Source organism: Mesorhizobium sp. M0938, from assembly GCF_040319125.1.
Lineage (GTDB): Bacteria > Pseudomonadota > Alphaproteobacteria > Rhizobiales > Rhizobiaceae > Mesorhizobium > Mesorhizobium robiniae.
This window is the reverse complement of sequence record NZ_JAMYNS010000011.1, coordinates 55,686-167,007: the sequence shown is the minus strand read 5'-3', so window position 1 is coordinate 167,007 and position 111,322 is coordinate 55,686. Positions and strand designations below refer to the sequence as shown.

Here is a 111,322-nt window from a genome sequence, read left to right as displayed (position 1 = left end):
GCGGCTATCATTTGATGTTTATCGGCCTCAAGCGTCAGCCCAAACAGGGCGAGGCGTTTTCCGCTGCGCTGACCTTCGAAAAGGCTGGCACCGTCACCGTCGAGTTCGCCGTCGAGAGCATGGGCCAAATGGGCCGCATGGACGACCATGCCAATTGATCCGGCCAAAATCTTAACATCCGAAATCAGAAGCACCATCATGGACGTCAGAGGGACCATCATGAACAAGTATATTTTGTCGGCCTGCGCGCTTCTCGCTCCCGGGACGGGCACGGCTTTCGCTCATGTCACGCTCGAAACGCAGGAGGCGGCGGTCGGTTCGACCTACAAAGCGATCCTGCGTGTGCCGCATGGCTGCGAGGGCAAAGCGACGACCGCCGTGCGCGTGCAAATCCCGGAAGGGGTGATTTCGGTAAAGCCGATGCCGAAGCCCGGCTGGACGCTGCAGGTCAAGAAGGGCAAATACGAGAAGTCCTACCAGCTCTATGGCGAGACGGTGACGTCAGGCGTTAGGGAAGTCGACTGGAGCGGCGGCAGCCTGCCGGACGAATTCTACGACGAATTCGTCTTCCGCGGGACACTGGCGGCGGAACTGCCGGCCGGCCAGACGCTCCACTTCCCGGTGGTGCAGGAATGCGATGGCGTTGCCGAACGCTGGATCGAGATGCCGGCGGCCGGCCAGGATGAGGATGCGCTGGAATATCCCGCGCCTGGCCTCAAGCTGCTGCCGAAGAAATGATCTCTCTTGCGGCGCGCTCCGTTCGAAAGAGCGCGCCGCGTTTTCGTGACAACGATATGACCGTAGTATCTTTTCGGTGGGCGATCTGCAGGTTCGGCAAGCGCGCCAATTGGCCTGCCATTGGCTTTCTGGCCGCGATCATGCTCGCCGTCATTGCCGTGCCAAGTCAGGCCTTTGCCCATGCGGCGCTGGTCACAACCGATCCGGTCGACGGCACGGTGCTGGGACAAGGCCCGACGCAATTTTCGCTGACTTTCAGCGAGCCGGTCTCCCCACTGGTGCTCACTCTGGTGCGGCCTGATGGCACGCCGCTCCCGCTGACAGCGTTCCGCCTTAATGACCAGACGGTCGAGATCGACAATCCGCGAACGCTCGGATCCGGCACGCACGTGCTGAGCTGGCGGGTGATTTCCGCCGACGGCCATCCGGTCGGCGGCTCGGTGCTGTTTTCCATCGGCGCGCCGAGTGCTGCGCCGGCCACCTCCGACGCCGTCGACCGGGGCCTGAGGTCGGCGATCTGGATCGGCAAGGTCTTTCTCTATATCGGTCTCTTTCTCGGCGTCGGCGGCGCCTTTGCCATCGCCTGGCTGGCAAAAGGCGGGCGTTCCGGCCAGCGCTTCGTCATCGCCGCAATCTTTGGCGGCCTTGTCGCGGCGCCGGTGTCGCTCGGCTTGCAGGGACTGGACGCGCTCGGTGCGCCGCTCGTCCGGCTGGCGCAGCCCGGCGTCTGGCAGACCGGGCTCGGCACAAGCTTCGGCCGGACGGTGCTGGTCGCGCTGGTGGCGCTCGGGCTTGGCCTGCTGTCGCTGGTCGGGCCGCGCGGCGGTGCAAGACTGTTTGCCCTTGCCGGCTTGGCCGGTGTCGGTTCCGCCCTTGCCGCCAGCGGGCACGCAAGTGCCGCCGAACCGCAATGGCTGACACGGCCGATGGTGTTCCTGCACGGTGCCGGTATTGCCTTCTGGGCCGGGGCGCTGGCGCCGCTCGGCCTCGCCATGTGGCGGAAGCCGGTCGAGGCCACGCCTTTCCTGCGCCGGTTTTCCCAGGCGATCCTGCCTGTCGTGGCCGTGCTCGCGACGACCGGCATCGTGCTGGCCATCATCCAGGTGCAGGCACCCGCAGCTTTGCTCGACACCGCCTATGGCCGGCTGCTGCTGATCAAGCTGGGGCTGCTGTTCTTCCTGTTCACGCTGGCTGCGACCAACCGTTGGAAGCTGACCGCTCCGGCCGAAGCGGGAGAGACGGAAGTACAGAGGAGGCTGGTCCGCTCGATCGGCATTGAAATGCTGATCGTTCTGGCGATTTTCGGCGTTGCCGCAGGCTGGCGCTTCACGCCGCCGCCGCGCGCCCTGGCGATCGCAGCAGCGCAACCGGCATCGATCCATATCCACACGCCGAAGGCGATGGCCGACCTCAGCATCACGCCCGGCCATGTTGGGCCGGTTGCGGCGTCTATCGCCATCATGACCGGCGATTTCGGGCCGCTCGACGCCAAGCAAGTGACGTTGGTGCTGTCAAAACCCGATGCCGGCATCGAGCCGATCAAACGCGCGGCAACAAAGCGCGACGATGGTACCTGGCGTGTCGACGATCTCGTCGTCCCGGTCCCCGGCCGGTGGACGGCGCGGCTCGATATTCTCATCTCGGATTTCGAGATCGTGAAGATCGAGGCGCCGATCGATATCAGGCGATGAGGACCAGCCGGCAGTCCCGCGCAACACATTTCGGCGAGGCGGTTGACGCGGCCTTGAAGGCCCGTCATTCATTTTCGACAAGAATGGCATCCCAAGAAGAACGGGCGTCGCCACAAATCGCGGCCTCAACAAAAGATCCGAAAGCAGGGAAGAAACGATGGAAAAAGCCGAAATCGGCCTGATCGGCCTTGGCACGATGGGTTCCAACCTGGCGCTCAACATCGCCGAGAAGGGGCACCGCATAGCGGTCTTCAACCGCACCGCCGCCCGCACGGACGCCTTTGTCGAGAATGCCGGCGCGCTGAAGGACATGGTCGTGCCCTGCTACAGCCTGGAGGAACTCGCCGCTGCCATCCGGCCGCCGCGGCCGATCATCATCATGGTGCTGGCCGGCAAGCCGGTCGATGAGCAGATCGCGGCGCTGCGCGGCGTGCTGTCGGCCAACGACATCGTCATCGATGCCGGCAACGCCAATTTCCGCGACACGATGCGGCGCTTTTCCGAGCTTGCCGATTCGGGTCTCACCTTCATCGGCATGGGCGTGTCCGGCGGCGAGGAGGGCGCGCGCCATGGACCGTCGATCATGGTCGGCGGCACGGAAGAGTCCTGGAAACGTGTCGAGAAGGTACTGACCGCCATTTCGGCCAAGTTCACGGATGAGCCCTGCGCGGCATGGCTTGGCACCGATGGCGCCGGGCATTTCGTCAAGACCATCCATAACGGCATCGAATACGCCGACATGCAGATGATCGCCGAGATCTACGGCATCTTGCGTGACGGCTTAGGCATGGGGCCGAAGGAGATCGCACAAGTCTTCGCCGACTGGAACAAGGGCAGGCTCAGCTCGTACCTGATCGAGATCACCGCCAAGGTGCTGGCCGCCGACGACCCCAAGTCCGGCAAGCCGATGGTCGACATCATCCTCGACCGCGCCGGCCAGAAAGGCACCGGCAAATGGTCGGTCATCGAGGCGCAGCAGCTCGGCATTCCGGCGACGGCGATCGAGGCGGCGGTGGCGGCGCGCGTGCTGTCATCGATCAAGGACGAGCGTCTGGCCGCCGAAAAGGCTTACGGCAATGGCGGCGTGACCAAGATTGCCGGAGACAAGGACGCGCTTCTCGACGACCTTGAGCTGGCGCTGTTCGCCGGCAAGATCGCCGCCTACGCGCAGGGCTTCGCGGTGATGGCAGGCGCATCGAAGGAATTCGATTGGAACCTGCCGATGCCGACCATCGCCAAGATCTGGCGGGCCGGCTGCATCATCCGCTCGCAAATGCTGGACACGATGGCCGAGGCCTTCGGCAAGGGCGGGGCGGTCACCAATCTGCTGACGGCACCGGCCTTCATCACGATGATGCAGGAGGCGCATCCGTCGCTTCGACGCATCGTGGCAAGGGCATCGGAGGCTGGATCGCCGGTGCCGGCGCTGTCGTCCGCTCTGGCCTATTTCGACAGCTACCGCCAGGGTCGCGGCACCTCGAACCTGATCCAGGCACAACGCGACTTCTTCGGCGCGCACGGCTTCGAACGCATCGACGGGCCGGGTGCATTCCATGGCCCGTGGGGGAGCGGAGCGGCGGGTTAGCGCCGCGACTTGGACCTAGAGTCCCAGCGACCAACTGGGTGTAGGGTCGCGCCAGGAACCTGCTATGCCGGAAGAGACGATTGACGGTCTCATCGGTATCGGCGGAGCCGCGAATCTGTGGTAAGCCGCCGCTCAACCAACCAAAGGACGACACCTGTGAGCGAACCGACCGTGGCCCAGGCAACCGAAAATATCTATGCCTCGCTGCGGGCGGACAATGCCGACATCGACGCACATATCGCGACGCTTAAGGCGGCGCTGATACGAGAAGGGATAAAACAGGCGGTGTTCGATCCGACCAAGTTGGCGCAGAACAACCGCTCGGGGCGCAAGTTGATGCAGGCCTATTTTCGGCAGCGCGGCGTGAGCGTGAGGTTTTCGGATTAGTAGAGCCGTGCGCGGGTGATCTCAAGCGTGCCGTTTCTCGGGCCGGTCCGGCGGTTCGCCATCCGGACCTCGGGACTGCGCACAATCCCGGTCATTCCGCTGGCCCCTGCCGTCCTCCAGAAGCGGACATCGCTAGTGACCAGGAGGACGCTTCAGTTTTTCGATAACCGCTGAGCCGACAGCAACCGGTATCGCTCCCACTCCATCCGGGTTACGATGCGTGGCTGAGAACGGGCGCGGGCGCCTCGTCGAACCACCTACGTCAGGAGGGCAGCATGAAATCGCCGACGGTGAGAGTTATGGCCGCAGCCGATGAAGATTCAGCGGTCGAGATAATCGTGCTGGCGTTTGCAGCGGACCCCATGGCTCGATGGATCTGGCCGCATGCACACGCGTACCTTGCAGCCATGCCGCGAATGGCCCGCGCGTTCGGGCGCAGGGCATTCTCTAACGGAAGCGCCTTTTGCACCGACGGCTACGCCGGGACGGCGCTGTGGCTGCCGCCCGGCGTGCATTCCGACGAGGAAGAGCTTGGCGCCGTGCTCGAGAGCACGGTTGAATCCTCTCTCGCCCCTGAGACCGCGGCCATATTCGAGCAGATGGCCACGTACCACCCGACCGAACCGCATTGGTACCTGCCCCTGATCGGCGTCGACCCGGCGCATCAAGGCGAAGGTCACGGCGATGCCTTGATGGCGTACGCGCTCGCGCAGTGCGATCGCGATCACGCGCCGGCCTATTTGGAATCCTCGAACCCGCGCAACATTCCATTCTACCAGCGGCACGGCTTCGAACCGCTCGGCGCGATCCAGGTCGGTTCGTCGCCGACGCTCGTCCCGATGCTGCGGCGCCCTCGTTGAGCGTCAGCTTGATCAGATAGTTTGACCCTGTGGACGCTCAGGGCGGCCACGGAGCTGTCTAGCACGCCGTCGAAGCCGCGCACCTGGCCCTTCTCGCCGGTGGGAAAGCGGATCGCGGTGATGGAGCGGGATGCCCAGTTCAATTTGAACGTATCCCGCTCTAGTCGGGACGGCGATAGGCCAGAACATCGGTTGGCACGCTCAGGCTTTGCAGGGAACCAGGTCCCGCGCCGCCGATCCAACCCAGCACGGAGCGAGCGAGCTCGGCGCCGGCCAGCCGGAAGTCCTCATTGACGACCAGCAATTCTCTGCGGAACAGGTGCAGCAGGTCGGACGACTGCTTGGACACCACGTCGACATCGCGGCCGAGCTTGAGGCCGGCGTCCTCGATGCCGGCGACGATGGCCAGTGTCGCTGCGGCGGCGCTGCTGACGAAGCCATCCGGCCTGACGTCGCGGCGCATCAGCTGTGCGGTCCTCATCCTGATCTGCTCGATCGAATGGTCGATCGAAACGGTGTTGAACGGGATCTCGCTGGCGCCGACTTCGCTCAGTGCATCGGTAAAGCCGTTCAGCGCATGGCGGTGATAGGTCAGCTCGACTGGCGGTGCCAGGAGGGCCAGCCTGCGGCGGCCGATGCCGGCCAGGTGGCGCACAGCTTCGGTCGCAAACGCGTAGTTGTCGAAATCATGATAGGGGTGGATCAGCCCCATGTCGGTGCGGCCGTGCGTGGCAAAGGGGATGCCGCGCTCCAGCATGTAACGGGCCCTGGGGTCATTGGGCTGGGTGCGTGAAATGATGACGCCGTCGGCGGAGCCGGTCTCCACCAGATAACGTATCGGGTCCAAGGGATCCTGCGAGCGTGAATAGGGTGTGACGATCAGGTGATAGGGCGTGTCGGCGATGACTTCCGAGACGCCGTAGATGATATCCGAGACAAAGCTCATGATCTCGTGCTCGGTGTTGAGCACGAGGCTGATGACGTTGGTCTTGCCGGTCCGCAGGCGGACGCCAGCACGGTTGGGGCGGTAGCCGATCTGCCTGGCGACGAGTTGGACGCGCCGCCTGGTCTCGGCGCCGATTTCGGGCGCGTCCTTCAGCGCTCGCGACACGGTGGTGACGCCCAGCCCGGTCATGAAGGCAAGCGTCTTCAGCGTCGGCCGGCCCTGTCCCGACGCCTCGTCGTCCTTTTCCGTTCGATGTCTGTCCATTCGTCCCGCCCGTCAGGCGCATAGCAGTTGCCGTGCAGACCGGCAATCGGCGGATTGTGGCTCGCCCGCGACTCTCCGCCTGACGGACACCTATACATTGAAACGTTACAGATTGTCACTTGCCATCGCGCAACGGTTTGGGGCAGGTGCTCTGCGCGAGCGACATTCCATTCGAGGCAAAGTCGTTGGCCGTCGGCAAGAGCTTGCCGGCGGCACAGAATTTGGCCGAATTCGTGCGTTTCAGCAACATTTTTGCAGTGCAATCTGTCTTGTTGCGGCGCAATGGCGGAGAATCGGCTGCGGATTTGTTCGCGGCTCGAAAAAATCGCGAACCGCTCCTAATCAGGGGTTGCACGCCCAGCGCAATTGCCGTATCGAAAATCTGTAACGTTTCAGATTCTGGGAGGAGCCGAAATGCGATACCAATTCTTGACCGCTGTGTCGGCGGCGGCAACCGCGCTGCCATTCGCCGGTCCGGCGGCAGCGACGGATCTGGAAGTCACCCATTGGTGGACTTCGGGCGGCGAGGCGGCAGCGGTCGCCGAACTCGCCAAGGCGTTCGACGCGACAGGCAATCATTGGATCGACGGCGCTATCGCCGGCTCCGGCGGCACGGCGCGGCCGATCATGATCAGCCGCATCACTGGCGGCGACCCGATGGGCGCGACCCAGTTCAACCACGGCCGGCAAGCGGAAGAATTGGTGCAGGCCGGTCTGATGCGCGACTTGACCGACCTCGCCACCAGGGACAAGTGGACGGAAATCGTACAGCCCAAGAGCCTGCTCGACGGCTGCACCCTCGACGGCAAGATCTATTGCGTGCCGGTCAACATTCACTCCTGGCAGTGGCTGTGGCTGTCGAACGCGGCCTTCGAAAAGGCCGGTGTGCCAGTGCCGAAGAATTGGAACGAGTATGTCGCAGCCGCCCCTGCGCTGGAAAAAGCAGGCATCATACCGCTCGCGGTCGGCGGGCAGCCCTGGCAATCCTCCGGGACCTTCGACGTGCTGCTTACGGCGGTCGGCGGCACGGATACTTTCTTGAAGGTCTATCGCGACAAGGACGCGGAATTCGCTGCCGGGCCCGAGGTCGCCAAGGTGTTCAAGGCCGCCGACGATGCCCGCAAGATGGCGAAGAACACCAATGTGCAGGACTGGAACCAGGCCACAAATCTCGTCATCTCTGGCAAGGCCGGCGGCCAGATCATGGGCGACTGGGCGCAGGGCGAATTCCAGGTTGCCGGCCAGACCGCCGGCAAGGACTATACGTGTCTTCCCGGCCTTGGCCTGAACGAGGTCATCGCCACCGGCGGTGACGCCTTCTACTTCCCGCTGCTGCAAGACGCTGAAAAGTCCAAGGCGCAGGAAGCGCTGGCCGAAACGCTGCTCGATCCCAAGACGCAGGTCGCCTTCAACCTCAAGAAGGGGTCGCTGCCGGTGCGCGGCGATGTCGACCTCCAGGCGGCGAACGACTGCATGAGGAAAGGGCTCGACATCCTGGCCAAGGGCAGCGTCATGCCCTGGACCGACCAGCTGCTGACGCAGGACACTCAAAAGCAGAAGGAGGACCTTTTCTCCGAGTTCTTCGCCAAGCCTGACATGACCGTGGAAGAGGCGCAAAAGCGCTTCGCCGACATCGTCGCCTCAGCGGATTGACGATCGACGAACCGCTCGCTCCCGGCCCGCGACCGCGGGGCCGGGAGCTCCGGGTCAAAGCCCTAACCCTTCGGCCCTGACCCTTCGGCCTTACCCGATCCAGCCCGGCTGTGCAGATGAGCAAGAGCGAACGCCCCAACCAACTCTTCCGCAATCTTAACGCCAAGGTTGCCTCTATTCCGATGGTCCTCACCGCACTGGTGATCTTCGTCGGCGGCAGCGCGTGGACGGTGCTCTATTCCTTCACCAATTCGAAGCTCCTGCCGCGGCTGAACTTCGTCGGGCTCGACCAGTATTATCGGCTTTGGTCGACGCCGCGCTGGTTGGTCTCCATTGAGAACCTCCTGATTTACGGCGTGCTGTCGCTGGTGTTCTCTCTCGTCATCGGCTTCATACTGGCGGCGCTGCTCGACCAGAAGATCCGCTTCGAGGACACGTTCCGCACGATCTTCCTCTACCCCTTCGCGCTCTCCTTCATCGTCACTGGTCTCGTCTGGCAGTGGCTGCTCAACCCGGAGTTCGGAATCCAGGGGGTGGTGCGCGGCCTCGGCTGGGAAAGCTTCAACTTCGATCCGCTCTATAATTCCGACATCGTCATCTACGGCATATTGATCGCCGCGCTCTGGCAAGGCACCGGGCTCATCATGTGCCTGATGCTGGCGGGGCTGCGCGGCATCGACGAGGATATCTGGAAGGCCGCGCGGGTGGATGGGATACCCACCCTGAAGACCTATCTCTTCATCATCATCCCGATGATGCGGCCGGTCTTCATCACCGCGCTTGTCATCATCGCTGCCGGTATCGTCAAGGTCTATGACCTGGTCGTCGCCCAGACGAGTGGCGGTCCCGGCATCGCCTCCGAAGTGCCGGCCAAATATGTCTATGACTACATGTTCTTCGCCCAGAACCTCGGTCAGGGCTTCGCCGCCTCGACGATGATGCTGCTGTCGGTGGCGGTCGTCATCGTGCCGTGGGCCTATCTCGAATTTGGAGGCAAGAAGCGTGGCTGATCATGCCGTTTCCCTGCCTGCCGGTATGGGCTCCATCGGGCTTGAGGCATCCGGGCCGCGAGGACCGAAGCCGCGGCATGTGTTCTCGCGCCGCAACATCTTCCTCTATGGCACGCTCATCGTGGTGGCACTGTACTATGTGCTGCCGCTCTATGTGATGGTGGTGACGTCGCTCAAGGGCATGCCGGAGATACGCCTCGGCAACATCTTCTCACCGCCGCTCGAGATTACCTTTGAGCCATGGGTGAAGGCCTGGTCCAGCGCCTGCACCGGTCTCAACTGCGACGGGCTCTCGCGCGGCTTCTGGAATTCGGTGCGCATCACCATTCCGTCCGTCATCCTGTCGATCGCGATCGCTTCCGTGAACGGCTACGCGCTGGCCAACTGGCGCTTCAAGGGGGCCGACACCTTCTTCGTGATCCTGATCGTCGGCGCCTTCATCCCCTATCAGGTGATGATCTATCCGATCGTCATCATCCTGCGCGAAATCGGCCTCTACGGCAGCCTAAGCGGCCTGGTGATCGTCCATTCCATCTTCGGCATGCCGATCCTGACATTGTTGTTTCGCAATTATTTTTCTTCGATGCCGGAGGAGCTGTTCCGGGCGGCGCGCGTCGACGGCGCCGGCTTCTGGGGCATTTATTTCCGTATCATGCTGCCGATGTCGCTGCCGATCTTCGTCGTCGCCATCATCCTGCAGGTGACCGGCATCTGGAACGACTTTCTGTTCGGCGTCGTCTACACCCGTCCCGACACCTATCCGATGACGGTGCAGCTCAACAACATCGTCAACTCGGTGCAAGGCGTGAAGGAATATAACGTCAATATGGCCGCCACCATCCTGACCGGCCTGGTACCGCTCGTCGTCTACTTCATTTCCGGCAAGCTCTTCGTGCGTGGCATCGCCGCCGGCGCGGTGAAAGGATGATGATGACAAGAATGGAAAATCCCATTGGTTCAATCCAGAATCCCAGTGTCTCGATCCAGGACCTGTCGCTGAATTTCGGCGCGATTTCGGTGCTGGAGACGCTCAACATCGATGTCGCCGAGGGCGAGTTCATCGTGCTGCTGGGGCCGTCCGGCTGCGGCAAGTCGACCTTGCTCAACTGCATCGCCGGGCTGCTCGACGTTTCGGACGGCCGCATCTTCATCAAGGGCAAGAACGTCACCTGGGAGGAACCCAAGGACCGTGGCATCGGCATGGTGTTCCAGTCCTATGCGCTCTATCCGCAGATGACGGTGGAGAAGAACCTGTCCTTCGGGCTGCGCGTCGCCGGCATCGCCAAGGACGAGATCGCCAAGCGCATCGCACGGGCCGCCGAAATCCTGCAGATCGAGCCGCTGCTGCAACGCAAGCCGTCGGCGCTGTCCGGCGGCCAGCGCCAACGTGTGGCCATCGGGCGGGCGCTGGTGCGCGACGTCGACGTCTTTCTGTTCGATGAGCCGCTTTCCAATCTCGACGCCAAGCTGCGCGCGGAGCTGCGTGTCGAAATCAAGCTGCTGCACAGCAAGCTGCAGAACACCATGATCTATGTCACCCACGACCAGATCGAGGCGATGACGCTGGCCGACCGCATCGCGGTGATGAAGGGCGGCGTGATCCAGCAGCTCGACGCACCGCAGACCATCTACAATCGCCCGGTCAACCGTTTCGTCGCCGGCTTCCTCGGCTCGCCGGCGATGAATTTCCTCGACGGCCGGCTGGAGAAGGACGATGGCAATTGGCACTTCGCCGCCGACGATGTGCGGATCCCGCTTGCCACCTATGCTTTCGAAAAGGAGCCCGTGCCGGGGGCTGCCGTGTTCGGTATCCGGCCCGAGCATGTCGCGTTCAACAGCGGCTCCGGATGGCCGTTCACAGCCACGGCAAATGTCGTGGTCGTCGAGCCCATGGGTTCCGACACGCTGGTCTGGCTGAAGCTCGCAAATCAGAATTTCACGGTGCGGGTGACATCCGAGCGCACGCCAACCAACGCCGACACCGTGAGCATCGGTTTTGATCCGATGCGCGCTTCGCTGTTCGACGCCGCAACCGGTAACCGCCTGTAACGCCCCAGACCTCGTTCCCAAGAACTTCACCTCAAGCACATCCATCCCCAGAGAACGGACAGAGACGATGAATTGGTCATTCCAACTTTACAGCGCCCGCAATTTCCAACCTTGGGACGGGGTGCTGAAGATGCTGGGCGAGCTCGGCTATTCGCAAGTCGAAGGGTTCGGCGGCGTCTATGACGACCCCAAGGCGTTTCGTACCGAACTCGACAAGAACGGCCTCACCATGCCGACCGGCCATTTCTCGATCGATGCGCTCGAGAAGGATTTCGACGGTGTGCGCAAAATCGCCGACGCGCTCGGCATCACACTGCTGATCTGCCCCTATCTGGTCGCCGAGAGCAGGCCGACCGACACGGCCGGTTGGCGCAATTTCGGCGCCCGCCTGGCCAAGGTCGGCGAGACGGCTGAGAAAGCCGGCTACGGCTTTGCCTGGCACAATCATGATTTCGAGTTCAAGAAGCTTGCCGACGGTTCGGTGCCGCAGGACCATATCCTGGCGGCGGCGCCCGATATCGGTTGGGAGATGGACGTGGCCTGGTTGGTGCGTGGCGGCGACGATCCGCTACCCTGGATCGAGAAGTATGGCAAACGCATCGCCGCCATCCATGTCAAGGACATTGCCAAGCCCGGCGAGGGTCTCGACGAGGACGGCTGGTCGGATGTCGGCTACGGCACGATCGACTGGGCTGGCCTAATCAAGGCGCTACGCGCCAAGAGCGCCGCCAAATACTACGTCATGGAACAGGACAATCCCAACGACGCCGAGCGCTTCGCCCGCCGCTCGATCGCAGCCGCCAAGACCTATTAGGAGCAAACCAGCATGGCAAAAAAACTTGGGGTCGGCGTCATCGGCTGCGGCAACATCTCGAAGGCGTATTTCTCGTTTGCGCCGCTGTTTCGCGGCATCGAGATGCGCGCATGCGCAGATATCAACATGGATGCGGCCAAGGCGCGGGCGAAGGAGTTCAAGCTGCGCGCCGAGACGGTCGAAGGGCTGCTCAAGGCCGGCGATATCGACATCATCGTCAACCTCACCGTTCCGGCGGTGCACTACGAAGTGTCGAAACAGATCCTCGATGCCGGCAAGCACGTCTATTCTGAAAAGCCGTTCGTGCTGTCGGTCAAGGAAGGGCTCGACCTGAAGAAGCTGGCGGAGAGAGACGGACTGCGCATCGGCTCGGCGCCCGACACTTTCCTCGGTGGCGCGCACCAGCTTGTCCGCAACCTGATCGATACCGGCAAGCTCGGCAAGATCACCAGCGGTACATGCCACGTGATGAGCCATGGGATGGAGCATTGGCACCCCAATCCGGACTTCTTCTTCCAGCCTGGCGCTGGGCCGGTGCTCGACATCGGACCCTATTACATCACCAATTTGATCCAGCTGATCGGGCCGGTGAAGCAGGTGGCAGCCTTCGCTTCGATCCCGACGACGGAACGCACGATCTCGTCCAAGCCTCGCGCGGGCGAAAAAATCCTGGTCGCCACGCCGACGACGATTCACGGCGTGATGGAGTTCGAGAATGGCGCCGTGGTGACGCTCAATACGAGCTGGGACGTGTGGAGCCACGGCCATGCGCCGATGGAGCTCTACGGCGAGTTGGGCACGGTGTTCTTGCCGGATCCGAATTTCTTCGGGGGCGACGTTCGCATCACCGACGCCGCCAAGCCGGTCAAGAAGCTGCCGAAATGGAAGCATCCGTTCGGCGTGCCTAACCAGATGCATTCGCACGGCATGATGGCCAACTACCGCACCGCCGGTCTCGCCGACATGGCGCTGGCGATTGCGGAAGGCCGGCCGCACCGTTGCTCGATGGAACTGGCGCTACATGCCGTCGATGTGATGACCGGCATGCTGCGATCGGGCGCGAGCGGAAAGTTCGTCGCCATGCAGACCACCTGCGAACGGCCTGCGGCACTGGGCATCAAGGAGGCGAAAGAGCTGTTGGCCAAGAAGAAATAGGGCGGGCGCTTCAGTGATTGCGACACGTCTAGTTTACCGTCGACCCCTCTCCCCATAGAAACGGGGAGAGGCTAAGGGTGAGAGGCAGAGCCGACTCCCCCTTTTTTCGCGGTGGGAACTGCCGGGCTCGCTTTTAATTTGAGGATCTCCCATGCCCTATGTGCCCGCCGAAAACCGCTACGAGAAAATGATCTACAATCGCTGCGGGCGATCCGGCCTGAAATTGCCGGCGATCTCGCTCGGGCTCTGGCACAATTTCGGTGACGACACGCCGCACCGGACCAAGCAGGCGATCGCGCGCAAGGCTTTCGATCTCGGCATCACGCATTTCGACCTCGCCAACAATTACGGTCCACCGCCCGGCTCGGCGGAGACGGCTTTCGGCGAAATCCTGCGGACCGATTTCTCAGGTTATCGCGACGAGCTGATTATCTCGACCAAGGCCGGCTATGAGATGTGGGCCGGGCCCTATGGCGAATGGGGCGGGCGCAAATATGTGCTGGCCAGCCTCGACCAGAGCCTGAAGCGGATGGGGCTCGACTATGTCGATATCTTCTATTCGCATCGCTTCGATCCCGATACTCCGCTGGAAGAAACGATGGGCGCACTCGATCGCGCGGTGCGCTCGGGCAAGGCGCTTTATGCCGGCATCTCCTCCTACAATTCGCAGCGCTCGCGCGAGGCCGCCGACATATTGAAGCAGCTCGGCACGCCATGCGTCATCCACCAGCCGAGCTATTCGATGCTCAATCGCTGGGTCGAGGACGACGGTCTGCTCGATACGCTGGAGGGGCTCGGCGTCGGCTCGATCGTGTTCACGCCGCTGGCGCAAGGCATGTTGACTGACAAATATCTCGGCGGCATCCCTGAGGGCAGCCGCGCCAGCCAAGGCAAGTCGCTGAAGGCGGCCTTCATCAACGACAAGACCATCGCCAACATCAAGGCGCTGAATGCCATAGCCGGCCGCCGCGGGCAGACGCTGGCGCAGATGGCGCTGGCCTGGGTGCTGCGCAAGGGCCGGGTGACCTCGGCGCTGATCGGCGCCAGCCGGCCGGAACAGGTCGAGGATTGCGTCGGCGCGCTGAAGGCGCTCGACTTCAGCGATGCCGAGCTTGCCGAAATCGACACCTATGCGCGCGAAGCCGACATCAATCTGTGGGCCGCCTCCGCAGAGCGCAAGGGTCCGCCACGGAAGTGACTGGAAACGCATAGCCGAACAGGTGCGGCGGGAACTGCTCTCGCCGTTTCCATGTACTCGGCCGCCAATAACTGGTCGAAATTTGAGTCTGCTCGAAGTTTGGCAGGCTCTGCGCCGTGCCAGCACCGAAACAGTAGCAAAAATGCCCGATCGTCGCTATCTGGAGAGGACTGGAGCCGATTGCATGCCGAAATGACGTGCGAGCGGCGCAAAACGGGGTTGGAACAGAATCATGGCGGCAAGGGATGTGCTGACGAAAAATCAGTTGTGCGTGCTCGAGAAACTCGAGGCCGCCAGCGGTCCGCTCAGCGCCTATACATTGCTCGACCAGCTTCGCGAGCGAGGCTTCCGCGCGCCGCTGCAGGTCTATCGCGCGCTCGACACGCTGGTGAAGTCCGGTTTCGTGCACAGGCTCGAAAGCCTCAATTCCTTTGTCGCCTGCGCCGAGCCGCACGACCACAGCCATTCGATGACCGCCTTTGCCATCTGCGACACATGCGGCCAGGTGACGGAGTTTTCCGACCACGATGTCGGACATCGGCTCGACGAATGGGTGCGCTCGACCGGCTTTGCCGCCAAGAAGGCGGTGATCGAGTTCCGCGGCACCTGTGCGAAATGCCTGGCCGAGGCGGCTTAGCCCAAAGGCACTAGCGCGCCGTCGACCAGGCGAACCAGAGCGCGACAAGCGCCAGCAAGGCGGAAAGCAGGCGCCGGCTAATCCGTTCCCGCCGGGGATCGTTGAGGAATGGTTCCAGTGTTCCCGCCAGCACGACGATCATTCCATGTATGGCTGTTGCGATTACCACATAGACCACCGTGAGCAGGGTGGTCTGGGCAAGTACAGGGCGCCCGGCCTCGACGAAAGTCGGCAGCACGGCGACGTAGAAGATTGCCGCCTTCGGGTTGAGGAGATTGGTAACAAGCCCGCGCATGAAGTATTTGCCGCCTGGGTCGCCACTACTCGAAACCACGTCGGTTCCAGCGGTCCAGCCCTCCCAGGCAAGGTAGAGGAGGAACAGCGTGCCAGCCCAGCGAAGTCCCTCGTAGAGCAGGGAAGACGCCTGGATCAGTTCGGCGACACCAAAGGATGCGATGCCACCGATGACGGCGAGCCCAATGCAATGCCCGCCACGGTGGCAAAGCCTGCACGGCGGCCGTCATTGGCCGAAACCAACGCCAGATAAGTCATGTTCGGACCTGGTGTCAGTTCAATCAGCAGGGCTGCAAGCGCAAAAGAGAGGAATGTGGCCGTTGAGAGCGGCAACATTTCGCTCACCTCAATGCGCCTCTTCCCAATTGTTGGCGGCGCGGGCGTCGACATGTAGCGGCACCGACATCGACACCGCCGGCATCGCGGCGTTCTCCATCACGTGGCGCACGACGGGGATCGTCGCCTCGACCTCCGCTTCCACCGTCTCGAAGACCAGTTCGTCATGCACCTGCAGCAACATGCGGGCGGAAAGCTTCGCCTTTTCCAGCGCGTCGTCCATGCGGATCATTGCGCGGCGGATGATGTCGGCCGCGGTGCCCTGCAGCCGGGCATTGATCGAGGCGCGCTCGTTGAAGGCGCGGACCGAAGGATTGGAAGAGCGTATCTCCGGATAATGGATGCGGCGGCCGAAGATGGTTTCGACGAAGCCGTGCTCGCGGGCATAGGCCTTGGTTGCGTCGATATAGTCACGAATGCCAGGGAAGCGCTCGAAATATTTCTTGATGTAGGCGCCCGCCTCTTCGCGCGGGATCGACAGCTGGTTGGCGAGGCCAAAGGCGGAAATACCGTAGATGATGCCAAAATTGATCGCCTTGGCGCGGCGGCGTATCTCCGAGGGCATGCCCTCGACCGGCACGTTGAACATCTCCGACGCGGTGATGGCGTGGATGTCGGCGCCGTCGGCAAACGCCTGCTTGAGCTGCGGGATCTCGGCGACATGGGCGAGCACGCGCAGCTCGATCTGGCTGTAGTCGGCGGAAACCAGCTTGTTGCCCTTGTCGGCGATGAAAGCCGTCCTGATCTTTCGCCCCTCGATGGTGCGGACCGGAATGTTCTGCAAATTGGGATCGGAGGACGACAGCCGGCCCGTCGTCGTCGCGGCAAGGGCATAGGAAGTGTGAACGCGTTTCGTATCGGGATGGACGAAACCGGGCAGCGCGTCGGTATAGGTCGATTTCAATTTGGTCAGCTGGCGCCAGTCGACGATCTTGCGCGGCAGCTCGTGGCCTTCGGCGGCGAGGTCTTCGAGGAGCTGCGCCGAGGTCGACCACTGGCCGGTCTTGGTCTTGGAGCCGCCGGGCAGGCCCATCCTGCCGAACAGGATGTCGCCGAGCTGTTTTGGCGAGCCGATATTGATGCGCTCGCCGACGAGTTGGTAGATTTCATCCTCCAGCCGCGCGGCGCCTTGTGACAGTTCGCCGGAGAGCCGCGACAGGATCTGCCGGTCGACGGAGATACCGCGCTGCTCCATCTTTGCCAGCACCGGCACCAGCGGCCGTTCCAGCCGCTCGTAGACCGAGACGAGGCCCTTGGCGGCAAGCCGTGGCTTTAGCACTCGCCAGAGCCTGAGCGTCACATCGGCGTGCTCCGCGGCATAGGCCGTTGCCTTGTCGATATCGACCTGGTCGAAGCCGACGAAGCTCCTGCCCGAGCCGGCCAGTTCCTTGAGCGGAATGGTCGAGTGGCCGAGCCACTTTTCCGACAGGGCCGCCATGCCGTGGCCGCCAGAGGTGCCTGCGTCGAGCACGTAGGAAATCAGCATGGTGTCGTCGAAGGGGGCGACGTCGATGCCGTGGCGGCTCATCACGACGAGGTCGTATTTCAGCTCCTGCACGATCTTGAGAACCGACCTGTCCTCCAGCAACGGCTTCAGAATGCCAAGCGCCTCACGGATCGGGATCTGGTTTTCGACCACTCCGCCGCCGAGCAGGTCGCCGTTGCCGCTTTTGTGGGCGAGCGGAACATAGGCGGCGCGGCCGGGGGCGGTGGCCATGGAGAGGCCGATCAGTTCGGCCTGCATAGGGTCGGTTGAGGTGGTCTCGGTGTCGAAGGCGACGACGCCGGTCTCCATCGCCTCTGCCACCCACGCCCTCAGCGCTGCTGTGTCGCGGATGGTGACGTAGGCGCTGGTGTCGATCTTCCTGGCGGTGGCGTCCTCGAAGCGAAGCGCTGAGAGAAGAGAAGGGGTGTCGCCTTCCTTGGGTTCCAGCTTGATGGTGGCCGGCACCGCTTCCCCGGCTTCGTCTGTCACTGCGCCCGCCGCGCTTTTGGCGGCTGCCGGCATTCCAAACCCGACATCGGGGCCATGCGCGGTGTCGGCGCGCTCGATAATGACGGGAACGGCCTTGACGTCAGCCGCTTCCGTTCCGGTCGCTTCCGCCACGCGGCGGGTCAGCGTGGAGAATTCCATGGTCTTGAGGAAGCCGATCAGCTTTGGTCCGTCGGGCGGGTGCAACACGAAATCGTCGAGCCCGCCGATCCCCGGCACGTCGTTCTTCAGCGTCACCAGGTCACGCGAGATGCGCGCCTTGTCGGCATTGGCGATGATCGATTCGCGGCGCTTGTCCTGCTTGATCTCGCCGGCGCGCGCCAACAGCCCGTCGAGGTCGCCGAACTGCTCGAGCAATTGCGCCGCCGTCTTCGGCCCGATGCCGGGCACGCCCGGCACATTGTCGACCGAATCGCCGGTCAGCGCCTGCAGGTCGATCATCTTCTCGGGCGGCACACCCCATTTCTCGATGACTTCGGGAACGCCGATCTGACGGTCCTTCATCGGGTCGTACATGTCGACCGTTGCGCCGACCAGCTGCATCAGGTCCTTGTCGGAAGAGATGATGGTGGTATCGGCGCCGGCCTCGCAGGCAAGCCGGCAATAGGTGGCGATCAGGTCGTCGGCCTCGAAGCCCTCCATCTCGATGCAGGGCAGGTTGAAGGCCCTGGTCGCCTGGCGGATCAGGCCGAACTGCGGGATCAAATCTTCCGGCGGCGCCGAGCGGTTGGCCTTGTATTCGGGGTAGAGATCGTTGCGGAAGGTTTTCGACGAATAATCGAAGATCACAGCGAAATGCGTCGGCACCACGCCGACATCGGTGTTGCGGGCGTCCTGCGTCAGCTTCCACACCATGTTGCAGAAGCCGAGCACGGCACTTGTCGGCAGCCCGTCGGATTTGCGGGTCAGTGGCGGTAGTGCGTGATAGGCACGGAAGATGTAGCCGGAGCCGTCGACAAGGAAGAGATGATCGCCTTTTTTCATGGGACGAAGGGATAGCGCGGCGCGGCGTCGTGGTCCATGCCAAAGGCGGCCTCAACCACCGGTTCCCGCAACATCCCTGACAAGTCGATCCGATCACGGGCATGTTACAAAACTGTAATCTTCGTGCCCTTGAATCGCCACGTTCGGAGACACAGATAAACGCCATCGGCATTTTTTCGCCGACGTCCGGAGCAAGGCCCGTCCCCCGCCTATCCCGGACACTTGCGGCAGCCTATCCCCCTCTCCGGGCTGCCGCATCGTTTCGAGTAAAGGCCGCCGTGGTTCCCCCTCCACCACGGCGGCATTTTTTTGCCTTTCGACGCGCGTGGTCCAACGACCGCCGGCTTTTCGTTTCTGCCTCGCAGCTTTAGGGTTGCCGCTCAGAATCGAAAGGCCTGATAAAAATGTCCTCAGTTTCCCCCGTCCTCGACCGCCTCGACAAAAACCTCGACGAGAGCCTGGAGCGCCTGTTCGGCCTGCTTAGGATCAAGTCGATATCCACCGATCCAGCCTACGCCGCAGACTGCCGTAAAGCGGCGGAATGGCTGGTGGCGGAGCTCAAGCTGATCGGTTTCGACGCCAGCGTGCGTGACACGCCGGGCCATCCGATGGTGGTGGCGCATCATGACGGACCGGCGGGTGCACCGCATGTTTTGTTCTATGGCCATTACGACGTGCAGCCGGTCGATCCGATCGAGCTCTGGGACAGCGACCCGTTCGCGCCTTCGGTGAAGGAGATCGAGCCCGGCCATCAGGTGATCACGGGACGCGGTTCGGCAGACGACAAAGGGCAGCTGATGACCTTCGTCGAGGCTTGCCGCGCCTGGAAGCAGGTGCATGGCGGGTTGCCGTGCCGCATCACGATCCTGTTCGAAGGCGAGGAGGAGTCCGGCTCGCCATCGCTGAAGCCGTTCCTCGAGGCAAACGCCGCCGAACTCAAGGCCGACTTCGCGCTTGTCTGCGACACCGGCATGTGGGACCGCGATACGCCGTCGATCTGCGTCGCGCTGCGTGGGCTGGTCGGCGAGGAGATCACGGTGAAAGCCGCCGACCGCGACCTGCATTCCGGTCTCTATGGCGGTGCTGCCGCCAATCCGATCCGCATCCTGGCCAGGATCCTGGCCGACATTCACGACGAGAACGGCCGTGTCACCATTCCGGGGTTCTACGACGGTGTCGAGGAGACGCCTTCGCAGATCCTGAAGTCGTGGGAGACGCTCGGCGAGACCGCCGAGACATTCCTTGGACCTGTCGGCCTGTCGATCCCATCCGGTGAAAAGGGCCGCTCGGTGCTCGAACTCACCTGGGCGCGGCCGACGGCCGAGTTCAACGGCATTACCGGCGGCTATACCGGCAAGGGGTTCAAGACAGTGATCGCGGCGGAAGCCTCGGCAAAAGTGTCCTTCCGCCTCGTCCACAAGCAGGATCCGGAAAAGATCCGCGCCGCTTTCCAGGCCTTCGTCCGGGAGCGCGTCCCGGCCGACTGCTCAGTCGATTTCCACCCGCATGGCGGCTCGCCGGCGATCCAGCTTTCCTATGACTCGCCGTTTCTCGCCAAGGCCAAGGACGCGCTGTCCGACGAATGGCCGAAGCCGGCGGTGACGACGGGAAGCGGCGGCTCGATCCCGGTGGTCGGCGATTTCCAGACCTATCTCGGCATCGAATCCCTGCTCGTTGGTTTCGGGCTCGACGATGATCGCATCCATTCGCCGAACGAGAAATACGAGATGAGTTCGTTCCACAAGGGGCAACGCTCCTGGGCACGCATTCTCGATGCGCTGACACGCTGACAGGGCAAGAATTCAACTTTCTGTTGATTTTTCATCGGATCGCGGCGAGGACGGGCTAGCGCGACGTGCGTCCAGTCGGACGCACAAAGTACGCATAGGTCGCGACCGGAGAAGACGATGAGCGAAATCCGCTTCCATAAGAACGACCTGCCGGGGCTCTTGCACTACGACGTCGGGGCGGTCGCCATCGACACGGAGACGCTGGGGCTCAATCCGCATCGCGACCGGCTTTGCGTGGTGCAGATCTCGCCGGGCGACGGTTCCGCCGACGTCATCCAGATCGCGCCCGGCCAGAAGAAGGCGCCAAACCTCGTCAGCCTGCTCAGGAACCGCAGCATAATCAAGCTCTTCCATTTCGGCCGTTTCGATCTCGCCGTGCTCTACAATGCCTTCGGCGTCATGCCGGAGCCGGTGTTCTGCACCAAGATCGCCTCGCGGCTTACCCGAACCTACACCGACCGGCACGGGCTGAAGGACATCTGCTTTGAGCTTCTCGGCGTCAACCTGTCGAAGGCGCAACAATCGTCGGACTGGGCGGCGGAGACGCTGTCGCCCGAACAGCTCGAATATGCGGCCTCCGACGTGCTCTATCTGCACCAGCTGCGCGACGTTCTGACGGCGCGGCTGGCGCGCGACAAACGGACCAAGGAGGCCGAGGCCTGCTTCCGCTTCCTGCCGACGCGTGCGAAACTCGACCTGATGGGTTGGGATGAGGCAGACATCTTTGCCCACAGCTAAGGGTGGAACCAGATGTCCGCCGCGACGTTCTGTCGGTCCATGGAGGGGATGAAATATGGCTGCCCGGGAACCAATCGAAACCGCGCCCAAGGACGGCTCCAAGGTCACCGTCTACTGGAAGGACAGCGACGGGGTGATGAACGAATCCATCGCGCAGTACCGGTCGCTCGACCGGCTGAAAGCGGCCGGCGGCGACTGGGACGAAAACGACACCGGCTGGTGGGCCTATACGGACGGTCATACGCAAAGGAAGATCGAGCCGATCAGCTGGCGGCCTGCATCGGGAGATGACGACGACGAATGACGTGGGTATGTTGCCGGGCGGCTGAAGCGATTTGTCCCAGCGCGGCATATTTTGTTCTTGCTTTGTGCCGGCAGCTATGCTACTAATTTGTCTATGGTGCTTTTTCGCGCCAACGACCCGCCCGCCGAGGCGGGTTTTTTCATTTCCAGATTTGTCACAGTTGGCTCCCGATTGCAGCTGTTCCACAATGTTACCATCGTTACCGCCTGCAAAATCTAATAGTGTCTCAGTTCGAAGTTAGGTCGCCGCGCTTGCCGCGCGTTTGTAGCCCACAATGGAGTGCATCGGCCTTCTAAGCCGTTGGCGCGGGTTCCAGCCCTGCCGAGACCTACCTCCGCTTCACGAGCATTGTGTATTGATCATTTGGGGGTAGGATTCCGCGCCCAGCGACGGACGTGCCGGGTACGGTTGGCGCCTCGCCCGGAAAGCCGCGGCTGTTTTCCACCACTTACAGCCTGGTGTGGTCAAAAAAACGCGAACACGGTTAATCACGGTTAATCAATGACTAGCAGACCCGCTGCCACGCCCTCGGCGAGCCGAAATGGTGCCGACGCGTTGCATCGGCCGTGGTAGACAACAGTTAAGTGCTGCGCTATGCACGTCTACGCTGATGGGGAAGATTTCGTGAGTTTTGAGCCGCTGAACGGTAGTCATGCTATTGCCGAAGTGGTTTTTGGCCTGATGTTGCGACGCCCATTCAATCGATCGGAAATCGAAGCTCTCGCAAACTCACATGATCGCTGGCGCGATATGCTACCGCGCTTGAGCAGACAATCCACGGTCCAGTTTCTCATGGGTGCGGGAGGTCAACTGCCACCTCCTGAGATGCTGCCTACAGGGGCGGGCGGCGTATTGTTCGATCGGGTGAAGCCAGATGGCGAGCTTGCCTGGCGACTTTCAGCACAGGAGCAATCGCTGAATGTCAATTGCCTCGAATATTCGCGTTGGGCAGAGATATGGCCACAGGTCAGAGCGTTCTTGAAAGATGCTTCCGAAGTTGCCGCTATATCGACAAACCCGGTCACGAACGTGGTGCTACAATACGTCGACCTCTTCGAATGGAGAGATCGGAGCAAATCGGTACGTGTCAATCAGTTGCTGGACCCTGATAATCCGGATTTGCCGAGCACCGCAGGGCAGCATGGCGAATTGTGGCATGTCCATCAGGGTTGGTTCCGAAAGGAAAATCTCCCTGTGCCGGGACAGATTCTCGAAAGGATCCATATTGACGGGGTGCTCTCCCAAGCCAAGATGCTGCCGACTGTGAAGATCGACATATATTTGAGGCTCGACCTTGAAAGTCCGATAAAAACTAGTGACCTATTCAAAGGGAATGCTGATACGCTATTTTCGTATCTACATGATACCCATAAGAGCATCCTGGCGAAGTTCCTGACCAAGGCGGCCGCCGAAAGGATCGGATTGAAAAATGCAAGCACTTAGTCAGACCTCATTTGAGCCCTCTCTTAGCGTGACGGAAAGCACGTCCGCTTACGTCACCACTGCAAGGCCACCCGCATATCCAGGGTGGACAGGGGGAAGTCGGCAGGCTGCGTTGTTGGGCATCACTGTCGCTGCCACCCTTCTCGTCTTGAATTTCGGCGATGCGCCAACGATGGCGAAGGACATGTCGGCCACCGGGCAGATTCAAGAAGGATCTGCGGTAGCGCCCTCTTTGGTCGATCTGAGAAGCGCATCTCTTAATGAGATGCTCGAGTATCGGGACTTAGAGAACGGGTGGGATGGCGTTGGGAGTGCCATGCCAGATTCGCATGCGATCAACGACGCCGTTGATTTTTTGATTGCGCTTCCCGCTGAGATTCTTCCACCCGATCCGACCGCTTCAGCCGATGGCTCCGTAGGCTGGTTCTGGAATCAAGCGGACGCATCGATTTCGATCAAGTTCACGGGAGGCGGCAAGTTCGCCTACTACGCCAAATCCAAGTCAAAGGCCCTTGAGGCTCGGGGCCTGGGAGTTTTCGATGGGAAGTCGATCCCCGACGATCTGCTTCAGATAATGTTCTTGGCCTAGAGGAATATGGCAGCAGTCGATTCTGGTTTTTGCTCTTGCGAGCAAGTGGCCGTGGGCGATCTTGGCCCAGTGGTATCAACCGAGCGTGTCGGCCGTATTGTGGTCAGTCCAAGGCATTTCAAGAAGGACGGTGGCTTGAAGCCTGGCGTCTTTCCGACATCGCATATACAGGCGTCCGGACTATCGCTTTTTCGGGTCGATCACATGACGACCGCTGAGATCGAGACACAGTCCGCCGCAATAGCGGGCAACCAGAAGCCAGCCGGAGCGCTGCTTTGCAAAGCTGAACGCGTTCGGACGATATCTGAAGCAGATACCGATTTGCGTTCCTTGTGTCTTGTAGATGATCCAGTTAAAAACGACGCAACTCTCCCCGATAACCCGGCTCACGCCGTTGCACTAAGGACGCAATATCGGGACTCGAACGATGATCCTGAAACACTTCGCATTCAGCTAGAGTTGATTGCAATGTTTGGCGGCCTCGTCGCGCTGCAAGACATAGTCGAGCAGGATAAGGAGCAGCTTGTGGTATGACAGGCTAGCGCAAACCCGACCCAAGGATGGTACCGGTCGCTCGACCGGCTGAAAGCGGCCGGCGGCAACTGGGACGAGAACGACACCGGCTGGTGGGCCTATACGGACGGTCATACGCAAAGGAAGATCGAGCCGATCAGCTGGCGGCCTGCATCGGGGGATGACGACGACGAATGACGCCGCTGGCGGGAGCGGCTGCTTTCCAATAGTTTGGACCCGTTGCAATCGGAGGTCGATTCGGAGTTTTCCCCTCCGCGACCGTTCGCTCAGGAGGGAACTGCAATGGGTGTTGAGAGCCTGCTCGTCTTCATCATCATCGGCGCCATCGCCGGCTGGCTCGCCGGCCTGATCGTCAAGGGTTTCGGCCTCGGCCTGGTCGGCAATATCGTCGTCGGCATCGTCGGTGCCTTGATTGCCGGCTGGCTCTTTCCAAGGCTGGGGTTCGCCATAGGCGGCGGTATATTTGCCTCCATCATCCACGCTACGATCGGTGCGGTCATCCTGCTCGTGCTGATCAAGCTGGTGAAGCAGGCCTGATCCTTTCAAGCACATCAAGGGCGCGCCATGAAACAGAACACGCTCTATCTCGTCATCGGCGCGCTCGTCGTCGTGGTCATCGCGCTCGGCATCTATGCCTATCGCGAGCAAACCAGGCCGAAGGGCGTGGAGCTCAAGATCGACGACAACGGTATTTCGATCCAGGAAAACTGAGCGCGCCGGGTTCTGCCGCGCAAAATGTGCCGATGACCTATCCCCATCGGGCCGAAAATCGACGCCAAGGCAGGGCCGCCATCCTTCGATGCATCCGAGCGGTGACGTGCCGTGAGGCATTGAATTAACTTTGAACCATTTAACCCGCCCTTAAATCGCCGCATCTACTCTCCACCCCGGACGCCATGGAGCGACGTGCATCCGTTCGGACGCACAGAGTGCGCTCTAAGACTTTGAAGCTTCGCATCGCGCTTTCCGAAAATCGATTCCGATTTCGGGCTGATGCGATAGGCATCGGGACAGACAGCACAGCGCATGGCGAACCGCAGAGACAGCCGCATCGAGCCCAGCTTCGAGGGACCGCCACGGGCGACATCCTCGGCCGGTTTTTCGGTGAGCGAGGAGGATCGCGTCGTGCCGAGCAACCGCAAGACCTCTGCAAAGCGCCAATCGGCCAAGACGAAATCGTCGCGGCGCGGACGCGGCAAGAGCCGGCGCGGTGTGTTCGGCGTGCTCGGCCGGTTGTTCTACTGGTGCTTCGTGCTGGCCATCTGGGGCGGGATCGCGACTGCCGGCATCGTCGTCTATTACGGCGCGAAAATGCCGGCGGCCACCACTTGGGCGATTCCCGACCGCGCGCCCAATATCAGGATCGTCTCCGTCGACGGAAACCTGCTTGCCAATCGCGGCATGAGCGGCGGCGAAGCCGTCGGCCTGCATGAAATGTCGACCTATATTCCCGAGGCCGTCATCGCCATCGAAGATCGCCGCTTCTATTCGCATTTGGGCATCGATCCGATCGGCCTGACCAGGGCCATGGTGGCCAATATTCTCGGCGGGCGTTTTTCGCAAGGCGGCTCGACGCTGACCCAGCAATTGGCGAAAAACCTGTTCTTGACACCCGATCGCACGCTGGAACGCAAGGTGCAGGAAGTGCTATTGGCGCTGTGGCTCGAGCACAAGCATACCAAGGATCAGATCCTTGAAATGTACCTCAACCGGGTCTATTTCGGCTCCGGAGCCTATGGTGTCGAAGCGGCCTCGCGCCGCTATTTCGGCAAGAGCGCGCGTGATGTCACGCTGCCTGAGGCCGCACTCCTCGCCGGCCTGTTGAAGGCGCCGTCGCGGCTGTCTCCGGCGCGTGACCCGAAAGCGGCCGAGCAGCGCTCTCAGCTCGTTCTCGCCGCCATGCGCGATGAAGGCAAGATCAGCGCCAAGGAACTGACCACGGCGATGAGCGCGCCGGCGGCGCGGGTGGCATCCTACTGGACGGGCTCGGAAAATTATGTCGCCGATACAATCATGGAAGAACTGCCCGAACTGATCGGCGACGTGCGCGGCGACATCATCGTCGACACCACTGTCGATCTCACGCTGCAGAAGCTCGCTGAACAATCGATCCGCCGGCTGATCGACGGCAGCGGCAAGAAGCTCAATGCCAGCCAGGGTGTGTTGGTGTCGATCGACAATTCAGGTGCGGTACGTGCCATGGTCGGCGGCTATGATTATTCGACCAGCCAGTTCGATCGCGCCTCGGAGGCGCGCCGCCAGCCGGGCTCGGCGTTCAAGCCCTTTGTTTACATGGCGGCGCTGGAGGCCGGCCGTACGCCCGACAGCGTGCGCAACGACGCGCCAATCAAAATAGGCAAATGGACGCCAACCAATTACGGCGGCAAGTATTTCGGCAAGGTGACGCTGGCGACGGCGCTGGCGAAGTCGCTGAACTCAGTGGCCGCCCAGCTGACCATGGAAGTCGGACCTGATGCGGTCGTCGAGGCGGCGCATCGGATGGGCATCGGGTCCGACCTCACGGCCAACACCTCGATCGCGCTTGGCACCTCTGAAGTGACGCCGCTGGAACTGACGTCGGCCTACGTCCCCTTCGCCAATGGCGGCTACCGGCCGGAAGTCCACTTTATTCGCCGCGTGACGACAGCCGGCGGCAAGGTGCTCTACGACAACAATGGTGGCGGCGCCCCGCGCGTCGTCAAGCCCGAGATCGTCGGTATGATGAACTCGATGATGACCGGCACGGTCGAAATCGGCACCGCCAGGAAGGCGGCCTTTGCCTGGCCGGCCGCCGGCAAGACCGGCACCAGCCAGAATTCGCGCGATGCCTGGTTCATCGGCTATACAGCCAATCTCACCACCGGCGTCTGGTTCGGCAATGACGATGGCAGTCCGATGAAGAAGGTCACCGGCGGCGCGCTGCCGGCGCAGGCCTGGCATGAGTTCATGGTCGCCGCGCATGAAGGCGTGCCGGTGCGGCCGCTGCCTGGAACATGGAGGTCGACGCCTGCGGATACGATCGTGCAGGATGAAATACCGCCCAACACGGCGCAACCAGTACCGTCCGCTTCGGTTGGCCAATCCGCGCCGTCCGCCAAAAAAGCCTCATCGCCTCGCGCTGTGCATCCGGCCGAAACGGTCGATGGCGGCGGCTTCGGCATGCCGGGCGGTGACAGCGCCACCGCATCGATCAAGCGCCCGGTGCCGCCCGGCGATGTCGGCGGCCCGGTCAAGAAGCGGCAGACCTCGATCCTCGACATCCTTACCGGCGGCTGAGCCCCTATTTTGGCCGCGGCTTGGCGCTGCCCAACTGCTTGGTGTCAAAGGTCAGCTTGTCGCGACGGATCTTGCCGTCGCTGGTGCTGAGATGTTTGGCGCAGGACAAGGCGCCAGAGGAATCGGTGAGCAGATCGTACATTAGCAGCGCCTGGCTGTCGTCACCGAACGCGGCAATCAGGCGAACGCCGCTCACATCCTGCGAAAGCTTGGTGAGGCCCTTCAAATAGGGGTCCTTGCCGGTCGATTGCTGCATGGGGCCATCGAACACAACATCATCGGCAACATACGTCGCGGCTTTTTCGAGGTCATGGCTGGTCCAAGCTTTGGTGAAAGCGATGGCGATGTCGAGTGGGGCTTGCTGTGTCATGATCTTTTCCCTGACCGAAACTTCTCACTTGCATCCGCAGCCACCCAACAATGAGCCACCTGTCGGGTTCCGCTTCGTGGCGACATATGCTGACATTCCGCCCCTCGTCATCGCTGCCGCGTTCCGCTACATCTCCCCTTTGGAGATCGCGAATGGCAGAAGCCGACACCAGAAAAACGATCGTGCTGACCGGCGCCAGCCGCGGCATCGGTCATGCTACGGTCAAGCGCTTTTCGCGCGAAGGCTGGCGCGTCATCACCTGCTCGCGCCAGGCTTTTGCCGAGGATTGCCCGTGGCCGGCCGGTCCGGAGGACCATATCAAGGTCGATCTTGCCGACCAGGAGGATGTCGGCATCGCGATCTCGGAAATCCGCCATCGGCTGGAGGCTCATGGCGGCCAGCTTCATGCGCTGGTCAACAATGCCGGCATCTCGCCGAAGCTCAAGGACGGCAACAGCCGCATGAATTCGATCGACACGCCGATGCATGTCTGGCGCGACGTGTTCCAGGTCAATTTCTTCGCGCCGATCATGCTGGCGCGAGGATTGTTTAGGGAATTGGCGTCCGCCAAGGGGTCGATCGTCAACGTCACCTCGATCGCCGGTACACGCGTGCATCCCTTCGCCGGCACCGCCTATGCGACGTCGAAGGCAGCACTCGGCTCGCTGACGCGCGAAATGGCGCATGACTTCGGCCCGCACGGCATCCGCGTCAATGCGATCGCACCTGGCGAGATCGACACGGCGATCCTGTCGCCGGGCACGGAAAAGATCGTCGAGACGATCCCGCTGCGGCGGCTGGGCACCACGGCCGAAGTCGCCGATATCATCTTCTTCCTGTGCTCGCAGCAGGCCTCCTATGTGACGGGCTCCGAAATCCACATCAATGGCGGCCAGCACGTGTGAGATTTCAGGCTCATCCGGTCATGGTGAGAACAGCCTTGCCGCTGATGCTGCGCCGTCGCAACGCCTCCAGGGCTTGGGCGATCTCTGTCCACTGGACGGTCAAGGCCACGCGGGTTTCCAGCCGGCCAGCCGAGACCAGAGCGAGTAGCGAGGCGATGTCCGCGCCTATGCTCGGACCAGAGGCGTAGTACGCGAAAGTCTGAAGCCTCGCGCCCTCGTGACCCGGAACGAACTGGCGGAATCCAAACGGCGTGAGTTCACCGGTGCTCGAGCCGAAGATGACAATGGTCCCGCCGGGTGCGACACGCTCGATCGCGTGTGCGAGGCTTTCACCACCGACGGACTCGGTGATCAGCGAAAAAGGCCCCTCAGCCAACTCGATCGACTCGACGACTTGCTCGGCACCTAGGTGGCGCAGATCCTCGCCGTGCCGGGAGGCGGCGACTGCGGTCACGCGCCCGCCCTGCTGGCGGGCAATCTGGATCTGGAAACGGCCGACCGCGCCGCTTGCGCCGGTGATCAGGATCCGCTGGCCGGCCAGGTCGCCGCCATGGCGCAAAGTCCTTAGCGCCGTCGTGGCCGCCACCGGAAGCGCGGCTGCCGAAATGAAGCTGATGTCATCCGGCAGGATGGCTAGACGCTCGGTTGGAATGGCGACGCGTTCGGCCCAGCCAGCCTGATCGACCAAAGCCGCAACCCGGGTGCCCATGGCTGGCCCGGAGCCATCGGCTGCCGCCCGTTCGACGACCCCAACGACGTCCTGCCCCGGTATCCAGCCATTCGGGCGTATGCTGAGCAAGCGCAGTTCGCCGCGGTTCAACGAGGTTGCACGGACCGAGATTAGCGCCTCGTTCGCCAAAGGCTGAGGTTCCCCGAACTCGGCGAGCTTCAGTCCGGTGGCGCTGTCGGGAGACGTGACCAGGGCGAGCATGGGATCGTACCTTCCTACTGGTCCGTGGACGGCGGTTTTCCCCCTGGCAGCACCGCGTGCCGGGCTCGCTTTGGGGGCGCAAACAGGAACTTATCGACTTCCCCATTCAAAGAATTTAGCTATCATGGCATTTAATCGCTAAAAGTGGTCAATCATGAGACAGCCTCTTCGCTGGCCCTGGCCGGATTTCGATGTGGATGATGTGGTCGCGCCGGCGATTGCGGTGCGCGTCGACGTCACCGAAACCAGAGCGGAGGTGCCCGCCCACCGGCATCGCAAAGGCCAACTCGTATTCGCGCTCGGAGGCGGCGTCACATGCCACGTCCCAAGCGGCTTATGGATGGTACCGCCTCATTGCGGGGTCTGGATTCCCGGCGACATGGAGCACAGCAATATTGCTACGGCCAATGCCCGGATTTTCTTCGTATATGTCGAGCCGGGAGCCGCCGATCTGCCGCACCGGTGCTGCACCCTTTCGATCTCGCCGTTGCTACGCGAACTGATCATCGAGCTGCCCGATGGCGTGGGGGATGACGAGGCGAGGGACGGACTTTTGATCAGGACGCTGCTAACCGAACTGCCGCGCATGCCTGTCCAGCGGCTACACCTGCCGATTTCATCCGAGCCACGCTTGAGGCGGATCGCCGAAGCGCTGGCGCAAGACCCTGCCGACCGCAGCACATTGGCACAATGGGCCAACCGCGTTGCGCTCAGCGAGAGCAGTCTCGCCCGCCTCGTCGTGAAGGAGACAGGGCTGAGCTTCGGGCGCTGGCGCCAGCAATTGCACTTGATCGTCGCAATTCGAGAACTGGCCTCCGGTGCCAGCGTACAGCAGGTCTCGGGTGATCTCGGCTATGGTTCCGTCACCGCCTTCATCACCATGTTCAAGAAGGCGCTTGGGAAGCCGCCGGCAAAATACCTCGACAGCATCACTCAAAACGGTGGCTCTGCATTCATGACGTGATCAACTCGCCCGCGGGCGGACGGTTCAGATCGACTGTGCATCTTTCGCCGGCCATCGGCCAGACCAGCACGTGCAGGATCGGCTCAGGCAGCGGACGGTTCAGCCGCTTCTGGCTTGTGACCAAGCACCTCTTCCACGATCCCACGGGCGATCTCGCGCTCCCCCATGATCACGGTGTCGGCTCCAAGCCCTTTGAGATGCTCGACCTCGGCATCGGAATGGGCGCGGGCGATGACGTTGATTTTCGGGTTGGCGGCGCGGGCGCGCAGCACGATCTGTCCCGCCTCGAAGGCGTTGGGGACGGCGAGAATCAGGCGGCTCGCGCCCTCGGGATTGGCAGCGGCGAACACCTCGCTATTCGCGGCGTTGCCGGACACGGTTTCGATGCCGTCGTCCCTGAGCTTTGCCAGCGTCTTGTCGGCATCCTCGATGACGAGAAAGGGCAGGGCGGCCTGCTTCAATGACGCGCCGACGAGGCTGCCGACACGGCCATAGCCGACCAGGATGGAATGGCCGGTAAGCGCTGTCCTGGGCGGCGGGCCGTCCTCCGTCTCAGGTGCCGCAACCGAAGCCAACTGGCCTGGCTCCGTCGCGGGGCCGATCGGCTTTGCCTCGTCGAGCGGCGCCGTCTTGGCGGCGCGCCTTTCCAGCCACGGTTTCATCCAGTCGATGGCGAGGAACATCAGCGGGTTGAGGACGATCGACAGGATAGCACCGGCGAGGATGAGGTCGCGTCCCTGTTCGGGCAGAAGCTTCAGCCCAACGCCGAGTTCGGCCAGGATGAACGAGAATTCGCCGATCTGGGCAAGGCTTGCCGAAATCATCAACGCGGTCGCGATCGGATAGCCGAAGGCGACGACGATAACGAAGGCCGCCAGCGATTTGCCGATGACGATGATCGCCAGTGTCGCCAGGACCGGCCAGCCATTGCTGATCACGCTGAACGGGTCGAACAGCATGCCGACCGAAACGAAGAACAGCACGGAAAAGGCGTCACGCAGCGGCAGCGATTCCTCGGCCGCCCGATGGCTGAGTTCGGACTCGCTCATGATCATGCCGGCGAAGAAAGCGCCCAGTGCCAGCGAGACGCCGAACAGCTTGGCCGCGCCGAAGGCGACGCCGAGCGCGATGGCCAGCACCGCCAGCCGGAACAATTCACGCGATCCGGTGTGGGCGACGTAGTGCAGGATCCATGGGATGACCCGGCGGCCGACAACCAGCATGACGACGACAAAGGCTGCAACCTTGGCCAGCGTGATGCCGACGACGCCCCAAACGCCGTAGTCCGCCGGCAGCGACAGCAGGCCGCTGCTATGGACCTCCACCTGCTCCTGGCCGCCCAGCACACCGGCCAGCGCCGGCAGCAATACCAGCGCCAGCACCATGGCCAGATCCTCGACGATCAGCCAGCCGACGGCGATGCGGCCGCGCTCGGTCTCGATCAGCCGCCGTTCCTGCAAGGCGCGCAACAGCACCACGGTCGAGGCGACGGAAAGCGCCAGGCCGAACACCAGCCCCGCGCCCATCGACCAGCCGAGCACCCAGGCAAGCGCGACGCCGAGCGCAGTCGCAAAGCCGATCTGCACGATCGCGCCGGGCACGGCGATGGCGCGGACCGACAACAGATCCTTCAGCGAGAAATGCAGGCCGACGCCGAACATCAGCAGGATCACGCCGATTTCGGCCAGTTCGTTGGCGAGGCCGGCATCGGCGACGAAGCCCGGCGTGTTCGGCCCGACCAGAACGCCGGCGATAAGGTAACCGACCAGCGGCGGGATGCGGAAGCGATTGGCAATTGCGCCGAAGACGAAAGCAAGCCCCAGACCGGCGACGATGGTGGCGATAAGGGGCGTGTCATGCGGCATGGTCTATGGAGCGCCTTTCAAAAATCACGATGTCGGATATGCGCCGCCAAAAAAGCTGCCGCTTTAGCAATATGGGGGCTCGCGTGGCCGCGAGGCAACCCGCAATGCGATGAAAATCGAGACAAAGATGGCTGGGGCGAGCCGCCTCGGGGGCTGCCAATGGTTGCTGCAAAAAATTGCCTTGGGTGCCCGATGACCGCGATCAGGCCGCCTGCAGCAGGTTTTCGATGTCGACGATGGTGTGGTTGGTCAGCGTTTTCGAAATTTCCGCGGTGATTTTCTCGGCGACTTCCTTGTGCAGTTTTCGGCGCATCTCGCCCAGCACCTGCGGCGGTGCGATCAGCACCATCTCCTTGAAGGCGCCGCGGTGCGCGAGCTTGTACAGCCGCTCGGCAATTTCATCGGCGAAACGCTCCTTGCCGAGGCGGTGCCAGTCAGTATCCTCGACTGCGCTGCGGTGGACGGAAGGACCGTCGCTGTAGCGGCCGGGGCGGTCCGAACCTTGCTCTCGCGTCGCCGGATTTGTCTGTTCCATCTCCTGCACGACCTGAAGATCGGGATATTGGGTGTCGCCACGGTTCTCGAGGAACAGCGCCTTCTCGCCGTCGGCCACCAAAACCCACAGTCCGCGTTTCAGCTTGAGATTGTTCACGGAGCGCTCCTTTTTTCTGATTTTCATGATCTTCCGGGCCCATCTCTGGAGCCGTCGCCGCAGCTGAACAGCCAGGCTCGGATTCCCAGGGCAAACGCGCGCCGAGCCAGGAATGTTCCGGTGGTCAGCGCATCGCGGCTTTAATCTACTAGATTAGTAGAATTTAGAAAAAAGTGTTTTGTGATATACTTCACTTGCGGCTAGAACAGCCGCAGATCAGGGCTCGCAGCAGCGGCTTGGATCTCCTCCATTCGTAGGTGTGGAATTTTTTTCTCCTGCCTCTGGTGCTTGAGGAAAAGCGATTGCTTCGCACGAAGCGATGCGCGAGTGCGTTCCTTCTGCTTTTTCGCGCCTGCGCGTAGAACTGACAGCGTATTCAGGATTCCGCTCGCCATGCCGCAAGCCACCCCCAAGCTCAACGCCTTCCCTGTCTTCATGCGGGTCGAGGGCGAAGCCGTGGCCATCGTCGGAGGCGGCGAGGAGGCTCTGGCCAAGGCGCGGCTGATCGGCCAGTCGAGCGCGGTGCTGCGCGTCATTACCGATGCCGCCGAGCCCGAGTTGCTGGCCTTCATCGCCGCGACCGGCGCCATCCATATCGCTGCTGCCTACGATGCCGCGCATCTCGAAGGCGCGGTGATGGTGTTTGCCGCCAGCGGCAATGAGGCGCTCGACCGCCGCGTTGCCGAGGATGCGCGCCGGCTGGGCATTCCGGTCAATGCCGTCGACCGGCCGGAGCTGTGCGATTTCTTCACACCGGCGCTGGTCAACCGCGCGCCGGTCGCCATTGCCATCGGCACGGAAGGGGCCGGCCCAGTGCTTGCCCAGATGCTGCGCAGCCGTATCGACCGCATGCTGTCGCCGTCGTTCGGGCCGCTTGCTTCGCTTGCCGCCTCGTTGCGCGGCACCGCCGAGAGATTGCTGCCGAAAGGCAATGCCCGTCGGCGCTTCTGGAGCGACTTTTTCGGCGGCGCACCGGCCCGCGCCATGGCGGCCGGACAGCTGTCGCAGGCGCATGATGCCGCCGTCGACCTGTTGCTTTCGAATGCGCCGTCGTCGGGCCACATCGCCCTGGTGGGTGCCGGTCCGGGCGCCGAGGACCTGCTGACCCTGCGCGCTCACCGGCTGCTGATGGAAGCCGATGTCATCGTCCATGACGCGCTGGTGCCGGAGGCGATCGTCGCCATGGGTCGCCGCGACGCGGAGCGCCTGCCGGTGGGCAAACGCAAGGGCTGCCACACCAAGAGCCAGGCCGATATCAACGCGCTGCTGATCGAACTCGGCCGCGACGGCAAGCGCGTCGTGCGGCTGAAGTCCGGTGATCCGCTGGTGTTCGGCCGGGCGGGCGAGGAAATGGCAGCACTGCGCGATGCCGGCATTGCCTATGAGGTGGTTCCGGGCGTCACCGCGGCTTTCGCCGCCGCCGCCGATTTCGAGTTGCCACTGACGCTGCGCGGCGTGTCGTCGTCGATGGTGTTCACCACCGGCCACGATCTCAAGGGAAATTCGCTGCCCGACTGGGCAAAGCTCGCCATTTCCGGCGCCACGGTCGCCGTCTATATGGGCCGCTCGGTTGCGGCCGAAGTTGCCGGCCGGCTGATCGAGGCGGGCTTGTCGCCGGATACGGCGGTCGCCGTGGTCGAGAATGCCAGCCTTGCCAACCGCCGCCGTTTCCACGGCACGCTCGCCGACCTGCCGTCGCTGGAAGCGCGCGCCGACCTTACCGGGCCGGTCATGACGATCATCGGCGATGCCGTCGCCGGCGCCAACTTTGAACGTTCCGAGCCGCTCGCGGCACACAGGCATGAAGGCGCGGCCCAAACGGCAGCCGAAGGAGCTGGACGATGAAAGTTCTGACCGCAAACCGCCTCGCCGATGGTGAAGCCGTCTGGTACGCCAATGGCGGCTGGGCCGAGACCATCGACAATGCCGACGTCGCCCATGACAAGGCGGCTGAAGACCGGCTGGAGGCTATCGGCGCCGCGGCCTATGCCAACAATGAAGTGGTCGACGTCAATCTGATCGATGTGACCGTCACCGATGGCGTGGTCGAGCCCGTCCGGCTGCGTGAAAAGATCCGCGCCGCCGGACCCACCAACCGCAACGATCTGGGCAAGCAGGCCCGCCCGGAAGCCGCCCGCGCGGCGTAAACGACCACATTGATGAACGGGCGGACGCGCCCGGAAAGACCAGACATGTACCGCTACGATGAGTTCGATCACGATTTCGTCCAGGCCCGCGTCGCCGAGTTCAGCGATCAGGTCGCGCGGCGGCTTGCCGGCGAGATCACCGAGGATCAGTTCCGGCCGCTGAGGCTGATGAACGGCGTCTACCTGCAATTGCACGCCTATATGCTGCGCATCGCGGTGCCCTACGGCACGCTGAACAGCAAGCAGCTGCGCATGCTCGGCCATATCGCCCGCAAATACGACAAGGGCTATGGCCACTTCACGACGCGCCAGAACATCCAGTTCAACTGGCCGGCGCTGTCGGACATTCCGGCGATCTTGGCCGATTTGGCGAGCGTCGAGATGCACGCAATCCAGACCAGTGGTAACTGCATTCGCAACGTCACCGCCGACCATTTCGCCGGTGCCGCCGCCGACGAAGTCGCCGATCCGCGCCCCTATGCGGAAATCCTGCGCCAGTGGTCGTCGGTTCATCCGGAGTTCTCGTTCCTGCCGAGGAAATTCAAGATCGCGGTGACCGGCGCCGAGCGCGACCGCGCCGCCATCCAGACGCATGACATCGGCCTGCATTTGAAGAAGAACGCTGCCGGCGAACTCGGTTTCGCCGTCTATGTCGGCGGCGGTCAGGGCCGTACGCCGATGATCGCCAAGAAGATCCGCGACTTCCTGCCCGAGGCCGACCTTCTGTCCTACTGCACGGCGATCCTGCGCGTTTACAACCTCTACGGCCGCCGCGACAACAAATATAAGGCGCGCATCAAGATCCTCGTCCACGAGACCGGCGTCGAGGAGATCACCCGCCAGGTCGAGGCCGAATGGCAGGAGTTGAAGGATGCGGATCTGAAGCTGCCGGAAGCCGACATCCGCGCCATCGATGCCTATTTCGCGCCGCCGGCGCTGGCCGACCGGCCGGAGGGCGACGAGGCGGTCAAGCTCGCCCGTCTCGATTCCAAGAGCTTCTCGGAATGGCTCGACCAGAACGTGGTCACTCACCGCCATCCCGATTATGCCGCCGTGACGATTTCGCTCAAGGGCATCGGCGAAGCGCCGGGCGACGCCTCCGACAGCCAGATGGAAGCGGTCGCCGACCTTGCCGAAAAATATGCTTTCGACGAGCTGCGCGTCAGCCACGAGCAGAACCTGATCCTGCCGCATGTCGCGCGCGCCGACCTCAAGGCGGTCTATGACGCTCTGGTCGACATCGGGCTGGCGACGGCCAATTCCAACCTGATATCAGACATCATCTCCTGCCCAGGCCTTGATTATTGCGCGCTGGCCACAGCGCGCTCCATTCCGGTGGCACAGGAAATCTCTCAGCGCTTCGCCTCGCTCGAGCGGCAGCGTGAGATCGGCGAGTTGAAGCTGAAGATCTCCGGCTGCATCAATGCCTGCGGCCATCACCATGTCGGGCATATCGGCATTCTCGGCGTCGAGAAGAAGGGTGCCGAACTCTATCAGGTCACGCTCGGCGGCTCGGCCGACGAGAACACCTCTGTCGGCGAGATCATCGGCCGCGGCTTCTCGTCGGCAGAGATCACCGACGCCATCGAGCAGATCGTCGAGACCTATCTTGGCCTCCGGCTCGACAGAAACGAAAAATTCATCGACGCCTACCGCCGAGTCGGTCCCGCGCCGTTCAAGGAGGCGCTCTATGCTGGCGAAGCCAAGGCCGCTTGATCGTATCGTCGACGTCGAGGCCGGCATCGCCGCCGAAGCGGCGGGGCTCGATGCGCTCTATGGTCATCTGAAGCCGCTGGAGATCATCGAGCGGTCGGCCCGGGAATTCTTTCACGGTGAAATCGCCGCGGTTTCGTCCTTTGGCGCGGATTCTGCCGTGCTGCTGCACATGATCGCCAAGATCGACCGGACGCTGCCGGTCATCTTCCTCGACACCGGCAAGCACTTCGAGGAGACGCTCGGCTATCGCGATGCGCTCGTTGCCGATTTCGGGCTGACCGATATAAGGGTGATCACGCCCGAAGAAGCGGCGCTCGAACGGATCGATCCGACCGGCAATCTGAACGAGACCGATACCGACGCCTGCTGCGACGTTCGCAAGGTCGAGCCGCTGGCGCGCGGCGTCGAGCCGTTCCGCGCCTGGTTCACCGGCCGCAAGCGGTTTCAGGCGACGACGCGGGCAGCGCTTCCGGTGTTCGAGGCGGTCGGCTCGCGCATCCGCATCAATCCGCTGGCGCATTGGACGACCGCCGACCAGGCCAACTATATGCGGGCGCATGCGCTGCGTGAAAATCCGCTGATCGCTTATGGCTATCTGTCGATAGGCTGCTTCCCGTGCACGCAGCCGGTGCAGCCGGGCGAGGACGCGCGCAGCGGCCGCTGGGCGGGGCACGCCAAGACCGAGTGCGGCATCCATCTGTCGGGGCTGGAGAAGTCGCTGACCGACGCTTCGCTTTAGGGTATGTTGATATTCAGCCGGCCTGGGAGCGGCAGGTTTCCTGCGCTTCCAGTGCTGACGTACTTTATGTCGGCTCGGCGGACCCGAATCTCGACACACCCCAGAATTCTTCTGGGCTATAGGAATTTTTGATGACTGAACCGACACCGGAGACCCGCCTCTGGACCCCGCAAGGCTTCCGCGAAGACGAGTGGACCCATGCTGAGAGTGCCGATGCACTGTCCGGCAATGGCCGTTTCATCCTGCCGCTGCAGGCGTTCCTCGACCTCGGCCCGGCGGTGCGCCGGTCGGCTAAGGAACGCCTCGGCGTGCTGCTGCAGCCCGGCGACCAACTCGAAAAAATCGCAGACCTGCTCGACCAGATATCATTGGTGGCGTTGGCTTTCCCGGCTTTCAGTGATGGCCGTTCCTTCTCCAAGGGAGAATTGCTGCGCAGCCGCTACCATTTCGAAGGCGCGGTCCGCGCCACCGGGCAGGTTCTGGTCGACCAGCTACCGCATATGCTGCGCCTCGGCTTCGATGAGTTCGAGGTGTCGCATCCGGTGCTTTTGAAACGGCTCGAGGCAGGCCGTACCGGCGGCCTGCCGCTGTACTATCAGCCGACCGAGAAGCCTGAGGCCAAAGGTCCCAAATATTCCTGGCGGCGCGTGCGCGCCGACTGATCGCCTGCGCCGCGCCACGGCGAGTGGTGCTGATGCACGGCAAATCGCCGAAAGGCGCCGAGAAGATCGCCTCACTCTGGGCAACGAACCGCAACGTGCCGCAGATCGGCTTTGCGCCCGACTGGACGAAGAACGGCTGTTCCGCACCCTTCAAGCGTAACGACGCGATGCTGGAAATCATGCCCAAGGGCGTGATGCACTTCCCCGACACAGGCATCAACGACAACCTCGCCGACAAGGCGAAGAAGCTCGGCATCCCGGTCTGGAAATTCGGCGGTGCTTAAGCGACGCTTGCATCTTCGGCGTCTCATACCGGCGGACTGGGAACCTAATGCAGGGAACTGACATTCAGCCCTATTGGTCGCGAACGACGTAGAGACTGTGCGCGACGAAACATATCCCCAATCGTTTTGCCGAAGTCAGAGATCAGGACCGAATGCTGTTAATGTCTGGCCTGGCTCAGTTTGGCGGATAATTGGCGTTGAAATCTTACATAGCGGTCGAAACCGGCCGGATCGAGGCGCCCATGGGGCTCGTAGCCGTCTGCGGGTTTTTGAAATACGGGCTTTACACTATCGCGCATCATTTGGCCGTCTGATCGCAATCAAGGAAAGGGTTACGACAATGAGCAACAAGCACTTTTTGCGTGGCATGGCGACGGTGAACTTCTGGGCCGACGACGTGGCCGCGGCGCGCGACTGGTACGCGGAGCTGTACGGCGTCGAAGCGTACTTCCAGCGGCCCGATGCGGAAAACCCCGCCTATGTCGAGTTCCGAATCGGCGACGACGAGGACGAGTTCGGCATCATCGAACGCCGCTACGCACCAGCAGCGATGCAGCCCGGTCCGGGCGGCGCCATACTGCTGTGGCACGTCGACCACATCGAGGCGGCGTTCGCTCGGCTCAAGGCCATGGGCGCCACGGAGTACGATCCGATCACCAAGCGCGAGAGCAACTTCGTCACCGCCTCGGTGGTCGATCCGTTCGGCAACGTATTGGGTATCATGTACAATCCGCACTACGTCGAGATGCTCGAGTCACGGACAGCGTAGGCAGACGAGGCCGCGTTCGCATGGGAGATTTGCCCCTAGGTGCAACGGGATACCAGATTATCGATCGCATTGCGGCTTGGCCGGAAGGAGGGCGGTAGGCTGAAAGTATTCAACGCAGACAAGGCCGGTGCGGCCGGAGTCATGCTCGCGACGCTTGTTGGCGTGGCCGCGATGAGTCAGGTGTTTCGTACTATCGCCGCGATCGTCGCCCCCGGACTGCAACGTGAATTCGGGCTCTCGACCGAAGAACTCGGCATCTACGCCGGCGCCTTCCATCTGTCCTTTGCCCTCGCCCAGATTCCGATGGGCCTAGCGCTCGACCTTTACGGCGTGAGAAAGACCGTTGGTTCGGCTTTCCTCCTTGCAGTAGCGGGAGCGCTCCTGTCGTTCATTGCAACAGGCTTCCCGGTTTTGATGCTGGGGCAGTTGCTCATTGGCATCGGCTGCGCACCAGCCTTTGTCGGATCGCTGTTCTTTGTAAGCAAACATTTTTCTGAAAAGAGTTTTGCCCGAGTATCGGGCTTGGTTCTCAGCTTCAGCGGCCTTGGGTTACTGGCCACTGGCACGCCGCTGGCATGGGTAGTCGAACATTGGGGCTGGCGCAGCGCTTTTGTGGTGACGGGCGTCGTTGCGGCGGCAAACTTGGTCTGCATCCTCGTCCTCGTTCGGGATGATCACGGCAAGAACTCAGGCGACATCGCAGGCGCAATTCGAGAGACGCTTGCGATCCTGAAAGAACGGCAGACCAAGGGCATCGTTGCGCTCGCGCTCGTTGGCTACTCGTCCTACATCGCGCTGAGGGGCCTGTGGGCGACACCCTTGTTCATAGAGCGACACGGCTTCACACTGACGGACGTCGGGAATGTGCTTCTCGCCTCGTCGGTCGCGACCTTGGTTGGCCCACCGCTATTCGGTCTGGTGCGGGCGAAAGGACGCTCACGGCGATACCTGATCTGCGCGAGCATGGCCGCTTCCGCCGGGATCTTCCTTATCCTTGCAATCTCCGCCAACTGGATCGTCGATGCTACGATGTGCGTTGCGCTTGGGGCGCTCACCGGCTTCACGATCTTGCAGTTCGCAGACACTAAGAGTGCATATGAACCTCAGGTCGTCGGCCGGGCATTCGGAATTCTGAACACAGCTGTATTCCTCGGCGTTGCCATCATGCAGGGCGCAACTGGATGGGTGGCGTCCACCGCGAGCACGTTTAGCGTCAATCAATTCGCTGCTGTCTTCGCGTTCATCGCCGCGGCGTGCCTGCTGGCCATGGTCGCCTTCTTCATGCTTCCCTGGCCAGAATGGGAGGTCGGCAGCAAAACTGATGTTTAGGTATCAACGCCTTGCTAAGTGGATGGTAAGCCAATCCTGATAGTGTTGAACGGGAGCCGGGCGTGCTTAGCGCCATCGCAGAATCTGATGGAGTGTCCGCACTCGGGAAACCGCCAGTTGTTGCGCATGGACCGATATGAGGGCGCCACCTGCCATTGCTAGTGGCCGTGGCGCGATCAGATATCGCCCGTCATCTCTTGATTGCGAGATACCCGACCGCTTCATAGCGCTGATCCTTGGTCAGACTGATCGCCTGACGCCATCAACCCGTAAAGGGTCGGCTATGCGAGCATGCCGCCGCTTCGGCTGCGCCTGCGCGGTGATTGCAGCGTTCAGTCCGACACTTCGGGCGACTGTCAGCGGGGGATGGTCCTCCGCTCGGAACAGGAGCCGGATCGATGTCCCTCAACGACGCACACGCCTTCGCCTTCAGCCTCGCCACCACCCTCATGGCCGCCATCATCATCTTCCAGGCTGGAGACGGCACGCTCTCGGTGACGCTCGCCAGCGAATACGACGGTGACATGGCGGCGATCGTCCAAGAGATCGACCCCTTCGCCCCATAACCGGGGCCCTGATGCGCGACGAACGCAAGGCGGCTTAAGCCAAGCCTTGGAAAACCGCCGCACTTAGGTGCGGCGGTGCGTTTTACGCAGTCATCCGCGCTTCGCGAAATGACACCAGCTTGCTGCGGCTCTCGTCCCACAATGCGAGCTTGACGCAGCGCAGGCTGTCGAGAAGCGTGACACGGCCGATTTCGCGCAGTTCCGGATAGTCCCTCAGGACCTCCTGCAGCCGGTAGCACGGCACCTTGGCGGAGAGGTGATGCACGTGATGGACGCCGATATTGCCGGTGAACCAGTTCAGCACCGGCGGCAGGTCGTAATAGGACGAGCCGTGCAGGGCCGCATGCTGGAACTCCCACTCGGAGTCCTTTGCCCACTCGGTCTCTTCGAACTGGTGCTGGACGTAGAACAGCCAGATGCCGGCGGAACCGGCGAGGACGACGATGGGTAAATGGACAACCAGGAACGCTTCGAGGCCGACGGACCAGATGAGGCCGGCGGCGACGACCGCGATGGCCACGTTGGTGGCCATCGACGACACCCAGGGCGTGAGTCCACCTCGCATCATGCCGACCGGCAGTCTCTGCTCAAAGATGAAAAGCCAAATCGGGCCGAGGCCGAACATGACGAGCGGATGACGGTAGAGACGATAGGCAAGGCGGCCACGCCAGGACATTTGCCGATATTCGGCAACAGTCAACGTCCTGATGTCGCCCGTGCCGCGCTCATCGAGATTGCCGGCGCTGGCGTGATGGGTTGCGTGGGCACGCCGCCAGCAATCGTAGGGGGTCAAGGTCAGGATGCCCAGCCCGCGGCCTATCCAGTCGTCGGCCGTGCGGTTGGCGAAGAAGGAGCCGTGGCCGCAATCATGCTGGATCATGAAGATCCGCACCAGAAAGCCGGCGGCCGGAAGGATGAGGATCAGCCCCCACCAATGGCCATGGGCATAGGCAGCCGAGGACAGCGCCCACAGCGTGGCAAAGGGGATGAGGGTGATGGCAAGTTCGACGGCGCTGCGCCGCCTGTCGGGTGTTTTGTAGCGCGCCAGGATCTTCAACCAGGCACGTTTGCTGTTCGCCACAGCTTCGGGGGAAATCATGTTCATCAGGAAGCATAGACGGACCGCTCCGTCGCCGCAAGGCAATGATCACGCCAAGTTACTGCGCGTAATTGTCGCGCGACGCGCTAGCCGCAAAGTGGAAAGTCATGCTTGGGTTCCGGTGGCACGCAACGACAGGCGAGTGTGTTGGTCTACCGCCTGCGGCCACGGGCGGCTATGCTGCTTTCGATGCCTTCGAGGCGATCGAGCAATTCCTTGAAACGATCGGGAATGTCGTTCTGCGTCCGGAACGCCGGCAGCGCGCGCAGAAAGCGCTTCGTTGCCTCGGCGCCGAACTGGCGCCTGATGCCGGCCGCGAGCCTTTCACGTCTTTCGTCATTGTTGCGGGCGGCGCCATTTTTGTTACGGTCGCCGTTGTTGCGGGTTGTCATTTCAAAATCCTGTGTCGGCTTCGAAACTCTTCCGGCAGACGAATGGTTCCCCCATCGCAGCATCTTGGCAAGCAAAGCCGGCGATTAAAGTAAAATTTGAATTAATATCGAAAGGTCTTCATGATGCGCCGTCAAAGCGCGAGTCCTCCTCCTCCGTATCGCTTGCCCCTTGATTTTTGGCCGCCAAACCTCGATATCGGGCACAAAATCCACACCATTCGAAATGACGGGAAATGGCGATGAGCGACCAGGCAAAAGACGAACGCGCGCCCGATGAAGCCGAAACGACCGAAGCCGCCACCGAACACACGGAAGGCAGCGTCGACGGCGACTATGAGGCGCTTGTGCGGCTGCTGAAGGAAAACGACGAGTTGAAGGACCGCGCGCTCCGCGTCGCAGCCGAAATGGAGAATCTGCGCCGTCGTACCGCCCGCGACGTGCACGATGCGCGTGCCTATGCGGTTGCCAATTTCGCCCGTGACATGCTGTCGGTATCGGACAATCTGCGCCGCGCGCTGGATGCGATCCCGGCTGAAGCCAAGGCGTCGGGCGATGCCGGTTTCAAGGCGCTGATCGAGGGCGTCGAGCTCACCGAGCGCGCCATGCTATCGGCGCTGGAGCGGCACGGAGTGAAAAAGCTCGAACCGGAAGGCGAGAAATTCGACCCGAATTTCCACCAAGCGATGTTCGAGGTGCCCAATCCGGAAGTACCGGCCAACACGGTGGTCCAGGTCGTGCAGCCGGGCTATTCGATCGGCGAGCGGGTGCTGCGGCCGGCTATGGTCGGCGTTGCCAAAGGCGGCCCCAAGCTTACGGCGAGCGAAGCTCCGGTCGAGCCAGGGCCGGTGAATGAGCAAGCTGAGAAGGATGCGTGAATTGGTGAATGGTGAATGGTTAGTAGTGAGTAGTTGGCAAAAGTAGTGTCCAGCAGCAAACGGCTTCGTGCTACCGGCCATTCACTATTCACCATTCACGCGGCGAAACGCTGGGCTTCCCCGCCATAGTAGTTGACGTAACGGGCACCGATCTCCTTGACCGGCATCACGACGAACACATCGACGGTGGAGAATTCGCGGTCGATGACGCAGCCGTCGCCGATGCGCGCTCCGACGCGCAGATAGCCCTTGACCAGCGGCGGCATCGCCGCGATCGCGGCCTTGGCATTGACCGCCTCGATCGGCATCAAATCCATGGAACAGTAGCGCCCGGCGACCGCGCGCACATCCCAGGCCGAGTTCGTTCGGCAGTGATGGGCGAGATAGGTCAGCGCCTCGGCGTGCGCCGCTGGCACGGTGCCCGGGAACGAGGCGCACCCGGTCATCACGCCGATGCCGTAATGGTTGATATAGGCCCAAATCCCTTGCCAGAGCGCCTCGATGGTGCGCTTCGAGCGGTATTCCGGCAGGACGCAGGAGCGGCCGAGCTCGAGGAAACGCTGGCCGGGATGGCGGGCGATGAGCTTGGTCAGCTCGAATTCGCCCTCGGAATAGAAGCCACCGGCGGCGGTTGCGATTTCCTGCCGGAGCAGGCGGTAAGTGCCGACAATGCGGCGGTGCTCGGGACCGGACAGAGATGTGTCGAAGACGAGCAAATGATCACAAAGCGGATCGAAATGGTCGGCGTCGCGGCGGTCCTGCACCTGGAACAGGTTCTTCCTGGCGCCAAGCTCGTCATAGAAAACCCGGTAGCGCACTTCCTGCGCGGCGGCGACCTCGGCCTCGTTGCGGGCGAGCCGCACTTCGAGGTTGCCGATGCGGCCGAGCGCTTCGCCTTTTATGACGGCATCGACGTTCCGCCCAACGAGCAATGCGCTGCTGGCGTTCGGCCGAGTGTCACATTCCGGCATAACTGTATGCACGAGTGATTCTCCTTCGAGCCATCCCTCTTGGCACGGGGATACGGTGTAGGTGCAACAGGATTGTGACAGTACCGTGATACGGCGTTGCCGGCAATACTTCGTCGGCTGGGTAATCCTTCAACCGGCTATGTTACGCCGGGAAAGCTTAGAAGGGCAGCCCACCGGATCACGCAGCAACCTGGCCTTCGACCGCATGGACAAGCGCGTCGGGATCGAGCGGCTTGGTGACGAAGCCGCTGGCGCCATGGGCAAGCACGGCATGGCGGGTCTTTTCCTGACTGTCCGCCGACAGCACCATGATGGGAACCGGCGGCACGGCGGTTTCCTCCTCGTGCCGGCGGATGGCGGCGATAGCGTCCAGCCCGTCCATCACAGGCATGTGCAGGTCCATCAGCACCACGTCGAAGCGGTGCTTGTGGCCGCTGCCGGTGACGGCCTCGACGGCGGCCTTGCCGTTGGCGACCACCTTCACGCGATGCCCGGCCTTCAGCAGCGTGGCACGGGCCAGCATGGCGTTGATGTCGTTGTCCTCGGCGATCAGCACGGACAGGCCCTGCTGGCGGCTGCCAATGGCACGGACGGATGGCGCGTCGCGCTTTTCCGGCTGTGGCTGGGCGAGGGTGGGTACGCTACTGCTCAAAAGCACGCGCAGCAACGTCTCGCCACGCACCGGCCTTGCCAGGAAGGTGGTATAGCCGCTGGCGCGGAATTCGCCCAGCATCCCGCGGTCGGTCGGTGCGATCAGCGTGATCGCTTCGCAGTCGGCAAAGCCGCTCTGGCGAAGGCGCTTGAGCAGCCTGCCGTCGCTCTCTTCCATGGCCGCGTCGATCAGAAGCACGTCACAGCCTTGGGCGAAGGGTTCTGCCTGGGCGGCGGTCGCGGCCAGATCGACCATGCCGCCATTGGCGCGGATGGTGCGGGCGATGGCGTCGGCCTCGATGGCGTTTTTCGACAGGATCACGGCGCGCCGGCCCGACAGGGCATTCCGGCGGTTCTGCGGTGCTTCGGTGGCCGATGTTGCAGGGATTTCGAAGACGAATTCGGAACCGTGGCCGAGCCGGCTCGACACCGAAATCGTGCCGCCCATGGCGATCACCAGACGTTTGGAGATGGCAAGACCAAGACCAGCGCCGCCATGCGCGCGGGTCGACGAGCCATCGACCTGTTCGAATTCCTCGAAAATGCGTTCCAGGTCGTCCTCGCTCAGGCCGGGGCCGGTGTCGGCGACACCGAAGCATATGCGGTCGGTGGTTTCGGTGCGGGCGCGAGCGACGTTCAGCAAAACGCCGCCGCTGTCGGTGAACTTGATGGCGTTGCCGATCAGGTTGAGCAGAACCTGCCTGACCCTTCCCGGATCGGCTGATATCATCTGCGGCACGTCGGGCTCGACATGGCAGCCAATGCCGATGTTTTTGGCGAAGGCGCGCGCCGCCAAGAGCTCGATGATGTTGTCGGCGATCTCGCGCACCGACATTGGCTGCGGTTCGGGATCGAAGCGGCCGGCCTCGATCTTGGAATAGTCGAGCAGATCCTCGATCAGCGCCAGCAGCGCGCTGGCCGATGTCGACACGGCGCCGACATAGGTCCGTTGTTCAGGCGAGAGGTTGGTGTCCGCCAGCAGTCTGGCCATGCCCATGATGCCGTTCATCGGCGTGCGGATCTCGTGACTGACGGTGGCGAGGAAGCGCGATTTGGCCTGGCTTGCGTATTCGGCTCGCTCACGGGCGGTGATCAGCGACGATTCGGCGTGCTTGCGGGCGGTGATGTCGCGGGCGATGGCGCGATGCGAGGCGGCGCCGCTCTCCTTGTCACGCACGGACAGTTCGATCCATGAGAACCAGCGCGGCCCGTTCGGCGTGCTAATGGCGACATCGGTTGAGCTCAGGCATTCATGGTCGGAGAATGCGGCATCCGGAACGATGCCAACGTCGATGCCGAGTTCGGCCAGGGTCCTGCCGGCAAGATCGCGCTGGTCGCTGCCGACAAGATCGGCAAAAACCTTGTTGGCATAGACGATGTGGCCGTCACGATCGCGGTGGACGATGAGATCGCCAAGGGCGTCGATCAGCCCGCGAAAGCGCTCCTCGCTCTCCTGCATCTCCCACATGCGGTCGGCCAGGGTCTCGACCTCGGCGTGGCTGCGAGCTGCGGTCTCGCCAAGGAGGGCAACCGCGCGGCGCTCCGTGCGCCTGGCATTCAAATGCACGACAAGGCCGGCCATGCCAGTCGCCAAAAGGCCGACGGTGATGAAGATCGGCGCTCCGGTCAGATGCGACAGGCCTGCCAGCACGACGATGGCGACGAGCGTCAGGAACGGCAGGCCATCACGATTGGCGGCGGGCAGTTCGGGCGCCAGTGGCGGCGCTGCGATATGCTGGCGCCTTGGCGCCTCGGGGCGAATCCCGTCAACGCTTTCAGCGCTCTCCGTTTGCCTGATGCCGGATTCCGTGACCATGCGGATTCCTTGGCAGACAGAGATTATGGAAAATTGCGGCAGTTCGTTCGAATTTTAGCAGTCGCGCGGTTTTGATGTCCTTTCGTGCAAAAACTGCAGACAACAGAACTCACATGTCCACCACCACGCGGCCACGGATCTTGCCGTCGACGATGTCGTGCGCGGCGTCGATGATGCCGTCAAAGCCAATGGTCGTGGACAGGCTGGCGAGCTTCTGGAGGTCCAGGTCCGTGCCGATGCGGCGCCACGCCTCCATGCGGACCGCTTTTGGCGCCATCACCGAATCGATGCCGAGCAGACAAACGCCGCGCAGGATGAACGGGGCGACGCTCGCCGGCAGATCCATGCCGCCGGCCAGGCCGCAGGCGGCGACGGCGCCGCCATAGGAGGTCATCGAAAGGACGTTGGCCAGCGTGTGACTGCCGACCGCATCGACGCCGCCGGCCCAGCGTTCCTTGGCAAGCGGCTTTGCCGGCTGCGCAAGCTCGTCGCGCGAAATCACTTCCGCCGCACCGAGGTCGATCAGATAGGGGCTTTCAGCGCTGCGGCCGGTCGAGGCGATGACGTGATAGCCGAGGCTGGACAGGATCGAGACCGCGACCGAGCCGACCCCGCCGGCCGCGCCCGTCACCACCACCGGGCCGCGATCGGGCACGATGCCGTGCCGTTCCAAAGCCATGACGCAAAGCATGGCGGTGTAGCCGGCGGTGCCGATCGCCATGGCATCATGCGGGCTCATCCCCTGGGGCAGCGGCACCAGCCAGTCGCCCTTGATACGGGCGCGCTCGGCATAGGCGCCAAAATGCGTCTCGCCGACGCCCCAGCCGTTCAATATGACCTTGTCCCCCTTGCGCCAGTCGACATGGGAAGACGAGATGACGGTGCCGGCGAAATCGATGCCCGGCACCAGCGGCCAGCGGCGGATCACCGGGGCCTTGCCTGATATGGCGAGGCCGTCCTTGTAGTTCACCGTCGTTGCCTCGACGGCGACGGTGACATCGCCTTCCATCAGGTCGGCTTCGGTGAGGTCGGTCATGGCGACCGACTGTTTCTTCTCGGCGTCGCGCGAAACGAGGATGGCTTTGAAGGTTTCCGGCATGTCTTCTCCTCGGGCTTTTCGAATGGGCACTGTATGGCGGCGGAAGGCCAGGTCAATCGCCGGAGGGCTCGGGCTCCCGCCGCCAACCGATGAGTTCGTCGAAGACGACCAGCACCGCGCCGATCGCGATGAAGGCGTCGGCGAGGTTGAAGATGGCGAAGGACCATACCGGGGTGTGGAACAGGATGTAGTCGATCACGTGACCATAGGTAGCGCGATCGAACAGATTGCCGAGCGCGCCGCCGACGATCAGCGCAAAGCCGATGCGGGTCAGCACGTGGCCGGGCGGAGTGCGGGCCGCGAGATAGAGCACGAAAGCGACGACGAAAGTGGCGATGACCACCAGGCCGGTGTCGCCGAAGGACGAAAACATCGAGAAGGCAATGCCGGTATTGTAGGTGCGATACAATGCCAGGAACGGCACAAGATCGACCTTTTCCTGAAAGGCGAGGCCGGTCTCGACCAGGTATTTGACCCACTGGTCGAGCGCTACCGCGGCGGCGACCAGCAGGACGTAGGGGAACCATGATTTTGCCGTTTGGGATTTCACCATTTGGGATGTCACGGTTTGGCGTCCTCCGGGGCAAGTTTCAGCGCGCTGCGCCGGATCTCAAACAGCATAATGCCGGTGGCCACCGCGAGATTAAGCGAATCGGCCCGCCCGGCTTGTGGAATCCGCAGTAACCTGTCGCAGCTTTCGGCAAGGCTGTCTGGCAGGCCCTGCTGTTCGTTGCCCATCATCAGCAGCACCGGGCCTTTGGAAAAGTCGACCGAACGGTAGTCGACCGCGCCCTTCAGGTGCGTGCCGGCGACGAGACCGGGAAAGCTTTTTCGCCAGGCAAGAAAGGTTTCCGGCGTCGCCTTGGCGACCGGCACGGCGAAGATCGAGCCCATGGTGGCGCGCACGGTCTCGACGGAAAAAGGATCGGTGGTGTCGCCGACCAGGATGACGCCCTTGGCGCCGACGGCATCGACGGTGCGGATGACGGTTCCGAGATTGCCGGGGTCGCGCACACGATCGAGCGCCACCCAGACGTCGCCGTCGTGAGCGCGGATGTCTTTCAGCGGCAGGATCTTCTGTGAGAAGACGCCGACCACCATTTGCGGGTTGTCGCGGCGGGTGATGGCGACGAGCACTTTCTCCGAAACTTCGAGCACGGTGCCGCCGGCGGCGACGGTGCGCGCCGCGACTTTTTCGACCGCCGCATTGCCGCGCCCAGCCTTGGCAAAGACCAGCGTCCGGATCGACCAGCCGAGGTCGAGCGCGTCGATGACCAGCTTCAGCCCCTCGGCCATGAAGGCGTTCTGCTGGTCGCGGAATTTCTTCAGCGCCAGTGCCTTGATGTCCTTGATCAACGGATTGGCGAGACTAGTGACTTCCTTCACTTGCCCTGGGGCGCCTGCGTGCCGCTCACTCATTCAGGCCACCCAGCGCGAGAACAGCGACGTGGACAACGCCCGGCCAGCGGATTTCTCGCGGATGATCAGTTCGCCGGATTCGACCGTGCCGCCCTTGCCTGCGAAGGTGTCGCGCATCAAGGCATGGATGGCGAAGAAGGAAGCGCGGATCGAATAGGCCGTCAGCACAACAGCAAGCGGCTTCGGCGTCAGGATCGAGCGGCAGAGGTCGGTCAGATCAGGCAGGTCCTCGAACAATTGCCAGACCTCGCCCTTTGGGCCGCGGCCATAGGCCGGCGGATCGAACAGGATAATGTCGTAGCGGCTGCCGCGGCGCTCCTCGCGCTCGGCGAATTTCATGGCGTCGTCGACGATCCAGCGGATCGGCTTGCTGCCGAGCCCTGCCATCTCCTGGTTCTCCCTGGCCCAGCCGATCGCCTTCTTGGACGCATCGACATGGGTCACCTCGGCGCCGGCACGGGCGGCCACCAGCGATGCAAGGCCGGTATAGCCGAACAGATTCAGCACCTTGACCGGCCGCTTCGCTGCCGAGATCAGCCCGGCCATGTGGTCCCAGTGCGAGGCCTGCTCGGGGAAGACGCCGACATGGCGAAACGAGGTGAAGCGGCCGAGATAATCGATGCCCTCATGCTTCATCGGCCAGGTCTCGCCGAGCGGCGTCCTCGGGAAACGCCAGCGGCCGATGCCTTCCTCGTCGGTATCGCCGGTGAAAATGGCGTCGGCGCGATCCCAATCTTTGGCCGGCAACGCCTTTTGCCAGATCGCCTGGCCTTCGGGCCGAACGATGCGATAGGGCCCGTACTGCTCGAGCTTTTGCCCGGCGCCGCTGTCGAGCAGCGCGTAGTCGGCGTTGGGCGACACTTCGAGAATTACCGGAAGACGTTCGGCGGGCAGGGCGCCGTCGCGGCGGGAAAGAACGCGCGGCACGGCCTTAGGCTCCGATGCTGTGCCGGTTGCGCGCGGTTCCGCTCCGCCCTTTGCGAACTGATGCGGGCGGCTGTCGCGGCGTTTGTCGCGAAAAGGTTTCAAAGAGGAGCGTCTCCGGGGCGACTTGGCCCGCTTCTGCCACAGCACATTCACCGGCGCAACAAACGCGGTCGCTGGCGATTCCGAACGGTCAGCCGCGCTTGATGCAAAGCAGGGCGACAACCAGCAATACAAAACCAACGGCCTTGAAGCCGGCGACGATCATATGGCCGGTTTCCCAGCGCAGCCGGATCGCCTCGAAATTTTCCGGGATCGGTCCCGGCACCCAGGTGGCCAAAACATCGTTCGCAGGCTTGACCAGAGCTGACCACATCGCAAGAGCCGCCGCAAAGAGCACGGCAGCGGCCAATGCGAACCAGAACGCCGGGCGGTCATTGCGCAGCATCCATGCAAGGAGCCCCGGACAACCGATCGCTGCCACATCAAGCGGCGCGCCAATGACGGCAAACAGCTGGAATTGGGCGTTGAAGACGGTCGCCTCGCGCCAAAGAGAAGGCGGCCACTTCAGCCGAGGAACCGATTCCAGGACATGGGCGAAGGATGGTCCAAGGCTGAGCGCGGCGACGACGGCGGCCAGGATCGACCAGAACAGCAGGAACCCGCGTATCTCCATAACGTCCGAACAACGGCGTGATGCGGGAGATGTTCCCGTCCGGATGGTAGTAGGGGAGTAGGGGAGTAAGGCAGTAAGGCAGTAGTAAGTGAATAGTGAAACCATGACTAGCACGAAGCCGTACAGGGTTGGTATGGCTCCCTACTGCCCTACTGCCCTACTGCCCTACTGCCCTACTGCCCTACTGCCCTACTGCCCTACTGCTGAAGCGCCTTGTACACTGCAATGCCGGCGGCGAGGTCTTCGAGGGCCGCACCGACCGACTTGAATAGGGTAATCTCACCGGGGCTCTGCCGACCTTTCTTCTCATCGCGCGCCAATTCATGCAGGTCGGCGACGATGGCTTGAGCCTTCAGCACGCCCGAAGCCAGCGGCTGGACGATGTCGCCCGCCTCCTTGGTGGCGCCTGCCCGGGTATCGACATAGACGCGGGCGCGCGCAATCGCATCGTCGTCGCTTTCGCGCATATCAGGCGTGAAGCCGCCGACCAGATCGACATGGGTTCCCGGCTTCAACAGCGCGCCCTTGATCAGCGGCGTGGTCGTGATTGTCGCCGACGAAACGATGTCGGCCAAGCCGAGTTCGGCGTCGAGATCGCTCGCGGCGGTGGCGGCAAAACCCTCGGCGCGCAATTTCGCCGCAACCTTTTCGGCATTGGCCGGCGTGCGGTTCCAGATGCGGATCGTGGTGATCGGCCGCACCGCCGAATGCGCCTTGGCGAGGAATGGCGACAGCGCGCCGGCGCCGACCACCAGCAGCCGTGAAGCGTCCTCGCGGGCCAGATAGGAGGTGGCCAGCGCAGAGGCGCAGGCCGTACGCCACTGCGTCAGCCGCTGGCCGTCGATCATGGCCTCGGGCTCGCCGGTGGCGCCATCGAGCAGGAGGTAGAGCCCCATCACCGCGGGTTTGCCTGCGGCGTTGTTGTCGGGCGACACCGTGACGACCTTGACGCCGATATGGCCGCCCGCCGACGTGCCGGCCGCATTGAAGTCGGTCCAGGCCGGCATCAACAGCAGGGTCGACGCCGCGCCATCGGGCCGTTCGACCGTGTGGTGATGTCTGACCGGTTGTACCGCACCATCGCGAAAGGCCGCGCGCAGCGTCTCGACCAGTCCGGGAAAGGTCAGTGCGTGATCAACCTCGGCGGCCGAAATGGTCAGCATGAGAAGCTCCGCGGCGGGAAAGCGCTGTCAGCGTTCAGCTCGTCGGCTTCGGCAAGGCCGGGCCTTGTGGCGCAGCCGGTGCGCGGCTGACCGCCTGGCGCAGGTTCTCGGCCTCGACGCCGCGCTGGCGCGCCAGCTTGCGATAGCGGCCCTGCTTGACCCAGGTCGCCAGGCTGCCGACGACCATGCCGATGGCGAGAGCCAGGAACAGGAAGATGAAAAGCGGCAGCGTCATCGTCAGTGCCGGATTGCCGGGATTGAACGGGTCCAGGGTGAAGGCGACCGGATCGCGGTTGGCGACGGCCAACGCAATCAGGATGACAGCCAGCGGCACGAAGACCACGATGAGCATGAAGCGATTGAACATGGAATTTCCTGTCGAAGGCGGCTCTACCGAAGGCCGGGCTCTGCCGAAAGGCCGGCACGGCGGATGAGCCTGCGCGGCACTTATTTGCCGCCGTTCAGCCTTTCACGCAATTCCTTGCCGGTCTTGAAGAACGGCACCCATTTCTCCTCGACCTCGACGGATTCGCCGGTGCGCGGATTGCGACCGGTGCGGGCGGGGCGGTTTTTCACCGAGAAAGCACCGAAACCGCGCAGCTCGACCCGGTTGCCTTCGGCAAGCGCGTCGGTGATCTCGTCAAAAATCGCGCCGACAATGTTTTCGACGTCGCGCAGGAAAAGGTGCGGGTTGCGTGTGGCGATGATCTGCACAAGTTCGGATTTGATCATGAGAAGGCTCCCCGTGAAAACAGTGCGGTCAAATTATGAGGATGATTTTATTTGCTTTTTCACTCGTCTCAAGGGTGCCAGACGGAAACGAGACCGTCAAGAAACAAGCGGTTGGCGCCAAGTTCGTGAATAATGTCGCCGCCATAGTCGGGAAGGCCGAGCGCACTGCCGATGGTTCGCGCCATCGCCTTCGAGAACAGGAAGCCGCCGCCGTCCGTATCCTTCCACTCCACCACCTTGAGCTTGGCGTCGACGCCCTTGGTTGCAAGCCAGTCGATCGCTTCGGTTTCGCCGCCGACCGCGTCGATCAATTTGTTGGCAACAGCCTGCCGGCCGGTGAAGATCGATCCGTCGGCCAGCGCCAGTGCCTCCGGCTTGGTCATGTTGCGGCGTTCGGCGACGATGCCGACGAACCAGTCGTAGCTGTCCAGGATGAGCTTGCGGACCATGGTGCGTTCGTCGTCATTGGTCGGCTTGAAAGGCGATGGCGAGGCTTTCAACGGCGAGGATTTCACTTCCTCGAGCTTGATGCCGAGCTTGTCCATAAGGCCGCTGACGTCAGGATACTGGATCAGGACGCCGATCGAACCGACGATCGAGGATTGGCGCGCGACGATATGATCGGCCGCGGTGGCGATCATATAGCCCGCCGATGCGGCCAGTGTGCCGACCTGGGCCACCACCGGCTTTTCGGCGGCCAGCTTGCGCACCTCCTCATAGATCGATTCGCCTCCGACGGTGGTGCCGCCCGGCGAATCGATCGACAGGATCACAGCTTTCACCCTTGACGATTGACGGATGGCATCCAGCCGTTTGATCAGGTCCTCGTCTTCGGTGATAGTGCCCTCGATCTTGACCTTGGCGATATGGTCGACCGCCGCGCCGGTGAATTCGCCACCGTAAATCCAGGTCGAAAGGGCGATCAGCCCAGCCGCTGCGACAACGAGCGCTGCGACGCGCCAGAATGTCAGCTTGCGGCGCAAGCGGCGGCGGTCGATCAGGTCGTCGGCTCTCAGTGCCATGGTCAGCCTCATAGTCGGTGGGAGCAGATGCTTTTAAAGCAACCATCCGCGTCCGGCTACCGATTCCTGACGAGCATGCGACCGAGACAGAGTTTCCTGAGTCCCGAGCCGGCCTTTCAAGGAGGCATCAAGACCAGTCCACAGGCTCTAACGCTGTCCGCTTGTATCTGATATGACATGCAAGTTGTGCCGGGCTCATTCGTTTGTGCAACAGCAACCGTCACACTTTTGCGGTTTTCCTCCGCTTGTGCTTGCTTGAGGGTGCCGGCATCCCACCTATAGGGTGCTTGGCGGCAGGGGTTAAAAAGAAAGCAGTTATGTTAGCGCGACCGATCGAACCGACCAACACCGAGACGGAGTTGGCCCCCCCGGACGTAGGCCCGGCGCGGGTCGACGCCTTCGGCATTGCCCAGCGCCATTCGCGCCGCGTGCGTATCTTGAAGCTGGCGGTGCCGCTGGTCGCTGCCGCGATCGCGGTCGCCTTCCCGGTTTATTCGTATCTCGCGGCGCCTGTCTCGATCCAAATCCAGGCAGACGGCAGCGCCTTCTCTGATGGCAAGCTGGTGATGGCCAACCCCAAGCTCAACGGGTTCACCAAGCAGAAACTGCCGTATTCCATGACCGCCTTGCGCGCCATACAGGACGTGAGCAAGCAAGGCATCATCGACCTGGAGGGCATCGACGCCAAGCTGCCGCTCTCGGCCGACAATGTGGCGGCCGTCAATGCCTCGCACGGCACCTACAATCGCGATGGCAACACGATGAGCTTGACCAGCGATGTCACCATAACCACCACCGATGGCTTGGAGGCAAAATTCAAATCGGTCTTTCTCGACATGGGCGAAGGCACTATGAAGACGAATGACCCGGTCGACGTCAGCCGCGCCGGGTCGCGGATCACCGCGGATTCGATGTCGATCCAGGACAACGGCAAGATCGTGGTTTTCGAGAACAAAGTGCGTGTCAACATCGATCCCGCCAGTTTGAAGGCGGCAGAGGCAATAGGCGGAGCATCCAATGCGGTTCAGTAGTTCGACACGGCTCGTGACCGCGGCTTCGGCGTTGCCGGCCCTTGGACTGGCCTTGGGGATGGCTCTGGGGCTGGGCTTGGGAATGCCGCCGGCTCTGGCGCAGTCCAAGGCCACCAGCCAGCTGTCGGGCCTCAAACTGTCCGGCGACAAGCCGATCCAGATCGAAAGCGACAAGCTCGAGGTCCGCCAGGCGGACAGCGTCGCGGTGTTCACAGGCAATGTGAGCGTCGTCCAGGGCCCGACCGTGCTCAAGGCCGGCAAGATGACCGTTTATTACGCCAAGGATGCCGGCGCTGCCGCAAAGGGCGTGGAGGCCGCCGGTGCCGCGATGACCGGCTCGGCCAACATCGACCGCCTGGAAGTCGACAACAAGGTCTACATCAAATCGGACGACCAGGTCGCCACGGGCGACCGCGGCACTTTCGATATGAAGACGGAGGTGCTGGTACTTTCGGGCGGCAAGGTCGTGCTTTCGCAAGGCGACAATGTGCTGGTCGGCTGCAAGCTGACCGTGCAGATGAAGAGCGGCCTGGCCCAGGTCGATGCCTGCGGGGGCCGCGTCATGATGTCGATCACGCCGCCGAAGTCGGGAGCAGCGAATCCCTGATGGTCGAGGTAACATCGCTGATGGCGCGTCTTTCAGGGCGCGCCGACAGCAAACTTGCGGCACCGGCCACGGTCACCGCCGATACGGCGAAGTTCAAGGGGACCTTGATCGCGAAGGGCCTGACCAAGAGCTACAAGGGCCGCAAAGTCGTCAGCGGCGTGACGATCGGCGTGCGCGCTGGCGAGGCGGTCGGGCTGCTCGGTCCCAACGGCGCCGGCAAGACGACCTGCTTCTACATGGTTACCGGCCTGGTGCCGGTCGACGAAGGCACAATCGAAATCGATGGCTTCGATGTCACCTCGATGCCCATGTATCGCCGCGCCCGCCTCGGCGTCGGCTACCTTCCGCAGGAAGCATCCATCTTTCGCGGCCTAACCGTCGAGCAAAACATCCGGGCCGTGCTCGAAGTGGTCGAAAAGAGCCGCAAGGAGCGCGAACGCAGTCTCGACGAACTGCTCGAGGAGTTTCACATCAGCCATCTGCGCAAGGCTCCATCAATGTCGCTTTCTGGCGGCGAGCGGCGGCGCCTGGAAATCGCGCGCGCATTGGCGACCCGCCCCGCCTACATGCTGCTCGACGAACCTTTCGCCGGCATCGATCCGATCGCCGTCGCCGATATCCAGCAACTCGTGCGCCATCTGACGGCGCGGGGCATCGGCGTGCTCATCACCGATCACAATGTGCGTGAGACGCTTGGCCTGATCGACCGCGCCTACATCATCCATGCCGGCCAGGTGCTGACCCATGGCCGGGCCGACGAAGTGGTCGCAAACCCTGATGTGCGGCGGCTTTATCTCGGTGAGGGCTTTACGCTCTGAGCGTGAATATTTCTATCTGAACGGGTTTTTGACGCGAGACAGGCTCTTTTCTCCGATTTCTCATCCGAATAACGCGCCGACAGGCGAGTTTTGATCGCCATCGCCTTGACAAGCAAAAGCCGGGCCAGTTTCTATGCCCAACTCCTTCCGGGCAATCCGGATGCGTAGACAGGGCGTTTAAACCGAACCATGGCGTTGGCGGCAAAACTACAGCTACGACAATCCCAGTCGCTGGTGATGACGCCGCAGCTGATGCAGTCGATACGGCTGCTGCAGTTCACCCATATCGAGCTGGAACGTTTTATCGACGACGAGATCGAGCGCAATCCTCTGCTTGAGCGCGCCGAGCCGCAGGACGATGCCGTCAGCGACCAGACGCAGAAGATCGACGCTGCGCCGGAAATAGCCCCCGGCGGCGATTGGTTCGAGACGGAAACGGCGTGGAGCGCCGAGGCGATCTCGGAAAAGCTCGATACTTCGCTGGAAAACCTGTTCCCCGACGACCCGGGTACCAGCGAGCGGCTCGGTCCCGACCTGACGGCCCAATGGAAGTCGGCCTCCGGCAATGGTTCGGCGTCCTCCTCCGACGGCTTCGACGTCGCAGATATGGCGGCCGCCGCGGTCACGCTGCGCGAGCATGTCGGCGAACAGGTCGCGCTTGCCTTCGCCGACCCGGCAGCACGCTTGATCGCCAGCGAACTGGCCGACGGCCTCGACGAGGCCGGCTACATGCGCGCCGACATAGCCGATATCGCCGCCCGTCTCGGCACCGACAGGATGGCGGTGACGAATGCGCTCGCGGTCTGCCAGACATTCGAGCCCGCCGGCATCTTTGCGCGCGATCTCGCCGAATGCCTGTCGCTGCAGCTTGCCGTCCGCGACCGGCTCGATCCGGCGATGAAGGCCTTGATCGCCAACCTCGAACTCCTGGCGCGGCGCGATTTCCAGACCCTGAAACGGATTTGTGGGGTGGACGAGGAGGATCTGCTCGACATGCTGGCCGAGATCCGTGCGCTCGATCCACGCCCGGGGATGGCGTTTTCGGGCGGCGCCAGCGACGCGATCGTCGCCGATGTCGAAGTGCGGGCAGCCAATGACGGGAGCTGGGTGGTCGAACTCAACTCCGAAACGCTGCCGCGCGTGCTGGTCGACCATATCTATTTTGCCCAGGTTTCACCGCATGCGAAGAACCAGACGGAAAAGGATTTTCTGGCGGAGTGCCTGCAAAACGCCAACTGGCTGACGCGCAGCCTCGACCAGCGGGCGAAGACCATTCTTAAGGTCGCCTCGGAGATCGTGCGCCAGCAGGACGCTTTCCTCGTCCACGGCGTGCGACAGCTGAAGCCGCTCAATCTGCGCACGGTGGCCGATGCGATCGGCATGCACGAATCGACCGTCAGCCGGGTCACCGCCAACAAATACATGCTGACGCCGCGCGGCGTGTTCGAACTGCGCTATTTCTTCACAGCCTCGATCGCGTCGTCGGGTGGCGGCGACGCGCATTCGTCGGAGGCGGTGCGCGACCGCATCAAGCAGTTGATCGACGAGGAGAAACCTGTCGACGTGCTTTCCGACGACGCCATTGTGGATATGTTGCGGGAAAGTGGCGTTGACATCGCCAGGCGCACGGTCGCCAAGTATCGGGAGGGCATGAATATTCCCTCGTCGGTGCAGCGGCGGCGTGAAAAACGCGCTTTGGCCAGCGCCGGGCGTTGATCTCAGGCGGAATTTCCACAGCTTTCGCGCTTCATTGACAAGCCGCGATGAAGTGGCTAGAAGCCCGCCCGCATGAGACGGGCTACTGCCCGCATGCGGATGGTCCGTCACGACGTTGGCCACGGGACGGTCAAGAAGGCGGCTTGTGATCAACCGGAAAGTTCGGATTTAAAATCGGCGCAAGTGACGCCGCAAAGCTTGTGCGCACAGACCACGGGTATAAACTCGGGACAGTTTGAAGCCTGAGCAAGGAAGGTCAGTTTTCAGATGACACTGCGCATATCAGGAAAACACATGGATATCGGCGATGCGTTCCGTACGCGCATCAACGACCGTGTCGGAGAAGTGATCGGCAAATATTTCGATCGGGGCTTTTCAGGGCAAATCGTCGTCGTCAAATCGGGGTCGCGCTACACGGCCGATTGCATGATCAGGCTGGATTCCGGCGCTTCGCTGCAGGCGACCGGCGAAGCCCAGGATCCGACGCTTGCTTTCGAGGCCGCGGCGGATCGCTTTGAAACCCGCCTTCGGCGCTACAAGCGTCGGCTGAAGTCGCACAATTCAGGCAACGCCAATGGCGAACCAACCGACATCGCTTATACGGTGATGGCGCCGCTTGCCGACGACGATGAGGACATACCGGAGAATTTTGCGCCGGCCATCGTCGCCGAATCAACCATGACGCTGCGGACCATGTCGGTGGCATCAGCCGTGATCGAACTCGATGCCAAGGACAGCCCGGTCCTCGTCTTCCGCAATGCCGGAAACGAGCATCTCAACATCGTCTATCGCCGGCCGGACGGAAATATCGGCTGGATCGATCCGTCTACGACCAAGGTCGCGCAGGGATGACGACCCAGGTCGCACAGAGATGACGGCCAAGGCCGCACTGGGATAAGGAACCAGCCGCACGCGTGAGCGAGGGCTGGCGACGGCAGGCGAACAAGGGATTTCAAGTATGGATCTGAGCGATCTTATCAACGTTCCGGCGATCTTGCCGGCGTTGAAGGCGAACTCCAAGAAGCAACTGCTGCAAATGCTGTCCGAAAGGGCGGCGGCGATTTCCGGCATTCCGGAACGGGAGGTGTTCGACACCATCTTGCAGCGTGAACGGCTGGGCTCGACCGGTGTCGGTAACGGCATCGCCATTCCGCATGGCAAGCTGGCGGGGGTGAAGCGGATCGCCGGCGTTTTCGCCCGGCTGGAGACGCCGGTCGATTTCGAGGCGCTGGACGACCAGCCGGTCGACCTTGTGTTCCTCCTTTTGGCGCCCGAAGGCGCCGGCGCCGACCATCTCAAGGCACTGTCGCGCATCGCGCGGGTGCTGCGCGACGCCGACACGGTGGCCAAGATCAGAGGCACCCGCGACGCCGCAGCGATCCACGCGCTTTTATCGGACACGCAGGCCTCGCACGCGGCCTGAGCTTTTTTGATCAGATCCGTTCAAGGGCCGCCGCGAGCGGCCCTGTCCGTTTCTAACCAGATCACTGTGCCGTAATTAGTGGATGGCGACCGGTGTAAGATCGTTTTCCAGGGCACCTGCCAGCGCCCGGTCACGGGCGTCAGAAAGCAGGATCGGCTGGCCATTGGCGGCAAACAGGGCCCAAAGTTCCAGGCCGGGCGCGATTTCGCCGAGGCCCGGGAAACGGCCGCGCAGATCGTCGCTCGACACTTTCCTGAGATAGGCAACCGAGCCTTCGCCGAGATGGGCGAATTCGCCGCTGGTCATGATGAGATTTTCGTCAGTTCTGGTCATTTCAAGCCTCCTTGGCGCGAGGACGCCGCTCAAGGCCGCCCCGCATGAGAGCCATTAGAGCGCCGTAAGTCCAATTGGACGCACAAAGGACGCTCTAACTCTTTAAGTCTGCTGCATCGTGCTTTCGGAAAATCGGCTCCGATTTTCCGGCCGATGCAGTGGTGAAGATCAGTCTTTCACCGATATGTTTATTTTCCGTACCAGCCGTTCGGACTCGGGCCGATCGAGATCGATCGACAAAAGGCCGTTCTTCAGCTCCGCCGCGATCACCCGCATGCCGTCGGCCAGCACGAAACAGCGCTGGAACTGGCGCGCGGCGATGCCGCGATGAAGAAATTCGCGCTCGGTGTCGTCGTTCTGACGGCCGCGCACGACCAACTGGTTCTCCTCCGTGGTCACATCGAGATCGCTTTCGGCGAAACCGGCGACGGCTAGCGTGATGCGCAGCCTTTCGGCCTTGCCGTCGGCGCCGCTGAGGCGCTCGATGTTGTAGGGAGGGTAACTGTCACCCGACTTCGCCAGACGCTCCAGGGTCTTTTCCATCGCGTCGAAGCCCAGGAGAAGCGGGCTGGAAAAGGGCGTCATTCGGCTCATGTTACACTGTCCTCTCAAGAGCGACATAAAGTGGAAAAACCCGGATGGCATTTTTCCCGATGGTCTTGATATGGTCCGCCGCGCGGTCAAGTTCAAGCCGTCAAAAGCCCCGCCCAAAAAGACTACCCAAACAAGGAATTGAAATGCCCCAATCCCGCAAGATCATCATCGACACGGATCCCGGCCAGGATGATGCCGTCGCCATATTGCTGGCGCTTGGCAGCGCCGAGCTGGAAATCGTCGGCATGACCGCCGTCGCCGGCAACGTGCCGCTGAGGCTGACCGAAAAGAATGCACGCAAGATCTGCGAACTGGCCGGCAGGCCAGACATCAAGGTCTATGCCGGCGCCATCCGGCCGCTGGCGCGTGAACTGGTTACCGCCGAGGAAGTGCATGGCGAGACCGGCCTCAACGGACCGCAATTGCCCGAACCAACAATGAAACTGCAGGACCAGTACGCGGTCGATTTCATCGTCGAGACGCTGATGAAGGAAGAGCGCGGCACGATCACGCTCTGCGCGCTCGGACCGCTCACCAACATTGCGCTGGCGCTGATCCGCGAGCCGAAGATCGCGCCGCGCATCAAGGAAATCGTGCTGATGGGCGGCGGCTTCTTCGAAGGCGGCAATGTCACGCCGACCGCCGAATTCAACATCTATGTCGACCCGCATGCTGCCAATGTCGTGTTCAAATCAGGCATTCCGATCGTCATGATGCCGCTCGACGTTACCCACAAGGCGCTGACCACGGCCAAGCGCACCCAAGCCTTCCGCAAGCTCGGCACCAGGGTCGCCACGGCCACGGCGGAGATGCTGGAGTTCTTCGAGCGCTTCGACGAGGAGAAATACGGCACCGATGGCGGACCGCTGCACGACCCCTGCGTCATCGCTTATCTGTTGAAGCCGGAGCTGTTCAGCGGCCGCAACTGCAACGTCACCGTGGAAACCGCCTCGGAGCTCACCATGGGCATGACCGTGATCGACTGGTGGGGCGTGACCAAGCGGCCGAAGAACGCCATGGTGATGCGCGACATCGACCATGATGCGTTTTTCGCGCTCTTGCTGGAAAGGCTGGGGCGGCTGTGAAAGCTCCCTTCTACCCCGTTCACAGGGAGAATGTCCCGGCAGGGGGATGAGGGCAGCGCACCCGTCGGTATTTTTGCTTGCAACCTTGGAGCGGCCCTCACCCGGTCGCTGCGTGACCACCCTCTCCCCCGTAAACGGGGGCGAGGGAAGGGCTCACTTCGCCTTTGAAAACGCCAGCCACAACCCGCCGCCGACCAGGAAACTGCCGCTGATCCGCGACAGCAGCTTGACGCGGCTGGCCGAGAGCAGGCGCCCGGCGCGGCCGGCGGCGAGCGCGTAGGTCGAATCCGACACGGCGGCGAAGATCATGGCGGTGAGACCCATGACGCCGATCTGCAGCGCGTAATTGCCTTCAGGGGCGATGAACTGCGGAAAGAAGGCGCCGAAAAACACCAGCGTCTTGGGATTGCTGACCGCTACCAGCAGGCCCTGCAGAAAAAAACCGCCGCGCGGTGTTTTCGCCGACCCGTCGGCATTCAGCTTGCCCTTGGAGCGGAACATCTGCACGCCCATCCAGATCAGATAGGCAGCGCCGATCAGTCTGACCCATTCGAACCAATGGCCCATTCCCGCGATCAGCGAAGTCAATCCGATGCCGACAATGGCGATCATGATCGCCAGCCCGGCCTGCGTGCCGGCGACGTTGGCGAGGCCGGCGCGGGAGCCATGGCGGATGCTGTTGGCGATGATCAGCGTGACCGTCGGTCCAGGCACCAGGATGATGACGATGCAGGCAACGACATAGGTAGCGTAGAGTTCCAGCGACATGGTTTTCCTCGACAGTAGGCGGCTTGCGACGCGGCCGACCGTGATCAATGCATGACAGCAACGCCGGTGCAAGCCGGCAGCCTATGTCGTTGGCAGCCTTGATCTGGATTTAGGCTCCGGCCTGCCACGGCAGTGTCGTCTCATAAGCCGCCGCCGCTTTCAGCACGGTCATGTCGCCGCGCGGCTGCCCGATCAATTGCATGCCCATCGGCCTGCCTCTGTTATCGAAGCCCGCCGGGACATTGACCGCCGGGCAGCCGCCCAGCGTGGCGAACGCTGAAACCTGCATCCAGCGGTGATAGCTGTCCATGGCACGCCCGGCTACTTGCGTCGGCCAGTGGGTGGAGACCTCGAACGGGAAGACCTGCGCGGTCGGCAGCGCGACGAGATCGAAACGGTCGAAGAGCGACAGCAGCAGTCGATGCCAGGACGAGCGCCTCACCGTGGCGACGTGGATCTGCGGCGCCGTGAGGCGCAGCGCATGTTCCACCTCCCACACGGCTTCCGGCTTCAGAAGTCTGCGTTTCAAGGGATCGTCGTAATGCGCCTTGAGCGCACAACCGCTGCTCGCCTGGCGCAGCGTCACAAAGGCCTGCCACAGCGCTTCGAAGTCGAAATCCGGCACCAGCGCTTCGGCCTGAAAGGATATGTCAGCGAATCGGCCGAGAGCGGCCTCGCAAAGATCAAGAATGCCGGGTTCCACCGGCAGATGGCCACCGAGATCGCCGAGCCAGGCAATGCGCCCGCCAGTCGCCGGGGTTTGCAGCCCTTGCAGAAACGAACCATGCTTGTGATGCGACAGCGGCGCGCGGGGATCGTAGCCGGCTTGCTCGTCGAGCAGCAACGCCATGTCGCGCACGCTGCGGCCCATCGGTCCTTCGACGCCCATTTGTGCGTGAAAGACGTCAAGCTCGGGGCCGGCCGGGACGAGTCCCTGCGACGGACGAAAGCCATAGACATTGTTGTAGGCGGCCGGGTTGCGCAGCGAGCCGCCAAAATCGCTGCCATCGGCGACAGGAAGCATGTGGAGCGCCAGTGCGACGGCAGCGCCGCCGCTCGATCCGCCGGCGGTCAAGGCCGGGTCGAACGCGTTGAGCGTCGGGCCGAACACGGTGTTGTAGGTGTTGGAGCCAAGCCCGAATTCGGGAACGTTGGTCTTGCCGATGATAATGGCGCCGGCCTTCCGGACGCGTTCGACGAAAAAATCATCCTCTTGGGGAACGAAATCGGCGAAGATTGGCGAGCCGAAGCTGGTCCTGAGGCCCTTGGTCTGCGCGAGATCCTTGATGGCGATCGGCAGGCCGAACAGGAGGCCGGCGTCCCCCGCATGCGCCAGATGCGCGTCTGCCTGGTCAGCCTCGTGCAAGATGTCGGCACGGCCGCGCAGCGAGACGATAGCGTTGACCAGCGGGTTCACTGCGTCGATCCGGTCGAGGAATGCCGTCACCACCTCGCGTACGGAAAGCTGACGGCGCCGGATCGCGCCGGCAAGGTCCACGGCGGACAGGCGGCAGATGTCACCGGCAGGCGGCACGGCGTGTTTCGTGGCAGGACGCATGGGCTCTACCTAGCTGGCGGATTTTTGTAGCGCCGCGTCGACTTCTCTGGCCAGCGGGATCGCCGGCTGGGCACCGGGCTTCAGGCAGGCGAGCGAGCCGGCAGCGGCGGCGCGGGCGAGCGCCTGATCGAGCGGCAGGCCGGATGACAGTCCGGCGGCGAAATACCCGCAAAACGTGTCGCCGGCGCCGACCGTGTCGACAGGGGTGATCTTCAGCGCCGGAACCATCAGAAGATCGGCTGGCGTGGCAGCCAGGACGCCGTCACCGCCGAGCGTGACGACGATTGTGCGGCCGGTCTTGCCGGCGTAGTCGCGCATTCGTGCCGGGCGATCGCGACCGCTCAGCGACAGCGCCTCGCCATAGAGGTCGAATTCCGTTTCGTTGGCGACGACATGGTCGGCCTTGCCGAGGAAAGCGGCCGCCTCTGCGCGGAACGGTGCCGTGTTGAGCACGGTGATCGCGCCTGCCGCCCCTGCCGCGTCCAGTGCGGCATCGACGGTCTGCAGCGGGATCTCCTGCTGCAAGAGCACGACATCGCCCTTTTTCATGAAAGCCTTGGAAAGGTCGCCCGTCACAACCGAATCATTGGCACCCGGCACCACGGCAATGACGTTCTCGCCGTCGTCGGCGACCATGATCAATGCCGTGCCGGTCGAGGCGAAGGTTTCACCGACACCGGACAGGTCGATCTTGCCGTCCCGCAGCAGCGCCAGCGCTTCGGTGGCGAAGTTGTCCTTGCCGACCGCGCCGACCATGCGCACCTTGGCGCCGGCGCGCGCGGCAGCCAGCGCCTGGTTGGCGCCCTTGCCGCCGGGAGCGGTGGTAAAGCCGGAGCCGCGCACCGTCTCGCCCGGTGCGGGCAAGCGGTCGACATTGGCGATAAGGTCGAGATTGATCGAGCCGACAACGATAATCAAGGAAGGCCTCCTGCTGATGGGCGGGAAGCTAGCCCGGAAGGCGGTTGCTTGCCAGAGCGAACGGTCATTTCGCGGATTAACGAAAAACACCGGCGAAAGCGTCTCGCCGGTGTCGCAAGGTCCATTGGGTATCAGCGCACGCTGTGAACTATTTCAAGGCGCGACCTGTCCCGCTTCCCAGCCAAGGATGGCGCGTTTGCGAGTCAGGCCCCAATGGTAACCGGTGAGCGCGCCGGACTTGCCGAGAGCCCGGTGACACGGCACCACGAACGACATCGGATTGGCGCCGACTGCGGCACCCACCGCCCGGCTGGCGCTCGGTGCGCCGATGCGGGCGGCGATCGAGGAATAGGTGCAGGCTTTGCCCATCGGGATGCGCAGCAGGGCTTCCCAGACGCGGACCTGGAAATCGGTGCCGATCATGACGACGCGCAACGGCTGGTCGGCGCGCCACAACGCCGGATCGAAGATTCGTGCGGCATAAGGCGCCGTCGCGGCCATGTCCTCGACATAGTCTGCGTTCGGCCAGCGGCTGGACATGTCGGCGAAGGCCGCACGCTCGCCGCCGGCATCGCTGAAGGCGAGGCCGGCAAGGCCACGATCAGTGACCATGATCAGGGCGATGCCGAAAGGCGAGATGTGATAGCCGTAGCGGATCGTCAGTCCGGCGCCGCGCGTCTTGTAGTCGCCCGGCGACATCGCTTCATGGGTGACGAAGAGGTCATGCAACCGGCCAGGGCCTGACATGCCGACCTCGAAAGAAGCCTCGAGCAGCGGCATGCCGGAATCGAGCAGTTTGCGCGCGTGGTCGAGCGTGACGGCCTGCAAGAAGGCCTTGGGCGACAGGCCGGCCCAGCGGGTGAACAGCTTCTGCAGCCCGGTCGGCGTCTCGCCAACCTCCTCGGCCAGTATTTCGAGCGACGGCTGGTCACGGTAGTCAAGGCTGATCTTCTCGATCGCGCGCCGAACAACTTCGTAGTCACCGCCTTCGGGCGTGATGTCTTTCTTCAGAATAGCGGTCTGTGCGTTCATGGGACTGTCTCCTTGACCTGGAATATCGTCCTTCGCGGCGCCGATCACCACCCGAAACCTGCCTTCTGACGGTATGTACCCAGATAGAATTAGCTTCGACGAAGGAGGGTGGCGAAAGGTGCATCCCACCAAGGAGGAGGCGGTGCCGCTGATCACCGTCCATCGCAAGGCACCGGAGAGCCGGTTGCCTCAATCGCTGCTGAAAGATCATTTCGCGGACGAGGCGGTTCGCTCACATCTAGCGCGCCTTCGCAGTCGCCAGTGCCCTTGAAAAAGCGGTGGCAAAGCTCTCGCGGTCGTCTGGATTAAGGAAGCCGCCGATCGGCACATTCTGGCCTTGCGCTTCAACCGCCATCCTGGTGATGCCGATCTCGGCGTGGCGGGCGACCGAAAAACGCGCCCAGAACGGGTTGAAGCGATGCGCTTCCAATTTACCTGACGGCGCCGTCTTGCGGATGTCGAGACTGGTGCGCGAGACCGACACCTCCTCGCGGGCGCGGGCGGCACGATAGTTGGCGCGAAAGGCGATGTAGACGGCGATGACGTCGAGACCGAGGAAGCCGAACACCGGCCAGGCGCCACGCGACAGGAAAAACGCTCCGGTCACCAACGAGCCGAACAGCAGAGCGCCCATCAGGATGGCAAAGCCGGTCTTGCCCAGCGACCGATGTGGCGTCAGCAACGCCTCGAAGAATGGCTCGTCAGCCTGAAATGAGGCGTTTGTATCGCTCATGGCGGGATATTATAGGAAGGGGATGGCGAACCCCAAGTCCAAAAATTCCTCCACACCCAAAAACGACCTCCCCCGCGGCCGACGCGACGGCTCAACTGCCAAGCCGCGTGCCCGGCCGGTGCGGTCGCTCTACAGCCCGGCCGAGGTGCACGAGATTTTCCGACGGTTTTCCGTTCAGCGGCCCGAGCCGAAGGGCGAACTCGAACATATCAACGCCTTCACGCTGCTGGTGGCAGTGGTGCTTTCGGCACAGGCGACCGATGTCGGCGTCAACAAGGCGACCCGGGCGCTGTTCAAGGTGGCCGACACGCCGCAAAAGATGCTGGCGCTCGGCGAGGCCAAGGTCGGCGACTATATCCGTACCATCGGGCTTTGGCGCAACAAGGCCAAGAACGTCATCGCGCTGTCGGAAGCGCTGATCCGCGATCATGGCGGCGAAGTGCCTGATGACCGCGATCAACTGGTCAAGCTGCCGGGCGTCGGACGCAAGACCGCCAATGTCGTGCTCAACATGGCCTTCGGCCAGCATACGATGGCGGTCGACACACACATTTTCCGCATCGGCAACCGGCTCGGGCTGGCGCCCGGCAAGACGCCGGAACAGGTCGAGCAGGGGCTGTTGAGGATCATTCCGGACGAATATATGCGCCACGCCCATCACTGGCTGATCCTGCATGGGCGCTATGTCTGCAAGGCGCGCAAGCCGGATTGTCCGCTCTGCGTCATCGCCGATATCTGCAAGGCTGACGAAAAGACGAATGATGTGCCGGCGCCGCTGGTCGAGATTGCGCCGCTCGAACCGGTAGGCGAAATTCAGTAGCCGTAACCGCGCGCCATCGCCGCCGCGAAGACCGGGATCAGCAGGAAGATCGACGCCTCGGCGCGAACATAAGTTCGAACCGACGCGAGTTGCGCGGCCGGCACCTGAAAACCGGGGCTGGCCGAGGCCTGGCTGCTCCAGGAGCCGAAGCGGACGGTCGGGATGATCGACAGCAGGCCGACCATGACGAAGGCTGCCATCTTTGCCCAGAACACCCAGTTGTAGACGTAGAATTCCCAGCCCTTCAGGCCGTAGATGACGCGGGCGATACCGATGATGACGATCAACATGGCGATGATGCCGTAATGGCGGTCGATGCCGACAAGCCGCCGGAGCGTCGCGGCGGGCAGATCGCCGCGGATCAGGACAAATTCGGCGCCGATGATGCCTGCCAGTGAAAACACCAGCAGATGATGAAAGATGGCAAGCAGAAGGTCGGTGGTATCCATGCCCTTTTCCCTCCGTTGGACGGCACAGCGGACGCTGAATCAGCTGCTGGTGAAAAGTAGCATCGCTGGACAGGATTCACATTGGGCTGGAAGATGATCTGCACAGGCTTTGGCTCTTGTCTGGTGCAGACAATTTGGATCTCTGTCGCATATCGCTGTCCCCAAAACCACCGAGCACTGGGCACACAGGCAACCGCAACCGAGGCATGACACATGGGTAATCCGCAGGCGCTCGTCGCTCCCGTCATCGAAACGCCGCGCACCGTGCTGCGGCCGCATCGGCTCGATGATTTCGACGCCTATGGCGCCATGTGGGCCGATCCGGCCGTCACCCGCTTCATCGGCGGCAAGCCGCGGACGCGAGAGGAAAGCTGGATGCGCTTCTTGCGCCATTCGGGCTTGTGGTCGCTGCTAGGCTACGGCTTCTGGGCGATCGAGGATAAGGCATCCGGCCGCTTCATCGGCGAGGCCGGCTTTCACGACCTGAAGCGCGATATGGTGCCGTCAATCGAAGGCGTTCCGGAAGCTGGTTGGGCACTCATCCCGGCTGCCCACGGAATGGGTTTCGCCAGCGAGGTCGTCGGAAGGGTTCTCGCCTGGGGCGACGAAGCATTCGGGCGCGCAAGGACCGTCTGCATCATCGATCCGGAAAACACCGGTTCGCGGAACGTCGCGGCAAAATGTGGTTACAAGGAAGTGCTGCGAACCACTTACCACGACACCGCCACGATCCTGCTGGAACGGCTGCCTTGAGGGTGCTTCCTGTCATCCCGTCGTTCTGGCTGCCGTTCTGGTCAGGCCGAATCGAGGTTTTCTGAACCTTCCGTTTCGGTACCGGCTTTACGAGCCGTCTGTTCGAGCATCGAGGCGTCTTGGCCGAAAGCGCGGGTGGCACGCGCGGCCGCCTCGATCAGCGGATTTTTCATGCGCTGGAGAAAGGCCGCGTCGACGCGTGTGCTCGGGCCGGACAGCGTCAATGCACCGAGCAGGGTCTGCCCCGGCCCGAACACCGGTGCCGAGACGCCCGCCGTCTCGGGGTCGCGATCGCCGACCGACAAACAGTGATAGGTTTCGCGGATCGTCTCGTAAGGCTCTCCCTGCTGACCTGAAAACGCCGCAAGCACGCGGCCGCCCGAACCGGCCAGCAAGGGCAGCACGTCGCCTTCCCGTATGGTGTAGCGGATGGCATGCTTGGACTCTACGCGGTAGAGACAGGTACGCACGTCGCCCGAGCGGACATAGAAAGCGACACTTTCCCAGCTTCGGTCGGCCAGGTCGCGCATGATCGGCAGCAGGATATCGATCGCCACGACCGAACGCTGGTACAGGGCGCCCAATCGGAAGGCGGCAGGGCCGACACGGTAGCGGCCGTCATCGAGGCGCTCCAGCAGCTGCCCGCGCAATAATGAGTTCGCCAGCCTCAGGATGGTGCTCTTGTAGAGTCCGGTTCGTGCCGCGATTTCGGCCAGGCTGAGCGATCGATCAGCGGTGGCGAAAGCATCGAGGATGGCGATCGCACGATCCAGCGCTGCAACACCGTCGGTCGAGGCAGGCTTGGGTTGTGTCACGGCCATCTGCTTGACCACGTCGTTCCGTTCTCCGTTGGACAGAAAGCGCCGATCGAAACAATGTGCCGCATGCGGATAGTTCTGTCTAGTAGAATGGCGTTCCTGTTGACAGAACGATGCAAAGACTGCATGAATTTTTGTCGAGCGGGTCTGAATTCAGGCTACGTTGCTAGCAGGCACCAGAGGAGGTGTCGTGATTGGAGGAATCCCATGCTGAACAGACGCAGATTTCTAATGAGCACCGCTGCTGCCGGCGCAGCCGGTTTCGCAGCGTTGCATCTCTCGCCCGCATTCGCGCAGGATGCGCCGCAGATTCAGATCTTCGTGCCTGCTGCGCCCGGCGGCGGCTGGGACCAGACCGCGCGCACGATGGACCAGGTGCTGCGCAGCGAGAAACTGATCTCCGGTTCTCAGATCACCAATGTCGGCGGCGCCGGCGGCACAGTCGGCCTGCCGCAGTTCATCAGCCAATGGAACGGCAAGGGCAATTCGCTGATGGTGGCCGGCATGGTCATGGTTGGCGCCATCATCGCTAACAAATCGGCCAACAATCTCACTGAAGTCACGCCGATCGCCCGCCTCACCGGCGAGTTCGAGGCGCTTGTGGTGCCGGCGGCCTCGCCGTTCAAGACAGCGGCGGATTTCGTCGCGGCCCTCAAAGCCGATCCGACCAAGGTCCCGGTGGCCGGCGGTTCGGCCGGCGGTTCGGACCACATATTGTTCGGTCTTATCGCGAAGACGGCCGGTGTTCCGGCAGCCAATCTCTCCTACGTGCCGTTCGCCGGCGGCGGCGAGGCGCTGTCGGCGCTGCTCGGCAATCAGGTCGCGGCCGGCATCTCCGGCTTTGGCGAGTTCTCAGAACAGGTCAAGGCAGGCGCGCTTCGGCTGCTCGCCATTTCCTCGGACAAGCGCCAGGAAGGCATCGACGCGCCGACGCTGAAGGAAGCCGGCATTGATGTCGAACTGTTCAACTGGCGCGGCGTCTTTGCACCGCCGGGCGTTTCGGACGCCGACAAGGCGGCGATGGTCACGCTGGTCGAGACCATGGCCAAAAGCGATGCCTGGGCCACCGAATGCAAAAACCGCAATTGGACCCAAATCCTGCTCACCGGCGATGACTATGCAAAATTTCTCGCCGAAGACACGACCCGGATCACGGCCATCCTCAAGGATCTCGGCCTTGCCTGATACCCTAGGAAGGGGTGGCCTGCGCCACCCCTTTCCGATGATCGCCAGCCGCATGGACATACGATCCAGCGCGGGTGAAACTGCGATGAGGCCGGCTGCGGGAACCGGCTTTGAGGGAGGACGATCATGAGCACCAGCGACCAGCAGGCGGAGCGGCCGCGCCTTGCAGTGCCCGAATTGCTGATCGGCATCGGGCTTCTCGCCTGCGCCGGCGCCGTGGCGTGGCAGACACTGTCGATTCCGGTGTCGCCTCTCTACTCCAAGGTCGGCCCGACCGTCTTCCCCTACATCACCATGGTCGGCATGATAGTCCTTTCCCTCCTGCTGATCGTCGCCGCCCTGCGAGGCGGCTGGCAGCCGGAGGAAGAAAGGGAAACGCCGACCGACTGGAAGGCGATGGGTATCGTCTCCACTGGATTGGTCGCGAATCTTGTGCTGATCCAACCGCTTGGCTTCACCGCGGCCTCGGTGGTCATGTTCGTTCTCATCTGCCATGGTTTCGGCAGCAGACATCCGCTGCGTGACGTGCTGCTCGGCCTGGTCCTGGCGCTTGCCGCCTATTTCGGCTTCGCCAGGGCGCTCGGCGTCAATATCGGCGCCGGCATCGTCGAGAACCAGCTGAACACGGTCCTCGATTCGATTATCCGTATGTTGAGGGCCTGAAACCATGGAAACGCTTGGCCATCTCGCGCATGGATTTTCGGTCGCTTTTACGCCGGTCAACCTCATGTGGTGCCTGCTCGGCACGACGCTGGGGACAGCGATCGGCGTGCTGCCCGGCCTCGGACCTGCGCTGACCATCGCGCTGCTTTTGCCGATCACCTATCAAGTGGCGCCGGAAGCGTCCTTCATCCTGTTTGCCGGCATCTATTACGGCGCGATGTATGGCGGTTCAACGACATCGATCCTGCTCAATACGCCGGGCGAAAGTGCTACCATCGTCACGGCGCTGGAAGGCAACAGAATGGCCCGTTCCGGACGTGGCGGCGCTGCACTTGCCACCTCGGCGATCGGTTCCTTCGTCGCCGGCACGCTCGGCACATTGGGGGTCGCCTTCCTGGCACCGGTCGTGGTCAAATTCGCGCTGTCTTTCGGCCCGGCCGAATATTTTTCGCTGATGGTGCTGGCCTTCATCACGGTTTCGGCGGTGCTCGGCTCGTCGTCGGTGCGCGGCCTCACCAGCCTGTTCGTCGGCTTCGTCATCGGCCTGATCGGCGTCGACCTGCAGACCGGCCAGCCGCGCTTCACCTTCGGCATGAGCCAATTGCTCGACGGCGTCGACGTGATCGTCGTTGCTGTCGGCCTCTTTGCGGTCGGCGAGACGCTGTACATGGCCTCGCGCCGCTATGCCGGCAAGGATGAGATCGTGCCGCTGAGGGGATCGCTCTACATGACGGCGGCCGAATGGGCACGCTCGTGGAAGGCCTGGCTGCGCGGTGCCCTGCTCGGCTTCCCGATCGGCGCCCTGCCGGCCGGCGGCGCCGAGATCCCGACCTTCCTGTCCTATGCGATCGAGAAGAAGCTCTCCAAACACAAGGAGGAGTTCGGCACGGTCGGCGCCATCGAAGGCGTTGCCGGTCCCGAGGCCGCCAACAACGCGTCGGCCGCCGGCGTGCTGGTGCCGATGCTGACGCTCGGCCTGCCGACCTCGGCGACGGCCGCGATCATGCTGTCGGCCTTCCAGAGCTATGGCATCAATCCCGGGCCGATGCTGTTCATGACGCAGGCCAATCTGGTCTGGGGGCTGATCGCCAGCCTGTTCATCGCCAATATCATCCTCGTCATCCTCAACCTGCCGCTGATCGGTCTGTGGGTGCGGCTGCTGAAAATCCCGGCACCGCAGCTCTATGCCGGCATCCTGGTGTTCGCCACGGTCGGCACTTACGGCATTTCGCAGTCGCCGACCGACCTCGTCATACTTTATCTACTCGGCGGGGCCGGATTCCTGATGCGGCGCTTCGATTTTCCGACGGCGCCGGTCATCATCGGCATGATTCTCTGGCCGCTTGCCGAAACGCAGTTTCGCCGGGCGATGACCATCTCGAACGGCGACTGGTCGGTGTTCTACAAGCATCCGCTGTCGCTGACGCTGCTGACGCTGGCGTTCATCGGGCTGATTGGGCCGCATATCTGGACCTACATCGAGCGCAGGCGCACGCGTGGGCCGGAGCATGTGCCGGGCGATGCCTGACCTGTTTGTGACATCATGACCGATCTGCTGTCCGGTATCCGCGTCCTCGACCTGACCAATGTCCTGGCTGGCCCTTATTGCGCCTATCAGTTGGGGTTGCTCGGGGCCGACGTGATCAAGGTCGAAGCGCCGCAGGGTGGTGATCTGGCGCGCCAGCTCGGCGGCTCGCCGGAACTCAACAGCGCTGGGATGGGCGCTTCGTTCCTGGCGCAGAACGCCGGCAAACGATCGGTGGTGCTCGATCTCAAAAAAGAGGCCGATCGCGAACGCTTCCTCGATCTGGTCGCCTCCGCCGACGCGCTGGTCGAGAATTTTCGGCCGGGGGTGATGGGCCGGCTGGGGCTCGGCTATAAGAGGCTGAAAGAGGTCCGCCCCAGCCTTGTCTATTGCGCGATTTCGGGCTTCGGCCAAACCGGGCCGATGCGCGACAATCCGGCCTACGACCAGATCATCCAAGGCCTTTCCGGAATCATGAGCATCACCGGCACGCCGGAGACCGCGCCGCTGCGTGTCGGCTATCCCGTCGCCGACACGCTGGGTGGGCTGGTCGGGGCGTTTGCCATCGCTGCGGCACTTGTGAAGCAGAAGACGACAGGCGAGGGCGCTTTCCTCGACGTGTCGATGCTCGAATCCACGCTTTCTGCGCTGGGTTGGCCGGTTTCCAACTATCTGACTGCTGATGTCGAGCCGCAGCCGATGGGTAATGAGAACATGACGGCTGCACCTTCCGGATCGTTTCGCACCGGCGACGGTCTGCTCAACATCGCCGCCAACAAGCAGGAGCAGTTCGTCACGCTTTGCCGGCTGATCGGGCTGCCCGGCCTGGCGTCGGACCCGCGCTTTGCAGAGCGCGAAACGCGCAAGCGCAATCGCATCGCCTTGAAGGCGCTGATCGAGGACGCCCTGGCGAGTGGCTCGGCCGCGACCTGGGAGGAGACGCTCAATCGGGCAGGCGTGCCGGCGGGCAGGGTGCTGACGATCCCGCAGGTGCTGGCCGAGCAGCAAGTGATCGGGCGCGACATGACCACCCGTTTCGATGGCATGCCGAACATCGACCGGCCGCTGACCGTCGTGCGCGGCGGGTTCATGGTCGATGGCGCAGCACCCTTGCCGACCAAGCCGCCGCCAAGATTGGGCGAACATATGGACGAGGTATTCGCCAGCCTGCCGCCCCGGGCAAAAAAGAGAGCGCAGGCATGAGCGACACGAGACCATGAGCAACGTTGGGAAAAAAACCGGCCGCGAGCGTGGCGAGGAATGGTGGCAGACCGATATCATCGAAATGCGCCCCGGCGTGATCCGCCTACGCGGCTATGAGATCCAGGACCTGATCGGCCGCGTCAGCTTTCCGGCGATAATCTGGCTGATGCTGCGCGGCGAACTGCCTGGCGAGGAGCAGGCGGCGCTGTTCGGCATCGCGCTCGGTGCGGCCGTCGACCACGGCCCGCAGGCGCCGTCGATCGCCATCGCCCGCATGGCCGCCACCTGCGGCGTCGGCATCAACAGCGCCATGGCCTCGGCCATCAACGTGCTCGGCGATGTGCATGGCGGCGCCGGCGAGCAGGCGCTTACCTTCTACGGTGAGATCGCCGCGGCATTGGACGCAGGGGCGGCGCTCGCCGATGCCGTAGCGACGCGGCTCGATCGTTTTTTCGCCGAGGAAAAATCCTATGTGCCGGGGTTCGGGCACCGCTTCCACCCGGTCGACCCGCGGGCGCCGCGCCTCATCGAGCTAACCCGCGATTTTGCCGCGCGCGGCGTCGTCAGCGGACGTTTCGCCGACATCGCCGAGGCTGTCGAGGACGAGGTGGCTCGGCGCAAGGGCAAGAAGATCCCGCTCAACATCGACGGCGCCACCGCCGTCATCTATGGCGAGCTCGGCTTTCCGCCGCCGCTGACACGCGGCCTTTTCGTGCTGTCGCGCTCCGTGGGCATCCTGGCGCATGCGTGGGAGCAGTCGCAGCAGAGCGACCGCAACAAGGGGCCGCTGCCGCGCGAATGGTTGTGGGCCTATACCGGCACACCGGTGCGGCCTTTTCCTCAGGGAGACGACGATTCCAAATGAGGCCCTGGTTCAAGCTCGCTAGCGAGCGCAGGTTGGGAAACCTTCAAGTTCTTCAGCAGCGTTGAAAGCTCGGGCTCGTCGATAAGCACTGCTGCGTCTTCCGGCGTCAGCCATGCCCGCTTCCGTCTTTTGGCTTCCTGCCAGTTGGCCAGCTCCTCCGTCACCGCCAGCAGATAGACGGTGACGTCGACGCGGACGAAGCGGTTCGTCAGCCGCTTCCAGTAGGAATAGGTGCCGGCCGACTGCTTCAGCGTCTTGCCGAGGACGCCGGCTTCTTCCCGCGCTTCGATCGTGGCTGCCTTGCGTCCACTCTTGCCCTTCATCGGCCAGCCTTTGGGCACGATAAAGCGCCTTGTCGATATCGAGGTGACCAGCATCACCTCAACGTCCCCATGCTCGCTCAGCCGAAAAGGAATAGCCGCGACCTGACGGACCCGCTCCCCCTTCCTTGCCTTGCGTACGACCTTCTTCTTGGTGGCTGCCATTCCCGATGTTCCAATCAGGCCCGATGATCCAATCAGGGCAGTGCCCAAGCACAAAGGCACGTTGCGAAATCAAAACCGCCTTCGATGCTACTTCAAGTAGAGCGGTGTTCAAGTCTCTAAGTCGGCTAATAAATGAAAAGTACCGGCTCATCAGCGGCAGGTGCTGATAAAGCGGCTGCCCGAGCGCCGCAACTGGCACGTAGGCCGCATCTGCTGCACATCTGGCCGTTGCGGCGCGACCTCGCGATCCTGGGCACGGAACTGCTGTTGCTGCTGCTGATATTGCTGCCGCCGCAGCCTGTTCTCCAGCATCTGCAATTCGCCTGGCAGGACCAGCGCGTTGCGGTTGGCGGGAGTGACGTTCTGCGCCGAGACAGCAGCGCCCGACAGCATTGCTGTTGCCAGCATTGCCGACATGAAGATCGTCGATAGGCGAAGCGTCGACATCTATCCATTCCCGCGCGAAACTGAGCCTCCAATCATATAGGGCGTTTGTCTGGTGATGCCATGGTTAAAGCCTCGCCGAAGCGGAATTGGCGGGTTGAGCTGCCGAACTGAATGCCCGTCGACGCCGGGCTGTGGACATTCGACGCGAAAATCACGCCGCTGCTCAAGGTCGCCACCATTTTGAAGATCAACGCGGTCGCGGTCGATACGGGCCAGCCGATCAGCTTCCCCATCTCGTTGACCGGCTTCAGCGGCGCGCTTGCCCGAACCGCGGAACTCTCGGCAGACTGACTCCAGTTCCTCCGGATTATATTCAATCCACTTCGCGCAGACGGTATCCAACGCCGGTTTCGGTGGTGATGTAACGCGGCTGGTCGGGCGTCTTCTCGATCTTTTGCCTGAGCTGCCGCACATAGACCCTGAGATATTGCACATCGGTCGAATCGCCCCAGACCTGTTTCAGCAGGAAATGGTGGGTGAGAACCTTGCCCGCATGCTGCACCAGGATACGCAGGATGTCATATTCCTTCGGCGAGAGCTTTATCTCCCTGCCCTCGACGGTGACGATGCGCTTCACCAGATCGACCGTGAGATCGCCAGTATGGAAAACCGGCTTCTCGCCCTGTTGCTGAAATTTGTGGCGAAGCGCCACGCGGATGCGCGCGACAAGCTCGTTCATGCCGAACGGCTTGGTGACATAGTCGTCGGCGCCGAGTTCAAGTGCCGAGACGATGCCGGCCTCATCGGTGCGGCTGGAAAGGATGACCACGGGAATGTCGAAGCCGTCATCCCGCCACTTGCGCAGCAATTCGTGGCCGCCCATGCCGGGCAGGCCGAGATCGAGCAGGACCAGGTCCGGCTTTTCAGTCTCCATGAGTTCGATCGCGGTTTTGGCGTTGGGCGCCTCACTGATCGCATAGCCCTGGCTGCCAAGGCCGACGCGAAGCAGCTTGCGGATCGGCGGCTCGTCATCGACGACCAATATCTTGACGTCCAGATTGGTCATGGCAAGCTATCCATGTCGGGAGCGCCCACATCTTGGTCATCGCCGTTGGGGTCGTCCACAGTCGGCAATTCCGTCGGCACCGGCATTCTGATGGTAAAAACCGCACCAGAACGGTCGGTCCTGTTGGCCGCCGAAATCATCCCGCCCATCGCCTCGATGAAGCCGCGGCAGATCGAAAGTCCAAGCCCGGTGCCGGCACGGACCTGATCGCCTTTGCGCACCCGGTAGAACGTGTCGAAAACGCGCTCCAGATCGGCCGGCGGAATGCCCGGACCCTCGTCCATGATCTGCAGGGTGACGAAGCCGTTGTCGAGCCAGCCCTGCAGGCGGATCGTGGAACCAGGCGGCGCATACTTCGCCGCGTTGTCGAGGAGGTTGAACAGCACCTGCTCAAACAGAACGGGGTCAAGCCTCAGCATTGGCAGGTCGGCCGGAATATCTATGTCGGTCTTATGTTCGCCGATGATTTTCCTGGCTCGGTGCAGCGCGGAACCGACAATATCGCCGACATAGTGGAAGGCGTAGTTCGGCTCCATCGCCCCGGATTCGATCTTGGTCATGTCGAGCAGATTGGCGATGAAGCGGTTCAGCCGTTCCGATTCGTCGAGCACGGTCGACAGCAGGTCCGCACGATCCGGTTCGGGAAGTGCCGGCGCGAATTCCCTGAGCGTGCCGGCGGCGCCCATGATCGCTGCAAGCGGCGTTTTCAGGTCGTGGGAAATCGAGGTTAGCAGCGCCGAGCGCAGGCGGTCCGCCTCCGCAGCAAGCTTGGCCCGGTCGACGTCGGCGACAAGCTGGATGCGTTCGATGGCCACCGCCGCCTGGTCGGTGAGGGCATCGAGCAGCCGCTGCTGCTCGGGCGTCAGCAGCGGTCCTTGCTTGTCGTTGTCGAGGCCGACGACGCCGACGGCGGTGCGCCCGGTCCGCAGCGGCAGATACAGGCGTCTTGCTCCGGGCAGCGTGTCGGCGCCGCGTCCCGCAGCGCGGTTGTGCTCCCAGGCCCAGAGTGCCGCGGCGATGTCGGCTTCGGCCAGGGTGTCGTCGGGCGGATAGCCGGCCTTGACCGTAATCGTGCCGTTTTCAGGCAGAAGCAGCACCACACGCAGCTTCAGCATCGAGGCGATCTGGAAGGCGGTCGCCCAGAGAACGTCGTCGAGCGTGCCTGTTCCGGCCAGCTTCTTCGAGAACAGATATAGATCCTCGGTTGTGCGGGCGCGGGACTGTGCCGCCACGGCCTGGCGCTGCACCCGCGCCGTCAGATTGCTGGCAATGACTGCCACGCAGAAGAAGAAGCCGAGCGCGACGACGCTTTCCGGGTCGCTGATGTTCAAGGTGTACAGCGGATCGAGAAAGAAGAAGTTGAAGGCCATGGCGCTGAGAACGGAAGCGAATATCGCCGGCCACAGGCCCGCCGTGACGGCGGACACCAGCACTCCCATCAGGAAGACAAGAGCGATGTTGCGCACGTCGAGCACGCGCGACAACAGCAGCCCGAAAAGCAACCCCGCGACAACGTAAGCGGTGACGATCAAATAGGGCTTGACGTCGAGGCGCGCCGCTCGCGCCGAGGTGACACCTCGTGCCGGCTGGACTTGTGCTTGGTCGTCGCCGGAGACGACGTGAACGCTGATCTTGCCGGCGTCGCGTATCAGATCATAGGTGACGGAGCCGTCGAACAACTGCCGCCAGCGCGGCTTGCGCGGCTTGCCTGTTATGATGTGGGTGACGTTGTTTGCCGCCGCGTAGCGCAGTATGTCGGCGGCGACGTCTTGACCGGGTATGGTGACGGCGACGCCACCCAGTTGTTCGGCGAGGCGAAGCGTTGACGCAAGCCTGTCGCGATCCTGTTCGGACAGGGAACGCGGCGTTTCGACGTAGAGCGCCAGCCATGATGCGCGAAGTCGCTCGGCCTGGCGGCGAGCATAGCGCACTAGGGACGCGCTGCGCGGATCCTCGTCGACCCAGACCAAGACACGTTCGCTGGCCGCCCAGGGCCCGGGTATCGCGTGGGCCTGCATGTGGATCAGCAACTGTTCGTCGACGCGCTGGGCAGTGCGGCGCAGCGCCAGTTCCCTAAGCGCCGTTAGGTTGCCCGGCGAGAAATAGTTCTCGATGGCGCGCTGGGCGGTATGCGGGAAATAGACCTTGCCTTCCTCGAGCCGCTTGATCAGGTCGTCGGGCGTGAGATCGATGATCTCGATGTCGTCGGCATGGTCGATGATGGAGTCTGGAACCGTCTCACGCACCCTGACGCGCGTGATCTGGGCGACGACGTCGTTCAGGCTTTCGACATGCTGGATGTTGAGCGTCGTATAGACGTCGATGCCGTGCGTCAGGATTTCCTGGACGTCGAGATAACGCTTGGGATGGCGGCTGCCCGGCGCGTTGGTATGGGCGAGCTCGTCGACGAGGACCAGCGCCGGGCGCCGGGCCAGAATGGCATCGATATCCATCTCCTCGAGGATGCGCCCTTTGTAGTCGACCTGGCGACGCGGAATCACCTCATAGCCGTCGACCAGCGCTTGGGTTTCCTTGCGGCCGTGCGTTTCGACAACGCCAATCACGACGTCAATCCCGTCGGCCAATCTTGCACGGCCCGACATCAGCATCTCGTAGGTCTTGCCGACACCGGGCGCCGCGCCCAGAAATATCCGAAGGCGACCGCGCGCCTCCCGTTCCGCATGATCAAGCAGTGCGTCGGGTGATGGTCTGGTTTCGTTGCGGCTGTCGTCCGGCATCAGAATCGATCATGAATGGCGCCGGAGGTGGTGTCGATCCCCGGCCAGCCATTCATTGCTTGGTGGCCTCGTCAAGCGCCAGGTTGAGCGCCAGAACATTGACCACCGGCTCTCCCATGAAACCGAGCTCGCGGTTCTCGACATGGCTGTCGACCAGGGATTTGATTCCGGCTATCCCCCTGGCCTTGGCCACCCTGGCGACCTGGAAATAGGCGGCTTCGGGGCTGATATGCGGATCGAGGCCGCTGCCTGAACTCGTGACCAGATCCATCGGCACCGGCTGGTCCGGATTTTCCGCCTTCAGCCTGTCGGCATCGCCCTTGATGCGGTCGATCAGCTTGGGATTGGTCGGACCGAGATTCGAACCGCTCGATGCGCTGGCATTGTAGCCGTCGCCGGCGGCCGATGGGCGGCCATGGAAATAGCGGTCGCCGGCGAAGGTCTGGCCGATCAGTTCGGAGCCGATGACCTTGCCGTCTTTCTCGATCAGACTGCCATTGGCCTGTCGCGGGAACACAGCCTGAGCAATGCCGGTCATGCCGATCGGGTAGATCAGGCCGGTTAGCACGGTGAAGAAAACGATCATGATGATCGCGGGTCTGATTTGCTTGAGCATGGACGTAATTCCTTATGCGAGGCCAAGCGCGGTGATGGCCATGTCGATCGCCTTGATGCCGACGAAGGGGACGACGATACCGCCGAGGCCGTAGACAAGAAGGTTCCGGCTGAGCAGCGCCCCGGCGCCGATCGCGCGATATTTGACGCCTCTCAGCGACAGCGGGATCAGCGCGATGATGATCAGCGCGTTGAAGATGATGGCCGAGAGAATGGCGCTCTGCGGCGTTGCCAGATGCATGATGTTGAGGGCCTGCAGCGGGCCTGATGTCTGCCCCGGCGCGATGTAGAAGACGGCGAAGATGGCCGGGATGATGGCGAAGTACTTGGCCACGTCGTTGGCGATCGAGAAGGTCGTCAACGAGCCGCGCGTCATCAGCAGCGCCTTGCCGATTTCAACGATCTCGATCAGCTTGGTCGGATCGCTATCGAGGTCGACCATGTTGCCGGCTTCGCGCGCAGCGACCGTGCCGGTGTTCATGGCAACGCCGACATCGGCCTGGGCAAGGGCGGGCGCATCATTGGTGCCGTCGCCGCACATGGCGACGAGCTTGCCCTTGGCCTGTTCGTCGCGGATCAGCTTCAGTTTGTCCTCGGGCGTCGCCTGGGCAAGGAAGTCGTCGACGCCGGCTTCCGCTGCGATCGCCGCCGCCGTCATCGGATTGTCGCCGGTGATCATCACCGTTCGGATGCCCATCTTGCGCAGTTCGGCGAACCGTTCCCTGATGCCGCCCTTGACGATGTCCTTGAGATGGACGACGCCGAGCAGGCGTCCGTCGCGCTCGACCGCCAGCGGCGTGCCGCCGGATTTGGCGATGTCGTCGGCGATTGCCTGCAGGTCGAGGACGGTGCCGCTGCTGGGGCGCGTAGCATGGGTGGCGACGGTCGACTGATTGACGTGGGCGAGCACCGATTCGACGGCGCCCTTGCGGACCGACGAGCCATCGATGTCGACGCCACTCATGCGGGTTTGCGCGGTGAAAGGCACGAAAGTGGCATGCAGTGTTGCCATGTCGCGGGCGCGGATGGCGTATTTCTCCTTGGCCAGCACGACGATCGAGCGGCCTTCAGGCGTTTCATCGGCAAGCGAGGCAAGCTGCGCCGCGTCGGCCAGCTCCTGCTCGGTGACGCCCTTGACCGGGCGGAATGCCGTCGCCTGGCGATTGCCGAGCGTGATCGTGCCGGTCTTGTCAAGCAGCAGCGTGTCGACATCGCCCGCCGCCTCGACGGCGCGGCCCGACATGGCCAGCACGTTGAAGCGCACCAGGCGATCCATGCCGGCGATGCCGATGGCCGAAAGCAGCGCGCCGATCGTCGTCGGGATCAAGGTCACGAACAGGGCGACCAGGACGGTCACCGAGATGTAGCCGCCCGAATAGGAGGCGAAGCTCGGGATCGTCGCCGTTGCCAGCACGAAGATCAGCGTCATGCCGACGAGCAGGATATTGAGCGCGATCTCGTTGGGCGTCTTCTGACGTTCCGCGCCTTCGACCAGCGAGATCATGCGGTCGAGGAACGTGTGGCCGGATGCGGCGGTGATGCGTACGCGGATCCAGTCGGACAGCACCTGCGTGCCGCCGGTCACCGCCGAACGGTCGCCGCCGGATTCGCGGATGACCGGAGCGGATTCGCCTGTTATCGCCGCCTCGTTGACCGAGGCGACGCCTTCGATCACCTCGCCGTCCGACGGGATGATGTCGCCGGCCTCGACGAGCACCACGTCGCCGACCTTCAGGCCTGTGCCCGGCACCAGCTTGAACTTGCTGCGGTCGTCGCCGGTCAATAGCTTGGCCTGGGTTTCGGTGCGCGCCTTGCGCAGCGAATCGGCCTGCGCCTTGCCTCGGCCTTCGGCGACCGCTTCGGCGAAGTTGGCGAAAAGCACGGTGAACCACAGCCAGATGATGATCTGCAGCGAGAAGCCGAGATCGCCGCCGCCAGTGACAAGATCCTTGGCAAACAGGACAGTGGTGAGTGCCGAGACGACGGCGACGACGAACATCACCGGATTCCGCATCAAGGTGCGCGGGTTCAGTTTCCTGAAGGCGCCGCCGATGGCAGGCAGCAGGATGCGGGCATCCATGATTACAGCCGATTTGGACTGGCTCATTTAGTGGCTCCAGTGTCGATGTTGTTGGATGGCACCGATCGATCGTATGCCGAAAGCAGATGCGGAAGCCCGGAGGCCAGCAACCAGATCACGAACATGACTGCCGCAATGCCGAAGAAGGTGGACAGGGTCGGGAAAGGCGGAGGGTTTGCCTCGCCCTTCTGATCTTCCCGATGGCGAAACTTGCGACGTATGGGTTCGAACCAGGACATGACATTGATCCAAAAGTGGGGGATCCAAAAGTGGGGGATCCAAGGTGGGGGATCCAAGGCGGGGCGGTTTTCAGAATGTCTGCCCGTGGATGCCAGCCAGGTGCTCGATGATCGGCCCAACCGCCAGAGCCGGGAAGAATGTGAGGCCGCCAACGATCAGGATGACGCCGACCAGCAGCCCGACGAACAACGTCCCGTCGGTCGGGAAGGTGCCGGCAGAGGCGGGCACAGTCTTCTTGGCGACCAGCGAACCGGCAATTGCCAAAGCCGGGATGATGACCAGGAAGCGGCCCATCAGCATGCCGATGCCTAGCGTGATGTTGTACCAGGGCGTATTGCCGGTCAGGCCGCCAAAGGCCGAGCCGTTGTTGGCGGCAGCCGAGGTGTAGGCATAGAGAACCTCGGAGAAGCCGTGCGGGCCGGCATTGGCCATGGAGGCGACGCCTGTCGGCAGCACTACCGCGATGGCGGTGAAGACCAGCATCGCCAGCGGCAGGCAGAGAATGGCCAGCATTGCCATCTTGATCTCCTTGGCCTCGATCTTCTTGCCGAGATATTCGGGCGTGCGTCCGACCATCAGTCCGGCGACGAAGACGGCGATCACGATGTACATCAGGATGCCGTAGAGACCGGCTCCGACGCCGCCCACTATGACCTCGCCGAGTTGCATGTTGATGATCGGGATCATGCCGCCAAGCGCGGTGAAGCTGTCATGCATGGCATTGACGGCGCCGCAGGACGCGGCCGTGGTGATGACCGCAAACAGCGCCGACAAAGCAATGCCGAAACGCGTTTCCTTGCCTTCCATATTGCCGCCGTCAATGCCCAGCGCGTGAACCAGCGGATTGCCCGATGCTTCCGCCCAGTAGCAGACGGCGACACCAGCGATGAACAGGACGCCCATCGCGGTCAGGATCGCCCAACCCTGGCGCTGGTTGTCGTTCATGCGGCCGAAGACGTTGGTTAGCGCCGCACCGATGGCGAAGATCGAAACCATTTGGATCAGGTTCGAGATCGCGTCGGGATTTTCAAACGGATGCGCGGCATTGGCGTTGAAGAAGCCGCCGCCATTGGTGCCGAGCATCTTGATGGCGATCTGCGAGGCGGCTGGCCCGACTGCGATCGTCTGCTGCGCGCCTTCGAGCGTCGTTGCGTTGATATAGGCGCCGAGCGTTTGCGGCACGCCGAGATAGACATAGACCAGCGTCAGCACGATGCAGAGCGGCAACAGCAGGTAAAGGGTGGACCGGGTCATGTCGACCCAGAAATTGCCGATCGATTTGCCGGAAGCCTTGGTGAAGCCGCGGATCAGCGCGATCGCGACGGCGATACCGGTTGCCGCCGACAGGAAGTTCTGCACGGTGAGGCCGGCCATCTGCACGAGATAGGACATCGTGCTTTCGCCGCCATAGTTCTGCCAGTTGGTGTTGGTCATGAAGCTGGCGGCGGCGTTGAAGGCGAGCCCGGGTTCGACGGCGGTCATGCCGGCGGGATTGTAAGGCAGGCTGCCTTGCAGCCGTTGCAGGAAGTAAAGCACCAGGAAGCCGGCCAGGTTGAAGAACAGCAAGGCCGCCGCATAGGAGGTCCAGTGCTGCTCCTCGCGCTCGCTGGTTCCCGAGATGCGATAAAGGCTCCGCTCGACGGGGCCCAGAATCGGCGAGAGGAATGTGCGGTCGCCGCTGAAAACGCGATACATGTAGCCGCCGAGCGGCTTCACAAGCAAAACGACGATGCCGCAGTAGACGAGGATCTGTAGCCATCCGTAGAGAGTCATTGACATAGCTTTCCGTGCCTGGCGCCAGTTGCTGTCAGAAGCGTTCTGGGCGAACGAGGGCGTAAGTCAGGTAGGCGAGAAGAAACAAGGTCACGCCGCCACCAAGGATATAGTCGACAAGCATTTTTGCGATCCTTCCGCCTAGAGACTGTCGCAAATTTTGATGTAGGCGAAGAACAGGGCAAAAAACAAAACCCCGATTCCAAGAACGATGACGTCCATCGCGGATGTTCCTTATCTTCGTTTTATTCGTTTCGCCTGCGAATGGCTGGGCGGAAATCACGTGAAAACACACGGTCACCGCAGCAAGCAGTGACCGTGACGTGTGTTTCGCGGTAAATATGGATCAAAAAGCCATAAAGGTTCGAGACGTCGCGGACAGGAAAGAAATAAAATTCCTATAAGGATTTTACTGTCGCGATCTCAACGCCGGCATGGCGTTTCAAAGTCGTGTGCTAGCAACAAAGCTGCCGAAATCAGGCGCCAGGCACGTAGATCACGGCGTATTTATCGGAATATGCCCGTTTCCATTCCAGCTCGTCGAAGAAGGGAATGCGGCTGTCGTCCGCGCTCAGCAGCGCCCAATCGATCGCATATTTGTTGAGCTGTGCCGCGAGGATCGGCTTGCCGCCGCTGCGGCCCATTTCGGTGTCGGTCTTCGTGAAGCCGTCGAGAAAGAGCTGATCCGTCCGACCGTCTATGAATGTCTTGTAGCCGTGGAAGATCAAGGTGCCGCCGAAATTGTAAGAATTCAGGACGTTGCCTGACAGATGATGACTTTCGGCGAATGCAAGCGCGTCCCTGGCGGAAGTCTTCTGGCTTGGCTCGACCTGATAGGCGCTGGTGAGCATGGCTACCACGCCCATCACCAGAACGCCGGCCGCGCCGCAGATCTGGTAAAACCATTTGGCGAAAAACCGTTCCAACCCGTCGCGCTTGTCCGCCATCCATTTCGCCAGGGAAAGTGCTGGATATTGCTCTCCTATCTCGGCCGCAATCACGATCGGCACCAGCAGGAAGAACAGATACATGAAGCGCAAATGGGTGAGGTAGATATGCAAGGCAAAGATGATGAACAGAGCCTTGGCCCAGCCGATGCGAAGTCTCGACACAAGCAGCGCGAAAACGAACAGCAGGATACCCACTTCCTGGAGCGGTTGATCCGAGACATCGAAGGGTCGCCACTCGGTGATCAGGGGAACCGCTTCATTGCCGTAGGCGACTGTGAATGTGGCGAGGATGGCCTTGACGCCATAGGGATTGATCAGGCTGACCAGCGGGCAAAGCAGTCCGAAAGCAACCCATTTGGCGAGGAGCACGGGGTTGGATAGGCGGGTTCGCGCAAGGAGATCGAGGCCGGCGAAAGCCGCAATGACGAAGCCCACAGTAAAGGTCGCGTGGAGATTAGCCCATAGCACGAGCAGGCTAAGCAGCCAGAGAGGCGGTGCTTGCTCATTGCGCGCCGCGCGGAAAAGCGTTGCCGCCCAGATCACGATAATGGGCAAGGTGAAGATGTGGGGACGTGCGGTGTAAATGGGGGAGATCATGGCCGCCGCGAACAGGGCCAGTCCGACCGCTGCGATCGGTCTCAGCCAGGTGCTGAGATGCCATGACAGCAGCGACATCGTCAGCGCGATGGTGGCGATGATCAGCGTTGCCACGCCGTTCCAGCCGCCTACGGTGTAGGCAGATGCGAGGAGAATCTGCCCAAGCCATTCCTTGGCGATCCATGGCTGGCCGGCGAAGGTATGGGAATAGCTGTCGACAAGCGGGAACGTACGATTTGCCAGCAGGTCGAGCCCCACCTTGACCTGCCACCAGCAGTCGGGGTCCTGCAGGATTTCGGCAGCATGGGCGCAAAGCGCGAACGCAACGAGAGGCGCGACGAGCAGGCAGAACATCAACCGCGACCGCTGGGCGTCATTGACCGGCGACGCCGCCACCATGGTCGCCTGCACCACGTTCATATCATGTCTCCAGGCCGCTTTGCGGCAGGTTGATCAGAGGTTTCGGCGTGTCACTCATCCGAGGGGCAAGGCGGTCGGTCAGACGGCAGGCTTGAGCGCATGCACGAAATATTGAGCCCCCACAGGAATCCCGCTCAAGTAGCGTTCCAGGGGCCGCAACCTTGCGAACAGGCGCGGGAAAAAAATCCGGTAGACGATATCGGCCCTGGAGAAGCCCGCTGCGGCTACTCGCGCTCGCATGTCGCGGCCGTTGATCAGAACCGCGTTCTCATCGAAGGCACAGCTTCGGACTGCGTGCGTCGTCAGCGGATTCCAGGGATTGTGCTCGAACAGAAAGAAGCTGCCGCCGTCAGCCAGCACGCGCTCGATCTCCTTGATCAGGCCGACATGGAGGTTTTCAGGGATGTGATGGAACACACAGGCGGCGAAGACGAGATCGAAACTGCCGTCTGCATAAGGGATCGTTTCGCCGTCGAAGTGCCTGAAATAAGCCTGGCCGGGAAAGCGCATGTGGGCGATGTCGAGCGACTGCGAGGACGGGTCGAGCAAGGTGATTTCGCTGTCGGGAAACGCGGCGCGCATGGGTCCCAGCGAATTGCCGACGCCGGCGCCAAAGTCGAGTATCCGCCGCGGTTTCACACCGGAGCGAGCAAGTCGTGCCGCGACGTCGTCGATCTTGTACTGCGCAAAGAAATCCGGCGTTTCGCCGCTCAGCCGGATGCTTGCGGCGTGCTGCTGCTGATATTCCTGCGCGAACTGGTCAAACTCGGCCTGAAGCACGCGCGGCTCCCTTTGTCATTTCCCGAGCCAGTTCCTGCAGTTGGTGGACGGGCAGCTTCGCGGCGGCGGGATCGTGGGCAGCGATCTCGTTGACGAGATAGAGAGGCCGCCGCTTGGTCTCCATATACATGCGCCCGAGATACTCGCCGAAAATCCCGAGGACCAGAAGCTGGACACTGCCAAGGATCAGGACGATCGCTGCCAGGCTGGTCCAGCCGGGCAAGACGCTGCCGGCAAACCATGAGAACAGCGTGTAGCCGAGCGCGGCAAGTCCGAGCAAACCGAAGATCATGCCGAGATGCGAGGCAAACCGCAGTGGCACGATCGAGAAGCTGGTCATCGCGTCCATTGCCAGAAGCACCATCTTCTTCAGGGGATAGTGCGTGGCGCCGGCGAAGCGCTCGTGCCGTTCATAGGGAAAGGGCACCTGTTTCAAACCGATCCAGCTCACCATGCCGCGAATGAAGCGGTAGCGCTCGGGCATCGCATTGAGATGATCGAGCGCCCGGCGGCTCATCAGGCGAAAGTCCCCGGAATCGAGCGCCATGTCGACATCGACCATCCTGCGGAGCAGACGGTAGAACACGGCCGCCGTCGCGCGCTTGAACCAGCCTTCGCCTTGCCGCCTCAGCCGCTGGCCATAGACGACGTCGAAACCCTCATCCATCTTTGCCATCATGGCTTCGAGCAATTCCGGCGGATCCTGAAGGTCGGCATCGAGAATGAGAATGCGCTGGCCGCGGCAAAACTCCAGGCCGGCGCTGAGCGCGATCTGGTGGCCGTAGTTGCGGGCAAGATCCAATCCGACGACGTGGCTGTCCTGTCTGGCGAGCTCGAAAATTGCCTCTCGCGTACCGTCGGTTGCTCCATCGACGACGAGGACGATCTCGTAGGAATGCCCCGCTTGTTCACGGCAAGCGGCCGTGACGCGCCGGTAAAGCTCGGCGATCCCCCCGATTTCGTTGTAGCACGGCACGACGATAGACAGCGCAATGGCTCGTCGCGTGTCGATTTTCCCTGTTTGCGCCAAAAGCCCAGCTCCCGTTATTAGAACGGGAATAGGCCGAATTTGTTAGAAAACCGATAAACCGCTCAGGTCGGCCGGCAACGTCAGACAAACCAAGCGTGGCGGCGCACGACGTCGTGGGCGGCCGCTCCGCCAAATCGGTGGCTCAGCCTTCGGCCTTGAAGTTCTTCGCTTCCTTCTCGACCTTGGCGCTGTCCTTGCCATGCTTGCGCATCAGATCCTTCGCTTGGTTGGGCGAAACATCGGTGGTTTCGGCGAGACGCAGGGCTTCCTTGTCGTCCGGTTCGCGTTTCTTCCGATCGGCCATGGCGGCCTTTTTGCCAGTCATCACAACGCCTTTATGCTCTGTGCGATTTCGTTCAGCACCTTGCGATCGGTGCCGTGGCGCTTGATCAGCGTGCGAGCCTGATCGGGAGTGATGCCGGCTTCCTCGGCGAAATGCCTCACCTCATAGTCTTCATCGCCCGCCACTTGCGAGCGATCGCGGTTGTCGGTCTTGGTCTTGTCGTCGGCCATAGCAGTTCTCCTCGTCTCGAGCCTGGAGCATAACGACGGAAATTTCGTGAGGTTCCTTAGCGCCGGCCTTCGCGCACAAACAGATGGGCTTCCTTGGCCGCAGCCGTGAACGCCCGCCGCGCACTGCCGACTGCCCGACGCTGCTCCATCGCATCCATCATGGCTTTTAAGGCTGCGCGATATTTCGGCCCGCGATTTTCGTCTGGCCATTTGTCGACCAGAAGCGTGGCCGCCTGGACCGTCCTCGTAACAGAGAGGGGCCGTCCGGTCCGTGCGCTCTCGATGGTCACGGGAACGTCGAATTGTTCATCGCGCATTGACGCCACTCCTCGGCTCCAGCGAGAAAACGGCGCAGCGGGGTATTCGTTCCAGAGACGATGAGCGAGGCCCTCTCGATGACATCGGGTGGCGCTCGCACTTTTTGGTCTGGCCCATTCCGAAGGTCAGGGAGGGCAGAACTAGGCAGCCAGATCGCTTGGGATCTTGCCGCCATTTTCGGCAAGCTTTTTCATCAATGCACCGTGCAGCCATACATTCATGGTTGCAGTGTCGCTCATGTCGCCGGTGTAGCTCAGATCGCGAGCAAACTCCTTGCGGGCGGCGAGGCTGCTGTCGATATCGAGGGCCTTCATGGCGTCATTGCGACCCGACGGGCTGTCACGTGTAACAGGCGAGGGCGCTGTTTCGAAGCCTGCCGCGTAACCACACCAGTCCAGGCAATTAAGCCGAAGGCCGGGGCTTTGGGTGACATGCATTAGCGGGACCGGTGGTCGAACACGACCCCCATGGTCCTACCAATTGCGCTCATGACGATAAGCTCGACGAGTTGGTCGTCGCTGTCGTCACAAGCTGGGCCTGCCCGGCGGATGGCTTCTATTGCGGCTCTGGTCGATATGGTGTCGCCGGCGCGGAATTTTGAAAGTGCAGATGAAACAAGTTCCTCGGCCGTCAAGTCAACGACAGGCACTCTCGAAACGATGTTCATTGGCCTCCTCCGCCATGAACCCTCTCCCACGGAAATGATACGCCAATCGGCAGTTTGCGCCAGCGAAATAGTGGTCCGACCAGGCCAATCGGACCGGGACAGTTGCCCCTCGTGGAGCTCAACGCGACGCGGCCGATTTTGCTTTTTCTCGGCTCCTCGCAGCCGGCTTGATCCTGATGCGCACCGCTCCACCCTCGGGGCGATCGATCTCAAAGGCATTCGTCTTGCGCACGAGATCGCTCAGCTTGCGGAAACCGAAGGTTCTCGGATCGAAGTCCGATGCGAGATTGGCGAGCTGATTGCCTACGATGCCGAGCGGTACCCAGCCATCCTCTGTTTCCATCTGTGAAATGACCTTGGTGATAATCGGCGTCGCGGCGCTGGGTGGCTGCAAAGATTTCGTCGGCGCCGCGTCCTGAGCGTTGGCTGGCGCAGTCGAAAGCAGGTTCTCGGTGTATACGAACCGGCGGCATGCCTGCCGAAAACTCTCCGGTGTCTTGTGCTCGCCAAATCCATAAACGTCGACGCCGTGCTCCCTGATGCGAGCAGCAAGTCGGGTGAAATCGCTGTCGGACGACACCAGGCAGAAGCCTTCGAACCGCCCGCTGTGGAGAAGGTCCATCGCGTCGATGACGAGCGTGATGTCGGATGCGTTCTTGCCGGTGGTGTAGGCGAACTGCTGCTGCGGGATGATCGCGTGCTTCGACAGCACATCGGCCCATGCCTTCGAACGGGTGCTGGAGAAATCGCCATAGATGCGACGAACGCTTGCCTCGCCGATCTTTGCGATTTCCTCGAACAACCCGTCGGCGATCTTGGCCGAGGCATTGTCTGCGTCGATCAGCACTGCAAGCCGTGGAGAGCGTGGTTCGGTAGGCAAGGTGAGCCCCTTTTTGGCTTCGCACCAGATGACATATGGTGCAGCGGCAATATCCGACACCTCTCTATCAGGATTCCCGGGGCAGGGCTTCCGTCGAGGTCCCCTGCAACGTCGTTGTAAAGCCGGGGGTAGTCGGGTAAGGGGCTCGCTCAATCATTTTATCGCATGGAGCATCGGCATGGGAGCCGCAAAGTCGTCGGACAGGTAAGCCGCAACAACTCGCTTTGTTGTTGCGGCGCTCTGTCGAACTTACCCCAGCCGATGCTGACAAGCAGACGCCGCCGGATTTCTCTTATTCGAGCGGATAATTGTCATGACCATCACACGCCCCGCCTGGGGCCATTCGCTGTCGGCAGCCTTGCTGCTGATGGCACCTTTTGACGTTCTCGCCTCTCTGGCGATGGATATCTATCTTCCCATCGTTCCGGCGATGCTCGCAATGCTGAGCACGAGCCCACTCGTGATCCAGCTGACGCTGAGCCTCTACATGGTGATGCTTGGCGTGGGGCAGGTCGTGTTCGGGCCGATCTCGGATCGTATCGGGCGGCGCCCGGTGCTGCTCGCCGGCGCCGTGCTTTTCGCTGCCGCTTCACTGGGAGTTGCCTCATCGTCGACTGCCACGCTCTTCGTCGCTTTTCGTTTGCTGCAGGCCGTCGGCGCCGCGGCGGCGCTGGTCGCAACTTTCGCTACGGTTCGGGACGTCTATGCCGATCGCCCGGAAGGCGTCGTCATCTATGGCCTGTTCAGTTCGATGCTGGCCTTCGTGCCGGCGCTCGGCCCTGTCGCGGGAGCGCTGATTGCGGACAATTTTGGGTGGCGGGCGATCTTCATCGTTCTTGCGGTGCTGTCTGCACCAGCCATACTGAACGCCGCGTTCAGATGGCATGAAACCCGGCCCGAAGGCCAAGCCGCCGTCCGCCGGTCGGTGCTGCCGATCTTCGCCAGCCTGTCGTTCTGGACCTACACATTAGCGTTCAGCGCGGCTATGGGCACCTTCTTCGTGTTTTTCTCGACGGCGCCGCGTGTCCTTGTCGATCGGGCCGGTTATTCGGAGCTCCGGTTCAGCATCGCCTTCGCCACCGTTGCGGGCGTCATGATCGTGGCAGCCCGCTTCGCAAAGGCCTTTGTCGTCAGCTGGGGCGTTGCCGGAAGCGTGGCACGGGGCATGGCCTTGCTGCTGTGCGGCGCGGTTCTTCTCTGTCTCGGTCAGGTTTTCGGCTCACCGTCCTTCGGCAGTTTCATCGTGCCGATGTGGGTGATGGCGGTTGGCATCGTCCTTACCGCATCGGTCACGGCCAATGGCGCCCTTGCGGAATTCGATGACATCGCCGGATCGGCCGTCGCTTTCTATTTCTGCATTCAGAGCCTTATCGTGGGCGCTGCCGGAACGTTGGCGGTGACGATGTTGAATGGGGATAGCGCATGGCCGCTGATCGGCTATGCAGCCGTGATGGCGGTGCTGGTGTCGATCGGGCTGGCGTTGCTCCAGTCTCGCGCCCACCGCTTCCAAAAGCGGTGAGATCTGCCGGGCGGTATTTCATGCCGCCCGGCATCTCAATCATGCCGGCAGTCTCTGCCCGCTAACGAAACGTCGAGCATCACCGGCCACTACTTCTTCCGATACAAGATCATGCCGGCGTGGTGCAGTACGCCGTCAATAAATTCGCCATCGGCTGTGAAGCCGGTGTCATCCCAGTAGTCGATGTGATTTCCTCGGATCTCATATCGTCCCTGGTATGCGCTCTCGCGGTTTCCGCGCGCTTCGTCATAGCGACCGTTTGGAAGCAAGTTGTGGCGGATATGACCATCGGCTGTGACCCACATCCCGACATAGGGGTGGCCTTCCGAAACCTGGGCAGATGTGGTTTGCTCGATACTCATCTGGGCGAGACCTTTCTGCATGGGTAAGACCGCCGCGCTAGCGAGAAGCACGGCAGCGGCAAGTATTGGAACCTGTTTCATGGGACAGCGCCTCAGGGTTGTTTGGCGGAAGCGGCGCGACGCTCAGTGAACAGCTCCGAGAGCGCTTGCGATGCTTTTATCGCGCGGAGGAATCCGGCCGGAACCGTCACCATGTAGATGACTTCCTTCAGCTCGCCTTCGGACACGCCGATATTGAGTGCATAGCCGGCATGAATCTTCAGGAAGGCGGCCTCATCCATGGCTGCGAATACGGCAACGGCGGCGAGTTGGCGTGTGCGGTTGTCGAGCCCCGGACGGGACCAGACGTCGCCGAGCGCATAGCCCTGGGTTGCTGTAGCCAGGAACGGAAACTCCTGTCTCATGCGTTCCAGCGTAGGCTGCGGAGCGCCATTGTTCAGGCTCCTGACGACGGCATCGCCGCGTTGCAGCCGCTCTTCCATCGTCTGCGATTTGACGGCTTGGGGGACCGCGCCGAGCAGGAACGCGACGGCGATCGCGAAGTACGAGTTGCGAAAACGAAAACCCATTGTTGCCTCCTTAGGTGTTGGCTGTCGGGCGGATGACGATCTCGTTCACGTCGACATCCTCCGGCTGTTCGATGGCGAAGCGCACGGCACGGCCGATCGCGTCGGGCTGCAGCGCGATGGCGCGATAAGTCTTCATCGCTTCCACTGCCACCGGATCGGTGATCGTGTCGGCAAGCTCGCTCTCGACCACGCCGGGATGGATGCAGGTGACGCGGATGTTGTCGTGCTCCTGCCGCAAGCCATCGGAGATCGCCCGGACCGCATATTTGGTTGCGCAATAGACGGCGGCTGTCGGCGACACCGAAAGCGCGCCGATCGAGGCAATGTTGACGACGTGGCCGGAGCCTCGGGCCGTCATCTCCGGCAGCACCGCGGCGATGCCGTAGAGCACGCCCTTGATGTTGACGTCGACCATTCGGTCCCACTCGTCGATCTTCATCGAGACCATCAGCGACAACGGCATGACGCCGGCATTGTTGACGATCACGTCGACGCGTCCCCAGGCCTGGCGCGCCGCCTCGGCAAACGCGGCGACATCGGCACGGTCGGTCACGTCCAGCCGGCGCGTCATTGCCTCCCCGCCTTTTGCCCTGATCTCTTCCGCGAGCGTGTCCAGCCGATCGGTTCGGCGCGCACCGAGCATGACTTTTGCTCCGGCAACACCAAGCTCCCGGCCGATGGCGGCGCCAATGCCGCTCGAAGCCCCGGTGATGAGCACAACTTTGTTGAGGGACATGTTTCGTCTCCGTCTGGTTGATCTTGCGTCTGGTTGACCTTGCGAACCGCGATGCAGCGGTTGCCACGAAGATGGATCTGTTTCACTGTTGCGATAAGCCGACCATTCCTTCACAGCGTGGAAAGTACAGCTAACCAATGCAGCCGGATCTGAATGCGCTTGCGGTGTTTGCCCTCATCGCCGAGGAGCGGAGCTTTCGCGCGGCTGCGGACCGCATGGGCGTCACCCGCTCGGCGGTGAGCCAGGCGATGAAGCGGCTGGAAGAGACGCTCGGTATTGCGCTTGTCCGGCGCACGACGCGAAGCGTCAGCCTGACCGAGGCTGGCGAACGCCTCTACGCCGAGATAGCGCCGGCCATTGCCGACATGCGCGCGGCAATGGAGACCACCGGGGACCTGCGCGGGCGTCCGCGCGGGCAGTTGCGCCTCGCCGTTTCATCCATCGCCGAGCGCTTTCTTTCAGGACCGTTCCTGGCGACCTTTGCCGAAGCCAATCCGGAGGTTCAGATCGACATCACCGTAACGGACGAGGAATTCGATATCGTCGCCGAGGGATACGATGCCGGCGTCAGGCTCGGCGAAGTGATCGAGCAGGACATGATCGCGGTGTCTGTCGCCGGCGATGAGCGGCAGCTGGCCGTCTGCGCGCCTGCCTATCGCGATCGGTTTGGGGCGCCTTCGCATCCGAGCGAGCTCGCGGGCCATCGCTGCATTGGCTGGCGCCGCGCACCGAAGGTCGCGCCCTATCGTTGGGAATTCGCTGAGAACGGCAAGGAGTTCAGCGTCGCCGTTGCGCCTGAGATCACGACCAACGACATGGCGTTGATGATAAAGCTCGCCATCGCCGGCGCCGGCATCACCTTCGGCATGGAAGAGAGCTTTCGGCCGTCGATCGACCGGGGCGAACTGATGCCGGTTCTCGAGGATTATTGCCCGCGCTTTGCCGGCTTCTACCTCTATTATCCGAGCCGCCGCAACGTAGCGCCGAAGCTGCGCGCCCTCGTCGATCACCTACGGCATCTTGGCTAGCGCTTTTTAGGCGCGGGAGGCCAGATCGCTGCGTGCATCGGCATCTCGATGTTGCAATTATATTAGCATGAGCGCATCTTTTCATAAGCCGGCGCAAGCCGGTCAGGCCCGGTGGCCGGCCGGTCACCCCCAATAGGCTGCCGGGCCGCCGGCAACGGTGCGCTCAGTCTCGGGAATACCTGCAATTCCACGCTGAACGATGTCGGGATATTGCTGAGCCACCACAAGCCCGGGCCTCTGGCAGAGGACGCGGGCCGATCGGATTGCAGCCCGATCTGCGGTAGAAACCGAAGACCCCCACTGCCCGGATACAGTAATTAGTAATAGCTAATATTAAACTCTGGCGAAGATGCCGGGTGCGTCGGAATCACCATATGGCGCAGGCATGAACATTGGCGACGAGGTGGCGATCATCGTCAGGGGTAAGCGTGCCAGCAACGCCGCGATCTGCCAAAGCAACTAAAGGGCGGTTTGGCCGTTCTGGTCAGCCGTAGCAGCGGCGGAGCATCCGAAGACATGACCACGCCGCAAATCCTGTCGTTCGCCATTATCTTCGTGATGATGGCAGCGTTCGTATGGGGTCGTTATCGATATGATCTGATCGCAGCCGCGGCACTGTTGCTTGCACTCGCGGTTGGTATTGTGCCTTTTGACGAAGCCTTTAGCGGGTTCAGCGACGATATCGTGATCATTGTCGGCAGCGCCTTGCTGGTGAGCGCAGGCATAGCACGCTCGGGTATCATGGAAGTCGCCATCAAGCGCTTTGTTCCGAACGTATCGGGAGTTCGGTCGCAACTGGCGCTGCTGGTGATCATGGTCACGATCCTGTCTGCCTTTGTAAAGAATATCGGTGCGCTCGCTATAATGATTCCGATCGCCTTCCAGTTCGCGCGCCGGTCAAGCGTTTCACCCTCGATATTCCTGATGCCTATGGCGTTCGGGTCGCTGCTCGGTGGGCTCATGACGCAGGTGGGAACATCTCCCAATATCGTTGTGTCGCGTGTGCGGGAGGAGCTGACCGGCACCGCCTTCACAATGTTCGACTTCACCCCTGTTGGAGCCGCCCTTGCGGCCGCCGGAACGATCTTCCTGATGTTTTTCTACTGGCTGTTACCGGTGCGCGAAAAGCTAGGCGGGTCGCTGAATGAAGCCATCGACATCAAGAATTACCTGACCGAGGCTCGAATTGTCAGCGATTCCACGGTGCTCGGCAAAACCGTCGCAGACCTCATGAAGCTTTCCGGCGGCGATGCTATCGTGACGTCGATCCTGCGCAATCGGACGATGCGGATGACGCCGCTGCCCGACGTTGTCCTCAAGGCGAACGACATTCTGCTCCTCGAGGGCGACCCAGAGGCGCTGGATCGCCTTGTCTCCCAGGGTAAACTCAGCGTTACGGGCGATAGGGTCGGTGGTGACGACACGACCAGCGAGATGATCGCCATCGAAGCCGTAATCGGTGAAAGCTCCTCTTTGATTGGCTGGACAGCCCAGCGCCTTGCCCTTTACGATCGCTTCAATGTCAACCTCCTGGCTGTCAGCCGCCACGGTGAGCGCCTTGACCGCAGGCTGGCCGAAATCCAGCTAAGGCTCGGCGACGTCGTCGTGCTGCAGGGCAATGCTGCGGCGATACCCGAGATACTGCGTGAACTCGGCTGCCTGCCGCTGGCAGAAAGGGCTATCCTGCTCGGTAGCGTCCGCAAGGGTATCGTGCCGGTAACGATCTTGGCGCTCGCCATGGCGGCGACTGCATTTGGACTGTTCCCGGTCTCCGTCGCTTTCTTTGCGGCCGCGGTCGGGATGGTGCTTTTCAAGGTCATCCCGATCCGGGAGGTCTACCAATCGCTGGACGGTCCAATCCTCCTCATGCTCGCCGTTCTCATTCCTGTGAGCGATTCGCTACGCAGTACAGGGGCGACAGGAGTGATTGCCGGCGAACTTGCCAAACTGGGGACTATTCTGCCGGCGCCCGGCGCCCTGATGCTCATCCTTGTCGCCGCGATGGCCGTTACGCCATTCCTCAACAATGCCGCCACCGTTCTCGTCATGGCGCCTATCGCCGCCGAATTTGCCGGCGATCTCGGCTACAAGCCGGAAGCGTTCCTGATGGCAGTCGCCATTGGCGCCGGCTGCGATTTTCTCACCCCGATAGGGCACCAGTGCAACACGCTTGTCATGGGGCCGGGCGGCTACCGTTTCAGCGATTATCCACGTCTGGGACTGCCGCTGTCGTTCCTCGTCGTCATCGTTGCTGTGCCGATGCTTATGATCGTATGGCCAATGAACTAGGTCGTGAACCCATAAATCGGGAATGACCGAGATTGGGTGGATTTCGATCAGGCAGCTTCGAGAAACATCCGGCAAAAAAGCGTTCACGTGACATGCGTAATGTCATCATCTGATCCTTGCTCGGCAATTCGGCCAGAAGCGCTTCGCTGCTCATCGGCCACGCAGACGCTTCATCTGTTCGGCCGATGCGCCGGGGAGCGGAGATTGAAAATCTGCCTTAGTTCTGGACTACCTCGTGCTGACGGTGGCCTCCAGATTTCGGATGAAGGGCTGACCTATATTGTTGCGCGCAGGCTCATATCCAATCGCGGCAAGGATTGCTTTTCTTGCTGCGCTGGCCGGCGTTCTCCTGCTTGCTCTTTTTCCGGAGTGGCTCTTGCAGGATTTGGGCGTGACCTTCACGCATCACGGCAAGCTCACCCACGCCGCCGCATTCGCCGTTTTAGCGGCCTTGGGAAGCCTCGGCTGGACGCAACACAAGGCAAAGCTGATTGTTCTCCTCGCTTTTTCGGGCGTGGCGATTGAGGTTGTTCAGGGTGCGCAACTGATAGGGCGCGGTCCTGATGTATTCGACTGGATTGCCGACTGTGCTGGCATGGCCGGTGGGATCACAATCGCAAGCTGGACAAAGTGGCTCGCTGGAGGGCTGCCATAGGGCGGACGTCGGCGCAGTCTAGGAGGCAGTTACCGATCACTGCGCCAGATAGCCGCCATCTATATTCAGTTCCAAGCCGGTCACGAAGGAGGACTCGTCGCTCGCCAGATAGAGCACGCCAAATGCGATCTCTTCGGGCCTGCCTGCTCGCCCCATCGGAGTTACGGCAATGATGCCGTCGTTCATCTCCTTGCTCTGGCCTTCGATGAGCGGTGTCCAGATGATGCCCGGATGGACCGAGTTCACCCGAATGTTGTCCTTGGCGTAGCTGATGGCTGCGTTCTTGGTCAGCGTGCGCACCGCGCCTTTCGCAGCCTGATAGGGCGCTGCCCCCGCGGCGCCCGCCGTGCCCCAGATCGACGAGAAATTCACGATAGCACCCCCGCCGTTTCGTTTCATCACGGGGATGACCTCGCGCATGCCGAAGAAGGTTCCGGTCTGGTTGACCGAGATGACGCGGTGCCAGGCTTCGGTGCTGGTGGCGTCTATCTGGCCATAGTGCTCGACGATACCGGCGTTGTTTACCAAGACGTCCAGACGACCATTACGATCGACAATCTCCGAGACGACGGAGCGCCAATCATCTTCCTTCGAGACGTCCAGCCGCCGATGCTCGGCGGCAGTCGGCAGATCTCCTTTCGATGACGGCTGTACGTCGCTCAGATAGAGCACCGCCCCTTCCGCGGCGAAAAGCTTTCCGATCGCCGCACCAATTCCCTGTGCTGCGCCAGTCACAAGCACAACCTTGCCCTCGAGACGGCCCATCGTTCCTCCTCCTTTGTCGAATGAAAAGTCGTTGCTTGCCGGCTCTAAGCTGTGACTGCGATCAGCACCTTCAGATGGTCCTGGTCCGATCTGGCCAGCGCATCGAAGCCTCCGGCAATTGCGTCAGCCATGGTCACCCGGCCGGTGATGATCTTTTCGGGTTGGACCTGTCCGGCGGCAATCATTTGAACGACGCGGGGGCCGATGGTGATCGGAAAGCCCCAACTCGTCGTCAGCGTCACGGCCTTGGAAACCAGCAGCCGCATGTCCACGCGGGGAGGATTGACGAAGATGCCCACCTGGACAATCGTTCCGCCGCGTCGCACAAGCCGGATACAGTCGGCCAGGGCGCGTTCGTTGCCGGCGCATTCGACCGCCACATCGACGCCGAGACCTTCTTCGGTCGACCCCAGCACGGCATCGACAAAATCCGCTGAAGTGGGATCAAGGATCTCGTAGCCCAGTCCGAGAGACTGCAATCTGCGCCGTCGTGCCGGACTGGCTTCGGATACCAATACTCTCGACGCTCCGGCCGCTTTCGCGGCCATCGCCGCAAGGACGCCAATCGGCCCGGCGCCGGTGATCAGTACGCTGTCGCCGGCATGGACGCCACCCCGATCGGTCGCATTGAGAGCAACAGCCATCGGCTCGAAAAGCGCTCCCTGCTCATCGCTCACCTCGTCGGGCAATTTCACAACATTGTCTTGCGGGAGGACCGCATATTCCCCCATGCCGCCATAGGCCGAGGACAGGCCGACCAAGGCCGTGGTATCGCTGATGTGGCCCATTCCGCGGCGCACGAAATAGTCTCCCGGCCTGTTGAGATGCGGAAGGATCGCGACCCTGTCGCCCCCGGCGAAGCGGTTGACGCTTTGCCCGACCGAGGCGATCCTGCCGGAGAACTCGTGACCAAGCACGAGCGGCGCCGATGCCCCGGTGAGCGGGTGCGGCTCGGTCGATACGAATATCGGCCCGTCCAGGTATTCGTGGATGTCGGTTCCGCAGATCCCGCAATGGCTGACCTGGACGATGACCTCGTCAGACCTCGGATCGGCGGGCGGATCAATGTCTTCCAGGCGCAGGTCGCGCGCGGCATGAAAACGAAGGGCCTTCATTGTCAATCCTCCCAAACTGTGTTGCTGGCCGTCGTGCAGCCGGCGCTTAGTCACGCAGAAGCCCGCTCCTCCTCAGCCAGCCCGCGATGTGACTAATATGCCTGGGTTGATCAGACGGTCAACAGAAAAATAGATTTTTTGTTGACATATCTTATTTTTTGGAAAATCCTCACCACACCCTAGCGACACATTGTGAGTGAGGAATAATGCGCTTCGTGAGTTTCGAATTTGGCGGCCAACGCGGGTTGGGCGTGGAACGGGCAGGACAACTGCGCGGGGTGACCGCCGGCAACTGCGACCACACAGTTGACCTTGTGCAGCTGATAGCTGGCGGCCCGGAGGAATTGTTGCGCGTCGGCCGTCAGCTCGCCGACGGCCTTGAATTCGATCCTGGTGTCGTCACCTTTCTTCCGCCGCTGGCGCGGCCGCCGAAGATCATCTGTGTTGGGCTGAACTATGCCGATCACACCAAGGAGTCGCCATATGAGCAGCCGGACTACCCAACGCTGTTCGCGCGCTTCGCCACGACGCTGGTGGGCCACAATCAGCCGATCGTGCGGCCGCTTGCCTCGACGAGCCTGGATTTCGAAGGCGAGATGGTGGTTGTAATAGGGCGGGGCGGCCGTCACATCCCGAAGGCGCGCGCCCATGACCATGTGGTCGGCTATTCGATCTTCAACGAAGGGTCGGTCCGTGAGTATCAGTTCAAGTCGCCGCAATGGACTGTCGGCAAGAACTTTGATTCCACGGGCGGTTTCGGACCCGCACTGGTGACGGCTGATGAAGTGCCGGCCGGCGGCAAGGGACTAAGGCTCGAGACGCGCCTTAACGGTGCGACCGTCCAATCGGCGAGCACGGACGACATGCTTTTCGACGTCGCGACGCTCATCGAAACGATCAGCGAGGCGATCACTCTCGAACCGGGCGATCTGATCGTCAGTGGCACCCCTGCCGGCATCGGATGGGCACGCAACCCGCGCTTGCTGATGAAGGATGGCGACAGGTGCGAGGTCTCGATCGAGGGCCTTGGAAAACTGGTCAATCCGGTTTGCGACGAAGTTCGCACCGAAGACGTGACGGGCAAGGCGGCCTGACGGGGAGATCCGGCAAGCGCTCGACAACAGCAGCACAGCCGGCGTTCCACTGCGCCGAGGCGGAGCGCGGACCAACCATTGCTCGAGGGACACATGGATACTGGATTGCAAGGAAAGACCGTGCTCGTGACGGGTGCGGCAAGCGGCATAGGCCGGGCGACGGCGCTCGCGTTCGCGCGGGAAGGGGCACACCTGCGGCTCATCGACATAAATGCAGCGGGTCTGCGGGAGACAGAAGCGTCAGCTTCGGCGGCAGGTGCGAGCGTCACCATCGCTGTCGCCGATCTATCCACGGCGCAAGGTGTCGAAAAGGGCATCGCCGACGTATTTTCGGGCGAAAATGGCACGCTGGATGTTCTGGTCAACAACGTCGGTATCGTCGACGCACAGCCTTTCGATGGCCTGACGGACGCTCACTGGCAGCGCACATTCGATGTCAATTTTCTCAGCAATATCCGCATGACGCGCGCACTGCTGCCGCGATTGCGCGAAAGCCGCGGCTCGATCGTCAACAACACATCCGATCTCGCGCGCCAACCGGAGACCATTCCTGCCGACTATGCCGCCCTCAAGACCGCGCTGGTGAGTGTCACCAAAAGTCTGGCCCGCGCCGAGGCTCCCCACGTCCGGGTCAATGCGGTCGCGCCGGGGCCCGTCTGGAGTCCCCTCTGGTCCAGACCGGGCGGCTTTGCGGATACGCTGTCGGAAGTTCACGGCATGCCGCCGCGTCAGGCGGTCGACCACGAAATGAAGCTGCGGCAGCTGCCGCTGGAACGCATGGGCGAACCGGAGGAGGTGGCGGACATCATCGTCTTCCTCGCTTCGGAGCGTGCTTCCTTCGTCACATCATCGGTCTGGGGCGTCGATGGCGGCTCGATCCGCAGTCTGTTCTAGGGGGCAGTCGGATGAAGGCAGTCGGATTTACCAAGGCAGGGCCTGTCGATGCCCCTGACGCGCTCGTCGATGTCGAACTTTCCCGGCCGGGTGACCTGCAGGATCGCGATTTGCTGGTCGAAATAAGGGCCATTTCGGTCAATCCGCTCGACGCGAAGCTGAGGCGCACGGTCGACCCGGCGGGAGCGCTGAAGGTACCCGGCTACGACGCCGCCGGCGTGGTTGTTGCGGCAGGGCCAAAGGCGATGAACTTCAAGACCGGCGATGCCGTGTTCTATGCAGGCTCGGTGGTTCGCCAGGGCAGCTACGCCGAATACCAGCTGGTGGACGAGCGGATCGTCGCGCGGATGCCGGAGAGCCTGGACTTCGCGCAAGCGGCGGCCTTGCCGTTGACGACGCTGGCAAGCTGGGAACTCCTGTTCGACAGGCTTGGCGCTCTTCAAAGATCGGCGTCCGACGAGCGTGTCTTGTTGGTTATCGGCGGCGCCGGCGGAACCGGCTCCATGGCGATCCAGCTGGCGCGCGCTTTGACCGATTTGACTGTGATTGCAACGGCGTCCCGGCCGGAAACGGCCGACTGGTGCCGGGAGCTCGGCGCAATGCACGTGATCGACCACCGCCAGCCGTTGAAGCCACAGGTGGAAGCTCTTGGCTTCAAGGGCGTGGATCTCCTGATGGCGCTCGCCCAGACGCCTCGGCATCAGGGTCAGTTCGTGGATCTTGTTCAGCCGTTCGGATCGATCGGAGTGCTCGACGATCCCGATCCTTTTCCGCTCACAACGTTGAAAACCAAATGCATCACCTTGCATATGCATTCAATGATGGCGCGGTCGGTTTTTCAGCGTCCGGACATGGCCGAACAGGGCGCAATTCTGCGCAAGCTGGCGCAGTTGGTCGATGCCGGGCAGGTGCGAACCACGCTGGCCAAACGCATGGGGCCGGTGTCGGCGAACGCGCTGATCCAGGCGCATCGGGATATCGAGGCCGGTTCCGTGAACGGCAAGATTGTATTCGAAGGTTTTTGAGGCGCCACAGGCTTCGTGCCTGGCTGCGACAAGGAGGAGAGTATGGATAAGTCGTCGACGATAATGTGGGTGGGAACGGTGCGGTCGCTGCCGCTGAGGGAGCAGTTGCGCGCCTCGAGACTGGCGGGCTGCGATGCCATCTCTATCACGCCATGGCACTATTGCCGCTGGCTTGCCGACGGGATCACCACCAAGGACATGCTGCTTATGGCGGATGACGAAGGGGTGAAGCTGACCCAGCTCGATCCCTATGCGCGCTGGGCGACGCACTGGCTCCCCGACAATCTCGATCCGGCCGCGTTTTCGCTCGGCTTCTTCGGTTTCGACGAAGACGACTTCTTCCGCATCGGCGAGGCGCTTCAGGTCGATTCCATGAGCTGCATCATCACCTGTCCAAAGAGCCAGGTGTCGATCGATCAACTGGTCGACGGCTTTGCCAGGACCTGCGACAGGGCTGCCGGCCTCGGCTGGCGCTGCGACCTCGAATTCATCCCATTCTGGGGACTTCCTGATCTTGAGACCGCCTGGAAGATCATCAGGACCGCAGATCGCGATAACAGCGGCCTTGTCTTCGACTTCTGGCACTATCTGCGCGGAAAACCGGATCCGGCGCTGCTTGACACCATCCCCGGCGACAAAATCTCCACCGTGCAGATCGCCGATGCATCCGCCCAGCTGAAACCCGGCCTGTCGCTGCTCGACGATTGCATCTTCCACCGCGTGGATGCCGGCACGGGCGGATTCCCCGTGGTCGAACTGCTCCAGCAGCTTCACCGCATCGGCGGGCTCAACCGCTACGGGCCCGAGACCTTCTCCGGGCTCTACGACACGCTGTCGGCCGAGGAGATCGGCAATCGGAGCCGGGTTGCCCTCGCCAATGTCTTCGACAAGGCGGGGATTCCACATCGTTTCGGCGCTGCGGCTGCCGCCTGACGCCGGCCGCACATCGAAACATCGGCGTTGAGCCTGATCATCGGGCTGTTTCATCACGGCATCGGCCGACGCGGCATGTCGCCTTTGCCGGTCGGTGCCGGTGCGGCGCTGCGACAAAACAAGGGAGGGATTTCTGATGTTACCATCTATCGATTTCGTTTTTTGGCCTGCCTCGGCGCGCATTCACGGGTTTCGGGGGCATGTGGAGGCCGCGAAGGCCGGCGGCTTTACAGCTCTTGCCATCGCGCCCGAAACCTATCTCGATGCGCTGGAGTCGGGGCTCACCCCGTCGGACATGAAAGCGATGGCCGCCGATGCAGGAGCTCCGCTGCGCTATCTGGATTCGCTGACCGACTGGGCGCCCATCCGTGTCCCGGCGGAATGTTCGCCGGAGCTGCGCGCACGCTTCGACGTCAGCACCGATCACTCGTTTCGGATGTGCGAGAAGCTTGGTTTGACGTCGATCCTGGCCGTTGCGGGTTATGGCAAGGGAACGGTCGAGCTTTCCCGGCTGGTCGATGGATTCGGGCACCTGTGTGAGCGCGCCCATGCGCAGGGATACTGGATCGATCTCGAATTCATGCCGTTCTGGGGAATGCCTAACCTCTCCGATGCCTGGGCGATCGTCAGCGGCGTAAATCCGTCCAATGCGGGCATCCTTGTCGATGTATGGCACTTCTCCAAGGGCGCCTATGAGCTCGATCTGCTCAAGCGCCTGCCAGGCAAGCATCTGGCCGGCATGCAGATCGATGACGGCGTGCGGCGGCAGGTGGGGAAGTCGCTCTTCGACGACACGATCAACTACCGGAATTTTCCGGGAGAAGGCGAGTTCGACGTCGTGGAGATCATCAAGATCGTTGCCGGCAAGGGTAACCTTCGCCACATCGGGCCGGAGGTCTTCTCGCTCGAGGCGGATGCGCTGTCGGCGAGGGATGCCGGAATACGGTCGGGAGACACATCGCGCAAGATGCTGGCGGAGGCGGGTGTCAGTCTGGCGACAGCCTGACACTGACGCTGGAAGGCAACGCCGCCGGCATTTTCGTCCCTCTCTAACTTGCCTTCCGTTCGACTACGAAACGCCGGGCAAAGTCCTCGAAGCTGGCAGGCTCCCGGCCGAGGATCATCGATGCCACCGCCGGATTGCCGCCCGGCAGGCCGAAGCGGTCATAGTGCCGGCACATCGCCTCGTAGATCCGAAGGTAGTCGTCGGGAAACCGGTCAGCATTTCGACGTCGCCATTCCGCCGGCGCGTAGCGCGCGGCGCGTATCGGCTTGCCCAGGAGTTCACTCAGGATCTTCGCCATGCCAGCGTGGGATAGCGGCTCTCGGCCGACCAGCTCGTACGCCCCTCCGACGTAGCGCGCGCTGGTAAGGACGGTTGCCGCCGCGTCGGCCAAGTCGGCAAGGTCTATCATCGCCATCGAAAGATCCGTCCGATAGGGGCGTTCATAGATGCCTTCGGCTTCAATCCTTGCCCATTCGAGGGCGATGTTTTGCATGTACATCGCAGGCTGGAGGATGGTGTAGGGAAGGCCGGATTCGATCAGCATCTCTTCCAGGTCAAGCTTCTGCCGATGATGGATCATGGTCCGGCACTGCGCGTGAAAGACCGAATGCAGGACGAAATGCCTCAGACCGGCGTTGCGGGCGACCGCTATGATGTTGGCCCCGAACGCCACCTCACAGTCGTTGAAACGTGGTCCGATATGATAGAGCCTGGCAACACCTGAGACTGCGTCCTCCAGCGAGGATCGATCCCCGAGATCGGCCAGCGAGACCTCGTGTGCGCCTATGGCGTGAAGCCCGTCCTCGCCCGCTCGCGAGCGCGTCATCGCGCGAACCCGCGCTCCGCGTTCGGCAAGCGCCGCGATGACGGCTTTGCCTGTCCGGCCTGTCGCGCCCGTGACGAGCACAGTTTCTCCCGTTTCCATAACCGATCCTCCACAGCCTGCAGCGAGAAAGTCATCACTTTTATCACTAGATAATTTATTAGTCTTTACAAAATAGATTTTTTGATGGAGTGTCGCTTTGCATAGGCCGTGGAACACGGGCCATCGGACGGAACACGATCATCGGGAGGATGAAGTGACACTGCTGAAAAGGATTTCAGCCGCGGTAGCGGCTGCTATGGCAATTGCCGTGGCAATAATCGGTCCCTTGGCCGGCGACAGTGCGGTCGCCCAGGAGAAGCCGAAGATCATCTATCTGGCGGTCGGAACGACCAGCAGCGAGTATTGGCAGGAAGTTATCTGGGGCGCCCAGCAGGTGGCGAACTCGGTCGGTGCCAAACTCGAGGTTTACGAGAGCGGGTTCGACGGCCAGAAACACATGCAGCAGCTGGGGGCAATACTTGCCGCCGGCTGCGAAGGCTGCGCCTTCGCCTGGTTTCCGGACTCCACGGCCTTCACCAAGGCCTTCGTCGAGCGGGCGGAAGCCGGGGGCGCCTTCATGACGACGATGTGGAACCGTCCTGAGGAGATCCATCCCTGGGACACGGCACCCGATGCCTGGATCGCCAACATCTCTTTCGACGGTGTCGATTCCGGCTACCAGAACGGCATGGCGCTGTGCAAGGCGATCGGCGGCAAGGGTGGCATCGCGGTTCTCAAGGGAACGCCGGACAATCCGCCGTCGAAGCAGCGAGAGATCGGCCTCTTGAAGGCGGTGTCGGAATGCCCGGGCATGACGATCCTCGACACGCAGATCGGCAACTGGGGACAGACCGAAGGTCAAAACATCACCCGCACGTGGATTGCGCGTTACGGGGAGCAGTTGAAGGGAGTCTTCGCGCAAAATGACGGCATGGCGCTCGGCGCGGTCGCGGCGTTGCGCGAGAAGGGCCTGGCAGGCAAGGTTCCCGTCACCGGCTCGGACGGATCGAGCGACGTGCTGAAGCTGATCAAGTCCGGCGAGATGCTGTCCAGCATGCGGATCAGCTCGCAGCTGCACGGGGCGGTCGCGGCGGCACTTGCTTACGCAGTCGCCTCGGGAGACTTCAAGATCGCTGACCTGGAGCAGGCGCAGCGCGATTTCTACCTGGAGCAAACGCTTGCGACCAAGGACAATGTCGATGCGATGCTCTCGGCCCAGCCGAATCCAGCCGACTTCTCCTACGACGCGCTCAAGAAGAATTTCTGGGCTCGGTCAAAGGGTCAGATCCCGGTCGGTGTGAACTGAGCCGCGACATGACCCAGGCGCAATTACACGCCCAGGACGCCGGCGCTCCGGCTTCCCCGCGCCGCCGGGAAGCCGGAGCCCGGCAGCGATCTGGCCAGGCGGGAATCGGTGTCTTGAAGTCCGCCGGCCCCATCTTGTCGCTCCTGGCAATGGTGGCGGTGTTCACCAGCCTGACCCCGAATTTCCTTTCGGGAGCCAATCTGCAGGCGATCCTGGAGTCGGCGGCGGTCCCTGCCGTCGTTGCGATCGGGATGACTTTTGTGCTGGTGCAGGGCTCGATTGATTTGTCGAGCGAAGGGGTGGCCTCGCTTGCCAACATCCTGCTTTCGATCCTCATCGCGAACAGCGTCACCGCCTACGATCTTGGTGCGGGTGCGATCCTGGTTGCGCTGGCCGCGGGGCTGGCCGTCGGCGTCCTCAACGGAGTTCTGTATGCCTACCTGCGGATGCCGTCGCTTATCGTCACGCTCGCCATGTGGCTGATCACGCTTGGCCTGGCTGCGTTGCTCTTTCCCTCGAGGCAGCCGCAAATCCTCGACAGCGGCTTTGTCGGGCTGGCCCTGCACAAACATTTCGGCCTCAGCGCGCTCGTATATCTGGCTGTGGCGTTCGCGTTCCTCGCCTTCATTGTCGAGCGGCGCACAAAGCTTGGCCGTATCGGCTTTGCCATCGGCGCCGACGAGGCCCTCGTCCGTTTGGCGGGCGTCAATGTGAACCTCTACAAGGTCAGCGCCTTCGCCATCTGCGGAAGCCTGACGGGCCTGGCCGGAATTTTGACCGCGGCGCAAATCGGCGTCGGCAATCCGCTCGCCGGAGAGGGGCTGCTTTTTCCCGGAATCGCCGCTTGTGTGATCGGTGGCACGCTGCTGTCCGGCGGCCGTGGCGGCGTCCTGCACTCGCTCATCGGCGTCCTGGTTCTCGTCATCTTACGAAACGGCCTTGTGCAGACGGGAACGAATCCCCTGCTGCAAAAAGCCATCGAGGGCGTGGTGATCGTTGTTGCGGTTACCGCATCCACCTGGCACCTGCGACGCAAGACCAGAGTGGTAAAATGAGCGCACTCCTGTCCCTGCAAAACGTGTCCAAGCGCTTTCCCGGCGTGGTTGCCCTCGATGAGATCGATATGGAGCTGCGCGAGCACGAAGTTCTCGGCCTGATCGGCCAGAACGGATCGGGCAAGTCGACATTGATGAAGATTGTCGGCGGCCTCCATCAACCAAGCGCCGGGGAAATGCGTCTGCGAGGCTCGCTGGTGCGCTTCGGCTCTCCGCTCGAGGCGGCGCGAGCGGGCATAGGCCTGGTCCATCAGGAGCAGTCGCTGATCGGTAATCTCACCGTTGCCGAGAACCTTTTCATCGACAAGCCGACGGACTTCAGCCGCTTCGGATTCTATCGGCGCGGCCAGATGAACGATGCGGCCCGTGTCCAACTGGGCAAGGTCGAACTGGACATTGCTCCGGACACGCCCGTCGATCAGCTGACCTTCGCGCAGCGCCAGATGGTCGAACTCGCCAAAGTGCTGTCGCTTGAGGAATTGGTGGAGGGCCATCTCGTTGTCCTGTTCGACGAACCGACATCGGTGCTGACGCCGACCGAGATCCAGGCGCTGTTCCGGCAGGTGCGGCGGCTCAGGGCCCGTTCGTCGGTTGTGTTCATCTCGCATCGCATGGACGAAGTGCTCGCAATCTCCGATCGGGTCTATGTGCTCTCCGACGGACGCAATGTCGCCGAAAGAACGAAAGGCGAGACTGATCCTGACGAACTGTATGAGCTGATGGTTGGACGCCAGCGCGCGGGTTCGGTCCTGCCGCGGAGCAATCCCCCCGACAAGAGCGTGCCAAAGCGACTGGAAGTCCGCGACCTGACGGTGCCGGGCAAGGTTGCGGACGTGACGTTCAACGTCGCGCCCGGGGAGATCGTCGGCTTGATCGGCGTCCAGGGATCCGGGGCGGAAGCGGTCTGCCGGGCGATTTTCGGCGTGGAGGAGCGTTATGGCGGCGAGATCGACTATGAGGGCCGGCCGGTGCGCATGAGCTGCCCGAGCGGCGCGGTGGGCCTCGGCATAGGCTACGTCCCCGCCGAGCGGAAGACGGAGGCCATGATGAAGGGGATGAGTGTTTGCGAGAACATGACCGTTACCTTCGGGTCCGATTACGGCTATGGCGGGCTCGTGCTGTCGAAGCGGCGCGAGCGGCGACAGGCGGCGAATTGGGTCGAGCGGCTCAAAATCAAAACGCCGTCGCTCGACCACCGCATCGACCAGCTCTCCGGCGGAAATCAGCAGAAAGCGGTGCTCAGCAAATGGCTTCTCGGTCGCTCGCTGCGGCTGCTGGTGCTCGATCATCCGACACGCGGTCTCGATCCCGGCGCGCGCGCCGATCTTTTCAACGCGATCCGTCAACTGGCCGAGGATGGCCTGTCGATCGTTTTCGTGGGCGATACGCTCGATGAGATGGTGACGCTCTCCGATACGATCCTGGTGCTGCGAGACGGCAGGGTCAGCCAGCGCTTCGACGACGTCCAGGCCAAACGGCCGTCAGAGGAAGACATCGTGAGGGCGATGGTATGAGCACGCGCCGCGATCATCGCTATCGAGACTTGACCTCGCTGCCCCATCGGAGCCTGTCATGACCCGCGCACTTGCCCAAATGTTCCCATCGATCCGATCCGCGGGCGACCTGCTGCGAGCGTGCGGGCCGGCCCTGGTCCTTGTATTGGTGTTTGCAACCGTGGTCTGGATCGCGCCAGGCATTCTCAAATGGCGCGCGGTCAATGCGCTGCTCTTCGACGCGGCTCCGCTGCTGATCCTGGTTATTGGCTGCACGCTTCCAGTGCTGCTTGGCTGCATCGATCTGTCTGCCGCCGCCATGGCGTCGTTTTCAGCGGTGGTCGTGGCGCTGCTTGTCCCTGAATTCGGCTCGGCCGCCGTGCCGATCGTGCTCCTCGGAGCCGGAGGGATTGGGGCTGCCCAGGGATGGCTGATCGGACGGCTCCAGATTCCTTCGTTCGTCATGACCCTTGGAACGCTTGGCCTGTTTTCGGGCCTGGCTCTCTATCTCAGCAATGCCTCGACCGTGGGCCTGGGTCCCGGAATTGCGCCGCTCGACTTCCTCGGCGGCAGAACGCATGGCGTGCCCAACGCCTTCATCACAGTGGTCGCGGTGTGGATCTTCCTCGCCCTTTTGCTGCGTCTCACCCGCGTTGGCCGAGATATTTATGCCTTCGGCGCGAGCGAGCTGGCTGCCTATATGTCGGGCGTCCGGCGTGATCTGATCCGGGGCTGTGCTTTCGCGATTTCGTCGGTGTGCGCCGCTCTTGGAGGGATAATGCTTCTATCGCAGACCCTCTACAGCGCTCCGACGATGGCAAGCAACCTGCTGCTTCCGGCGCTGGTCGGCGTGGTGGCGGGCGGCACCGCGATTTCGGGCGGAGTCGGCGGCCTCTCTGCGAGCCTGATAGGCGGACTCACGGCAGTGATGGTCCGCGTCGGGGCGACGATCGCGGGCCTGCCGGGTGCTGCGCAGGACGTTGCCTTCGGCATCATCATCCTGGTCGCGGTCGCCGTGACGACGGACAGGACCAAGATTGGCATCGTCAAGTGACCCAGTTGACGGCCGAAAAATCGCATCTCGGGAGGGTCCGATGAGACCGATGGTTCAGCGGTTGGGATATGTCGCTCTCAACGTTGCGGATATCGACATTGCGATAGAAGACGCGTGCACAGTCGCCGGGGTCCGCGTCGTCGAACGGGAGAACGGTCGCGCGTTGCTAACCTCTAACCAGCGCCATGCCGAACTGATCCTGTACGCCAGCAACAGCGACAGCGTCCGATCCATCGGGCTGCAGGCTCATAACGTCGACGCCGTCGCGGCGGTGCGACGTCGCGCCGAACAGGCTGGCCTCACGGTCCTCTCCGAACGTCCTTCCCTGCCGTGCATCGACCGCTCGGTGACTTTCGCTACCAGCGAAGGTCACATCTTTGAAGTCCACACCCCAATACCGCTGACGCAGCCGGTCCGCCATACAGGCCCGGGCATTCGTCCGCGGTGCCTCGACCACGTAAACCTGTCGAGCAGGGACTCGGAAGCGATCAGCAACGAGCTCCAGACCGTGCTGGGGCTTCGACAGTCCGAGAGGACAACTGGCCATGAAATCGTCTGGATGCGCGCGGCCGACAACCGCCACCACACGGTAGCGACCGTAAAAGGACCAAGCGGATTGCACCACTTCAGCTGGGAGTTCGCCAGCTTCGACGATTTCAAGCGGCTGGGGGATACGCTTGATGCGCAGGGGCGCTTCCTCGTCTGGGGACCGGGGCGCCACGGTGCCGGGGACAATCTGTTCGCCTATTACATCGATAGGTCCGGGTTCCTGGTGGAATGTATCGCCGAAATGGAGGTCATCGAAGACGAGAACCATCAGGCAAGAATTGCCGATCCGGGCGAAAACCTATCGAATCCTAAGGTCGTGAACCGCTGGGGTGCGCTGCCGCCCCGCCTCTGGACGGACCATTTCGTGCCGTTCGCGCCGCTGATCACTGCCTGAAACTGCGAGGACAACCATGGATTTCCCGGAAGCAGGCCTTGCCGACGAGGTCCGCCGCCTCATCGAGATCCTCGAGCAGAAACGCTATTCGGCGATGCTGGGGTCCGATGTCGCGGTGCTCGAGGATCTTCTCGACGACGACTTGGTCTATACGCACTCGTTCGGAGAACGAGA

General features: G+C 62.3%; 118 protein-coding genes and 2 pseudogenes (2 of these 120 only partly in view). 66 read left to right on the top strand and 54 right to left on the bottom strand.

The features are described from left to right. The 6 genes from NKH73_RS20710 to NKH73_RS20685 form a co-directional block, all read left to right on the top strand. Positions 1-158 carry the 3' end of a copper chaperone PCu(A)C gene (locus tag NKH73_RS20710; RefSeq protein ID WP_352935550.1) on the top strand. It extends 382 nt beyond the left edge of the window, so the window shows 158 of its 540 coding nt (coding positions 383-540); the start codon falls outside the window, past its left edge; its stop codon occupies positions 156-158. Positions 159-219: 61 nt separating this feature from the next. Continuing rightward, positions 220-738, top strand: coding sequence for a YcnI family copper-binding membrane protein (locus NKH73_RS20705; RefSeq protein WP_352935548.1), 519 nt, complete (start codon positions 220-222; stop codon positions 736-738). Between the two features lie 56 nt (positions 739-794). Then, entirely contained in the window at positions 795-2,429 is a 1,635-nt protein-coding gene (locus NKH73_RS20700) for a copper resistance CopC/CopD family protein (RefSeq protein WP_352935545.1), read from the top strand. Positions 2,430-2,586: 157 nt separating this feature from the next. Beyond that, the gene (gnd, locus tag NKH73_RS20695) at positions 2,587-4,014 is read left to right on the top strand and encodes an NADP-dependent phosphogluconate dehydrogenase (RefSeq protein WP_352935542.1); all 1,428 of its coding nucleotides are present in this window, start codon (positions 2,587-2,589) and stop codon (positions 4,012-4,014) included. A gap of 156 nt (positions 4,015-4,170) precedes the next feature. Then, positions 4,171-4,401: a hypothetical protein gene (locus NKH73_RS20690; protein WP_352935540.1), complete on the top strand. Its 231-nt coding sequence runs from the start codon at positions 4,171-4,173 to the stop codon at positions 4,399-4,401. Positions 4,402-4,676: 275 nt separating this feature from the next. Beyond that, on the top strand, positions 4,677-5,261 hold the full coding sequence (locus NKH73_RS20685) for a GNAT family N-acetyltransferase (protein WP_352935536.1): 585 nt from the start codon (positions 4,677-4,679) through the stop codon (positions 5,259-5,261). A 160-nt stretch (positions 5,262-5,421) separates the two neighbouring features. Here the strand turns inward: NKH73_RS20685 and NKH73_RS20680 are convergent, their stop codons facing one another. Beyond that, the gene (locus tag NKH73_RS20680; RefSeq protein WP_352935533.1) at positions 5,422-6,471 is read right to left on the bottom strand and encodes a LacI family transcriptional regulator; all 1,050 of its coding nucleotides are present in this window, start codon (positions 6,469-6,471) and stop codon (positions 5,422-5,424) included. Between the two features lie 97 nt (positions 6,472-6,568). On the opposite strand from NKH73_RS20680, the gene NKH73_RS20675 reads away from it, so the two are divergent. The 9 genes from NKH73_RS20675 (at position 6,569) to NKH73_RS20635 (ending at position 14,987) form a co-directional block, all read left to right on the top strand. Then, entirely contained in the window at positions 6,569-6,859 is a 291-nt protein-coding gene (locus tag NKH73_RS20675) for a hypothetical protein (RefSeq protein ID WP_352935530.1), read from the top strand. Between the two features lie 26 nt (positions 6,860-6,885). After that, positions 6,886-8,124, top strand: coding sequence for an ABC transporter substrate-binding protein (locus NKH73_RS20670; RefSeq protein WP_352935527.1), 1,239 nt, complete (start codon positions 6,886-6,888; stop codon positions 8,122-8,124). A 116-nt stretch (positions 8,125-8,240) separates the two neighbouring features. Then, positions 8,241-9,134 carry a carbohydrate ABC transporter permease gene (locus tag NKH73_RS20665; protein WP_352935525.1) on the top strand — a complete coding sequence of 298 codons (894 nt, stop codon included), beginning with the start codon at positions 8,241-8,243 and terminating at the stop codon, positions 9,132-9,134. Between the two features lie 25 nt (positions 9,135-9,159). Further along, entirely contained in the window at positions 9,160-10,062 is a 903-nt protein-coding gene (locus NKH73_RS20660) for a carbohydrate ABC transporter permease (RefSeq protein ID WP_352935732.1), read from the top strand. Between the two features lie 11 nt (positions 10,063-10,073). After that, positions 10,074-11,183, top strand: a complete 1,110-nt coding sequence (locus NKH73_RS20655; protein WP_352935523.1) for an ABC transporter ATP-binding protein — start codon at positions 10,074-10,076, stop codon at positions 11,181-11,183. 67 nt (positions 11,184-11,250) lie between these two features. Beyond that, positions 11,251-11,997 carry a sugar phosphate isomerase/epimerase family protein gene (locus tag NKH73_RS20650; protein ID WP_352935520.1) on the top strand — a complete coding sequence of 249 codons (747 nt, stop codon included), beginning with the start codon at positions 11,251-11,253 and terminating at the stop codon, positions 11,995-11,997. Positions 11,998-12,009: 12 nt separating this feature from the next. Then, on the top strand, positions 12,010-13,152 hold the full coding sequence (locus NKH73_RS20645) for a Gfo/Idh/MocA family protein (RefSeq protein WP_352935515.1): 1,143 nt from the start codon (positions 12,010-12,012) through the stop codon (positions 13,150-13,152). Between the two features lie 151 nt (positions 13,153-13,303). Further along, on the top strand, positions 13,304-14,350 hold the full coding sequence (mgrA, locus tag NKH73_RS20640) for an L-glyceraldehyde 3-phosphate reductase (RefSeq protein ID WP_352935512.1): 1,047 nt from the start codon (positions 13,304-13,306) through the stop codon (positions 14,348-14,350). A 232-nt stretch (positions 14,351-14,582) separates the two neighbouring features. Beyond that, a complete protein-coding gene (locus NKH73_RS20635) occupies positions 14,583-14,987 on the top strand; it encodes a Fur family transcriptional regulator (protein ID WP_023675234.1) in 405 nt (134 codons plus the stop codon). 10 nt (positions 14,988-14,997) lie between these two features. Here NKH73_RS20635 and NKH73_RS20630 read toward each other — a convergent pair whose 3' ends face one another. The 3 genes from NKH73_RS20630 to polA are packed head-to-tail and all read right to left on the bottom strand — an operon-like array spanning position 14,998 to position 18,594. After that, positions 14,998-15,417 carry a LysE family translocator gene (locus NKH73_RS20630; RefSeq protein WP_352935730.1) on the bottom strand — a complete coding sequence of 140 codons (420 nt, stop codon included), beginning with the start codon at positions 15,415-15,417 and terminating at the stop codon, positions 14,998-15,000. After that, complete coding sequence (locus NKH73_RS20625) at positions 15,417-15,626, bottom strand: hypothetical protein (protein WP_352935509.1); 210 nt, start codon at positions 15,624-15,626, stop codon at positions 15,417-15,419. The genes NKH73_RS20630 and NKH73_RS20625 overlap by 1 nt, the downstream gene beginning before the upstream one ends. A 1-nt stretch (position 15,627) precedes the next feature. After that, complete coding sequence (gene polA, locus NKH73_RS20620; protein WP_352935506.1) at positions 15,628-18,594, bottom strand: DNA polymerase I; 2,967 nt, start codon at positions 18,592-18,594, stop codon at positions 15,628-15,630. 404 nt (positions 18,595-18,998) lie between these two features. Between polA and NKH73_RS20615 the strand changes: the two genes are divergently transcribed. The 9 genes from NKH73_RS20615 (at position 18,999) to NKH73_RS20575 (ending at position 27,268) form a co-directional block, all read left to right on the top strand. Then, positions 18,999-20,384 carry a M20/M25/M40 family metallo-hydrolase gene (locus NKH73_RS20615; protein WP_352935504.1) on the top strand — a complete coding sequence of 462 codons (1,386 nt, stop codon included), beginning with the start codon at positions 18,999-19,001 and terminating at the stop codon, positions 20,382-20,384. Between the two features lie 117 nt (positions 20,385-20,501). Beyond that, positions 20,502-21,122 carry a ribonuclease D gene (locus NKH73_RS20610; protein ID WP_352935500.1) on the top strand — a complete coding sequence of 207 codons (621 nt, stop codon included), beginning with the start codon at positions 20,502-20,504 and terminating at the stop codon, positions 21,120-21,122. 55 nt (positions 21,123-21,177) lie between these two features. Further along, entirely contained in the window at positions 21,178-21,426 is a 249-nt protein-coding gene (locus NKH73_RS20605; protein WP_352935497.1) for a hypothetical protein, read from the top strand. Between the two features lie 624 nt (positions 21,427-22,050). Continuing rightward, positions 22,051-22,869, top strand: a complete 819-nt coding sequence (locus NKH73_RS20600; protein WP_352935495.1) for a TIGR04255 family protein — start codon at positions 22,051-22,053, stop codon at positions 22,867-22,869. 115 nt (positions 22,870-22,984) lie between these two features. Further along, positions 22,985-23,458, top strand: coding sequence for a hypothetical protein (locus NKH73_RS20595; RefSeq protein ID WP_352935492.1), 474 nt, complete (start codon positions 22,985-22,987; stop codon positions 23,456-23,458). A gap of 6 nt (positions 23,459-23,464) precedes the next feature. Continuing rightward, positions 23,465-23,992, top strand: coding sequence for a hypothetical protein (locus tag NKH73_RS20590; RefSeq protein WP_352935489.1), 528 nt, complete (start codon positions 23,465-23,467; stop codon positions 23,990-23,992). 282 nt (positions 23,993-24,274) lie between these two features. Further along, complete coding sequence (locus tag NKH73_RS20585) at positions 24,275-24,529, top strand: GlsB/YeaQ/YmgE family stress response membrane protein (RefSeq protein ID WP_126034717.1); 255 nt, start codon at positions 24,275-24,277, stop codon at positions 24,527-24,529. A 27-nt stretch (positions 24,530-24,556) separates the two neighbouring features. Then, positions 24,557-24,703 (top strand): hypothetical protein, encoded by a 147-nt coding sequence (locus NKH73_RS20580; protein ID WP_352935485.1) that lies wholly within the window; start codon positions 24,557-24,559, stop codon positions 24,701-24,703. Between the two features lie 315 nt (positions 24,704-25,018). Beyond that, the gene (locus NKH73_RS20575; RefSeq protein WP_352935482.1) at positions 25,019-27,268 is read left to right on the top strand and encodes a transglycosylase domain-containing protein; all 2,250 of its coding nucleotides are present in this window, start codon (positions 25,019-25,021) and stop codon (positions 27,266-27,268) included. 4 nt (positions 27,269-27,272) lie between these two features. Here the strand turns inward: NKH73_RS20575 and NKH73_RS20570 are convergent, their stop codons facing one another. Further along, entirely contained in the window at positions 27,273-27,638 is a 366-nt protein-coding gene (locus NKH73_RS20570) for a nuclear transport factor 2 family protein (protein ID WP_352935478.1), read from the bottom strand. A gap of 152 nt (positions 27,639-27,790) precedes the next feature. Between NKH73_RS20570 and NKH73_RS20565 the strand changes: the two genes are divergently transcribed. Beyond that, entirely contained in the window at positions 27,791-28,543 is a 753-nt protein-coding gene (locus NKH73_RS20565) for an SDR family NAD(P)-dependent oxidoreductase (RefSeq protein WP_352935475.1), read from the top strand. A 10-nt stretch (positions 28,544-28,553) separates the two neighbouring features. Here the strand turns inward: NKH73_RS20565 and NKH73_RS20560 are convergent, their stop codons facing one another. Continuing rightward, a complete protein-coding gene (locus NKH73_RS20560) occupies positions 28,554-29,474 on the bottom strand; it encodes a zinc-binding dehydrogenase (protein WP_352935471.1) in 921 nt (306 codons plus the stop codon). Positions 29,475-29,628: 154 nt separating this feature from the next. On the opposite strand from NKH73_RS20560, the gene NKH73_RS20555 reads away from it, so the two are divergent. Next, positions 29,629-30,438 carry an AraC family transcriptional regulator gene (locus tag NKH73_RS20555; RefSeq protein ID WP_352935468.1) on the top strand — a complete coding sequence of 270 codons (810 nt, stop codon included), beginning with the start codon at positions 29,629-29,631 and terminating at the stop codon, positions 30,436-30,438. An 83-nt stretch (positions 30,439-30,521) separates the two neighbouring features. Here NKH73_RS20555 and ybaL read toward each other — a convergent pair whose 3' ends face one another. Both ybaL and NKH73_RS20545 read right to left on the bottom strand, forming a co-directional pair. Then, entirely contained in the window at positions 30,522-32,303 is a 1,782-nt protein-coding gene (gene ybaL / locus NKH73_RS20550; RefSeq protein WP_352935465.1) for a YbaL family putative K(+) efflux transporter, read from the bottom strand. 202 nt (positions 32,304-32,505) lie between these two features. Beyond that, positions 32,506-32,955 carry a baeRF12 domain-containing protein gene (locus tag NKH73_RS20545; protein WP_352935462.1) on the bottom strand — a complete coding sequence of 150 codons (450 nt, stop codon included), beginning with the start codon at positions 32,953-32,955 and terminating at the stop codon, positions 32,506-32,508. A 393-nt stretch (positions 32,956-33,348) separates the two neighbouring features. Between NKH73_RS20545 and cysG the strand changes: the two genes are divergently transcribed. The 9 genes and pseudogenes from cysG (at position 33,349) to NKH73_RS20500 (ending at position 41,167) form a co-directional block, all read left to right on the top strand. Further along, positions 33,349-34,800 (top strand): siroheme synthase CysG, encoded by a 1,452-nt coding sequence (gene cysG, locus NKH73_RS20540; protein ID WP_352935459.1) that lies wholly within the window; start codon positions 33,349-33,351, stop codon positions 34,798-34,800. Then, positions 34,797-35,102, top strand: coding sequence for a DUF2849 domain-containing protein (locus NKH73_RS20535; RefSeq protein ID WP_352935456.1), 306 nt, complete (start codon positions 34,797-34,799; stop codon positions 35,100-35,102). Before cysG ends, NKH73_RS20535 begins: the two co-directional genes overlap by 4 nt. Positions 35,103-35,147: 45 nt before the next feature. After that, entirely contained in the window at positions 35,148-36,818 is a 1,671-nt protein-coding gene (locus NKH73_RS20530; RefSeq protein ID WP_352935453.1) for a nitrite/sulfite reductase, read from the top strand. Continuing rightward, a complete protein-coding gene (locus NKH73_RS20525) occupies positions 36,793-37,557 on the top strand; it encodes a phosphoadenylyl-sulfate reductase (RefSeq protein ID WP_352935450.1) in 765 nt (254 codons plus the stop codon). The genes NKH73_RS20530 and NKH73_RS20525 overlap by 26 nt, the downstream gene beginning before the upstream one ends. 131 nt (positions 37,558-37,688) lie before the next feature. Continuing rightward, positions 37,689-38,219, top strand: a complete 531-nt coding sequence (locus NKH73_RS20520) for a DUF934 domain-containing protein (RefSeq protein ID WP_352935447.1) — start codon at positions 37,689-37,691, stop codon at positions 38,217-38,219. A gap of 23 nt (positions 38,220-38,242) precedes the next feature. Further along, positions 38,243-38,503, top strand: a pseudogene (locus NKH73_RS20515) (SLOG family protein); the annotation flags it as partial. 340 nt (positions 38,504-38,843) lie between these two features. Next, entirely contained in the window at positions 38,844-39,272 is a 429-nt protein-coding gene (locus tag NKH73_RS20510; RefSeq protein ID WP_352935446.1) for a VOC family protein, read from the top strand. Between the two features lie 39 nt (positions 39,273-39,311). Beyond that, on the top strand, positions 39,312-40,601 hold the full coding sequence (locus NKH73_RS20505; protein ID WP_352935443.1) for an MFS transporter: 1,290 nt from the start codon (positions 39,312-39,314) through the stop codon (positions 40,599-40,601). A 398-nt stretch (positions 40,602-40,999) separates the two neighbouring features. Next, entirely contained in the window at positions 41,000-41,167 is a 168-nt protein-coding gene (locus NKH73_RS20500) for a hypothetical protein (RefSeq protein ID WP_352935441.1), read from the top strand. An 82-nt stretch (positions 41,168-41,249) separates the two neighbouring features. Here the strand turns inward: NKH73_RS20500 and NKH73_RS20495 are convergent, their stop codons facing one another. Beyond that, entirely contained in the window at positions 41,250-42,272 is a 1,023-nt protein-coding gene (locus tag NKH73_RS20495) for a fatty acid desaturase (RefSeq protein ID WP_352935438.1), read from the bottom strand. Between the two features lie 146 nt (positions 42,273-42,418). Then, positions 42,419-42,658: a hypothetical protein gene (locus tag NKH73_RS20490; protein ID WP_352935436.1), complete on the bottom strand. Its 240-nt coding sequence runs from the start codon at positions 42,656-42,658 to the stop codon at positions 42,419-42,421. Positions 42,659-42,897: 239 nt separating this feature from the next. On the opposite strand from NKH73_RS20490, the gene grpE reads away from it, so the two are divergent. Further along, positions 42,898-43,533: a nucleotide exchange factor GrpE gene (gene grpE / locus NKH73_RS20485; protein WP_352935434.1), complete on the top strand. Its 636-nt coding sequence runs from the start codon at positions 42,898-42,900 to the stop codon at positions 43,531-43,533. Positions 43,534-43,628: 95 nt separating this feature from the next. Here grpE and olsB read toward each other — a convergent pair whose 3' ends face one another. The 11 genes from olsB to sppA form a co-directional block, all read right to left on the bottom strand. After that, entirely contained in the window at positions 43,629-44,504 is an 876-nt protein-coding gene (olsB, locus tag NKH73_RS20480; protein WP_352935727.1) for a l-ornithine N(alpha)-acyltransferase, read from the bottom strand. 178 nt (positions 44,505-44,682) lie between these two features. Then, on the bottom strand, positions 44,683-46,971 hold the full coding sequence (locus NKH73_RS20475; protein WP_352935431.1) for a hybrid sensor histidine kinase/response regulator: 2,289 nt from the start codon (positions 46,969-46,971) through the stop codon (positions 44,683-44,685). Between the two features lie 109 nt (positions 46,972-47,080). Beyond that, positions 47,081-48,070, bottom strand: coding sequence for an acrylyl-CoA reductase (NADPH) (gene acuI, locus NKH73_RS20470; RefSeq protein WP_352935429.1), 990 nt, complete (start codon positions 48,068-48,070; stop codon positions 47,081-47,083). 52 nt (positions 48,071-48,122) lie between these two features. Then, positions 48,123-48,623 carry a signal peptidase II gene (gene lspA, locus NKH73_RS20465; RefSeq protein WP_352935724.1) on the bottom strand — a complete coding sequence of 167 codons (501 nt, stop codon included), beginning with the start codon at positions 48,621-48,623 and terminating at the stop codon, positions 48,123-48,125. Between the two features lie 8 nt (positions 48,624-48,631). After that, on the bottom strand, positions 48,632-49,489 hold the full coding sequence (locus NKH73_RS20460) for a TrmH family RNA methyltransferase (protein ID WP_352935427.1): 858 nt from the start codon (positions 49,487-49,489) through the stop codon (positions 48,632-48,634). After that, complete coding sequence (locus NKH73_RS20455; RefSeq protein ID WP_352935424.1) at positions 49,490-50,518, bottom strand: RsmD family RNA methyltransferase; 1,029 nt, start codon at positions 50,516-50,518, stop codon at positions 49,490-49,492. It abuts the gene before it with no gap. An 88-nt stretch (positions 50,519-50,606) separates the two neighbouring features. After that, complete coding sequence (locus tag NKH73_RS20450; RefSeq protein WP_352935422.1) at positions 50,607-51,089, bottom strand: DUF1772 domain-containing protein; 483 nt, start codon at positions 51,087-51,089, stop codon at positions 50,607-50,609. A gap of 197 nt (positions 51,090-51,286) precedes the next feature. Next, the gene (gene lhpI / locus NKH73_RS20445; RefSeq protein WP_352935420.1) at positions 51,287-52,252 is read right to left on the bottom strand and encodes a bifunctional Delta(1)-pyrroline-2-carboxylate/Delta(1)-piperideine-2-carboxylate reductase; all 966 of its coding nucleotides are present in this window, start codon (positions 52,250-52,252) and stop codon (positions 51,287-51,289) included. A 34-nt stretch (positions 52,253-52,286) separates the two neighbouring features. Beyond that, the gene (locus NKH73_RS20440; protein WP_126104883.1) at positions 52,287-52,619 is read right to left on the bottom strand and encodes a lipopolysaccharide assembly protein LapA domain-containing protein; all 333 of its coding nucleotides are present in this window, start codon (positions 52,617-52,619) and stop codon (positions 52,287-52,289) included. 80 nt (positions 52,620-52,699) lie between these two features. Continuing rightward, positions 52,700-52,984: an integration host factor subunit beta gene (locus NKH73_RS20435; protein WP_006200394.1), complete on the bottom strand. Its 285-nt coding sequence runs from the start codon at positions 52,982-52,984 to the stop codon at positions 52,700-52,702. 68 nt (positions 52,985-53,052) lie between these two features. Then, positions 53,053-54,006 (bottom strand): signal peptide peptidase SppA, encoded by a 954-nt coding sequence (gene sppA, locus NKH73_RS20430; protein ID WP_352935417.1) that lies wholly within the window; start codon positions 54,004-54,006, stop codon positions 53,053-53,055. A gap of 317 nt (positions 54,007-54,323) precedes the next feature. On the opposite strand from sppA, the gene lptC reads away from it, so the two are divergent. The 6 genes from lptC (at position 54,324) to ptsN (ending at position 59,601) form a co-directional block, all read left to right on the top strand. Beyond that, positions 54,324-55,037, top strand: coding sequence for an LPS export ABC transporter periplasmic protein LptC (gene lptC / locus NKH73_RS20425; RefSeq protein WP_352935415.1), 714 nt, complete (start codon positions 54,324-54,326; stop codon positions 55,035-55,037). After that, positions 55,024-55,644, top strand: coding sequence for an LptA/OstA family protein (locus NKH73_RS20420; protein WP_352935412.1), 621 nt, complete (start codon positions 55,024-55,026; stop codon positions 55,642-55,644). The genes lptC and NKH73_RS20420 overlap by 14 nt, the downstream gene beginning before the upstream one ends. Next, a complete protein-coding gene (gene lptB / locus NKH73_RS20415) occupies positions 55,644-56,462 on the top strand; it encodes an LPS export ABC transporter ATP-binding protein (RefSeq protein WP_352935409.1) in 819 nt (272 codons plus the stop codon). The genes NKH73_RS20420 and lptB overlap by 1 nt, the downstream gene beginning before the upstream one ends. 189 nt (positions 56,463-56,651) lie before the next feature. Then, complete coding sequence (gene rpoN / locus NKH73_RS20410) at positions 56,652-58,178, top strand: RNA polymerase factor sigma-54 (RefSeq protein ID WP_352935406.1); 1,527 nt, start codon at positions 56,652-56,654, stop codon at positions 58,176-58,178. Between the two features lie 267 nt (positions 58,179-58,445). Beyond that, the gene (gene hpf / locus NKH73_RS20405; RefSeq protein ID WP_352935404.1) at positions 58,446-59,030 is read left to right on the top strand and encodes a ribosome hibernation-promoting factor, HPF/YfiA family; all 585 of its coding nucleotides are present in this window, start codon (positions 58,446-58,448) and stop codon (positions 59,028-59,030) included. A gap of 106 nt (positions 59,031-59,136) precedes the next feature. Beyond that, a complete protein-coding gene (ptsN, locus tag NKH73_RS20400) occupies positions 59,137-59,601 on the top strand; it encodes a PTS IIA-like nitrogen regulatory protein PtsN (protein WP_095488401.1) in 465 nt (154 codons plus the stop codon). 75 nt (positions 59,602-59,676) lie between these two features. Here the strand turns inward: ptsN and NKH73_RS20395 are convergent, their stop codons facing one another. Both NKH73_RS20395 and NKH73_RS20390 read right to left on the bottom strand, forming a co-directional pair. Further along, positions 59,677-59,934, bottom strand: coding sequence for a BQ00720 family protein (locus NKH73_RS20395; protein WP_258122204.1), 258 nt, complete (start codon positions 59,932-59,934; stop codon positions 59,677-59,679). Positions 59,935-60,102: 168 nt separating this feature from the next. Beyond that, positions 60,103-60,528, bottom strand: coding sequence for an Hsp20 family protein (locus NKH73_RS20390; RefSeq protein ID WP_352935401.1), 426 nt, complete (start codon positions 60,526-60,528; stop codon positions 60,103-60,105). 143 nt (positions 60,529-60,671) lie between these two features. On the opposite strand from NKH73_RS20390, the gene NKH73_RS20385 reads away from it, so the two are divergent. Further along, positions 60,672-61,613, top strand: a complete 942-nt coding sequence (locus tag NKH73_RS20385) for a nucleoside hydrolase (protein WP_352935398.1) — start codon at positions 60,672-60,674, stop codon at positions 61,611-61,613. Between the two features lie 153 nt (positions 61,614-61,766). Here NKH73_RS20385 and NKH73_RS20380 read toward each other — a convergent pair whose 3' ends face one another. From NKH73_RS20380 to NKH73_RS20360, 5 genes are all read right to left on the bottom strand, one after another. Further along, positions 61,767-62,381 (bottom strand): LysE family translocator, encoded by a 615-nt coding sequence (locus tag NKH73_RS20380; protein ID WP_352935395.1) that lies wholly within the window; start codon positions 62,379-62,381, stop codon positions 61,767-61,769. Between the two features lie 109 nt (positions 62,382-62,490). After that, positions 62,491-63,939 (bottom strand): amidase, encoded by a 1,449-nt coding sequence (locus tag NKH73_RS20375; RefSeq protein ID WP_352935393.1) that lies wholly within the window; start codon positions 63,937-63,939, stop codon positions 62,491-62,493. A gap of 9 nt (positions 63,940-63,948) precedes the next feature. Beyond that, positions 63,949-64,857, bottom strand: coding sequence for a ribokinase (locus NKH73_RS20370; protein ID WP_352935391.1), 909 nt, complete (start codon positions 64,855-64,857; stop codon positions 63,949-63,951). A 153-nt stretch (positions 64,858-65,010) separates the two neighbouring features. Then, entirely contained in the window at positions 65,011-65,889 is an 879-nt protein-coding gene (locus tag NKH73_RS20365) for a methylated-DNA--[protein]-cysteine S-methyltransferase (RefSeq protein ID WP_352935389.1), read from the bottom strand. A 238-nt stretch (positions 65,890-66,127) separates the two neighbouring features. After that, on the bottom strand, positions 66,128-66,622 hold the full coding sequence (locus tag NKH73_RS20360) for a DUF2244 domain-containing protein (RefSeq protein ID WP_352935386.1): 495 nt from the start codon (positions 66,620-66,622) through the stop codon (positions 66,128-66,130). Between the two features lie 22 nt (positions 66,623-66,644). Between NKH73_RS20360 and nth the strand changes: the two genes are divergently transcribed. Beyond that, entirely contained in the window at positions 66,645-67,442 is a 798-nt protein-coding gene (gene nth, locus NKH73_RS20355) for an endonuclease III (protein ID WP_352935383.1), read from the top strand. Here nth and NKH73_RS20350 read toward each other — a convergent pair. Continuing rightward, positions 67,436-67,891, bottom strand: a complete 456-nt coding sequence (locus NKH73_RS20350) for a DUF2214 family protein (RefSeq protein ID WP_352935380.1) — start codon at positions 67,889-67,891, stop codon at positions 67,436-67,438. The genes nth and NKH73_RS20350 overlap by 7 nt on opposite strands. A 213-nt stretch (positions 67,892-68,104) precedes the next feature. Here NKH73_RS20350 and NKH73_RS20345 point away from each other — a divergent pair, with 213 nt between their 5' ends. Next, positions 68,105-68,644: a GNAT family N-acetyltransferase gene (locus tag NKH73_RS20345; protein ID WP_352935377.1), complete on the top strand. Its 540-nt coding sequence runs from the start codon at positions 68,105-68,107 to the stop codon at positions 68,642-68,644. A gap of 41 nt (positions 68,645-68,685) precedes the next feature. Here NKH73_RS20345 and NKH73_RS20340 read toward each other — a convergent pair whose 3' ends face one another. Then, positions 68,686-69,465 (bottom strand): IclR family transcriptional regulator, encoded by a 780-nt coding sequence (locus NKH73_RS20340; RefSeq protein WP_502893916.1) that lies wholly within the window; start codon positions 69,463-69,465, stop codon positions 68,686-68,688. A gap of 204 nt (positions 69,466-69,669) precedes the next feature. Between NKH73_RS20340 and NKH73_RS20335 the strand changes: the two genes are divergently transcribed. The 5 genes from NKH73_RS20335 to NKH73_RS20315 all read left to right on the top strand — a co-directional run bounded on the left by NKH73_RS20335 (position 69,670) and on the right by NKH73_RS20315 (position 74,903). Continuing rightward, positions 69,670-70,647: a Bug family tripartite tricarboxylate transporter substrate binding protein gene (locus NKH73_RS20335; RefSeq protein ID WP_352935371.1), complete on the top strand. Its 978-nt coding sequence runs from the start codon at positions 69,670-69,672 to the stop codon at positions 70,645-70,647. Positions 70,648-70,773: 126 nt separating this feature from the next. Continuing rightward, entirely contained in the window at positions 70,774-71,310 is a 537-nt protein-coding gene (locus NKH73_RS20330; protein ID WP_352935368.1) for a tripartite tricarboxylate transporter TctB family protein, read from the top strand. A gap of 4 nt (positions 71,311-71,314) precedes the next feature. Next, positions 71,315-72,838: a tripartite tricarboxylate transporter permease gene (locus tag NKH73_RS20325; protein WP_352935364.1), complete on the top strand. Its 1,524-nt coding sequence runs from the start codon at positions 71,315-71,317 to the stop codon at positions 72,836-72,838. 15 nt (positions 72,839-72,853) lie between these two features. Beyond that, on the top strand, positions 72,854-74,038 hold the full coding sequence (locus NKH73_RS20320; protein ID WP_352935361.1) for a CaiB/BaiF CoA transferase family protein: 1,185 nt from the start codon (positions 72,854-72,856) through the stop codon (positions 74,036-74,038). A 13-nt stretch (positions 74,039-74,051) separates the two neighbouring features. After that, entirely contained in the window at positions 74,052-74,903 is an 852-nt protein-coding gene (locus tag NKH73_RS20315; protein ID WP_352935358.1) for a citryl-CoA lyase, read from the top strand. Here the strand turns inward: NKH73_RS20315 and NKH73_RS20310 are convergent. Continuing rightward, positions 74,879-75,388 carry an NUDIX hydrolase gene (locus NKH73_RS20310; RefSeq protein WP_352935355.1) on the bottom strand — a complete coding sequence of 170 codons (510 nt, stop codon included), beginning with the start codon at positions 75,386-75,388 and terminating at the stop codon, positions 74,879-74,881. The genes NKH73_RS20315 and NKH73_RS20310 overlap by 25 nt on opposite strands. 150 nt (positions 75,389-75,538) lie before the next feature. Next, on the bottom strand, positions 75,539-75,835 hold the full coding sequence (locus tag NKH73_RS20305; protein WP_352935352.1) for a hypothetical protein: 297 nt from the start codon (positions 75,833-75,835) through the stop codon (positions 75,539-75,541). 111 nt (positions 75,836-75,946) lie between these two features. On the opposite strand from NKH73_RS20305, the gene NKH73_RS20300 reads away from it, so the two are divergent. Then, positions 75,947-76,126 carry an invasion associated locus B family protein gene (locus tag NKH73_RS20300; protein WP_352935349.1) on the top strand — a complete coding sequence of 60 codons (180 nt, stop codon included), beginning with the start codon at positions 75,947-75,949 and terminating at the stop codon, positions 76,124-76,126. A 22-nt stretch (positions 76,127-76,148) separates the two neighbouring features. On the opposite strand, the gene NKH73_RS20295 is transcribed toward NKH73_RS20300, so the two are convergent. From NKH73_RS20295 to NKH73_RS20220, 16 genes and pseudogenes are all read right to left on the bottom strand, one after another. Further along, positions 76,149-76,841 carry a response regulator transcription factor gene (locus NKH73_RS20295; protein WP_352935346.1) on the bottom strand — a complete coding sequence of 231 codons (693 nt, stop codon included), beginning with the start codon at positions 76,839-76,841 and terminating at the stop codon, positions 76,149-76,151. Further along, on the bottom strand, positions 76,838-79,579 hold the full coding sequence (locus NKH73_RS20290) for a DUF4118 domain-containing protein (protein ID WP_352935342.1): 2,742 nt from the start codon (positions 79,577-79,579) through the stop codon (positions 76,838-76,840). The genes NKH73_RS20295 and NKH73_RS20290 overlap by 4 nt, the downstream gene beginning before the upstream one ends. Positions 79,580-79,631: 52 nt before the next feature. Then, positions 79,632-80,195 (bottom strand): potassium-transporting ATPase subunit KdpC, encoded by a 564-nt coding sequence (kdpC, locus tag NKH73_RS20285; RefSeq protein WP_352935339.1) that lies wholly within the window; start codon positions 80,193-80,195, stop codon positions 79,632-79,634. Between the two features lie 12 nt (positions 80,196-80,207). Continuing rightward, on the bottom strand, positions 80,208-82,301 hold the full coding sequence (gene kdpB, locus NKH73_RS20280) for a potassium-transporting ATPase subunit KdpB (RefSeq protein ID WP_352935336.1): 2,094 nt from the start codon (positions 82,299-82,301) through the stop codon (positions 80,208-80,210). Further along, entirely contained in the window at positions 82,298-82,513 is a 216-nt protein-coding gene (locus NKH73_RS20275) for a hypothetical protein (RefSeq protein ID WP_352935333.1), read from the bottom strand. The genes kdpB and NKH73_RS20275 overlap by 4 nt, the downstream gene beginning before the upstream one ends. Positions 82,514-82,583: 70 nt before the next feature. Then, positions 82,584-84,287 carry a potassium-transporting ATPase subunit KdpA gene (gene kdpA, locus NKH73_RS20270; protein WP_352935330.1) on the bottom strand — a complete coding sequence of 568 codons (1,704 nt, stop codon included), beginning with the start codon at positions 84,285-84,287 and terminating at the stop codon, positions 82,584-82,586. 34 nt (positions 84,288-84,321) lie between these two features. Further along, positions 84,322-84,411 (bottom strand): K(+)-transporting ATPase subunit F, encoded by a 90-nt coding sequence (gene kdpF / locus NKH73_RS20265; RefSeq protein ID WP_081609884.1) that lies wholly within the window; start codon positions 84,409-84,411, stop codon positions 84,322-84,324. 352 nt (positions 84,412-84,763) lie between these two features. Then, positions 84,764-86,254, bottom strand: coding sequence for a hypothetical protein (locus NKH73_RS20260; protein ID WP_352935326.1), 1,491 nt, complete (start codon positions 86,252-86,254; stop codon positions 84,764-84,766). Between the two features lie 78 nt (positions 86,255-86,332). Beyond that, positions 86,333-87,034 carry a class I SAM-dependent methyltransferase gene (locus NKH73_RS20255; protein WP_352935323.1) on the bottom strand — a complete coding sequence of 234 codons (702 nt, stop codon included), beginning with the start codon at positions 87,032-87,034 and terminating at the stop codon, positions 86,333-86,335. Then, positions 87,015-88,064 (bottom strand): glycosyltransferase family 2 protein, encoded by a 1,050-nt coding sequence (locus tag NKH73_RS20250; protein WP_352935320.1) that lies wholly within the window; start codon positions 88,062-88,064, stop codon positions 87,015-87,017. Before NKH73_RS20250 ends, NKH73_RS20255 begins: the two co-directional genes overlap by 20 nt. A 142-nt stretch (positions 88,065-88,206) precedes the next feature. Then, positions 88,207-88,389, bottom strand: a complete 183-nt coding sequence (locus tag NKH73_RS20245; protein ID WP_352935317.1) for a hypothetical protein — start codon at positions 88,387-88,389, stop codon at positions 88,207-88,209. Further along, on the bottom strand, positions 88,389-88,577 hold the full coding sequence (locus NKH73_RS20240) for a DUF3606 domain-containing protein (RefSeq protein ID WP_352935315.1): 189 nt from the start codon (positions 88,575-88,577) through the stop codon (positions 88,389-88,391). The genes NKH73_RS20245 and NKH73_RS20240 overlap by 1 nt, the downstream gene beginning before the upstream one ends. A 56-nt stretch (positions 88,578-88,633) precedes the next feature. After that, positions 88,634-88,894: a DUF982 domain-containing protein gene (locus NKH73_RS20235; protein ID WP_352935722.1), complete on the bottom strand. Its 261-nt coding sequence runs from the start codon at positions 88,892-88,894 to the stop codon at positions 88,634-88,636. Positions 88,895-89,035: 141 nt separating this feature from the next. Further along, positions 89,036-89,215: pseudogene (locus NKH73_RS20230) on the bottom strand (DUF3597 family protein); the annotation flags it as partial. Positions 89,216-89,331: 116 nt separating this feature from the next. Then, entirely contained in the window at positions 89,332-89,562 is a 231-nt protein-coding gene (locus NKH73_RS20225) for a hypothetical protein (RefSeq protein ID WP_352935312.1), read from the bottom strand. Positions 89,563-89,680: 118 nt separating this feature from the next. Continuing rightward, entirely contained in the window at positions 89,681-90,442 is a 762-nt protein-coding gene (locus NKH73_RS20220) for an NYN domain-containing protein (protein ID WP_352935309.1), read from the bottom strand. Between the two features lie 313 nt (positions 90,443-90,755). Between NKH73_RS20220 and cml the strand changes: the two genes are divergently transcribed. Continuing rightward, positions 90,756-91,961, top strand: a complete 1,206-nt coding sequence (gene cml, locus NKH73_RS20215; protein ID WP_352935306.1) for a CmlA/FloR family chloramphenicol efflux MFS transporter — start codon at positions 90,756-90,758, stop codon at positions 91,959-91,961. An 89-nt stretch (positions 91,962-92,050) separates the two neighbouring features. Here the strand turns inward: cml and NKH73_RS20210 are convergent, their stop codons facing one another. The 3 genes from NKH73_RS20210 to NKH73_RS20200 form a co-directional block, all read right to left on the bottom strand. Next, positions 92,051-92,344 carry an Atu4866 domain-containing protein gene (locus NKH73_RS20210; protein ID WP_502893917.1) on the bottom strand — a complete coding sequence of 98 codons (294 nt, stop codon included), beginning with the start codon at positions 92,342-92,344 and terminating at the stop codon, positions 92,051-92,053. Between the two features lie 71 nt (positions 92,345-92,415). After that, complete coding sequence (locus NKH73_RS20205) at positions 92,416-92,892, bottom strand: carboxymuconolactone decarboxylase family protein (RefSeq protein ID WP_502893914.1); 477 nt, start codon at positions 92,890-92,892, stop codon at positions 92,416-92,418. Between the two features lie 10 nt (positions 92,893-92,902). Further along, positions 92,903-93,628, bottom strand: a complete 726-nt coding sequence (locus NKH73_RS20200; protein WP_352935303.1) for an SDR family oxidoreductase — start codon at positions 93,626-93,628, stop codon at positions 92,903-92,905. 137 nt (positions 93,629-93,765) lie between these two features. On the opposite strand from NKH73_RS20200, the gene NKH73_RS20195 reads away from it, so the two are divergent. The 3 genes from NKH73_RS20195 (at position 93,766) to NKH73_RS20185 (ending at position 97,600) form a co-directional block, all read left to right on the top strand. Continuing rightward, on the top strand, positions 93,766-94,656 hold the full coding sequence (locus tag NKH73_RS20195) for a LysR family transcriptional regulator (RefSeq protein WP_352935301.1): 891 nt from the start codon (positions 93,766-93,768) through the stop codon (positions 94,654-94,656). 516 nt (positions 94,657-95,172) lie between these two features. Beyond that, positions 95,173-96,945 (top strand): SLC13 family permease, encoded by a 1,773-nt coding sequence (locus NKH73_RS20190; RefSeq protein ID WP_352935715.1) that lies wholly within the window; start codon positions 95,173-95,175, stop codon positions 96,943-96,945. A gap of 280 nt (positions 96,946-97,225) precedes the next feature. Then, positions 97,226-97,600 (top strand): VanZ family protein, encoded by a 375-nt coding sequence (locus tag NKH73_RS20185; protein ID WP_352935299.1) that lies wholly within the window; start codon positions 97,226-97,228, stop codon positions 97,598-97,600. Positions 97,601-97,636: 36 nt separating this feature from the next. Here NKH73_RS20185 and NKH73_RS20180 read toward each other — a convergent pair whose 3' ends face one another. After that, positions 97,637-98,365 carry an SDR family NAD(P)-dependent oxidoreductase gene (locus NKH73_RS20180; RefSeq protein WP_352935297.1) on the bottom strand — a complete coding sequence of 243 codons (729 nt, stop codon included), beginning with the start codon at positions 98,363-98,365 and terminating at the stop codon, positions 97,637-97,639. A gap of 44 nt (positions 98,366-98,409) precedes the next feature. Beyond that, on the bottom strand, positions 98,410-99,480 hold the full coding sequence (locus tag NKH73_RS20175; protein ID WP_352935296.1) for a zinc-binding dehydrogenase: 1,071 nt from the start codon (positions 99,478-99,480) through the stop codon (positions 98,410-98,412). 206 nt (positions 99,481-99,686) lie between these two features. On the opposite strand from NKH73_RS20175, the gene NKH73_RS20170 reads away from it, so the two are divergent. The 5 genes from NKH73_RS20170 (at position 99,687) to NKH73_RS20150 (ending at position 104,432) form a co-directional block, all read left to right on the top strand. Then, complete coding sequence (locus tag NKH73_RS20170) at positions 99,687-100,574, top strand: fumarylacetoacetate hydrolase family protein (protein WP_352935293.1); 888 nt, start codon at positions 99,687-99,689, stop codon at positions 100,572-100,574. A 93-nt stretch (positions 100,575-100,667) separates the two neighbouring features. After that, positions 100,668-101,468, top strand: a complete 801-nt coding sequence (locus NKH73_RS20165; protein WP_352935291.1) for an SDR family NAD(P)-dependent oxidoreductase — start codon at positions 100,668-100,670, stop codon at positions 101,466-101,468. An 11-nt stretch (positions 101,469-101,479) separates the two neighbouring features. Further along, positions 101,480-102,493 (top strand): zinc-binding alcohol dehydrogenase family protein, encoded by a 1,014-nt coding sequence (locus NKH73_RS20160; protein WP_352935289.1) that lies wholly within the window; start codon positions 101,480-101,482, stop codon positions 102,491-102,493. Between the two features lie 42 nt (positions 102,494-102,535). Then, positions 102,536-103,426, top strand: a complete 891-nt coding sequence (locus tag NKH73_RS20155; protein WP_352935287.1) for a sugar phosphate isomerase/epimerase family protein — start codon at positions 102,536-102,538, stop codon at positions 103,424-103,426. A gap of 94 nt (positions 103,427-103,520) precedes the next feature. Then, positions 103,521-104,432 (top strand): sugar phosphate isomerase/epimerase family protein, encoded by a 912-nt coding sequence (locus tag NKH73_RS20150; protein WP_352935285.1) that lies wholly within the window; start codon positions 103,521-103,523, stop codon positions 104,430-104,432. A 43-nt stretch (positions 104,433-104,475) separates the two neighbouring features. On the opposite strand, the gene NKH73_RS20145 is transcribed toward NKH73_RS20150, so the two are convergent. Further along, on the bottom strand, positions 104,476-105,357 hold the full coding sequence (locus NKH73_RS20145) for an NmrA family NAD(P)-binding protein (RefSeq protein WP_352935283.1): 882 nt from the start codon (positions 105,355-105,357) through the stop codon (positions 104,476-104,478). A gap of 154 nt (positions 105,358-105,511) precedes the next feature. Between NKH73_RS20145 and NKH73_RS20140 the strand changes: the two genes are divergently transcribed. The 6 genes in view from NKH73_RS20140 to NKH73_RS20115 are tightly spaced (at most 58 nt apart) and all read left to right on the top strand, a layout consistent with a single transcriptional unit that may run on beyond the window. Then, positions 105,512-106,603 (top strand): sugar ABC transporter substrate-binding protein, encoded by a 1,092-nt coding sequence (locus NKH73_RS20140; protein WP_352935281.1) that lies wholly within the window; start codon positions 105,512-105,514, stop codon positions 106,601-106,603. Between the two features lie 8 nt (positions 106,604-106,611). Further along, entirely contained in the window at positions 106,612-107,658 is a 1,047-nt protein-coding gene (locus NKH73_RS20135; RefSeq protein ID WP_352935279.1) for an ABC transporter permease, read from the top strand. After that, complete coding sequence (locus tag NKH73_RS20130; RefSeq protein WP_352935277.1) at positions 107,655-109,172, top strand: sugar ABC transporter ATP-binding protein; 1,518 nt, start codon at positions 107,655-107,657, stop codon at positions 109,170-109,172. Before NKH73_RS20135 ends, NKH73_RS20130 begins: the two co-directional genes overlap by 4 nt. Before the next feature lie 58 nt (positions 109,173-109,230). Next, positions 109,231-110,205: an ABC transporter permease gene (locus NKH73_RS20125; protein ID WP_352935273.1), complete on the top strand. Its 975-nt coding sequence runs from the start codon at positions 109,231-109,233 to the stop codon at positions 110,203-110,205. A 40-nt stretch (positions 110,206-110,245) separates the two neighbouring features. Then, positions 110,246-111,148 carry a VOC family protein gene (locus tag NKH73_RS20120; RefSeq protein ID WP_352935272.1) on the top strand — a complete coding sequence of 301 codons (903 nt, stop codon included), beginning with the start codon at positions 110,246-110,248 and terminating at the stop codon, positions 111,146-111,148. Positions 111,149-111,164: 16 nt separating this feature from the next. Then, on the top strand, positions 111,165-111,322 hold the 5' portion of the coding sequence (locus tag NKH73_RS20115) for a nuclear transport factor 2 family protein (RefSeq protein ID WP_352935269.1). 241 nt of this gene lie beyond the right edge of the window; the window shows 158 of its 399 coding nt (coding positions 1-158); it begins with the start codon at positions 111,165-111,167; its stop codon lies beyond the right edge, outside the window.

Excerpts from the sequence above, each read along its gene's own strand:
- NKH73_RS20655 (WP_352935523.1), top strand. The coding sequence starts at position 10,074 with ATGGAAAATCCCATTGGTTCAATCCAGAATCCCAGTGTCTCGATCCAG.
- NKH73_RS20440 (WP_126104883.1), bottom strand. The coding sequence starts at position 52,619 with ATGTTCAATCGCTTCATGCTCATCGTGGTCTTCGTGCCGCTGGCTGTC.
- kdpB (WP_352935336.1), bottom strand. The coding sequence starts at position 82,301 with ATGAGCCAGTCCAAATCGGCTGTAATCATGGATGCCCGCATCCTGCTG.
- NKH73_RS20245 (WP_352935317.1), bottom strand. The coding sequence starts at position 88,389 with ATGACTGGCAAAAAGGCCGCCATGGCCGATCGGAAGAAACGCGAACCG.
- polA (WP_352935506.1), bottom strand. The coding sequence starts at position 18,594 with ATGAAAAAAGGCGATCATCTCTTCCTTGTCGACGGCTCCGGCTACATC.
- NKH73_RS20615 (WP_352935504.1), top strand. The coding sequence starts at position 18,999 with ATGTCCTCAGTTTCCCCCGTCCTCGACCGCCTCGACAAAAACCTCGAC.
- NKH73_RS20705 (WP_352935548.1), top strand. The coding sequence starts at position 220 with ATGAACAAGTATATTTTGTCGGCCTGCGCGCTTCTCGCTCCCGGGACG.
- NKH73_RS20290 (WP_352935342.1), bottom strand. The coding sequence starts at position 79,579 with ATGCCGGACGACAGCCGCAACGAAACCAGACCATCACCCGACGCACTG.
- NKH73_RS20130 (WP_352935277.1), top strand. The coding sequence starts at position 107,655 with ATGAGCGCACTCCTGTCCCTGCAAAACGTGTCCAAGCGCTTTCCCGGC.
- NKH73_RS20520 (WP_352935447.1), top strand. The coding sequence starts at position 37,689 with ATGACTGAACCGACACCGGAGACCCGCCTCTGGACCCCGCAAGGCTTC.
- NKH73_RS20650 (WP_352935520.1), top strand. The coding sequence starts at position 11,251 with ATGAATTGGTCATTCCAACTTTACAGCGCCCGCAATTTCCAACCTTGG.
- NKH73_RS20570 (WP_352935478.1), bottom strand. The coding sequence starts at position 27,638 with ATGACACAGCAAGCCCCACTCGACATCGCCATCGCTTTCACCAAAGCT.
- NKH73_RS20495 (WP_352935438.1), bottom strand. The coding sequence starts at position 42,272 with ATGAACATGATTTCCCCCGAAGCTGTGGCGAACAGCAAACGTGCCTGG.
- NKH73_RS20275 (WP_352935333.1), bottom strand. The coding sequence starts at position 82,513 with ATGTCCTGGTTCGAACCCATACGTCGCAAGTTTCGCCATCGGGAAGAT.
- NKH73_RS20390 (WP_352935401.1), bottom strand. The coding sequence starts at position 60,528 with ATGAGCCGAATGACGCCCTTTTCCAGCCCGCTTCTCCTGGGCTTCGAC.
- NKH73_RS20225 (WP_352935312.1), bottom strand. The coding sequence starts at position 89,562 with ATGAACATCGTTTCGAGAGTGCCTGTCGTTGACTTGACGGCCGAGGAA.
- NKH73_RS20645 (WP_352935515.1), top strand. The coding sequence starts at position 12,010 with ATGGCAAAAAAACTTGGGGTCGGCGTCATCGGCTGCGGCAACATCTCG.
- kdpF (WP_081609884.1), bottom strand. The coding sequence starts at position 84,411 with ATGCTTGTCGACTATATCCTTGGTGGCGGCGTGACCTTGTTTCTTCTC.
- NKH73_RS20395 (WP_258122204.1), bottom strand. The coding sequence starts at position 59,934 with ATGACCAGAACTGACGAAAATCTCATCATGACCAGCGGCGAATTCGCC.
- lptB (WP_352935409.1), top strand. The coding sequence starts at position 55,644 with ATGGTCGAGGTAACATCGCTGATGGCGCGTCTTTCAGGGCGCGCCGAC.
- NKH73_RS20460 (WP_352935427.1), bottom strand. The coding sequence starts at position 49,489 with ATGAGTGAGCGGCACGCAGGCGCCCCAGGGCAAGTGAAGGAAGTCACT.
- NKH73_RS20700 (WP_352935545.1), top strand. The coding sequence starts at position 795 with ATGACCGTAGTATCTTTTCGGTGGGCGATCTGCAGGTTCGGCAAGCGC.
- NKH73_RS20510 (WP_352935446.1), top strand. The coding sequence starts at position 38,844 with ATGAGCAACAAGCACTTTTTGCGTGGCATGGCGACGGTGAACTTCTGG.
- NKH73_RS20435 (WP_006200394.1), bottom strand. The coding sequence starts at position 52,984 with ATGATCAAATCCGAACTTGTGCAGATCATCGCCACACGCAACCCGCAC.
- NKH73_RS20685 (WP_352935536.1), top strand. The coding sequence starts at position 4,677 with ATGAAATCGCCGACGGTGAGAGTTATGGCCGCAGCCGATGAAGATTCA.
- NKH73_RS20345 (WP_352935377.1), top strand. The coding sequence starts at position 68,105 with ATGGGTAATCCGCAGGCGCTCGTCGCTCCCGTCATCGAAACGCCGCGC.
- NKH73_RS20360 (WP_352935386.1), bottom strand. The coding sequence starts at position 66,622 with ATGAGCGATACAAACGCCTCATTTCAGGCTGACGAGCCATTCTTCGAG.
- NKH73_RS20120 (WP_352935272.1), top strand. The coding sequence starts at position 110,246 with ATGAGACCGATGGTTCAGCGGTTGGGATATGTCGCTCTCAACGTTGCG.
- gnd (WP_352935542.1), top strand. The coding sequence starts at position 2,587 with ATGGAAAAAGCCGAAATCGGCCTGATCGGCCTTGGCACGATGGGTTCC.
- NKH73_RS20450 (WP_352935422.1), bottom strand. The coding sequence starts at position 51,089 with ATGGAGATACGCGGGTTCCTGCTGTTCTGGTCGATCCTGGCCGCCGTC.
- NKH73_RS20385 (WP_352935398.1), top strand. The coding sequence starts at position 60,672 with ATGCCCCAATCCCGCAAGATCATCATCGACACGGATCCCGGCCAGGAT.
- NKH73_RS20530 (WP_352935453.1), top strand. The coding sequence starts at position 35,148 with ATGTACCGCTACGATGAGTTCGATCACGATTTCGTCCAGGCCCGCGTC.
- NKH73_RS20585 (WP_126034717.1), top strand. The coding sequence starts at position 24,275 with ATGGGTGTTGAGAGCCTGCTCGTCTTCATCATCATCGGCGCCATCGCC.
- lhpI (WP_352935420.1), bottom strand. The coding sequence starts at position 52,252 with ATGCTGACCATTTCGGCCGCCGAGGTTGATCACGCACTGACCTTTCCC.
- NKH73_RS20610 (WP_352935500.1), top strand. The coding sequence starts at position 20,502 with ATGAGCGAAATCCGCTTCCATAAGAACGACCTGCCGGGGCTCTTGCAC.
- NKH73_RS20660 (WP_352935732.1), top strand. The coding sequence starts at position 9,160 with ATGGGCTCCATCGGGCTTGAGGCATCCGGGCCGCGAGGACCGAAGCCG.
- NKH73_RS20555 (WP_352935468.1), top strand. The coding sequence starts at position 29,629 with ATGAGACAGCCTCTTCGCTGGCCCTGGCCGGATTTCGATGTGGATGAT.
- NKH73_RS20330 (WP_352935368.1), top strand. The coding sequence starts at position 70,774 with ATGAGCACCAGCGACCAGCAGGCGGAGCGGCCGCGCCTTGCAGTGCCC.
- NKH73_RS20580 (WP_352935485.1), top strand. The coding sequence starts at position 24,557 with ATGAAACAGAACACGCTCTATCTCGTCATCGGCGCGCTCGTCGTCGTG.
- NKH73_RS20605 (WP_352935497.1), top strand. The coding sequence starts at position 21,178 with ATGGCTGCCCGGGAACCAATCGAAACCGCGCCCAAGGACGGCTCCAAG.
- NKH73_RS20590 (WP_352935489.1), top strand. The coding sequence starts at position 23,465 with ATGGCAGCAGTCGATTCTGGTTTTTGCTCTTGCGAGCAAGTGGCCGTG.
- NKH73_RS20420 (WP_352935412.1), top strand. The coding sequence starts at position 55,024 with ATGCGGTTCAGTAGTTCGACACGGCTCGTGACCGCGGCTTCGGCGTTG.
- NKH73_RS20310 (WP_352935355.1), bottom strand. The coding sequence starts at position 75,388 with ATGGCAGCCACCAAGAAGAAGGTCGTACGCAAGGCAAGGAAGGGGGAG.
- NKH73_RS20335 (WP_352935371.1), top strand. The coding sequence starts at position 69,670 with ATGCTGAACAGACGCAGATTTCTAATGAGCACCGCTGCTGCCGGCGCA.
- lspA (WP_352935724.1), bottom strand. The coding sequence starts at position 48,623 with ATGGTGAAATCCCAAACGGCAAAATCATGGTTCCCCTACGTCCTGCTG.
- NKH73_RS20535 (WP_352935456.1), top strand. The coding sequence starts at position 34,797 with ATGAAAGTTCTGACCGCAAACCGCCTCGCCGATGGTGAAGCCGTCTGG.
- NKH73_RS20155 (WP_352935287.1), top strand. The coding sequence starts at position 102,536 with ATGGATAAGTCGTCGACGATAATGTGGGTGGGAACGGTGCGGTCGCTG.
- acuI (WP_352935429.1), bottom strand. The coding sequence starts at position 48,070 with ATGCCGGAAACCTTCAAAGCCATCCTCGTTTCGCGCGACGCCGAGAAG.
- NKH73_RS20575 (WP_352935482.1), top strand. The coding sequence starts at position 25,019 with ATGGCGAACCGCAGAGACAGCCGCATCGAGCCCAGCTTCGAGGGACCG.
- cml (WP_352935306.1), top strand. The coding sequence starts at position 90,756 with ATGACCATCACACGCCCCGCCTGGGGCCATTCGCTGTCGGCAGCCTTG.
- mgrA (WP_352935512.1), top strand. The coding sequence starts at position 13,304 with ATGCCCTATGTGCCCGCCGAAAACCGCTACGAGAAAATGATCTACAAT.
- lptC (WP_352935415.1), top strand. The coding sequence starts at position 54,324 with ATGTTAGCGCGACCGATCGAACCGACCAACACCGAGACGGAGTTGGCC.
- nth (WP_352935383.1), top strand. The coding sequence starts at position 66,645 with ATGGCGAACCCCAAGTCCAAAAATTCCTCCACACCCAAAAACGACCTC.
- NKH73_RS20665 (WP_352935525.1), top strand. The coding sequence starts at position 8,241 with ATGAGCAAGAGCGAACGCCCCAACCAACTCTTCCGCAATCTTAACGCC.
- NKH73_RS20195 (WP_352935301.1), top strand. The coding sequence starts at position 93,766 with ATGCAGCCGGATCTGAATGCGCTTGCGGTGTTTGCCCTCATCGCCGAG.
- cysG (WP_352935459.1), top strand. The coding sequence starts at position 33,349 with ATGCCGCAAGCCACCCCCAAGCTCAACGCCTTCCCTGTCTTCATGCGG.
- NKH73_RS20315 (WP_352935358.1), top strand. The coding sequence starts at position 74,052 with ATGAGCAACGTTGGGAAAAAAACCGGCCGCGAGCGTGGCGAGGAATGG.
- NKH73_RS20205 (WP_502893914.1), bottom strand. The coding sequence starts at position 92,892 with ATGGGTTTTCGTTTTCGCAACTCGTACTTCGCGATCGCCGTCGCGTTC.
- NKH73_RS20680 (WP_352935533.1), bottom strand. The coding sequence starts at position 6,471 with ATGGACAGACATCGAACGGAAAAGGACGACGAGGCGTCGGGACAGGGC.
- NKH73_RS20635 (WP_023675234.1), top strand. The coding sequence starts at position 14,583 with ATGGCGGCAAGGGATGTGCTGACGAAAAATCAGTTGTGCGTGCTCGAG.
- NKH73_RS20190 (WP_352935715.1), top strand. The coding sequence starts at position 95,173 with ATGACCACGCCGCAAATCCTGTCGTTCGCCATTATCTTCGTGATGATG.
- ybaL (WP_352935465.1), bottom strand. The coding sequence starts at position 32,303 with ATGCCGCATGACACGCCCCTTATCGCCACCATCGTCGCCGGTCTGGGG.
- NKH73_RS20235 (WP_352935722.1), bottom strand. The coding sequence starts at position 88,894 with ATGCGCGATGAACAATTCGACGTTCCCGTGACCATCGAGAGCGCACGG.
- NKH73_RS20375 (WP_352935393.1), bottom strand. The coding sequence starts at position 63,939 with ATGCGTCCTGCCACGAAACACGCCGTGCCGCCTGCCGGTGACATCTGC.
- NKH73_RS20145 (WP_352935283.1), bottom strand. The coding sequence starts at position 105,357 with ATGGAAACGGGAGAAACTGTGCTCGTCACGGGCGCGACAGGCCGGACA.
- olsB (WP_352935727.1), bottom strand. The coding sequence starts at position 44,504 with ATGCCGGAATGTGACACTCGGCCGAACGCCAGCAGCGCATTGCTCGTT.
- NKH73_RS20165 (WP_352935291.1), top strand. The coding sequence starts at position 100,668 with ATGGATACTGGATTGCAAGGAAAGACCGTGCTCGTGACGGGTGCGGCA.
- sppA (WP_352935417.1), bottom strand. The coding sequence starts at position 54,006 with ATGGCACTGAGAGCCGACGACCTGATCGACCGCCGCCGCTTGCGCCGC.
- kdpC (WP_352935339.1), bottom strand. The coding sequence starts at position 80,195 with ATGCTCAAGCAAATCAGACCCGCGATCATCATGATCGTTTTCTTCACC.
- NKH73_RS20565 (WP_352935475.1), top strand. The coding sequence starts at position 27,791 with ATGGCAGAAGCCGACACCAGAAAAACGATCGTGCTGACCGGCGCCAGC.
- hpf (WP_352935404.1), top strand. The coding sequence starts at position 58,446 with ATGACACTGCGCATATCAGGAAAACACATGGATATCGGCGATGCGTTC.
- NKH73_RS20260 (WP_352935326.1), bottom strand. The coding sequence starts at position 86,254 with ATGAACGTGGTGCAGGCGACCATGGTGGCGGCGTCGCCGGTCAATGAC.
- NKH73_RS20365 (WP_352935389.1), bottom strand. The coding sequence starts at position 65,889 with ATGAACGCACAGACCGCTATTCTGAAGAAAGACATCACGCCCGAAGGC.
- NKH73_RS20350 (WP_352935380.1), bottom strand. The coding sequence starts at position 67,891 with ATGGATACCACCGACCTTCTGCTTGCCATCTTTCATCATCTGCTGGTG.
- NKH73_RS20125 (WP_352935273.1), top strand. The coding sequence starts at position 109,231 with ATGACCCGCGCACTTGCCCAAATGTTCCCATCGATCCGATCCGCGGGC.
- grpE (WP_352935434.1), top strand. The coding sequence starts at position 42,898 with ATGAGCGACCAGGCAAAAGACGAACGCGCGCCCGATGAAGCCGAAACG.
- NKH73_RS20340 (WP_502893916.1), bottom strand. The coding sequence starts at position 69,465 with ATGGCCGTGACACAACCCAAGCCTGCCTCGACCGACGGTGTTGCAGCG.
- NKH73_RS20320 (WP_352935361.1), top strand. The coding sequence starts at position 72,854 with ATGACCGATCTGCTGTCCGGTATCCGCGTCCTCGACCTGACCAATGTC.
- NKH73_RS20200 (WP_352935303.1), bottom strand. The coding sequence starts at position 93,628 with ATGTCCCTCAACAAAGTTGTGCTCATCACCGGGGCTTCGAGCGGCATT.
- NKH73_RS20490 (WP_352935436.1), bottom strand. The coding sequence starts at position 42,658 with ATGACAACCCGCAACAACGGCGACCGTAACAAAAATGGCGCCGCCCGC.
- NKH73_RS20525 (WP_352935450.1), top strand. The coding sequence starts at position 36,793 with ATGCTGGCGAAGCCAAGGCCGCTTGATCGTATCGTCGACGTCGAGGCC.
- NKH73_RS20670 (WP_352935527.1), top strand. The coding sequence starts at position 6,886 with ATGCGATACCAATTCTTGACCGCTGTGTCGGCGGCGGCAACCGCGCTG.
- NKH73_RS20135 (WP_352935279.1), top strand. The coding sequence starts at position 106,612 with ATGACCCAGGCGCAATTACACGCCCAGGACGCCGGCGCTCCGGCTTCC.
- NKH73_RS20240 (WP_352935315.1), bottom strand. The coding sequence starts at position 88,577 with ATGGCCGACGACAAGACCAAGACCGACAACCGCGATCGCTCGCAAGTG.
- NKH73_RS20500 (WP_352935441.1), top strand. The coding sequence starts at position 41,000 with ATGTCCCTCAACGACGCACACGCCTTCGCCTTCAGCCTCGCCACCACC.
- NKH73_RS20300 (WP_352935349.1), top strand. The coding sequence starts at position 75,947 with ATGCCCGTCGACGCCGGGCTGTGGACATTCGACGCGAAAATCACGCCG.
- NKH73_RS20170 (WP_352935293.1), top strand. The coding sequence starts at position 99,687 with ATGCGCTTCGTGAGTTTCGAATTTGGCGGCCAACGCGGGTTGGGCGTG.
- NKH73_RS20175 (WP_352935296.1), bottom strand. The coding sequence starts at position 99,480 with ATGAAGGCCCTTCGTTTTCATGCCGCGCGCGACCTGCGCCTGGAAGAC.
- ptsN (WP_095488401.1), top strand. The coding sequence starts at position 59,137 with ATGGATCTGAGCGATCTTATCAACGTTCCGGCGATCTTGCCGGCGTTG.
- kdpA (WP_352935330.1), bottom strand. The coding sequence starts at position 84,287 with ATGACTCTCTACGGATGGCTACAGATCCTCGTCTACTGCGGCATCGTC.
- NKH73_RS20380 (WP_352935395.1), bottom strand. The coding sequence starts at position 62,381 with ATGTCGCTGGAACTCTACGCTACCTATGTCGTTGCCTGCATCGTCATC.
- NKH73_RS20180 (WP_352935297.1), bottom strand. The coding sequence starts at position 98,365 with ATGGGCCGTCTCGAGGGCAAGGTTGTGCTTGTGACTGGCGCAGCACAG.
- NKH73_RS20305 (WP_352935352.1), bottom strand. The coding sequence starts at position 75,835 with ATGTCGACGCTTCGCCTATCGACGATCTTCATGTCGGCAATGCTGGCA.
- NKH73_RS20160 (WP_352935289.1), top strand. The coding sequence starts at position 101,480 with ATGAAGGCAGTCGGATTTACCAAGGCAGGGCCTGTCGATGCCCCTGAC.
- NKH73_RS20295 (WP_352935346.1), bottom strand. The coding sequence starts at position 76,841 with ATGACCAATCTGGACGTCAAGATATTGGTCGTCGATGACGAGCCGCCG.
- NKH73_RS20210 (WP_502893917.1), bottom strand. The coding sequence starts at position 92,344 with ATGCAGAAAGGTCTCGCCCAGATGAGTATCGAGCAAACCACATCTGCC.
- NKH73_RS20560 (WP_352935471.1), bottom strand. The coding sequence starts at position 29,474 with ATGCTCGCCCTGGTCACGTCTCCCGACAGCGCCACCGGACTGAAGCTC.
- NKH73_RS20325 (WP_352935364.1), top strand. The coding sequence starts at position 71,315 with ATGGAAACGCTTGGCCATCTCGCGCATGGATTTTCGGTCGCTTTTACG.
- rpoN (WP_352935406.1), top strand. The coding sequence starts at position 56,652 with ATGGCGTTGGCGGCAAAACTACAGCTACGACAATCCCAGTCGCTGGTG.
- NKH73_RS20475 (WP_352935431.1), bottom strand. The coding sequence starts at position 46,971 with ATGGTCACGGAATCCGGCATCAGGCAAACGGAGAGCGCTGAAAGCGTT.